Annotated in this window: 111 protein-coding genes (2 of these 111 cut by a window edge); 35 read left to right on the forward strand and 76 right to left on the reverse strand. The window is 69.2% G+C overall.

What is annotated here, in order from left to right; translation table 11 throughout:
• The 9 genes from J2853_RS25175 to J2853_RS25215 form a co-directional block, all read right to left on the reverse strand.
• A protein-coding gene (locus tag J2853_RS25175; protein WP_307561995.1) for a PhzF family phenazine biosynthesis protein crosses the window boundary here: on the reverse strand, positions 1–563 show its 5' portion. Its footprint begins 289 nt before the window's first position; the window shows 563 of its 852 coding nt (coding positions 1–563); the start codon lies at positions 561–563; the stop codon falls past the left edge of the window.
• A gap of 85 nt (positions 564–648) precedes the next feature.
• Positions 649–2,037, reverse strand: a complete 1,389-nt coding sequence (locus J2853_RS25180) for a hypothetical protein (protein WP_307561997.1) — start codon at positions 2,035–2,037, stop codon at positions 649–651.
• 296 nt (positions 2,038–2,333) lie between these two features.
• Positions 2,334–2,555, reverse strand: a complete 222-nt coding sequence (locus J2853_RS25185; RefSeq protein WP_307561999.1) for a cold-shock protein — start codon at positions 2,553–2,555, stop codon at positions 2,334–2,336.
• A 120-nt stretch (positions 2,556–2,675) separates the two neighbouring features.
• Positions 2,676–4,709 carry a carbohydrate binding domain-containing protein gene (locus J2853_RS25190; RefSeq protein WP_307562001.1) on the reverse strand — a complete coding sequence of 678 codons (2,034 nt, stop codon included), beginning with the start codon at positions 4,707–4,709 and terminating at the stop codon, positions 2,676–2,678.
• 164 nt (positions 4,710–4,873) lie between these two features.
• Positions 4,874–6,442, reverse strand: coding sequence for a cellulose binding domain-containing protein (locus J2853_RS25195; RefSeq protein WP_307562003.1), 1,569 nt, complete (start codon positions 6,440–6,442; stop codon positions 4,874–4,876).
• A gap of 126 nt (positions 6,443–6,568) precedes the next feature.
• The gene (locus tag J2853_RS25200; RefSeq protein ID WP_307562005.1) at positions 6,569–8,140 is read right to left on the reverse strand and encodes a chitinase; all 1,572 of its coding nucleotides are present in this window, start codon (positions 8,138–8,140) and stop codon (positions 6,569–6,571) included.
• Positions 8,141–8,985: 845 nt separating this feature from the next.
• On the reverse strand, positions 8,986–9,270 hold the full coding sequence (locus J2853_RS25205) for a PIN domain-containing protein (protein ID WP_307562007.1): 285 nt from the start codon (positions 9,268–9,270) through the stop codon (positions 8,986–8,988).
• 127 nt (positions 9,271–9,397) lie between these two features.
• Entirely contained in the window at positions 9,398–10,564 is a 1,167-nt protein-coding gene (locus tag J2853_RS25210; RefSeq protein WP_307562009.1) for a YeiH family protein, read from the reverse strand.
• On the reverse strand, positions 10,564–10,698 hold the full coding sequence (locus J2853_RS25215) for a hypothetical protein (protein WP_307562010.1): 135 nt from the start codon (positions 10,696–10,698) through the stop codon (positions 10,564–10,566). Before J2853_RS25215 ends, J2853_RS25210 begins: the two co-directional genes overlap by 1 nt.
• 225 nt (positions 10,699–10,923) lie before the next feature.
• On the opposite strand from J2853_RS25215, the gene leuE reads away from it, so the two are divergent.
• On the forward strand, positions 10,924–11,574 hold the full coding sequence (leuE, locus tag J2853_RS25220; protein ID WP_307562012.1) for a leucine efflux protein LeuE: 651 nt from the start codon (positions 10,924–10,926) through the stop codon (positions 11,572–11,574).
• Positions 11,575–11,644: 70 nt separating this feature from the next.
• Here the strand turns inward: leuE and J2853_RS25225 are convergent, their stop codons facing one another.
• On the reverse strand, positions 11,645–11,989 hold the full coding sequence (locus J2853_RS25225; RefSeq protein ID WP_307562014.1) for a luciferase domain-containing protein: 345 nt from the start codon (positions 11,987–11,989) through the stop codon (positions 11,645–11,647).
• A gap of 353 nt (positions 11,990–12,342) precedes the next feature.
• On the opposite strand from J2853_RS25225, the gene J2853_RS25230 reads away from it, so the two are divergent.
• A complete protein-coding gene (locus J2853_RS25230; protein ID WP_307562016.1) occupies positions 12,343–12,999 on the forward strand; it encodes a VC0807 family protein in 657 nt (218 codons plus the stop codon).
• Positions 13,000–13,022: 23 nt separating this feature from the next.
• Entirely contained in the window at positions 13,023–13,838 is an 816-nt protein-coding gene (locus J2853_RS25235) for an STM4013/SEN3800 family hydrolase (protein ID WP_370879329.1), read from the forward strand.
• A gap of 18 nt (positions 13,839–13,856) precedes the next feature.
• On the opposite strand, the gene J2853_RS25240 is transcribed toward J2853_RS25235, so the two are convergent.
• On the reverse strand, positions 13,857–14,810 hold the full coding sequence (locus J2853_RS25240) for a hypothetical protein (RefSeq protein WP_307562018.1): 954 nt from the start codon (positions 14,808–14,810) through the stop codon (positions 13,857–13,859).
• Between the two features lie 114 nt (positions 14,811–14,924).
• Here J2853_RS25240 and J2853_RS25245 point away from each other — a divergent pair, with 114 nt between their 5' ends.
• Positions 14,925–15,398: a TspO/MBR family protein gene (locus J2853_RS25245; RefSeq protein ID WP_307562020.1), complete on the forward strand. Its 474-nt coding sequence runs from the start codon at positions 14,925–14,927 to the stop codon at positions 15,396–15,398.
• Here J2853_RS25245 and J2853_RS25250 read toward each other — a convergent pair.
• From J2853_RS25250 to J2853_RS25260, 3 genes are read right to left on the reverse strand one after another with little or no spacing between them, the layout of a single operon-like run.
• A complete protein-coding gene (locus tag J2853_RS25250) occupies positions 15,366–16,046 on the reverse strand; it encodes a response regulator (protein ID WP_307562022.1) in 681 nt (226 codons plus the stop codon). The two genes, J2853_RS25245 and J2853_RS25250, sit on opposite strands and share 33 nt — an antisense overlap.
• Positions 16,043–16,363 (reverse strand): ATP-binding protein, encoded by a 321-nt coding sequence (locus J2853_RS25255; protein WP_307562024.1) that lies wholly within the window; start codon positions 16,361–16,363, stop codon positions 16,043–16,045. Before J2853_RS25255 ends, J2853_RS25250 begins: the two co-directional genes overlap by 4 nt.
• Positions 16,291–17,217 carry a histidine kinase gene (locus tag J2853_RS25260; RefSeq protein ID WP_307568807.1) on the reverse strand — a complete coding sequence of 309 codons (927 nt, stop codon included), beginning with the start codon at positions 17,215–17,217 and terminating at the stop codon, positions 16,291–16,293. The genes J2853_RS25255 and J2853_RS25260 overlap by 73 nt, the downstream gene beginning before the upstream one ends.
• 360 nt (positions 17,218–17,577) lie before the next feature.
• Between J2853_RS25260 and J2853_RS25265 the strand changes: the two genes are divergently transcribed.
• The gene (locus tag J2853_RS25265; RefSeq protein WP_370879331.1) at positions 17,578–18,213 is read left to right on the forward strand and encodes a DedA family protein; all 636 of its coding nucleotides are present in this window, start codon (positions 17,578–17,580) and stop codon (positions 18,211–18,213) included.
• Between the two features lie 58 nt (positions 18,214–18,271).
• Here J2853_RS25265 and J2853_RS25270 read toward each other — a convergent pair whose 3' ends face one another.
• Positions 18,272–18,673, reverse strand: coding sequence for a lipocalin-like domain-containing protein (locus J2853_RS25270; RefSeq protein ID WP_307562027.1), 402 nt, complete (start codon positions 18,671–18,673; stop codon positions 18,272–18,274).
• Positions 18,674–18,884: 211 nt separating this feature from the next.
• Between J2853_RS25270 and J2853_RS25275 the strand changes: the two genes are divergently transcribed.
• From J2853_RS25275 to J2853_RS25290, 4 genes are all read left to right on the forward strand, one after another.
• Positions 18,885–19,715: a DMT family transporter gene (locus J2853_RS25275; RefSeq protein ID WP_307562029.1), complete on the forward strand. Its 831-nt coding sequence runs from the start codon at positions 18,885–18,887 to the stop codon at positions 19,713–19,715.
• A gap of 11 nt (positions 19,716–19,726) precedes the next feature.
• Positions 19,727–20,938 carry a glycosyltransferase gene (locus J2853_RS25280; protein ID WP_307562031.1) on the forward strand — a complete coding sequence of 404 codons (1,212 nt, stop codon included), beginning with the start codon at positions 19,727–19,729 and terminating at the stop codon, positions 20,936–20,938.
• Complete coding sequence (locus J2853_RS25285; protein WP_307562032.1) at positions 20,935–21,717, forward strand: DUF998 domain-containing protein; 783 nt, start codon at positions 20,935–20,937, stop codon at positions 21,715–21,717. The genes J2853_RS25280 and J2853_RS25285 overlap by 4 nt, the downstream gene beginning before the upstream one ends.
• A 132-nt stretch (positions 21,718–21,849) precedes the next feature.
• The gene (locus tag J2853_RS25290) at positions 21,850–22,782 is read left to right on the forward strand and encodes an acyl-ACP desaturase (RefSeq protein ID WP_307562035.1); all 933 of its coding nucleotides are present in this window, start codon (positions 21,850–21,852) and stop codon (positions 22,780–22,782) included.
• 157 nt (positions 22,783–22,939) lie between these two features.
• Here J2853_RS25290 and J2853_RS25295 read toward each other — a convergent pair whose 3' ends face one another.
• Positions 22,940–25,213, reverse strand: a complete 2,274-nt coding sequence (locus tag J2853_RS25295) for a M64 family metallopeptidase (protein WP_307562038.1) — start codon at positions 25,211–25,213, stop codon at positions 22,940–22,942.
• A gap of 273 nt (positions 25,214–25,486) precedes the next feature.
• On the opposite strand from J2853_RS25295, the gene J2853_RS25300 reads away from it, so the two are divergent.
• Positions 25,487–26,443, forward strand: coding sequence for a LysR family transcriptional regulator (locus J2853_RS25300; RefSeq protein WP_307562040.1), 957 nt, complete (start codon positions 25,487–25,489; stop codon positions 26,441–26,443).
• Positions 26,444–26,561: 118 nt separating this feature from the next.
• Here the strand turns inward: J2853_RS25300 and J2853_RS25305 are convergent, their stop codons facing one another.
• Positions 26,562–27,899: an MFS transporter gene (locus J2853_RS25305; RefSeq protein ID WP_307562042.1), complete on the reverse strand. Its 1,338-nt coding sequence runs from the start codon at positions 27,897–27,899 to the stop codon at positions 26,562–26,564.
• A 50-nt stretch (positions 27,900–27,949) separates the two neighbouring features.
• Between J2853_RS25305 and J2853_RS25310 the strand changes: the two genes are divergently transcribed.
• Positions 27,950–29,092 (forward strand): LacI family DNA-binding transcriptional regulator, encoded by a 1,143-nt coding sequence (locus tag J2853_RS25310; protein WP_307562044.1) that lies wholly within the window; start codon positions 27,950–27,952, stop codon positions 29,090–29,092.
• Here the strand turns inward: J2853_RS25310 and J2853_RS25315 are convergent.
• Positions 29,089–29,949 (reverse strand): alpha/beta fold hydrolase, encoded by an 861-nt coding sequence (locus tag J2853_RS25315; RefSeq protein WP_307562046.1) that lies wholly within the window; start codon positions 29,947–29,949, stop codon positions 29,089–29,091. The two genes, J2853_RS25310 and J2853_RS25315, sit on opposite strands and share 4 nt — an antisense overlap.
• Before the next feature lie 118 nt (positions 29,950–30,067).
• On the opposite strand from J2853_RS25315, the gene J2853_RS25320 reads away from it, so the two are divergent.
• On the forward strand, positions 30,068–30,649 hold the full coding sequence (locus J2853_RS25320) for a TetR/AcrR family transcriptional regulator (RefSeq protein WP_307562048.1): 582 nt from the start codon (positions 30,068–30,070) through the stop codon (positions 30,647–30,649).
• A gap of 284 nt (positions 30,650–30,933) precedes the next feature.
• Here J2853_RS25320 and J2853_RS25325 read toward each other — a convergent pair whose 3' ends face one another.
• Positions 30,934–31,725: a TetR/AcrR family transcriptional regulator gene (locus J2853_RS25325; protein WP_307562050.1), complete on the reverse strand. Its 792-nt coding sequence runs from the start codon at positions 31,723–31,725 to the stop codon at positions 30,934–30,936.
• A gap of 48 nt (positions 31,726–31,773) precedes the next feature.
• On the opposite strand from J2853_RS25325, the gene J2853_RS25330 reads away from it, so the two are divergent.
• Both J2853_RS25330 and J2853_RS25335 read left to right on the forward strand, forming a co-directional pair.
• Positions 31,774–32,736: an ATP-binding cassette domain-containing protein gene (locus J2853_RS25330; protein ID WP_307562052.1), complete on the forward strand. Its 963-nt coding sequence runs from the start codon at positions 31,774–31,776 to the stop codon at positions 32,734–32,736.
• Positions 32,733–33,509, forward strand: coding sequence for an ABC transporter permease (locus tag J2853_RS25335; RefSeq protein WP_307562054.1), 777 nt, complete (start codon positions 32,733–32,735; stop codon positions 33,507–33,509). Before J2853_RS25330 ends, J2853_RS25335 begins: the two co-directional genes overlap by 4 nt.
• Positions 33,510–33,668: 159 nt before the next feature.
• Here the strand turns inward: J2853_RS25335 and J2853_RS25340 are convergent, their stop codons facing one another.
• Positions 33,669–34,355, reverse strand: coding sequence for a class I SAM-dependent methyltransferase (locus tag J2853_RS25340; RefSeq protein ID WP_307562056.1), 687 nt, complete (start codon positions 34,353–34,355; stop codon positions 33,669–33,671).
• Between the two features lie 323 nt (positions 34,356–34,678).
• On the opposite strand from J2853_RS25340, the gene J2853_RS25345 reads away from it, so the two are divergent.
• Positions 34,679–38,314: a CARDB domain-containing protein gene (locus tag J2853_RS25345; RefSeq protein WP_307562059.1), complete on the forward strand. Its 3,636-nt coding sequence runs from the start codon at positions 34,679–34,681 to the stop codon at positions 38,312–38,314.
• A gap of 292 nt (positions 38,315–38,606) precedes the next feature.
• Here J2853_RS25345 and J2853_RS25350 read toward each other — a convergent pair whose 3' ends face one another.
• A complete protein-coding gene (locus tag J2853_RS25350; RefSeq protein WP_307568810.1) occupies positions 38,607–38,897 on the reverse strand; it encodes a MerR family transcriptional regulator in 291 nt (96 codons plus the stop codon).
• Between the two features lie 882 nt (positions 38,898–39,779).
• Positions 39,780–40,151, reverse strand: coding sequence for an STAS domain-containing protein (locus J2853_RS25355; protein WP_307562061.1), 372 nt, complete (start codon positions 40,149–40,151; stop codon positions 39,780–39,782).
• A gap of 223 nt (positions 40,152–40,374) precedes the next feature.
• Here J2853_RS25355 and J2853_RS25360 point away from each other — a divergent pair, with 223 nt between their 5' ends.
• From J2853_RS25360 to J2853_RS25375, 4 genes are all read left to right on the forward strand, one after another.
• On the forward strand, positions 40,375–41,229 hold the full coding sequence (locus tag J2853_RS25360) for an alpha/beta fold hydrolase (protein WP_307562063.1): 855 nt from the start codon (positions 40,375–40,377) through the stop codon (positions 41,227–41,229).
• A 67-nt stretch (positions 41,230–41,296) separates the two neighbouring features.
• On the forward strand, positions 41,297–41,869 hold the full coding sequence (locus J2853_RS25365) for a hypothetical protein (protein ID WP_307562065.1): 573 nt from the start codon (positions 41,297–41,299) through the stop codon (positions 41,867–41,869).
• A gap of 141 nt (positions 41,870–42,010) precedes the next feature.
• Entirely contained in the window at positions 42,011–42,685 is a 675-nt protein-coding gene (locus tag J2853_RS25370; RefSeq protein WP_307562066.1) for a hypothetical protein, read from the forward strand.
• Positions 42,686–42,739: 54 nt separating this feature from the next.
• Positions 42,740–43,423 carry a pentapeptide repeat-containing protein gene (locus J2853_RS25375; RefSeq protein ID WP_307562068.1) on the forward strand — a complete coding sequence of 228 codons (684 nt, stop codon included), beginning with the start codon at positions 42,740–42,742 and terminating at the stop codon, positions 43,421–43,423.
• Positions 43,424–43,459: 36 nt separating this feature from the next.
• On the opposite strand, the gene J2853_RS25380 is transcribed toward J2853_RS25375, so the two are convergent.
• The gene (locus J2853_RS25380) at positions 43,460–43,714 is read right to left on the reverse strand and encodes a peptidylprolyl isomerase (protein WP_307562070.1); all 255 of its coding nucleotides are present in this window, start codon (positions 43,712–43,714) and stop codon (positions 43,460–43,462) included.
• A gap of 3 nt (positions 43,715–43,717) precedes the next feature.
• On the opposite strand from J2853_RS25380, the gene J2853_RS25385 reads away from it, so the two are divergent.
• From J2853_RS25385 to J2853_RS25400, 4 genes are all read left to right on the forward strand, one after another.
• On the forward strand, positions 43,718–44,041 hold the full coding sequence (locus tag J2853_RS25385) for a MarR family winged helix-turn-helix transcriptional regulator (protein ID WP_307562072.1): 324 nt from the start codon (positions 43,718–43,720) through the stop codon (positions 44,039–44,041).
• Positions 44,010–46,751 carry a PEP/pyruvate-binding domain-containing protein gene (locus J2853_RS25390; protein ID WP_307562073.1) on the forward strand — a complete coding sequence of 914 codons (2,742 nt, stop codon included), beginning with the start codon at positions 44,010–44,012 and terminating at the stop codon, positions 46,749–46,751. Before J2853_RS25385 ends, J2853_RS25390 begins: the two co-directional genes overlap by 32 nt.
• 132 nt (positions 46,752–46,883) lie before the next feature.
• On the forward strand, positions 46,884–47,870 hold the full coding sequence (locus J2853_RS25395; RefSeq protein ID WP_307562075.1) for a carbohydrate kinase family protein: 987 nt from the start codon (positions 46,884–46,886) through the stop codon (positions 47,868–47,870).
• Positions 47,871–47,992: 122 nt separating this feature from the next.
• Positions 47,993–49,873, forward strand: coding sequence for a propionyl-CoA synthetase (locus J2853_RS25400; RefSeq protein WP_307562077.1), 1,881 nt, complete (start codon positions 47,993–47,995; stop codon positions 49,871–49,873).
• A 121-nt stretch (positions 49,874–49,994) separates the two neighbouring features.
• On the opposite strand, the gene J2853_RS25405 is transcribed toward J2853_RS25400, so the two are convergent.
• Positions 49,995–50,591, reverse strand: coding sequence for a CGNR zinc finger domain-containing protein (locus tag J2853_RS25405; RefSeq protein WP_307562080.1), 597 nt, complete (start codon positions 50,589–50,591; stop codon positions 49,995–49,997).
• Positions 50,592–50,704: 113 nt separating this feature from the next.
• Between J2853_RS25405 and J2853_RS25410 the strand changes: the two genes are divergently transcribed.
• The gene (locus tag J2853_RS25410) at positions 50,705–51,589 is read left to right on the forward strand and encodes an NAD(P)-dependent oxidoreductase (RefSeq protein WP_307562082.1); all 885 of its coding nucleotides are present in this window, start codon (positions 50,705–50,707) and stop codon (positions 51,587–51,589) included.
• Positions 51,590–51,662: 73 nt separating this feature from the next.
• On the opposite strand, the gene J2853_RS25415 is transcribed toward J2853_RS25410, so the two are convergent.
• From J2853_RS25415 to J2853_RS25455, 9 genes are all read right to left on the reverse strand, one after another.
• Positions 51,663–52,859: a cation:proton antiporter gene (locus J2853_RS25415; protein ID WP_307562084.1), complete on the reverse strand. Its 1,197-nt coding sequence runs from the start codon at positions 52,857–52,859 to the stop codon at positions 51,663–51,665.
• Between the two features lie 90 nt (positions 52,860–52,949).
• Positions 52,950–53,258, reverse strand: coding sequence for a hypothetical protein (locus J2853_RS25420; protein WP_307562086.1), 309 nt, complete (start codon positions 53,256–53,258; stop codon positions 52,950–52,952).
• Between the two features lie 271 nt (positions 53,259–53,529).
• The gene (locus J2853_RS25425) at positions 53,530–53,781 is read right to left on the reverse strand and encodes a hypothetical protein (protein ID WP_307562088.1); all 252 of its coding nucleotides are present in this window, start codon (positions 53,779–53,781) and stop codon (positions 53,530–53,532) included.
• A gap of 330 nt (positions 53,782–54,111) precedes the next feature.
• The gene (locus J2853_RS25430) at positions 54,112–55,137 is read right to left on the reverse strand and encodes a hypothetical protein (protein WP_307562090.1); all 1,026 of its coding nucleotides are present in this window, start codon (positions 55,135–55,137) and stop codon (positions 54,112–54,114) included.
• Positions 55,137–55,436, reverse strand: coding sequence for a hypothetical protein (locus tag J2853_RS25435; protein ID WP_307562091.1), 300 nt, complete (start codon positions 55,434–55,436; stop codon positions 55,137–55,139). The genes J2853_RS25430 and J2853_RS25435 overlap by 1 nt, the downstream gene beginning before the upstream one ends.
• Before the next feature lie 281 nt (positions 55,437–55,717).
• Positions 55,718–56,104 carry a YbaB/EbfC family nucleoid-associated protein gene (locus J2853_RS25440; protein ID WP_307562093.1) on the reverse strand — a complete coding sequence of 129 codons (387 nt, stop codon included), beginning with the start codon at positions 56,102–56,104 and terminating at the stop codon, positions 55,718–55,720.
• A complete protein-coding gene (locus tag J2853_RS25445; protein ID WP_307562095.1) occupies positions 56,104–56,463 on the reverse strand; it encodes a YbaB/EbfC family nucleoid-associated protein in 360 nt (119 codons plus the stop codon). Before J2853_RS25445 ends, J2853_RS25440 begins: the two co-directional genes overlap by 1 nt.
• Before the next feature lie 182 nt (positions 56,464–56,645).
• Complete coding sequence (locus tag J2853_RS25450) at positions 56,646–57,659, reverse strand: N-acetylglucosamine kinase (protein WP_307562097.1); 1,014 nt, start codon at positions 57,657–57,659, stop codon at positions 56,646–56,648.
• A 5-nt stretch (positions 57,660–57,664) separates the two neighbouring features.
• A complete protein-coding gene (locus J2853_RS25455; RefSeq protein ID WP_307562099.1) occupies positions 57,665–58,552 on the reverse strand; it encodes an alpha/beta hydrolase in 888 nt (295 codons plus the stop codon).
• 258 nt (positions 58,553–58,810) lie between these two features.
• On the opposite strand from J2853_RS25455, the gene J2853_RS25460 reads away from it, so the two are divergent.
• Complete coding sequence (locus J2853_RS25460) at positions 58,811–59,221, forward strand: YbaB/EbfC family nucleoid-associated protein (protein WP_307562101.1); 411 nt, start codon at positions 58,811–58,813, stop codon at positions 59,219–59,221.
• Entirely contained in the window at positions 59,218–59,550 is a 333-nt protein-coding gene (locus J2853_RS25465) for a hypothetical protein (protein WP_307562103.1), read from the forward strand. Before J2853_RS25460 ends, J2853_RS25465 begins: the two co-directional genes overlap by 4 nt.
• A gap of 6 nt (positions 59,551–59,556) precedes the next feature.
• On the opposite strand, the gene J2853_RS25470 is transcribed toward J2853_RS25465, so the two are convergent.
• From J2853_RS25470 to J2853_RS25505, 8 genes are all read right to left on the reverse strand, one after another.
• On the reverse strand, positions 59,557–60,117 hold the full coding sequence (locus tag J2853_RS25470; protein WP_307562105.1) for a type VII secretion system-associated protein: 561 nt from the start codon (positions 60,115–60,117) through the stop codon (positions 59,557–59,559).
• A 14-nt stretch (positions 60,118–60,131) separates the two neighbouring features.
• Positions 60,132–61,190, reverse strand: a complete 1,059-nt coding sequence (locus J2853_RS25475) for a scabin-related ADP-ribosyltransferase (RefSeq protein ID WP_307562107.1) — start codon at positions 61,188–61,190, stop codon at positions 60,132–60,134.
• Between the two features lie 442 nt (positions 61,191–61,632).
• Positions 61,633–63,027 carry an NAD(P)/FAD-dependent oxidoreductase gene (locus J2853_RS25480; protein WP_307568812.1) on the reverse strand — a complete coding sequence of 465 codons (1,395 nt, stop codon included), beginning with the start codon at positions 63,025–63,027 and terminating at the stop codon, positions 61,633–61,635.
• 171 nt (positions 63,028–63,198) lie between these two features.
• Positions 63,199–64,071, reverse strand: a complete 873-nt coding sequence (locus J2853_RS25485; RefSeq protein WP_307562108.1) for an ABC transporter permease — start codon at positions 64,069–64,071, stop codon at positions 63,199–63,201.
• Entirely contained in the window at positions 64,068–64,919 is an 852-nt protein-coding gene (locus tag J2853_RS25490; RefSeq protein WP_307562110.1) for an ABC transporter permease, read from the reverse strand. Before J2853_RS25490 ends, J2853_RS25485 begins: the two co-directional genes overlap by 4 nt.
• A 58-nt stretch (positions 64,920–64,977) precedes the next feature.
• Positions 64,978–66,183 carry an ABC transporter substrate-binding protein gene (locus tag J2853_RS25495; RefSeq protein WP_307562112.1) on the reverse strand — a complete coding sequence of 402 codons (1,206 nt, stop codon included), beginning with the start codon at positions 66,181–66,183 and terminating at the stop codon, positions 64,978–64,980.
• Between the two features lie 47 nt (positions 66,184–66,230).
• Positions 66,231–67,376 (reverse strand): ABC transporter ATP-binding protein, encoded by a 1,146-nt coding sequence (locus tag J2853_RS25500; protein WP_307562114.1) that lies wholly within the window; start codon positions 67,374–67,376, stop codon positions 66,231–66,233.
• A 25-nt stretch (positions 67,377–67,401) separates the two neighbouring features.
• Positions 67,402–68,859 carry a gamma-aminobutyraldehyde dehydrogenase gene (locus J2853_RS25505; RefSeq protein ID WP_307562116.1) on the reverse strand — a complete coding sequence of 486 codons (1,458 nt, stop codon included), beginning with the start codon at positions 68,857–68,859 and terminating at the stop codon, positions 67,402–67,404.
• Between the two features lie 193 nt (positions 68,860–69,052).
• Between J2853_RS25505 and J2853_RS25510 the strand changes: the two genes are divergently transcribed.
• From J2853_RS25510 to J2853_RS25525, 4 genes are all read left to right on the forward strand, one after another.
• Positions 69,053–69,547, forward strand: coding sequence for an Lrp/AsnC family transcriptional regulator (locus tag J2853_RS25510; protein ID WP_307562118.1), 495 nt, complete (start codon positions 69,053–69,055; stop codon positions 69,545–69,547).
• A 143-nt stretch (positions 69,548–69,690) separates the two neighbouring features.
• Positions 69,691–70,125 (forward strand): SRPBCC domain-containing protein, encoded by a 435-nt coding sequence (locus J2853_RS25515; RefSeq protein ID WP_307562120.1) that lies wholly within the window; start codon positions 69,691–69,693, stop codon positions 70,123–70,125.
• An 89-nt stretch (positions 70,126–70,214) separates the two neighbouring features.
• Entirely contained in the window at positions 70,215–71,054 is an 840-nt protein-coding gene (locus tag J2853_RS25520; RefSeq protein ID WP_307562121.1) for an ATP-binding cassette domain-containing protein, read from the forward strand.
• Positions 71,051–71,722 carry a hypothetical protein gene (locus tag J2853_RS25525; protein ID WP_307562123.1) on the forward strand — a complete coding sequence of 224 codons (672 nt, stop codon included), beginning with the start codon at positions 71,051–71,053 and terminating at the stop codon, positions 71,720–71,722. The genes J2853_RS25520 and J2853_RS25525 overlap by 4 nt, the downstream gene beginning before the upstream one ends.
• A gap of 344 nt (positions 71,723–72,066) precedes the next feature.
• Here J2853_RS25525 and J2853_RS25530 read toward each other — a convergent pair whose 3' ends face one another.
• Positions 72,067–73,338 carry an ATP-binding protein gene (locus tag J2853_RS25530; protein ID WP_307562125.1) on the reverse strand — a complete coding sequence of 424 codons (1,272 nt, stop codon included), beginning with the start codon at positions 73,336–73,338 and terminating at the stop codon, positions 72,067–72,069.
• Between the two features lie 417 nt (positions 73,339–73,755).
• Complete coding sequence (rlmN, locus tag J2853_RS25535; protein WP_307562127.1) at positions 73,756–74,880, reverse strand: dual-specificity RNA methyltransferase RlmN; 1,125 nt, start codon at positions 74,878–74,880, stop codon at positions 73,756–73,758.
• Positions 74,881–74,952: 72 nt separating this feature from the next.
• Here rlmN and J2853_RS25540 point away from each other — a divergent pair, with 72 nt between their 5' ends.
• Positions 74,953–76,035 (forward strand): suppressor of fused domain protein, encoded by a 1,083-nt coding sequence (locus J2853_RS25540; protein WP_307562129.1) that lies wholly within the window; start codon positions 74,953–74,955, stop codon positions 76,033–76,035.
• A 284-nt stretch (positions 76,036–76,319) separates the two neighbouring features.
• On the opposite strand, the gene J2853_RS25545 is transcribed toward J2853_RS25540, so the two are convergent.
• From J2853_RS25545 to J2853_RS25570, 6 genes are all read right to left on the reverse strand, one after another.
• Entirely contained in the window at positions 76,320–77,099 is a 780-nt protein-coding gene (locus tag J2853_RS25545; RefSeq protein ID WP_307562131.1) for a phosphatidate cytidylyltransferase, read from the reverse strand.
• Positions 77,100–77,223: 124 nt separating this feature from the next.
• A complete protein-coding gene (gene frr / locus J2853_RS25550; RefSeq protein WP_307562133.1) occupies positions 77,224–77,781 on the reverse strand; it encodes a ribosome recycling factor in 558 nt (185 codons plus the stop codon).
• Positions 77,782–78,056: 275 nt separating this feature from the next.
• A complete protein-coding gene (gene pyrH / locus J2853_RS25555; protein WP_307562135.1) occupies positions 78,057–78,755 on the reverse strand; it encodes a UMP kinase in 699 nt (232 codons plus the stop codon).
• 119 nt (positions 78,756–78,874) lie between these two features.
• On the reverse strand, positions 78,875–79,708 hold the full coding sequence (gene tsf, locus J2853_RS25560; protein WP_307562137.1) for a translation elongation factor Ts: 834 nt from the start codon (positions 79,706–79,708) through the stop codon (positions 78,875–78,877).
• A 152-nt stretch (positions 79,709–79,860) separates the two neighbouring features.
• On the reverse strand, positions 79,861–80,847 hold the full coding sequence (gene rpsB, locus J2853_RS25565) for a 30S ribosomal protein S2 (RefSeq protein WP_307562139.1): 987 nt from the start codon (positions 80,845–80,847) through the stop codon (positions 79,861–79,863).
• A gap of 237 nt (positions 80,848–81,084) precedes the next feature.
• The gene (locus J2853_RS25570) at positions 81,085–81,720 is read right to left on the reverse strand and encodes an ArsR/SmtB family transcription factor (protein ID WP_307562141.1); all 636 of its coding nucleotides are present in this window, start codon (positions 81,718–81,720) and stop codon (positions 81,085–81,087) included.
• A 103-nt stretch (positions 81,721–81,823) separates the two neighbouring features.
• Between J2853_RS25570 and J2853_RS25575 the strand changes: the two genes are divergently transcribed.
• Together J2853_RS25575 and J2853_RS25580 are read left to right on the forward strand one after the other, a co-directional pair.
• Positions 81,824–83,071 carry an MFS transporter gene (locus J2853_RS25575; protein WP_307562142.1) on the forward strand — a complete coding sequence of 416 codons (1,248 nt, stop codon included), beginning with the start codon at positions 81,824–81,826 and terminating at the stop codon, positions 83,069–83,071.
• 203 nt (positions 83,072–83,274) lie between these two features.
• Positions 83,275–83,811 carry a murein hydrolase activator EnvC family protein gene (locus J2853_RS25580; RefSeq protein WP_307562144.1) on the forward strand — a complete coding sequence of 179 codons (537 nt, stop codon included), beginning with the start codon at positions 83,275–83,277 and terminating at the stop codon, positions 83,809–83,811.
• Positions 83,812–84,094: 283 nt separating this feature from the next.
• Here the strand turns inward: J2853_RS25580 and dprA are convergent, their stop codons facing one another.
• The 12 genes from dprA to rpsP form a co-directional block, all read right to left on the reverse strand.
• Entirely contained in the window at positions 84,095–85,279 is a 1,185-nt protein-coding gene (dprA, locus tag J2853_RS25585) for a DNA-processing protein DprA (protein WP_307562147.1), read from the reverse strand.
• The gene (locus tag J2853_RS25590) at positions 85,273–86,988 is read right to left on the reverse strand and encodes a YifB family Mg chelatase-like AAA ATPase (RefSeq protein ID WP_307562149.1); all 1,716 of its coding nucleotides are present in this window, start codon (positions 86,986–86,988) and stop codon (positions 85,273–85,275) included. Before J2853_RS25590 ends, dprA begins: the two co-directional genes overlap by 7 nt.
• Before the next feature lie 63 nt (positions 86,989–87,051).
• Positions 87,052–87,405 (reverse strand): YraN family protein, encoded by a 354-nt coding sequence (locus J2853_RS25595; protein ID WP_307562151.1) that lies wholly within the window; start codon positions 87,403–87,405, stop codon positions 87,052–87,054.
• 379 nt (positions 87,406–87,784) lie between these two features.
• Positions 87,785–88,108, reverse strand: a complete 324-nt coding sequence (locus J2853_RS25600; RefSeq protein ID WP_089208053.1) for a DUF2469 domain-containing protein — start codon at positions 88,106–88,108, stop codon at positions 87,785–87,787.
• A 39-nt stretch (positions 88,109–88,147) separates the two neighbouring features.
• Positions 88,148–88,834, reverse strand: coding sequence for a ribonuclease HII (locus tag J2853_RS25605; RefSeq protein WP_307562156.1), 687 nt, complete (start codon positions 88,832–88,834; stop codon positions 88,148–88,150).
• Between the two features lie 64 nt (positions 88,835–88,898).
• A complete protein-coding gene (gene lepB, locus J2853_RS25610) occupies positions 88,899–89,528 on the reverse strand; it encodes a signal peptidase I (protein ID WP_307562159.1) in 630 nt (209 codons plus the stop codon).
• Between the two features lie 9 nt (positions 89,529–89,537).
• Positions 89,538–90,407, reverse strand: a complete 870-nt coding sequence (gene lepB / locus J2853_RS25615; protein WP_307562160.1) for a signal peptidase I — start codon at positions 90,405–90,407, stop codon at positions 89,538–89,540.
• Between the two features lie 156 nt (positions 90,408–90,563).
• Positions 90,564–90,917: a 50S ribosomal protein L19 gene (gene rplS / locus J2853_RS25620; RefSeq protein ID WP_307562162.1), complete on the reverse strand. Its 354-nt coding sequence runs from the start codon at positions 90,915–90,917 to the stop codon at positions 90,564–90,566.
• 303 nt (positions 90,918–91,220) lie between these two features.
• On the reverse strand, positions 91,221–91,988 hold the full coding sequence (trmD, locus tag J2853_RS25625) for a tRNA (guanosine(37)-N1)-methyltransferase TrmD (protein WP_307562164.1): 768 nt from the start codon (positions 91,986–91,988) through the stop codon (positions 91,221–91,223).
• 1 nt (position 91,989) lies between these two features.
• The gene (gene rimM, locus J2853_RS25630) at positions 91,990–92,505 is read right to left on the reverse strand and encodes a ribosome maturation factor RimM (RefSeq protein WP_307562166.1); all 516 of its coding nucleotides are present in this window, start codon (positions 92,503–92,505) and stop codon (positions 91,990–91,992) included.
• 124 nt (positions 92,506–92,629) lie between these two features.
• Positions 92,630–92,872 (reverse strand): RNA-binding protein, encoded by a 243-nt coding sequence (locus J2853_RS25635; RefSeq protein WP_089208046.1) that lies wholly within the window; start codon positions 92,870–92,872, stop codon positions 92,630–92,632.
• 1 nt (position 92,873) lies between these two features.
• Entirely contained in the window at positions 92,874–93,359 is a 486-nt protein-coding gene (gene rpsP, locus J2853_RS25640; RefSeq protein WP_307562169.1) for a 30S ribosomal protein S16, read from the reverse strand.
• Between the two features lie 258 nt (positions 93,360–93,617).
• Here rpsP and J2853_RS25645 point away from each other — a divergent pair, with 258 nt between their 5' ends.
• The gene (locus tag J2853_RS25645) at positions 93,618–93,959 is read left to right on the forward strand and encodes a hypothetical protein (protein ID WP_307562171.1); all 342 of its coding nucleotides are present in this window, start codon (positions 93,618–93,620) and stop codon (positions 93,957–93,959) included.
• Between the two features lie 282 nt (positions 93,960–94,241).
• Here the strand turns inward: J2853_RS25645 and ffh are convergent, their stop codons facing one another.
• From ffh to J2853_RS25690, 9 genes are all read right to left on the reverse strand, one after another.
• Positions 94,242–95,798 carry a signal recognition particle protein gene (gene ffh / locus J2853_RS25650; RefSeq protein ID WP_307562172.1) on the reverse strand — a complete coding sequence of 519 codons (1,557 nt, stop codon included), beginning with the start codon at positions 95,796–95,798 and terminating at the stop codon, positions 94,242–94,244.
• An 85-nt stretch (positions 95,799–95,883) separates the two neighbouring features.
• Positions 95,884–96,477 carry a GTP-binding protein gene (locus J2853_RS25655; RefSeq protein ID WP_307562174.1) on the reverse strand — a complete coding sequence of 198 codons (594 nt, stop codon included), beginning with the start codon at positions 96,475–96,477 and terminating at the stop codon, positions 95,884–95,886.
• Complete coding sequence (locus J2853_RS25660; RefSeq protein WP_307562176.1) at positions 96,458–96,814, reverse strand: DUF742 domain-containing protein; 357 nt, start codon at positions 96,812–96,814, stop codon at positions 96,458–96,460. The genes J2853_RS25655 and J2853_RS25660 overlap by 20 nt, the downstream gene beginning before the upstream one ends.
• Positions 96,815–97,108: 294 nt before the next feature.
• The gene (locus tag J2853_RS25665; protein WP_204359038.1) at positions 97,109–97,522 is read right to left on the reverse strand and encodes a roadblock/LC7 domain-containing protein; all 414 of its coding nucleotides are present in this window, start codon (positions 97,520–97,522) and stop codon (positions 97,109–97,111) included.
• Between the two features lie 55 nt (positions 97,523–97,577).
• Positions 97,578–100,712, reverse strand: a complete 3,135-nt coding sequence (locus J2853_RS25670) for a sensor histidine kinase (RefSeq protein ID WP_307562178.1) — start codon at positions 100,710–100,712, stop codon at positions 97,578–97,580.
• A gap of 230 nt (positions 100,713–100,942) precedes the next feature.
• Positions 100,943–102,220, reverse strand: a complete 1,278-nt coding sequence (locus J2853_RS25675; RefSeq protein ID WP_307562180.1) for a flavin-dependent oxidoreductase — start codon at positions 102,218–102,220, stop codon at positions 100,943–100,945.
• A 22-nt stretch (positions 102,221–102,242) separates the two neighbouring features.
• Positions 102,243–103,112, reverse strand: a complete 870-nt coding sequence (locus tag J2853_RS25680) for an ABC transporter permease (protein WP_307562182.1) — start codon at positions 103,110–103,112, stop codon at positions 102,243–102,245.
• Entirely contained in the window at positions 103,109–103,888 is a 780-nt protein-coding gene (locus tag J2853_RS25685; protein ID WP_307562184.1) for an ABC transporter permease, read from the reverse strand. The genes J2853_RS25680 and J2853_RS25685 overlap by 4 nt, the downstream gene beginning before the upstream one ends.
• Entirely contained in the window at positions 103,885–104,871 is a 987-nt protein-coding gene (locus J2853_RS25690) for an ABC transporter substrate-binding protein (RefSeq protein ID WP_307562186.1), read from the reverse strand. The genes J2853_RS25685 and J2853_RS25690 overlap by 4 nt, the downstream gene beginning before the upstream one ends.
• Before the next feature lie 254 nt (positions 104,872–105,125).
• On the opposite strand from J2853_RS25690, the gene J2853_RS25695 reads away from it, so the two are divergent.
• Positions 105,126–105,902: an ABC transporter ATP-binding protein gene (locus J2853_RS25695; protein ID WP_307562189.1), complete on the forward strand. Its 777-nt coding sequence runs from the start codon at positions 105,126–105,128 to the stop codon at positions 105,900–105,902.
• Between the two features lie 698 nt (positions 105,903–106,600).
• Here J2853_RS25695 and J2853_RS25700 read toward each other — a convergent pair.
• From J2853_RS25700 to J2853_RS25725, 6 genes are all read right to left on the reverse strand, one after another.
• Positions 106,601–107,140 (reverse strand): GTP-binding protein, encoded by a 540-nt coding sequence (locus tag J2853_RS25700; protein WP_307562191.1) that lies wholly within the window; start codon positions 107,138–107,140, stop codon positions 106,601–106,603.
• 7 nt (positions 107,141–107,147) lie between these two features.
• The gene (locus J2853_RS25705; RefSeq protein WP_307562192.1) at positions 107,148–107,549 is read right to left on the reverse strand and encodes a DUF742 domain-containing protein; all 402 of its coding nucleotides are present in this window, start codon (positions 107,547–107,549) and stop codon (positions 107,148–107,150) included.
• 9 nt (positions 107,550–107,558) lie between these two features.
• A complete protein-coding gene (locus J2853_RS25710; protein ID WP_307562194.1) occupies positions 107,559–107,981 on the reverse strand; it encodes a roadblock/LC7 domain-containing protein in 423 nt (140 codons plus the stop codon).
• Complete coding sequence (locus tag J2853_RS25715; RefSeq protein WP_307562196.1) at positions 107,978–111,064, reverse strand: sensor histidine kinase; 3,087 nt, start codon at positions 111,062–111,064, stop codon at positions 107,978–107,980. Before J2853_RS25715 ends, J2853_RS25710 begins: the two co-directional genes overlap by 4 nt.
• A gap of 195 nt (positions 111,065–111,259) precedes the next feature.
• Entirely contained in the window at positions 111,260–112,657 is a 1,398-nt protein-coding gene (locus J2853_RS25720) for an aminobutyraldehyde dehydrogenase (protein ID WP_307562199.1), read from the reverse strand.
• Positions 112,658–112,692: 35 nt separating this feature from the next.
• Positions 112,693–112,874 carry the end of a glycosyltransferase gene (locus J2853_RS25725; RefSeq protein WP_307562201.1) on the reverse strand. It continues 1,090 nt past the right edge of the window, so the window shows 182 of its 1,272 coding nt (coding positions 1,091–1,272); its start codon lies off the right edge, out of view; it ends in the stop codon at positions 112,693–112,695.

Raw genomic sequence — 112,874 nt, forward strand, 5'->3', positions numbered from 1 at the left:
ACCGACCTCAGCCCGTCGAAGTCGTAGTGGAGGTCGGACAGGCGTTTCCGGGAGGCCGCGGCGAGCATGAGGTGCTCCACCCCGCCGAAGGCGACGTGCGGCGGGAAGGCGGGGTCGAGGTCGGCGTGCGACCAGCCGAGGGCGGTGAGCGCCTCGGCCAGCGCCTCCTCGCCCACGGGGCGGGAGTGGGTGGGCACGCTGGTGAGCGTGGCGAGGATCGTGTCGTCGGCGATCTCTGTGTTCACGACGATCTCGCCCGCGTTGGTGTCGAAGACCAGCCTCCCGGTCCCGAGGCGCTCGGCCAGGACCACCGAGGTGGCGATCGTGGCGTGCCCGCAGAAGTCGACCTCCGCCGAGGGGGCGAAGTAGCGGACCCGGAAGGCGCGGCCGTCGTCCTCGCGGCGGGTCACGAAGGCCGTCTCGGAGTATCCGACCTCGGCGGCGACGGCGAGCATCTCCGCGTCGGAGAGCTCGCCGGCGTCAAGGACGATCCCCGCGGGGTTCCCGCCCTCCGGCTCATGGGTGAAGGCGGTGTAGCGCAGGATGTTCACGGTGTTCGTCACAGTCAACGGAACCTAGCACCCGCCTGCCCGGGCGCTTTCGGGATGGCCTTCCGACCCGCCCGAAAGCGCCCGGGCAGGACCGGGATCAGGCCGCCGCCGGGATGGTCGCCGGCGGGGGCGTTTCCTTGGGTTCGTCGTAGGCCTTGGAGACGCGGCGGCCCCAGGGCATGGTCATGGCCAGGATCGGCAGGAGCACGATGGAGCACTGGGCCCAGACCGAGTGGAGCTCTCCCCACTCCAAGCCTTGGTACTGGGTCATGTAGATGTAGCCGTAGGCGGCCCAGAAGGAGGCCCCGAGGATGGTGAGCCAGGCGAAGCGGGTGGGCCGGGCGACGAGGAACGGCATGAACCACAGGAGGTACTGCGCGCCCATTCGGGGGGTGACGACCATGAAGGCGAGAAGCACGGCCGTGGTGAAGTCGATCGGGTCGGCGCGGCGCCAGAGGAAGGCCACCACCACCAGGGTGACGTAGATCAGTCGCGTGCCGAACGTGGCGATCCCCTGGTCGAGTGTCCAGTCGCCGCCGACCAGGATGGCGCTGTAGCCCCATTCTCCGACGATCGGGCGGATGTCCTGGATCACCCGGATGACCTCGGGGAGCTGGTTCAGCGAGGTACCGGCGAAGATCGGCAGGGTGACCAGGAAGAAGACCGGCGCGATGCCGGTGGCCACGAACGCGACGACCCGGGCACGGAAGGTCGGAAGGAACAGGAGCATGCCGGGAATCAGCCAGATGGGCCAGCTCTTGGCGCACAGGGCCAGGCCCATCAGCAGACCGGCGAACAGCGCGCGGCGCAGGACGGGCTTCTCGTCGGGACGCGAGGCGAGGGCCTGGCGTGTCACACCACCGGCGGATCCGGCGGCGTGCCGCAGGGCACCGACGAGGCCATTGGCCGAGACGCTCTGCCGTACCATCGCGACCAGGTCGTTGGTCATGCCCGGCCGGTCGGGGTTCCCCGGGCCTCGGGCGACGACGAACGCGGCCACGCCGAAGGCCAGCGCGACCGGTTCGACCTGGCCGTGGACGGAGGCGACGAGGATGCCCACCGGGTTGCAGGCGTACTGGAAGGCGCGCAGCGACGCCTTGGAGCCCCCGGCGAGCTTGCCGACCAGCGGGATCAGCACGATGTCGGCCACCACGGTGACCAGCCGTCCGGCGATCTCCCACGGGATGCCCAGCCAGAGCAGCAGGCCATAGACGTACGGGATGGTCGGCAGGAAGTGCCAGCCGCCGTTGCTCCCGAGGACGGGATCCTGGTGGTTCAGGATCGCCTCGCCCGCGGGTTTGAAGCTGTTGATGAAGTCGACGGGTTGCCATTCGCTCTTCGCCGAAGTGATCATGATGAGCACCCGGAAGGCTATTCCGACCGCGAGCACGACGAGGAGCGGGGGGCGCCAGCCTTTCCACTGGGCGACCAGAGCGAGCACGACACCTGTGACGAGGACGGACCCCGTGAGAATTGCGTAGTCCATGACGGCCACCAGCCTGCCGGAAGTGGTGACCGACCAGCTACTCGGTCTTCAAAACGAGACCAGTCTCCTAGATTTTGTCGCCCGGCGCATTTTTTCGGTGACGGTGAGTGATGGAACCCTTCGGGGAGGAGCCGGGGGCGCGTGTGCCGTTCCAGGCAGGCGCCACCCGCGAGTGGCATGCTCCAGGCCGGCGGCCCCGGGACGGATGCGCTCGTGGGCGTGGCGGGAGACCGTTCAAACGACCGGTGAGGCGATGCGCCCGCGGGAGCCGGGCACGTGCCCGCCCGGTGAATCCGCTACAGGGCCTTGATCCCCGTCGCCTGCTTGCCCGTCGGCCCGTCCGCGACCGTGAAGGAAACCTTCTGGCCCTCGCTGAGCGTCGTGAGGGTCTGCGTCATGATCTGGGAGAAGTGCACGAAGACGTCCTCACCGCCGTCGTCTGGAGTGATCCAGCCAAACCCCTTGGAGTCGTTGAACGACTTCACCGTGCCGGTCATGTGGAGCCTTCCAGTGATCATGACGTATCCGGAACATCATCCAACAAAAACCCCATTGAGGACAGGGGACAGTGGATCGGCTCCGCCGTCCCCGGGGAAACCTCGCCGCCGGGAGTCCGTCTCTCCCGGCGGCGAGGGGCTTCAGCCCAGGCCGTTGAGGTAGGCCCGGTGGCTGCGGGAGAACTCGAAGGCGTTGTACCTGTCCCAGTTGATCGACCAGGTCATCAGGCCGCGCAGGTTCGGGTAGACGCCGCGGGGCCTGTACGACCCGCAGTTCGTTCCCTTGGCCAGGCAGTCGAAGGCCTTCTGGACCTCGGGCACCGTGGTGAAGCCGTTGCCCGCGAAGGGCGCGGCGGGCAGGCCGATGGCGACCTGGTCCTGGCGCAGGGCGGGGAAGACGTTGTTCGGGTTCCCCGCGATCGGGAAGCCCGCGAGAAGCATGTCGGTCATCGCCACGTGGAAGTCGTGGTTGCCCATGGTGTGGTACTGGTTGTCGAGCCCGACGATCGGCCCGGAGTTGTAGTCCTGGACGTGCAGCAGGGTCAGGTCACCCCGCATCGCGTGGATGACGGGCAGGTAGGACGCGGCCCGCCGGTCGGCCGAGCCGTTCGGTCCCGGACCGTAGAACTGGTAGCCGAGCTGGACGAAGAACGTCTCGGGGGCCATGGTCAGGACGAACCTCGAACCGTACCTGGCCTTGAGCGACTTCAGCGCGGAGATCAGGTTGACGATCACCGGGGTGGTGGGGCTGGCGAGGTTGGTGTCACCGTTGTCGAGGTAGAGCGAGTGGCCCTCGAAGTCGATGTCCAGACCGTCGAGGCCGTATTTGTCGATGATGGCGCTCACCGACTGGACGAACTTGTCCCGGGCCGCCGTCGTGCTCAGCTGGACCTGGCCGTTCTGGCCGCCGATCGAGATCAGCACCTTCTTGCCGAGGGCCTGCTTGGCCCGGATCCCGGCGATGAACTCGGCCTCGGACTCGACGTTGGGGCACTCGGCGACCGGGCACTGGGCGAACCGGATGTCACCCGAGGTCACCGAGGTCGGCTCGCCGAAGGACAGGTTGATGACGTTCCACTCGTTCGGAACGTCGGCCATCCGGATGTAGCCGGAGCCGTTGGCGAACGAGGCGTGCAGGTAGCCGACCAGCACCCGCTTGGGCAGGTCGCCGGGAGGCGGCGCGGTGGTGACGGTCGCGGAGACCTGGCCGGACCTGGCCGACTCCCCGGCGGAGTTGGAGGCGCTCACCTGGTAGGTGTGCGTGCCCGCGCCGGGGGTGTCGGTGTAGGAGGTCGCGGTGGGCGCGGCGACCTTCGTCCCGTTGCGGTAGACGTTGTAGGCGGTCGCCCCCGAGGAGGCGTTCCACCTCAGCGAGACGTTCGTACCGCTGACGGTCGCGGCCAGCCCCGACGGCACGGGCGGAAGCTGCGGCTGGCCGGTGCCGATCGTCACGGAGACCGCGCCGGACCTGGCCGACTCGCCCGAGGCGTTGGTCGCGCTCACCTGGTAGGAGTGCGTGCCCGTGCCGGGGCTCTCGGAGAAGGTGGTCCCGGTGGCGGTGCCGACCCTGGTGCCGTTGCGGTAGACGGTGTAGGCGGTCGCGCCCGCGGAGGCGCTCCAGCTCAGCGAGGCGGTGGTGGCGTTGCCGGTGCCGGTGAGCCCGGTGGGCGTGGCCGGGGGCTGCCCCTGTCCGGCCGCGCCGTCCAGCACGACGTCGTCGGCCTGGTAGACGCCCTGGCCGTACCAGCCGTTGACGTAGATCGTCACCGAGGTGGTGGAGGCCCCGGTGGTGAACGTGGTGGACAGCTGGGCGTAGGCCGACGGTGAGGACGTCCAGGTGCTGAGGTCGGTGCCCCCGGTGCCGGTCGCGCCGAGGAAGACGTAGCCGCCCCTGACCCAGGCCGACAACGTGTAGGACGAGGACGGCCTCACGCTGACCGTCTGCCGGCAGCGCGCGGTGTCGTTTCCGGCGGGTGTGGCCTGCAGTGCCCTGGTGCCGCCGTGCACCGGCGAGGACACCGCCGCCGCGCCCGAGGTCGCCGTACAGGTCCAGCCGGCCAGATCGTTCTCGAAGCCGGGGTTGACCGCGACGTTGGCGGCGTGGGCGGGCGACGCGGCGAGCATCGTCCCGCCCAGCGCCAGTACGGCCACCGCCGCGAGTTTTCTGAGACGCATCGGAATTCCAGGGCGGAGACCCTCGGCTCGGCCGAGAGCGGGACGCCCCTGCCTCCCTTCGTTTACGGTCGTGCTCGGGTTTTCGATGATCTTCGTGGCCGGGCGGCCTCCGCTGGCGCGGGGATACGGCCCGCACCCCGTGCACGGGGTGCGGGCCGTATCGGCTAGAAGCCCGCGGTGATGCGGGTGAACTCCCAGTCGGTCTGGGCGATGCCGCTGCAGGTGGAGGTCACGCCGCCGCCGGGGCAGGGGCGGTCGCGGTTGACCGCCCAGTACGCCAGGCGGGTGAGGCCCTTGGACCTGGCCCAGTCGCGGATCTGGGTCCAGGTCGCCGGGGTGGTCAGCTCCTGCTGGTCGGACAGGCCGTTCATGCCGGAGATGCCCATCCGGGAGTAGGCCTGGGCGTCGGTCCAGCCGTTGGCGGCCTTCAGGGCGTTCTTCAGACCCTCGGAGGCGTTGACCGTGCTCTGGTACATGTTGGCGCCGCCGCCGAAGTCGAACGGCATGATCGTGTAGTTGTCGATCGGCACGGCCAGCGCCTTGGCCTGGTTGATCAGGCGGATGCCGGCGGCCGTCGGGCCGGTGGTCGAGGTGCCGAAGGTGACGGCGATCTTGACGTTGGGGTTGTTCTGCTTGACGATCTTCAGGCCGTTGAGGATCCGGTCCTGGACGGTGTAGTTCTCGAACTCGTCGGTGTTCTCGATGTCGAAGTCGACCACCGCGGGGCCGACGGCGTTGATGACCTGCTGCACGGCGCCGGCGAACGCGGCCGGGGTGGAGCAGTTCGGGCCGAGCTTGTTGCCCGACCAGCCGCCGAAGGAGATCTGGACGCTGCCGCCCGCGGCCTTGATCTGCGAGACCGCCTGCGCGTCCGCGCCGCCGGTCAGGGGGCGGTTACCGTCCCAGGCGGGGGTACAGCCGCCGCCGGACAGGATGAACGCCATGGTGAAGGACTTCACGCCGGTGGCGTTCATGACCGTGGCCGGGTTCGGCGGGCTGCCCCAGCCCATGTAGAGGTAGGGGGCGCCGGCCATCTTGCCGCCTGCCGGGGGGTTGGTGCAGCCGGTGGTGGTGGCGCTCGCCGGGGCGCTGGCGGCCGACTCGCCCTGGGCGTTGTAGGCCCTGACGGTGTAGGTGTGCGAGGTGCAGGCGCCGAGCGAGCCGACGGTGGCGCCGGTCCCGGTGACCTGGGCCCGCTGCGTGGTGCCCTCGTAGACGCGGTAACCGGTGACGGTGCCGCTGGAGGCGCCCCACGACAGGGAGATCGAGGAGTTGGTGGTGCCGGAGACCGACGGGGCTCCGGGCGTGCCCGGGGTACCGGGGTTGGGCGGGGTGCCGCCGGCACAGGACGCGCCGTTGAGGGTGCAGTTGGACGGGGTGGCGCTGCCGGGGCTGCCGTTGAAGCCGAAGCTCGCGGTCGCACCGGGGGCCAGGGTGCCGTTCCAGCCGACGTTGGTGAAGGTGAAACGCTGCCCGCTCCGGCTCATCGAGGCGTCCCAGAACGAGCCGATGTTGGCCCCGGACGGCAGATCGAAGGCCACCGACCAGCCGTTGAGCGTGGTCGTGCCGCCGTTGGTGACCGTGTACTTGCCCTCGAAGCCCGTGCCCCAGTTGGAGACCTTGGTGAACACGGCGGTGGGGGGCGCCGCGAACGCGGGGGCCGCGACCAGTGACAGGCCGGCTGACATGCCGAGCGCGGCCAGGACCGCGATCGCCGTTCGACGTAATCTCATGGCTTTTCCTCGGTTGGGGGGGTGCGAGGTGGGGGGTGCGAGGTAGTGGGGGTGCGAGGTTCGGGGCCTGCCCGGCCGGGTCGTGAGGTGCCGGGCAGGTCCGGGGACGTCGGGGTCGGCGGGCGGCTAGGGCAGGGTGGCCAGGTGGGGCTTGACGGTCCTGGAGAAGTTCCAGTTGTTGGAGGCGTCCCAGTTGATCGACCAGGTCATGGCGCCGCGGATCCCCGGGTAGGCGCGGGGCGGCACGAAACTTCCGCAGTTGGTCCGGGTGGCCAGACAGGTCAGCGCCTGGTTCACCAGGGAGGGGGCGACGATTCCGCCGCCGGCCGCGCCGGGTCCGGCGGGCAGGCCGAGTGCCACCTGGTCGGGGCGCAGGCCGTTCTCCAGCTGGATGCAGGCCAGCGCGGTCATGAAGTTGACCGTGCCCTGCGAGTAGGCGGCCATCTGGTCGCAGCCGAGCATCGAGCCGGAGTTGTAGAACTGGGTGTGGACGACGGTGAGGATGTCCTTGATGTTCAGCGCGAGCTTGAAGTACTCCCCGCCGGTGGACTGCATGTCGATGGTCTGCGGCGCCATCGTGATGATCAGGTTCGCGCCCGCCTTCGCGCGCAGCGCCCGCAGCGCCTGGCCCATGTAGGTGGCGTTGAGGCCGTTCTCCAGGTCGATGTCCACGCCGTCGAAGCCGTAGCTCTGCATCAGGGCGTAGACGGTGTCGGCGAACGTGGTCGCCGCGGTGGCACTGGCCACCTGGACGCGGCCCAGCTCACCGCCGACCGAGAGGATGACCTTCTTGCCGCGTGAGTGGAGCGTCTGCACGTCGGCCTTGAACTGGGCGTCGGTGTAGCCGCCGAGGGAGGTCGACAGGCCGGGGTCGACGCCGAAGACGACCTCTCCCGGGGTGGCCGTGGCCTCACCGAAGGAGACCGCGACGAGGTCGTACTCGTTGGGAACGGCCGACAGCCTGAGCTCGACGGCGGCGTTGTTGAAGTTGTGCCAGTAGCCGGTGAGGAAGTGCTTGGGCAGCGGGCCGACGGTGCAGCCGGTGGTGGTCGCGCTCGCAGGGTCGCTCTTCGTGCTCTCGCCGGTGGCGTTGTAGGCGGCGACGGTATAGGTGTGCGACTCGCAGGTGCCCAGGCCGGAGATGGTGGCGCCGGTTCCGGTGACGGTGGTCTTCAGGGTCGTGCCCTCGTAGACCCGGTAACCGGTGACCGTGCCGCTGGAGGCACCCCAGCTCAATGTGATGGCGTTCGCGCCGCCGGTCGCGGTGGGGGTGCCGGGCCTGCCGGGAACCTGGATCGTGGTGCCGCCGCCGCAGGCGGCGCCGTTGAGGGTGCAGTTGGACGGGGTGACACCGCCGGGGCTGCCGTTGAAGCCGAAGCTCGCGGTCGCGCCGGGGGCCAGGGTGCCGTTCCAGCCGACGTTGGTGAAGGTGAAACGCTGCCCGCTCCGGCTCATCGAGGCGTCCCAGAACGAACCGATGTTGGCCCCGGACGGCAGATCGAAGGCCACCGACCAGCCGTTGAGCGTGGTCGTGCCGCCGTTGGTGACCGTGTACCTGCCCTCGTAGCCGGAACCCCAGTCGGAGCCCTTGGTGAACACGGCGGTGGCGGTGGCGGCCTGTGCCGGGAGCGCGACCATCATCGTCAGGACGATGGCCGCCAGGGCGACGAGAGATCGGGCGATGACGCGAAACTTCACGTTAACCTCATGCATTCACTGGGGGGTGACCGTACGGCTTGCGCACACGCGGGGGGTGCTCGGAGGCGGACACGGGCGCAGGCCGTACGGCGTGATGGGCGCGGCTCCGCCCGCGCGAAGGGCCGGATCGCGCCGTCGACCAGCGCGGACCGCCCGCCACGACGTCGGCGAGGGTGCGGCCGGATCAGATGTTCTGGCCGGTCAGGACCATCGTCAGGTCGTCCCTGGGCGTGCGCCTGTCCTCGAACCACGAGCCCGCTCGGAGGTCCCGGCGAAAGTGGCCGTGGCGGCTGCCGCGCTGGCACCGCGAGGCGTGAACGGCTCTCGCGGGAGGCTTGCAGCCGCAGTCAGGAAGAGTAAGGGAAAGGTGCGCCGCATGATCGCTCCCATGAAGGGGGAATCTGGGGGGTGAGACGTCCGGACGGTCGGACCTTCTGCGGTGACGACTGCCACCATCGAGTTTCCGCAGCTTGAAATCGGGACCACTGGGGGCGAACGGGCCATTGGGACTCCCATTCGGTATTTCTTTTAGGAAAGTTTCCTAAGAGTTGCCGCGATCGTAGCTTTGACAGACTCCTCCCACAAGGCCCAAAAATGGTGATTTCCAACGAGCCAGCTAGGCACGTTCCAAATACGGGGCCCTGATGCCGGATTCGACTCGGGCCGGGCCGTCGGCGAGCGCCTCGGACAGTGGCTCGCGGACCGGATCGGGCACCTCTGCGTCACGCGCGGCGAAACAGATCACCGGCCACGGCGTCGTTTCGAGACGGCCCTTGTCGGAACCGGCCTCCGGATGGGCCACGACCGACCCCGGCTTCGGCGCCGGACCGAGTGACCGGCCCGTCTCAGCCTTGGAGCGGGTTGCGGGTGACCAACCCCGGAAAACGGCTGAAGTCACGATCCACGGTCCATAGCTCACGGACTCCGTGCGCGATGCACAGTGCCGCGATCCGTGCGTCGTGAACCATCGGACCCGCGACCTTGCCCGCCTCCAGCAGTGCCCGAAGGGTCTCCCAGTGGTTGTCCGCCTCACCGATCGTGACGAGGGACGGCGACCCCAGCCAGGCGTCGATCTGCGCGAGCGCCTCCGTCGTGGTGCTCGGCGGCGCGTACACGCGAGGATGGGTCACGACATCGATCCCGCGATTTCATGATTGCCTGGATGCCTTCGATCGGGCCCGCGACGAGACAGCCAGGGGTCCGGTACGGCTCGCCGTACCGGACCCCTGGCTCACATGACGCCGGAGCCGAGCGGCTCTACGCCACGGTGAAACCGCTGAACAGCAGAACGGCCAGGCCGAGGGCGACGACCACGTTGACCACGGTCGCGGCGGCGAAGACTCCGACCGGGCGCCAGCCCGCCTCTCTGAGCGAGGCCACCCGGAACTCCAGTCCGATGCTGACGAAGGCCAGGATCAGGAACCAGACCCGCAGGTCGTTGACCACGCCGATGGTCGCCTTGCCCTCCTCGGCCGACACCGTGGACAGCCACCAGGTGGCGATCACGGAGGCCGCGACGAAGCCGAGCACGAACTTCGGGAAGCGCCGCCAGAACTCGCCGATCCCCGGACGCTCCGCGTCGGCGCGGCGCTCGACCCGGAAGGCGAAGTAGGCGGTCAGCGCGATGGTCACGACGCCGATGAGGGCGTTCTGGGTGACCTTCACGATGCTCGCCACCGCGAGCGCCTCATCCCCGACGATCGCGCCGGCGGCGGTCACCGCCGCGGTGGTGTCGATGTTGCCGCCGATCCACGCCCCGGCCACCTCGGGGCTGAGCCCGAGCGCGCCGGCCAGCCACGGCAGGACGAAGATGGACGGCAGGGCGAAGGCGATCACCAGGCTGGCGCTGTAGGCGAGCTGCTCGCGTTTGGCCTGCACCGCGCCCGCCGCCGCGATGGCCGCGCTCACCCCGCAGATCGACACCGCGGCCGAGAGCAGCGCGCGGAGCTTGTCGTCCAGGCCGAGCCTGCCGCCGAGCCACCAGGTGAACAGGAAGACCGTGGTGATCAGCACGATCGCCTGGACGATCGCGGGGCCGGCGGCCGTGGCGATCACCTTGAGGTTGATCGAGGCGCCCAGCAGGACCAGGCCCGTCTTGATGAAGAACTCGGTGCGGAAGCCGCCGGCGAGCCGGTCACGCAGCCCGGTCGCGGTCAGGACGGCGTTGCCGGCCAGTCCGAGGATGATCGCGTACACCGGATACTCGACGGCCGCGCCGATGTCCTCCAGCGCCGTGCCCTCGAGCAGGTCGGGCACGTTCTGATCCAGGTAGCGGGTGCCCGCGGCCAGGAGCAGCACGGCGAGGACGCCGAGCAGCGCCCACGCCCATCCGGCTCCGGAGGCGGCTTCGGGGCCGCCGGGCACATCGGCCTCGGAACGGCCGGTCGTGCCGGCCGGGGCGCCCCTGCGCTCCTCGGTGCTCATCAGGGCACCAGCCCGACGGGGATGACCCCGATGAGCACCAGCGCCAGGAGCACGAGCCCGACGACCGTGGCCGCCCAGTCCTCGTTGATCGCCGTCCGCTCGTCGTCGGTCGCCGGGGGATCCGTCTCGCTCATCTCACGACCTCATTCGTCGTCCTGCCGTACGCCCCGAGCTGTTTCATGGTAAATCGATAGGAATTAAAGGTAAATAGTCTCGGCGGACCGGATCCTCTTCGGCGGCCCGCCGGTGCCGGCGAGAGGGGAACGCCTCCCGCTTATCCACCCGGAAGGCTTTCAGGGAGTACGGCTTTCTGGGAGTAAGGTGACGAAGCATCCCGTAACGCCCCCTGGAGCATCACCTTGTTCTTCGGCATCACCGACCTGTGGACCTATGTCCTCGGCGCCTTCCTCATCATCCTGCTTCCCGGCCCGAACTCCCTCTACGTGCTCGCCACCGCCGCGCGGCACGGCGTGCGTCAGGGATATCGCGGGGCGGCCGGGGTCTTCATCGGTGACACCGTCCTGATGGTGCTCGCGGCGGCCGGGGTCGCCTCGCTTCTGAAGTCGACGCCGAACCTGTTCAACGTCGTCAAGTACGTCGGAGCGGCCTACCTGGCGTGGATCGGGTTCCAGATGCTGCGGGGGGCCTGGCGCTCCTGGCGGGCGCCCGCGACCGCGGAGACGGCCTCCGCCGTGGAGCGGACCGTGGAGGAACCGTTCCGCAAGGCCCTGGTGATCAGCTTGATGAACCCGAAGGCGATCCTGTTCTTCATCGCGTTCTTCATCCAGTTCGTGGATCCCGCCTACGACGCGCCGGCGCTGTCGTTCCTGATCCTGGGCGCGATCTGCCAGGTGTTCAGCATGCTCTACCTGTCGGCGCTGATCTTCGGCGGGACCTTCCTGGCCCGCCAGTTCCGAGCGCGCCGCAGGCTGTCGGCGGGGCTGACCACGGGAGTGGGCGTGTTGTTCATCTGCTTCGGCGTGAAGCTGGCCACCGCGACGCTTAGCTGACCTCGTCCGAGGACGGTCGCCGCGGCACCGGACCGGCCGCCGCGGCCGGCCGGTCCTGGGCGGAGACCGGTTATCGCGGCGCCTGGTTGACCTTGATCGCCACGCTGACGAGCGAGAGGAACAGCTCGGCGTCGGCCCTGCCCTCGATGGTCATGGTCACCCACCCGGCGTCCGTACCGGGGGTGACCCGATGGCAGTCGGTGAGCACCCGGGCCCACCGGTCGATCACGGGAGTGGTGAGCAGCAACTCCGCGGTGTGGTCTCCGCGCATCCTGACGATCTCCCGGCCACTGGCCCGGAAGCCCAGCCCCCTGCGGGTGCGTTTCAGTGCCAGGGCGGGCCAGCAGATGAGCTGGGCCGCCACATTCGCAACACCATCGGTCGAGCGGCCGGACGTGTGCGCGCGCACTGCCATGCGTCAATCGTCGCGGACCGGACCTATTCAGGAAAGCTCCCGTTTCTGAACCGTTACAGGAGGGACGAACCTTTTGTTAACGAGGACGATCTCGGGCTTGACCCGTGGAGGCGCCGGCGGCGTTCGCCGGTCGCCCCAGAAAACGATCTATGGCCTGGTCAGGCGAGTCGTGGTGGTATTCACCGATTCCAGCGAAGGCATGGATCCGGGTCGGGTACGGTGGGTGGCCGGCAAATACTCCGGTCCATTCCCCCCGCTTAAGCCCATACGGCAGACCCGACACGTCTAACGGCCTCATCCCGGGGTAGGGCCGAATTCTCGGCGTTTGTCATTCCACTGTTCCGTGGAGCGTTATGAGCTATCCACCCGTAGTCCTTCCTCGCCTCGCGGTCCTGGCTCGGCAAGCGGTGCCCAAGCTCCTGGAGGGCGTGGTCGCCCCCCTCGCCGTCTTCTACGCCGCGCTGGCCCTCCTGGGCGAGCACGGCGCGCTGATCACCGCGGTGAGCTGGGTGTACGCGGGGGTGGGCTGGCGACTGGTCCGGCGGATCCCCGTGCCCGGGACGATGGTCCTCGCCGCGATCGCGATCACCGTGCGGGCGCTGCTGGGCTTCTGGAGCGGGAGCATGAAGTTCTTCCTCCTCCAGCCCGAGCTCGGGACGATCTGCATCAGTATGGTCTTCCTCGCCTCGGTGCGACTGAACCGCCCTCTGGTGCAGAAACTGACCCTCGATTACATCCACCTGCCCTCGGCGGTGCTGAAGCACGAGCGGGTTCGCCGCTTCTTCGCCCGGATCACCCTGCTGTGGGCCTTCGTGCTGCTGACCAACTCCGCGGTGAGCATCTGGCTCCTGGTCCACCAGTCGGTCGGCACCTACCTGCTGGTCCGCACCGCGGCCGTGGCCGTGATCACCGGCTTGGCGGTGGCCGTCTCCGTCTACGCCTTCCGCCGCGTGCTGCACCGCCTGCACCACGAGCCGGTCCCCGCCGCCCTCACCGCCGGGCCCTCCTGACCGCCGGAACCGCGAGGAGCGGGATGCGCGACATGAACGAGATCGTGGGAAGCCACGATCTGCTGCTGGTGACCCTCGACACCCTCCGCTACGACGTGGCGGAGGAGTCGCTGGCGGCCGGGCGGCTGCCCACCCTGGCGCGGGCCCTGCCGGGCGGACGGTGGGAGCGGCGGCACAGCCCGGGAAGCTTCACCTACGCCGCGCACGCCGCGATCCTGGCGGGGTTCCTGCCGACGCCGGTCACGCCCGGACCTCACCCCCGGCTGTTCGCCGCCGCGTTCCACGGGAGCGAGACGACCGCCTCTCACACGTGGACGTTCGAGGCGCCCAACCTGCCGGAGGGGCTGGCCGAGGCCGGGTATCACACGATCTGCGTCGGAGGGGTGGGGTTCTTCAACAAACGGACCCCGCTCGGGCGCACGCTGCCGGGGATGTTCGCCGAGAGCCACTGGGAGCAGGAGTTCGGGGTCACCTCGCCGACCTCGTTCGAGGCGCAGGTCGAGTGCGCCGAGCGGGCGGTCGCGAGGGCGGACGGGCCGGTGTTCCTGTTCGTCAACGTCTCGGCCCTGCATCAGCCCAACTGGTTCCACCTGCCGGAGGGCGCCGGCGAGCGTCGCGACGGCAGGGCCGGCCACGCCGCCGCGCTGGAGTACGTGGACCGGCACCTCGGCAGGCTGTTCGCCGCCGTGAGCGCCCGGCGGCCGGGATTCGCGATCGTCTGCTCCGACCACGGCACCGCCTACGGGGAAGACGGGTACGTCGGGCATCGCCTCGGTCACGAGATCGTCTGGACCGTGCCGTACGGAGAGTTCACGATCCGCCGGGGAGAGTGGCGGTGACCGAAGCGGCGAGGCCGCTTAGGAGCGGACCCGCTCGGTCAGGGCGAAGGCGCCGGTGAGACCGGCGACGAGCCCGGTGAGCAGGGTGAACAGGCTCACCAGGTTGACCACGCCCAGGCTGCCGGGGCCGCCGGGGTTGAGGCCGTTCGGGGTCAGGACGACGAGCATCGTCCACATCGACCATCCGAACATGGCGCCCGACCCGATCCAGGCCAGCGTCACCGGCGCCCAGGGCGATCTGCCGGAGCGACGGCCGACGACGATCGTCAGGCCCGCCGCCGCCGCGATCGCCACCGCCGCGTTCACCCCGTTCCCCAGGTAGAAGGTGAAGGAACGCCCCGCGACCACATCCGCCGGCAGGCCGAGGGGAGAGCCGAGGAGCCAGCTCAGATTCAGGATCGCCAGGATCCCGGCGACCACCGCGACCCCCCGTGCCACGAAGACCTGCAGCTCCCGCGTCGGGCTCGGCGGAACGTCGCCGACCCGCGCGAACACCCGCGGCCAGCGGTGCCGGGCGTGGTGGACGAACGCGACCGTGAGCCCGAGACCCTGGCAGACGAACCCCGTGTAGACCACCAGATAGACCCATCCGGCCACCAGGTTTCCCGGGACGACCGAGTCGCCGCCGAGCACCGCGACCAGGGCGGCCGGCGGGGCCTGGATCGAGATGGGGATCAGCAGTCCCGTGGCGACCCACGTCGGCAGGAGGATCAGCCCGGCCGGGATCCGGCGGCCCCAGGGCCTGACCAGGGCCAGCGCGACCAGCAACGCCACCAGGTCCATGAGGAAGGTGAGGAGGTTGAGGGCGAAGAAGCCGCCGTCCTCGATCACGGCCGGGTTCTCGACCCCCAGGCTGCCGCCGGCCAGCCAGGTGATCTTGAGGAGGAGGTAGGGGAGCACGCCCAGGATGACAACCGCGACGGCCGCCAGCTGAAGCGTTCCCGCCCGCGTGCCGTCTTTCGCATCGGTCATGTGATCTACGCATACCACCTCCCCTGCCCCGGCCGCCGGGTTCCGCCGGACCGATTTCCCGCGCGGAGGAAACCGATCCGTGTTCCGGCTCGAAGGGAGGGCAGGGAGGTTTTCATGGTCATCGCACGACAACCGAAACGCTGGGCGGGACTTCCGGTCTTCGCTGTGGCACTCGCGCTGGTGGCGGGCGTGGGGTCGCTGGCGGCGATCGACGCCGGCGGCGAGTACCTGTCGCTGGAGCGCCCCTCCTGGGCGCCGCCGCAGTGGCTGTTCGGCCCCGCCTGGACAGTGCTCTACGTCATGATCGCGATTTCCGGCTGGCTCGCCTGGTCGGCGCGCGGCTGGACCCCCGCGCTCGGCGTCTACGCGGCCCAGCTGGTCCTCAACGCGGCGTGGACACCGCTGTTCTTCGGCGCGGGGCTGTACGGCCTGGCGGTCGCCGAGATCGTGGTGCTCTGGCTCGCGATCGTGGTCACCATCGTGATGTTCCGGCGGATCAACCGCCTGGCCGCCTGGCTTCTGGTGCCCTACCTGCTCTGGGTCACCTACGCGGCGTCACTGAACGTCGCCATCTGGCGGCTCAACTGAGTCCAGGAGTCCCGCCTCGTGGGCGAGGATCGCGATCTGGACCCGGTTGCGTGCCCCCAGCCGGGCCAGGATCGCGCTGACGTGGGCTTTCACCGTGCCCTCGACCAGGTGCAGGCGACGGGCGATCTGCCCGTTGGACAGCCCGGCCCCGACCAGCGCCAGCACGTCGCGCTCCCGGGGAGTGAGCGTGCCGACCTGCTCGCGGGCCGCCGCGGCGCGGGTCATCCGGCCGCCGTTGAGCTCGCTGATGACCCGCTGCGCCACGCGTGGTGAGAGATAGGCCGCCCCGCTCGCGACCGCGTGGATCCCGGCCAGCAACTCGCGCGGGTCTCCCGACTTGAGCAGGAACCCGCCGGCGCCCTCGCCGAGCGCGCGGGCGATGTAGTCGTCCTCGCCGAAGGTGGTCAGCATCACCACGGCGGTCTCCGGGGCGACCCTGCGCAGCTCGACGAGGGCGGCGAGCCCGTCCAGCCTGGGCATCCGGATGTCGAGCAGGACGACGTCGGGGCGGTGGCCGAGGGTCAGGTCGATCGCCTGCCGCCCGTCACCGGCCTCGGCGACCACCTCGATCTCCGGATCGGAGGCCAGGATGGCCCGCACCCCCGCCCGGATCATGGTCTCGTCGTCTGCCAGCAGCACCCGGATCATCGCACTCCGTCCTTGTGGGGGAAACGCGCGACGACCAGGAAGCCGCCGTCCCGCGGGCCCGATTCGAAGGTCCCGCCCGCGAGCCGTACCCGCTCGCGCAGTCCTATCAGGCCCAGCCCGCCTCCGCGCGAGCGTCCGGGCGCCGCCTCGGACGCCCCGCTGGTCACGGTCACGGTGACCTCCGTGGAATCCTTGCGCACCTCGACCGTCACCGGAGCGCCGGGGGCGTGTTTGGTGGCGTTGGTCAGCGCCTCCTGGACGACCCGGTGGGCCGTACGGTCCCGCAGCGACTCCTCGCCTCGCAGCTCCACCCGCATACCCGATTCCCTCGCCCGTTCGACGATCTCGGCGACGCTCTCCTCTGTCGGGGCCAGCGGCGCGGGATCGCCCTCGCGGAGCACGCCGATGACCTGGCGGAGGCGCTCGGTGGTGTCGGCGGCGGCCTCGCGAAGCTCTCCGGCGGCCCTTCGGCGAGGTCGGGCGCCACCTCCAGGGCGGCGGCGCGCAGCGCGATGAGCGCGAGGTCGTGGCCGAGGGAGTCGTGCATGTCCTGGGCGATGCGGTTGCGCTCGCGGAGCCGCGCCTGGTCGGTGACCAGGCGCCGCTCACGGACGCGTTGTTCGGTGCGCTGCCGGCGCAGCCGGCCGACCCCCCAGGGCAGTACGGCCGACAGCAGGACGCCGGACAGGACCGGGATCCAGAACTGCGAGGTCGCGGGGTCCGGCGCGGGACCGCAGGAGGTGACGAGGGTCAGGGTCGTGCCCAGACCCAGGATCGCGGTGAACGCCGTCGCCGCGGGCCGCGGGTCGGCCATCCGGCGACCGGCCCGGTAGGCGAGCACGACGATCGCGAGGGTGAAGCCGTTCAGCGGCCCCACCTTGATCTGGCCGTCGATCCCCCAGAGCTCGGTGGTGGCCAGGCCGTCGCCGACGTTCCACGCCCCTATCGCCAGGACGAGCAGCAGGGCCGCCAGCGGAGCCCTCCGGCTGACGAGCACGGCGAGGCTCAGCACGGTCGTCCCGGCGACGATCGTCCACGTCTGGATCCAGCCGGTGGCCGGCTCCCACCACGAGGGAACACCCGGGGCCACGATCACCAGCAGGCACAGCACGACCCAGAGCAGCAGGTCGTGGAGAGCCTCTCGCCGGCTCGACCGCCGGATCCACCTCATCACCCCTGGGACGTTACAAGGCCGCCCCGCGGTGCGGCTCCCCCCGTAGGTAGCGGGCCTCCCCTGACGAAAGTGGGGGGGTGGGGGCGACCTTTCGTGCGATGTGGCGTGTCTCGCCCTCTTCCTAGGGTCGATGAGACCGATCCCCCGACGACCTTGGGGAACGGCGATCCCCTGGCGAACTCGTAAGCACGACATTCCCGGCGACCTCAAGGGCATGACGGCCCCCGAGAGCCCCGGGGCCGCGGCGACCCCTGAGCGAACTCAGGGGTGCGGCGGGCGAACACCGGGGTCCTCCCGGATGTCACGAGATCGCCGGGTCGGCAGCGTGCCGTGTGGATCCCCCTTCCTGACTGGAGCATGCCCGTGACCCAGACCATCCTTGACACCCTGCACGACGTGATGAGCTCCCCCTGGATCTATCTCGCCCTCTTCGCGCTGGCGCTGCTCGACGGGTTCTTCCCCGTGGTCCCCGCCGAGACCTCCGTCATCACGGCGGGTGTGTTCGCCGCCGCCACCGGCGCGCCCAACCTCGCACTGGTGATCGCGGTGGCCGCCCTGGGCGCGTTCGCCGGTGACCACGTCTCCTACGCCATCGGGCGCACCACCAACGACCGGCTACGCAACGGCAGACGCAGTGGCAAGGCGTTCGGCTGGGCGGAGCGGGCGCTGGCCGAGCGCGGCGGACTCGTCCTGGTGGTGGCCCGCTACATCCCCGGCGGCCGGACCGCCTGCACCCTCACCATGGGCGCGGTCGCCTACCCCCGGCGCTCGTTCGCCCTCTTCGACGCCGTCGCCGCCGTGTCCTGGGCCGTCTACTCGGGGGCGATCGGTTACGTGGGCGGCGCCGCCTTCGAGAACGACCCGTTCAAGGGCCTGCTGCTCGGCCTGGGCATCGCCCTGACCGTCACCGCGATCGTCGAGGTCGTCCGTTACGCACGGCACCGCCGTGCCGCCCGGAGGCTTGAGCCGATCCCGGCCGCCTCGAACGACTGACCGCCGGGACCCGGCCGCGCGGGCCACATCGAACGACCCGTGCTCACGGCTCGGAGGCTCACGCTCGCGCCCAGATCAGCGTGTGCCACTTGCCGTCCTCCTCGGCGGCCAGGACGAGCCGGTCGTCGTCGAAGTTCAGCTCGCGAATCTGGGTGGTGCCGACGAAGGCCGGATTGAGGGCTATCTCGACGTCGTGGGCCACGTGGCCGGCTCGGAGCTCGTAGCGCCCCGCGTAGGAGAAGAAGGACGTGAACGCCTCGGCCCGCGCTTCGGCCGACGCCTGCCGGGGACTGCCCGCGGGGAGCGGGGCGCGCCCGGACCGCGCGATGGTCGCGCTCATGTGGCCGTCGGGCGTGTAGCAGAGCAGACCTACCGCGTCCGTGCCGAAGGGGTGCGAGACCCGCCCGTCCGCACGGACGATCCGCCATTCGACCAGCCGCCAGGCTCCGACCAGATCCATGCCCGCGAAACTACGATAAGCGAAGCCAGCGGGTCAACAGCCCCGACCCGAATCTCAGGGAATTTCCCCCGAAGTCAGGGAGAACCCCGATGGCTTGAGTACCCCTTGCCACGGGACGCTGCCATTAGTCCCCCGAAAGACCACATTCGGACGCCTCAGCGAGGCGCTTCGGACATCTCGCCGTGTCTTCATCTGCTTGAGAGGAGTGCGCATGACTGTGTCGGCGGTCGGCCTGGCATTGCTGGGATCGCTGTTCTTCGCATTCGGCGCCGCGCTGCAACAGTTCGAGGCGGCGAGTACGACCCATGCCGGCCTTCGTCATCTGATCAGGCGCCCCCGATGGCTCCTCGGCGGCCTCGCCATCGCGGTCGGCACCGCCCTGCACATCGTCGCGCTGAAGTACGGCCCCCTGACGGTGGTGCAGCCGATGGGCGTGGCCAGCCTCCTGTTCGCCCTGCCCTGCGCCGCCGCCCTGCAGCGCCGCAGGCCGCGGCCCGGCGAACTCGCCGCCGCGGCCGTGATCGCCATAGGGCTCATCGGCCTGGTCCTGGTCGTGCCCGAGCACACCGGCGACCCCCACCTCGGTACGGGAGGGGCGGTGGCCCTGCTCGCGGGGGCGGCCACCGCCTCTCTCGCGCTGTGGATCGCCGCCGGGCGTGCCTCGCCGGCCGTGCGCGCCGGGCTGCTCGCCATGGCGGCGGGGGTGCTCTACGGCGCGACCGCCACGCTCACCCGCGTCCTGGTCGACGGGAGCTGGGAGCCCTGGTTCCTGCTCGCCGTCCCGATGCCCGCCCTGATCGCGCTGGCCCTGCTGCAGCGCGCCTACGCCGTCGGCCACTTCGGCGTGTCCTTCGCCGCCCTCCAGGTGGCCGACCCCCTCACCGCCGTCGCCTTCGGCGCGCTCCTTCTCGGCGAGCCGCTGCCCACCGGTACGGCGAGCACGCTCACCGCGCTGGCGGCGGCGGCGCTCATCGCCGCCGGCACCGTCGCGCTGGCACGAACCTCCCCGATGACCCCCAGGCCCGACCTGACAGCACGATGAACGGAGCCTCAATGGCCCTGCCGGCCGCCGCCCCCGCACTCGCTCCCAGCTCCCCCGCCCTCCGGCCACGCCGGGTCATGATCGGGACCGACACCTACCCGCCGGACGTGAACGGCGCCTCCTACTTCACCCACCGGCTGGCCTGCGGCCTGGCGGAGCGAGGCAACGACGTCCACGTGGTCTGCGCCTCGGACGAGGGACCGGCCAGGGTCGACCACGTGGACGGGGTGACCGTGCACCGGCTGCGCTCGGCGCCGTCGCTGGTCCACCCGACCATGCGGATCTCGGTGCCGGCCCGGCTGGACCGGCTGGTCGAGAGGATCGCCCCGGACGTGGTCCACGTCCAGGGGCACTTCGTCGTCGGCCGGGCCTCGATCTCCGCCGCCCGGCGCGGGGGCGTCCCGGTGGTGGCGACCAACCACTTCATGCCGGACAACCTCTTCCAGTTCGCGCACATCCCCGAACGGCTCCGCACCCGGGCGGGCGCGATCGCCTGGCGCGACTTCAACCGGGTCTTCTCCCGCGTCGACCGGGTGACCACACCGACCCGGATCGCGGCGGGGCTGCTCATGGGCAAGAGATTCAGCCGCTCGGTGGAGCCCGTCTCGTGCGGGATCGACCTGGAGAGGTTCCAGCCGCGCGCCGAGCCCAAACTGTGGGCCCGCAAGGCCTTCGACCTGCCCGACCGGGACACCGTGCTGTTCGTCGGACGGCTGGACGAGGAGAAACGGCTGGACGAGCTCATCCGCGCCCTGCCGTACGTCCTCAACGACACCGACGCCCAGATCGCCCTGGTCGGCACCGGCGGGCAGCGGGCGGCGCTCGCGAGGCTCGCGGACCGGATCGGGGTCGGGGATCGGGTGATCTTCCTCGGGTTCGTCCCCGACGAGATGCTCCCCCAGGCCTACGCCACCGCCGACGTCTTCGCCATGCCGGGTGTCGCGGAGCTGCAGAGCATCGCCACCCTGGAGGCCATGGCCACCGGGTTGCCGGTCGTCGCCGCCGACGCGATGGCCCTGCCCCATCTGGTACGGCCCGGCGAGAACGGCCACCTGTTCGAGCCGGGTGACGTCCGGCAGCTGGCCCGTCACCTGACCGCCCTGCTCGGCTCGCCCGGCACGCGCGCCGCCATGGGCACGGCGAGCCGCGCGATCGCGATGACCCACGACCACCAGGCTTCCCTCGCCCGCTTCGAGGCGATCTATCAGGAGGTGGCTCGATGAACGAAACCCCCCTGCCGCGCTGGCCGGGAATGGCCGGGGCGGTGCTCGCCCTGGGAGCGATGGCCTACGCGCACGTGGTCGCGGCCGACGCGGTGAACCCGGCAAGCGGCCTCATCAGCGACTACGCGCTGGTCGGCACCAGTGCCTGGGCGCTGGCCGGCGGCACGATCATGCTGGCCGTGGGCTCCCTGTGGATCGCGTTCGGCCTGACCCGGGTGGACCCGGCACGCAGCGCCGCGGCACGCGTGCTGTTCGTCGCCGGCGCCCTGGGCCTCCTGATCACCGCGGGATTCCCCACCGACTCGGCGCCCGACGTCGTGTCGGTCGGCGGGGAGATCCACCGCTGGGCGGCCGCCGTGGTCTTCACCGCCCTGCCCTGCGCGGGCTGGATGCTCGGCCGCCGGTCCGGCGACCGGGCCCTGTCGGCCGTCAGCGTTTTGTCCGTGGTGTTCCTGGCGGCGTTCCTGGCGACTCACCCGGGATCTCTGACCTCCGATCTGGTGAACGGCTCCGGCTACTACGGCCTGATCGAGCGCCTGCTGGTGCTCACCGAGATCGCGCTGGTCTTCCTGGCGGCCCGCGTCGTGGACGGCCGGCACCGCGAGAACCCGGTCCCGGCCCTCGCCGCGGGTGCCCGGCGCCACGAGGGTCCGGCCCTTTCCCTCACTCACCGATCGCCGGAGGCCGGCCGTCTCGGCGCCGGTGCGGCGGTCCCGGCCCAGCCGTCCGCGGACGACGTCCGGCGTCCTCGCCAGCCGATCGGCCTCGGCTCCGCGTGACCGGCCCGGCTCCGGCGGAGGCCCCATCGAATTCACCCGACAGGCCCTAGATGAGACATATCTCGCTTACCGATTCCGATCTACCTACGCTAACGTAGGTTACGGTTCCGTAGTCTGTGAGGGAGAGTCCTTATGCGAGAGTTCAGTGAGACCGAGCTGCTGCTCGAGCTTGAACCTGTGGTCGCGGGTGAGCTGGACCGGCACCACAAGGTGGCCAAGGAATGGTTCCCCCACGAGTACGTTCCCTGGTCGGAGGGCACGAACTACGACGGTGTCTTCGACGGCAAGGCCTGGGAGGAGACCGACACGAAGCTTCCCGAGGAAGCTCGGATCTCCCTCATCGTCAACCTGCTGACCGAGGACAACCTCCCCAGCTACCACCATGAGATCGCCACCACCTTCGGCCGCGACGCGGCGTGGGGCACCTGGGTCCACCGCTGGACGGCCGAGGAGGGCCGGCACGCCGTCGCCATCCGCGACTATCTGACGGTCACCCGCGCGGTCGACCCGGTCGCGCTGGAGCGCGCCCGGATGGTGCACATGGGCGAGGGCTTCACCAACTCCTACGACGGCGTGCTCTCCTCGCTGGCCTACGTCTCCTTCCAGGAACTGGCCACCCGCATCTCCCACCGCAACACCGGCAAGGCCTCCCAGGACCCGAACTGCGAGCGACTGCTCGCCAGGATCGCCGCCGACGAGAACCTGCACATGCTCTTCTACCGCAACCTGCTCAACGCGGCCTTCCAGCTCGCCCCCGCCCAGACCATGCGGGCCGTGACCGACGTGGTCACCACCTTCCAGATGCCCGGCACCGGGATCGAGGGGTTCACCCGCAAGGCGATGACCATCGCCAACGCCGGCATCTACGACCTGCGCCTGCACATCGACGACGTCCTCATGCCCGTCCTGCGCCAGTGGGGCGTGTTCGAGATGACGGACCTCGGCCCCGACGGCGAGAAGGCCCGCGAGGAGCTCTCGGACTTCCTCGTCCGCATCGAGACCTCCGCCTCCCGCTTCGTCGAGCGCCGCGAGGCCCGCCGCGCCCGCCAGGCCGCCGGCGCCTGAACTCCTCCCGGCGGACGCCGCGTCCCGTCTTCCTCCTCGCGGACATGCGAGGCGGGACACGCCGGCCTTTCTCCCAGCCGACACGCGGAGCGGGGCGCCCTCACCCGAGGTGAGGGCGCCCCGCCCGTTTTCGTGGATGCGGCCGGCCGCCGTTCTCTCAGGGACGGACGGGCAGCACCGCCTCATAGGACCTGGCCCGGCTCTTGGACCGCGGGTCGTCGACCAGGCCGGCGCACTGCCCGGCGCCGGTGACGGTGTTGGGCACGCCGGCGTCGGAGGGCTGGGCCGTGTTCCCGCTGCAGGACAGCGAGCCGCGGATGCGCGTACCCGTCACGACGAGGGCGTCGGCGCCGGTGGTGCCGGTCAGCACGATCGCGCCGCTGATGTCCGAGCCGGCGACCGTCAGCCGGCCGGTGGTGCCGGAGACGGCGACCGCCCCGTCGACGCGCGCCTTGAGCAGGTGCACCTCGGCGGCGCGGGACGCGCTGAGTCCTCCCCTGATCGTGCCGCCGTTGACCACCAGCGACGCGCCGGAGCCCACCGTCACCGCACCGGTGACCTCGGCGTCGTTCAGGCAGGTGACACCGGAGCGGACGGAGATCGCGCCCTTCCTGGATCCGGTGATCGTGGTGGTGCAGGCCGGCGGCGGCGCGAGGGTCGTCACCGTGAAGCTCTTCGCGTCGCCGTAGTTGCCGCTGGCGTCGATGGAGCGGTACTCGACGGTGTGCCTGCCGCGAGGCAGCACGCCGTACGTGAGGCTGTCGATGGTGGTGCCGCTCTCGCTGAACTGCCACGGCAGGTCGGCGGAGGTCGGCCAGCCGAAGTAGTTGAACCAGCCGTCGCCGTCCACCCTCGACTCACGCACGACGTATCCGGGCTCGTCGTCGTGGCCGGTGAGTCTCATGGTGAAGGGGCTGTTGTAGACGTAGGTCTCGCCCGAGCTGACCAGCGGCTCGGAGAGCTCGTAGTCGGTGGTGGGCGGGTTGTCCACGGTCCAGGTGAGCGTCCGGCCGCCGGAGGTGGCGGTGAGGGTGTGCGCTCCCGGCGTGAGGCCGAGGGCGCCGAGGTCCACGTCCTCGTCGCTCTCGTCGAGCCGCTTGCCGTCCAGTGCCCAGATGACGGCGGGGACGGCGTCGTCGGAGTGGGGGGTCTCGACGTAGACGACCTCGTCGCGTCCCACGCCGCGGTTCGTCGGCGTGGAGGAGAGGATGCCGGAGCCGGCCGCCCCGGGAACGGTGGTCACACTCGTGTCCACCGTCCACGTGCGGGTGGCGGTCAGGTTGCCGGCGCGGATGTCCGGGGCGCGGACGAAGTCCGTCGGGTCGACCACGGTCGCGGTCACCGTGTGCCTGCCCGGTGACAGGTTCAGCGTGCGCAGGTCGATCTCGGTGCCCTGGCCGGGCAGCGCGGTGCCGTCCACCTGCCACGTGGTCGTCAGGGAGTGGCTGTTGGGGTGCAGCGGCTCGACCCAGAGCACCCGGTCGGCGCCGACCGGCGACGTGGTGGGCGTGCTGCTCTGGATGAGGCTGACCTTGGCGGAGATCTTCTGAATCATGATCTCTCGGCTGACCTGGTCGTAGTAGTAGCCCAGCGTCTTCATGATCGAGTGCTGGCTGGGCCGCCAGACGCCACTGCTCGTGTACAGGCCGCCCTCGAACCGGCCGATGGTGCCGCCGGCCTCGCTCGGCTCGCCAAGCCAGCGCCACCACTTCTTCTGCTGGTCCTTCATCTGCTGTTCGGTCAGCAGCGTGTGGTGCACCGAGCCGGGCTCGCCGCCGGTGTAGGCGCCGCCGTCCACGCCGCGGCTGTAGTAGGGGTACTCGTCCTGCAGGTTGCCCAGGGAGTGGCCGATCTCGTGCGGGGCGATCAGGGCCGACATCGAGTTGTGGCCGGAGGCGGTGGCGTAGGCGCCGCCCGCCCCGCCGTACGTGCCGCTGTTGGCCAGCGCCACGATCTGCCGGTTCGAGCTGGAGGTGCCCGGCACCATGTTGGCGTACCTGTTGGCGGCCGAGTTGCTCATGGTGATCAGCCGCTGCACGCTGGTGGGGTTGCAGCCGCCCCAGAAGCCCATGCTCAGGGGGGTGTTCTTCCTCCCCGCCTCCAGGCCGGGATCGCAGCCGACCCCCGACTCACCGGAGACGATGTCCACCCGGTAGACGTTGAAGTAGTTCCGGTAGGACTTGTACGGCTCGATCGACCAGAGCACGTTGAGCTGCAGGGTGGTGTCGGCGGCGAACGCGGACTGCTCGTTCTCGGTGTAGCCGTCGCCCATGATGATCAGATTGAACCGGCCGGCCGGGTCGCCGGTGACCTGGAGCGGCACCACGGTGGCGCTGCCGGGCTCGGCGCCGGCACCGGCCTGGGCCGGGGGCGCGGTGAGGAGGACGGCTGCCAGGGAGGCGGCTGCCAAGGCCGCGAGGGGCCTGGTCATGCGCATGAGGGGAAACCTCCGGAAAACATGTCGAGGGAGTGCCTGCACTATCGGGGCTTCACTCGCCGAACGCACATCCCAGATGGGCATAACTCCGGATTTATGGGCTTATGGGGGATGAGCTGGAGGCCCCTGCCGACGGCGGCCCGGCTTGATGGATCGAGCCGCCTCTGGTCGCCCCGATGCGATCGCCACCATGCGCTAACCACGAAATATCCGCTGATTCCGCAGGGTTATAGTTCCCGGGTTATAGGGGGGAAAGGAGGGGCTGCGGTGCAGCTTGAGCTTCGCCATCTGCGTGTGGTCTGCACCATCGCCGACGCCGGGACGCTCAGCAGGGCAGCCACCACCATCGGCGTGTCGCAGCCCGCGCTCACCGCCCAGCTGCAGCGGGTCGAGGGCGCGCTCGGCGGGCAGCTCTTCCGGCGCAGCCGCCTCGGCGTCACCCCGACCCCCTTCGGCCAGTTCGTGCTGACCCGGGCGAGGTCGATCCTGCTCACCGTGGACGAGCTGGTCACCGGTACCGGCGCCGACGAGGGCCGGCCGGACGTCGCGCGCATCGGCGGATACGTGACGCCCATGCTGTCCGGCCTGCTCAGCAGGCTGTTCAAGGTCCTCGACGTGCCGATCACCGTGCACACCGAGTACTCCCCCCGGCTCCTCCTCGACCTGCTGGCCTCCCGCCGGCTGGACGCGGCGACCCTCGTCGACTACCCGGGGAACGAACTGCCCGTCGTCCCCTCGATCGGCATGCACCTGGTGGCCACCGAGCCGGTCTTCGTTCTCATGAGCAGCTCGCACCCGCTCGCGGGACAGGAGGAGGTACGGCTGGCCGATCTCGCGGACGACGACTGGGTGATCTCGCCACCGGACGGCGTCGGCTGGCCGGAGTGCGTCTACTCCGCCTGCCGGGACGCGGGCTTCTCGCCCCGGGTCCCGCACAGCATGACCGAGCAGGCGATCATCCGGCAGATGGTCGCCGGCGGCCACGCGGTCGCCCCCTGCCAGGCCACGGTGCAGGACGGACCGGGAGTCGTCGTGCGTCCTCTGGCCGGGACTCCGCTGTGGCTACGGCACCTGGTGGCCTGGCGCAGCAACGGCCCGCTCGCCGAGCGCGCCAGGGAACTGGCCGAGTTCGCCGCGGAGGCGTACCGGGAGGCCATCGGCGAACGGCCGCACTACGCGGCGTGGCTCGCCCGCAACGGCGGCGTTCTGACGTCCCCCTCCTGACGTCCTCCCCTGTTTGCGCACCACCGGACCCCGGCGGTGCGCGGCCCGTCGGCCCATCGGCCCGGACGGCCTCGGAGCCTCCCTTCACGGAGAAACGCGATGCCTCCCGCCGGGGCCGTCACGAGTGACCGGTCGCCCTCTCCGGGAGGCCGAGATCATCCGGGGCCGAGTCCCATGAGGAGCCGGCGCGGACGACCGAGCGCAGAGCCGGCCAGGCCAGGATCGCGAGGACGGCGGCGATGGCGGCCACGGCCACCATCGCCCCGGAGAGACCGGTCGCCTCGGCCCAGTACCCGACGTAGACCGGACCGGCGAGGAACCCCAGATACGCCACCGTGGTCACGATGGACGTCGCCCGTCCCCTGACCGTGTCCTCGACGTGTGCGGCGACGAGGCTGATCAGCGTGGGAAAGAGCACCGCCGTACCGGCCGCGGCCAGGGCGAGCCCGAGCAGGGCCACCGGCACGGTGCCGGCCGTGGCCAGTACCAGGGTCCCGGCACCGGCGGTCGTGGAGCCGATGACGAGCAACGGCGTGGCCCGGCGGGATCCCATCGAGCCGGCGGCGAAGCGGGTGAGGGCGACGACGGCGGCGAAGACCGCCGGACCGGCCGAGGCGAGTGCCGGACCCGCGTCGAGCATGTCGGCGAGGTAGACGGCCCCCCAGCTCTGGTGGGCGTTCTCCAGGCCGAAGGCCAGCGCGCCCAGCCCGCCGATCACCAGCAGGGGCAGCGGGCGCACGCCTGATCCTCGTGGAACGGACTGACGGGTCTCGCCGGCGTCCGAGGTCGCCGGGACCGCCCGCCCACCCGCGTCCGGGACCGCCCGCTCGTCCGGGTCCCGGACCGCCGGCCCGCCCGCGTCCGAGATTGCCCGCCCGCCCGCGTTGGAGACCGCCGAGACGGCCCGCCCGTCGGCCATGACGGCGACGGCCGTTCCCGCCAGGAAGACCGCCGCCAGGAAGAACGGCGTGACGACCGGCGCCCCGAGACCGGCCAGCAGCCCGGTGGAGAGGCTGGCGAGCACCACCCCGACGGAGAAGGCGCCGTGCGCGCGGATGACGACGGGTCTTCCCGCCGCCCGTTCCGCCGAGCCCGCCGCCGCGTTGAGGGCGACGTCCGCCGCGCCGGAGGACGCGCCGAGCACCGCCAGGCCCGCCGACAGGCTCCAGAAGTCTCGCGCCGTGACCGCCACCGCCACCCCCACCGCGCCGAGCACCACAAGCAGGACGGCCAGCACCCGAGGCCCCCAGCGGTCCACCATCCTTCCGGTGGCGAGCATCGCGGGCAGGGCCCCGGCGCCCACGAACAGCAGCGCCGTCCCCAGCCGACCGTCGCTGATCTCCGCCTGGGCCCGGACCGCGGGCACCGAAGCACCCCAGACGCCCCAGAAAACACCGAAGGCGGCAAAGCTCACGCAGGCGGTTCGTACGTGGACGACACCCGTCGAAGTCGGCATGTGTGTAACGATACACAAAGATCATATGAGCGAATAGATATCCTCTGGCCATGAGCGAGACGGCAGCGCGGCGGCGGGCGACCATGGCGGAGGTCGCCCGCGCGGCCGGGGTGTCGGTGATGACCGTCTCCTACACCTACGGTCAGCCCGAGCGGGTCTCCGCCGACACCAGGGTCCGGGTCCGCGACGCCGCCGAACGCCTCGGCTACCCGGGCCCGCACCCCGGAGCGCGCTCACTGCGCCGTGGCCGTACCGGCGCCCTGGGCGTCGTCCTCGGCGAACACCTCACCTATGCCTTCGACGACCCCCAGGCGACCCGCTTCCTGTCCGGCGTCGCACAGGTCTGCGCCGACCACGGCATGGCGCTGACCCTCGTCCCGGTCACCGGAGGCCCCGCCGACGTCGACCGGGTCACCGAGGCCGCCGTGGACGGCTTCGTCGTCTGGACCACCGCCGACGACGACCCCGTCATCGACGCCATCGCCGCCACCGGCCTGCCCGCCGTGATCCACGGCGGGCCTCGCCGTGACGGCCTGTCCTTCGTGGCCGTGGACGACCGGGCCGCCGCCAGAACCGTGGGCCACGAGGTGTTCGCGGGCGCGCGACGGCCGGCGGTGCTCAGCTTTCCGCTCGACCGCGACAGGATCTCCACCGTGGCCTTCGGCGCCGGCGCCGCCTCCGAGCCCGACCTGGACGCCCCCGCCGTGGCCGGCGTCGACGCCGCGGCCACCGGCTCCCCTTCCGGAATCGACCCCGACGCCTCGACCTTCCGCGTCACCCGCCAGCGCCTGCGCGGCTTCCGCGACGCCTGGTCCGAGACCGGCGGCGAGTGGTCGCGGGTCCGTGTGGCCGTCTGCTCGACCAACAGCGCCCGCGAGGCCGAGGCGCTCGCCACCGAGTTGCTCACCGGCCCGGACTCCTGCGACGCCATCGCCGCGATGAGCGACGAACTGGCCCTGGGCACCCTCCGCGCCGCCGCCCGCCTGGGCCTCGCCGTTCCCGGTGACGTCACCGTCAGCGGCTGGGACGACACCGACGCCGCCTCCCCCGCCGAGCTCACCACCGTCGCCCAGTCCCTGCGCGACCAGGGCGCCCGCTGCGCTCGCACCGCCCTCGGGCATCCCGCCCCCACCGGCCGGGACGCCGAGATCGCCTGGCACCTGATCAGCCGCGCCTCCACCCACCGCCGCTAGAGGACGCCCGGCGGTCCGGCGTCGCCCAGCCCGGACGGCGCTGTCACACCACCGACCAGCGGTGGACAGGCGTCGGCCTGGAGTTCGGCGAGGAACTCGTTGACGGCCTTGGCGAAGCCGCTGGGGTCGTTGGCGTATACGAAGTGGTCGGTGTTCAGTTCGACCATGCGGGTGTCGGGGCGGCGGTCGACCATGGCCTGGGCCTGGTCGGCGGGGACGACGCCCTGGGTGGGGTGGATCAGGAGGGCGGGGCAGGTGCCGGCCAGCCAGTCGGCCCAGTGGTCGCCGTGGACGAGGTCCTCCGAGTCGACGATGTCCTGGGGGTGGAAGGGCAGGCTCCAGGTGCCGTCGGGGCGTTCGCGGGGGAGCTCGCCGAAGAAGGAGGCCATCGGGCCCATGCCGTCGATCAGCGCCTGGCGAGTGGGGGCCTCGTAGGGCAGGCCCAGGACGAAGGCCAGCGGGTTGTGGCCGTCGAGGCCCAGGGAGACCGCGCCGTCGGCGTTGATGAAAGCGCTGACCCGCTCGGGGTGACGGGCGGCGAGCTGGTAGGCGTTGATGCCGCCGAGCGAATGGCCGAGAACGACGACCCGGTCGAGGCCCAGGTGGTCCAGGAGGGCTGCGACGTCGGCGATGTACCCGGCCCGGGAGTAGTCGGCGGCGCGGTCGGAGTGGCCGTGTCCTCGCTGGTCGAGGGCGATGAGACGCCACTCAGGGGACAGTTCGGCGGCCAGGCCGGCGAAGCTCGCCGCCTCCGACATGTGGCCGTGGAGGGCAAGCAGGGGGCGGCCGGTGCCGCCGAAGTCGAGGTAGGAAAGCCGGCGGCCGTCGATGACGAGTTCGGCCCGGGTGGCGGTCATCTTCTTCTCCGTTCTTGGGGTGGGATGACCATAGTCAAAATTTGGGCATTTGCGCAATGCATATGCATAAGGCGAGCGCATAAGGCTTTTGCCTGACGCATCCGCTACTATCCGCGACATGGGAAATCGCGAGGATCTCGTCGCCGGCGCCCGTCGCTGTCTGGAGGAGAAGGGGTGGGCACGGACCACGGTCCGCGACATCGCCGCGGCCTCCGGAGGGGTCAGCATGGCGGCCATCGGCTACCACTTCGGATCGCGGGAGGCGCTGCTGAACGCGGCGCTCATCGAGGCGATCGACGAATGGGGCTCGGAGACGGGGCGCACGCTTGCCAACTACGCCGGGGACACCTCCGGGGAGCGGTACGAGGCCATGTGGACGGCGATCATCGAGTCGTTCGGTACCCACCGGAAGCTGTGGATCGCCACAATCGAGGCGCTACTCCAGTCTGAGCACTCGCCTGAGCTGCGTCGATATCTGGCCGGGGCCCAGGCTGAAGGTCGTCGCGGGCTGGCGGCGATTCTGCTGGGGGTCGAGGAGAGCGCTCTGGCGGAGGGATCCGTACGATCGCTGGGAGCGGTGCAGACGGCTCTGCTCTCGGGAGTGATGATGCAGTGGCTCACCGACCCCGAGCAGGCTCCCTCCGCGTCCGAGGTGGTGGCGGGGCTACGGGCCATCGCAACCATCGCCGACAGGCATTGACACCGATCCGCGCTCACCGTCCTCTGCGGTGGCTCCTTGATGTGGCACGGCGCACGGAAACCCGCCTCACCTTCCGCGCCGGCTACCTCAACGCCGTGCCCGCGGCGAAGGACCCGATCGCGGCGGCGGCCGGCGCCGCGCCGGCCCGGCCGGGCCATCTCGTCCCCGTCCAGCGCGGTGACCGCCGCCGACGGCCCACCGGGCAGGTTGATCGGAATGGCGGCTGTCGAGCGCTGTGTCGTCAGCCGCCACCGACACCTCGCTGATCAGTTCGCACACAGGAACTAAGAGACCTCGCCTCTCCCCGGAGCTTCGGGGGTGCCCGCCCCCTCTGACGCCCGCCGCCCGATCAGCGCCTCGATGCCGTCGAGCAGCAGGTCGAGTCCGAAGACGAAGTCGTCGTCGTCCACCCAGCCCTCGGCACCGCCCATGGCACCCGAGCGCATCGCGGCCGACAGGGCCGGGTAGGTCTCGGGATCGAGCAGCCCGGCGAGCACCTCGCCGTAGTCCGCGGCTCCGGTGATCGCGACGTTCTCCATCTGCGGGCCCCCGCCGCCGACGCCGTGGACGAGCGCGGCCTCGGTGATCGCGTACCCGCTCAGGGCGCTCGCCACGTTGATCCTCTCTCCGTGTTCGAGCCCCGTGCCGTCGAGGGCGGCCAGCGCGCGGTCGAGCCACAGCAGCCGCCGCGGGCCCATCGGCAGGATGAGCCGGCCGATGGACAGCAGCCACACGTGCTCCAGCACGATGTCGCGCTGGGCACGGGTCCAGAGGGCGAGGTAGTCCCGCCAGGGCGTGCCCTCCGGTTCGGGTGGCAGCGGGGCGACGCCGTCGGCCATGACGGTGAGGAGGTCCTCCTTGCTGCCGATGTACCGGTAGAGCGCCGTCGCCGCCACCCCGACCCGCGAGGCCACACTGGCCATCGAGACCCCGCCCAGCCCCTCGGCATCGGCGATCTCGATGGCGGCTGCGGTGATCGTGGCCAGGTCCAGCCTCGGTCGCGGCCCTCGGCGCGTCACCGGCTCGCGCCCCCACATTCGCTCCATCACGGACGGCGGCGGCCGCTCCTGCTCCATCGAATCCCTCCTTGACCCACCCCTAGGATTGTGCATTATCTTGAAACTATGAATGCCATACACAGTACGCCATTCACTAATGCGATCCTCGTCCGGGGCCTGACGAAATCCTTCGGCACGACGCGGGTGCTGGCCGGGATCGACCTGGCCGTTCCCACCGGCTCGCTGCTGGCCCTGCTCGGCCCCAACGGCTCGGGCAAGACCACCACGGTTCGCATCCTGACCACGCTGCTCGCGCCCGATGGCGGCACCGCCGAGGTCGGCGGACACGACGTCACCCGTGAGGGCGTCGCGGTGCGCCGGATGATCGGCCTGACCTCCCAGCAGGCCACGGTGGACAACCTGCTGACAGGGCGGGAGAACCTGGAGCTGTTCGCCGGCCTCTACCACCTGGGCCGGAGGCAGGCGCGGCTGCGCGCGAAGGAGCTCCTGGAGCGCTTCGACCTGGCCGCGGCCGCGAACCGGCGGGTCGTGACCTACTCCGGCGGGATGCGCCGGCGACTTGACCTCGCGGCGAGCATGGTGTCGGCTCCGCGGATCCTCTTTCTCGACGAGCCCACGACCGGGCTCGACCCACGCAGCCGGGCCGAGCTGTGGTCGGTGATCCGCGAGTTGCTGGCCTCCGGCACCACCATCCTGCTCACCACCCAGTACCTGGAGGAGGCCGACCAACTCGCCGACCGTGTCGCGGTGATCAACGGCGGTCGTATCGTGGCCGACGACTCCCCCGCCGCGCTGAAGCGCCAGGTCGGCGCCGAACGCCTGGTACTGCGCCTGTTCCGGAGCGAGGACATGCCACGCGCCAGGTCGGCGTTCGACGAGGCGACGGGCGAGGCGGGAGCGCATCTCGACACGGAGAAGCGCGAGGTCACGCTGGCCGTTCAGGGCCCCGACCACCTGCGCCGCACCCTGGACCTGCTGCATCGCGCGGACGTCGTCGTCGAGCGCGTGGAGTTGCGCACCCCCACTCTCGACGACGTCTTCTTCGAGCTCACGGCGGCCACGGCATGAGCGCCGTCCTCACCGCGACGGGCGACCTGAGCCGTCTCGTCGTACGCAACCTGCGCCGCGAGCTACGGATCCTCGACGGCCTCATCGTGAACACCGCCCTGCCCGTGATCATCATGGTGCTGTTCGTGTACGTCTTCGGCGGGGCGATCACCACCGGCTCCAGCGGGCTGGCCTACATCGACTTCGTGGTGCCCGCCGTACTGCTCATGTCCGGCGGGTACGGCGCCGCGCTGACCGCCGTGAACATCGCCGACGACATGACCGCGGGCATGATCGACCGCTTCCGCACCCTGCCGATCGGCGGTTGGGTGGTCCCCACCGGACATGTGGTCGCCTCGGTGGTCCGCAACGTGGCGGCGTCCGGATTCGCCCTGCTCGCCGCGGTCATCATGGGCTTCCGCCCGAACGCCACGCCCGCCGACTGGGCCCTGGTGCTGGCCGTGGTGACGGGGTACGTCCTGGCGATGTCGTCGCTGGCGGTGCTCTGGGGGCTGCTGGTCACGTCGGCCCAGGCAGCCGGCGCGTTCAGCTTCGTCGTGCTCTTCCTGCCGTACCTGTCGGACGGGGTCGTACCGGCCGAGACCATGCCGGACGTGCTGCGCGACTTCGCCTACAACCAGCCGACCACGCCGATCGTGGCGACGCTCCGGTCGCTGCTCCTGGACCAGCCGATGGGCTCGTCCGGGGCGTTGGCGGCGGCCTGGCTCGCGGGCACGGTGCTGGTCAGCGCGCCGATCGCGGCACTGCTGTTCCGCCGCAGGACCTCCGCCTAGAGGAGCGGGTCCTCTGCTCGCGGCGGGGAACAGCAATGATCGACATCAGACGCGGCGACGAACGGGGAGAGTCCTCCCGGCGCGGGACCACGGACGTGCTCGTCCGGGGATTTCCACGCGGCCGGTCGCGAACCCGACGGGATCGCCTTGAGGCAGGGATCAGCGGGGCACCGCGCGTACCCACCCGCGGTCGCCGTCCAGGAATCCGGACAGCTCCAGACCCGCCTCGCTGAGTTCCGCCTCGAGGAAGTCGTCGTCGAGGCGCTTGCTGAGGAAGAAATGGGTCCAGCGCCGGTCGTCGACCGTGTACTCCATGGTCGCGGCGAGGAGACCGGGCCCCGGCCGGCTGACCTCCGTCATGCGGACGGTACGGCCGTCACCGGTTTCGCGTTCGAAGGGCTCGATCGTGTCGTACCACTCGGGGGGCTGGCGCTGCAGGATCACGCACCCGTCGTCGGCGACGTGCTCGCGGCAGGTGCGCAGGAACGCCCGGCGCGCCTCGTCGTCAGACGTCTCGATCACGAACGACATGAGCAGGACGAGGTCGAACGTCCGGTGAAGCGCCAGGGACTGGATGGAGGAGCAGACCGTCTCGGCGCCCTTGATGTGCGCGAGCATCTCGGGCGACTCGTCGACGGCGACCACCCGGTGTCCGAGGTCCAGGAGGCTGTGGGTGATCCGGCCCGCGCCCGCGCCGAGTTCCAGGATGGACGCTCCCTCCGGGATCGCCGCGTGGATGCGTTCCGGTTCGCCGCTGGGCGTGAGCATCGTGTAGTAGTCGACCGCACAACCGTCCGGCGTGATCGCTCCTGGACCGGTGCCGTGATACCGCTGTGATGAGTTCATGATTGTCATCCTGCACGACGGGCGGCGGGGAGAAGCGCGTGAGACGCGGCCCGGGGTCCACGGTCGTCCTGACCTTTTGTCACAACCGGCGTCGAATCAGTTGAGAAAGCTGGTTTCCACCCGTTGACGCAACCGTAGCGTGTATGTAACATTTGGCCAACGCTTCGCAAGAAAATTGCAAAGCAATGTCAATTTTCTTGCTGTTCCTCGCAACTCTCAGGGATGCATTGCGTCCGCGCACCCACCCCCCATCCGTGTGCGGTGAAGGCGCATGCCTTCGCGCACCGACCCCGCCGTGCCTGACGAGAGATGGAAGAACGCGAATGAGAAAACTGCACCGACCGTTACGGCTGGTGGCGACCATGGTCGCCGCCGGCCTGCTCGTCGTGGGGTCGGTCGTCCCGGCCTCCGCCGCGGGCGGACCCAACCTGTCGCCGGGAAAGGCGACCCAGGCCAGCAGTTCCCTGGGCGCACAACCGGTGTCGGCCATCAACGACGGCAACCAGGCCACCTACTGGGAGAGCAACAACAACAGCTTCCCGCAGTGGGCCCGGGTCGACCTCGGCACCTCCACGAGCGTCGATCAGGTCGTCCTGAAAGTGCCCGCGCCGACCGCCTGGCAGACCCGCACCCAGACGCTCTCGGTCCAGGGCGGCCCCGACGGCATCAACTACAGCACGGTCGTGGCCTCGGCGAACTACACGTTCAACCCGGCGACCGGCAACACCGTCACGATCAACTTCGGTGCCGCGAGCCATCGGTACTGGCGCGTGAACATCACCGCCAACACCGGCTGGCCCGCCGCGCAGATCTCCGAGTTCGAGATCTACGCCGCCACCCCCACGGGCGGTGACACCCAGAACCCGTCGGCTCCCGGCAACCTCGCCTTCACCCAGCCGGCCACCGGCCAGATCAGGCTGGCCTGGAACGCCTCGACGGACAACGTGGGCGTCACCGGGTACGACGTCTACGCCAACAACCAGCTGCGGGGCAGCGTCGGCAACGTGCTGACCTACACCGACAACCAGCCCGCGTCGGCGACCGTGACGTACTTCGTGCGGGCCAAGGACGCGGCGGGCAACACCTCGGCCAACAGCAACTCCGTGACCCGCAACGGCACCGGCGACCCCGGTTCGAACCTGGCGATCGGCAAGGAGATGGTCGAGTCCGGCCACGTCCACACGTTCGTCGCCGCCAACGCGAACGACAACAGCACGGCGACCTACTGGGAGGGCAACGGCCAGCCCAGCACGCTCACCGCGAAACTGGGCGCGAACGCCTCCGTCACCTCGGTCGTGGTGAAGCTCAACCCCGACTCCTCGTGGGGCACCCGTACGCAGAACATCCAGGTCCTGGGCCGTGAGCAGAGCGCCACCGGCTACACCAACCTGGTGTCCGCGCAGAACTACACGTTCAACCCGGCCTCCGGCAACTCGGTCACGATCAATCTCTCCGCGACCGTCGCCGACGTCCAGCTGAGGTTCACGAGCAACAGCGGCGCTCCTGGCGGGCAGGTCGCCGAGTTCCAGGTCTTCGGTGTCCCGGCCCCGAACCCCGACCTCACGGTCACGAACCTCTCGTGGACCCCGGCCTCCCCGAACGAGGCCAACGCGATCACCCTGTCGGCCACGGTCAGGAACGGGGGCACCGCGGCCTCCGCCGCGGACAGCGTCAACCTCTCCCTCGACGGCACGCTGGTCGGCACCGTCGCCATCCCCGCCCTGCCCGTCAACGGCACCGCCACGGTGACCCACGCCATCGGCACCCGCGCCTCGGGCAGCTACCAGGTCAGCGCCAGGGTCGACGCGGACAACACGGTCTTCGAGCAGAACGAGGGCAACAACACCCTCACCGCGGCGTCCCCGCTGACGGTCGCGCAGGCTCCCGGCCCCGACCTGCAGGTCCTCGGCGTCACCTCCAACCCGCCGAATCCGGCCGTCGGAGCACCGGTCACGTTCAGCGTGGCGGTGAAGAACCGCGGCATCACCGCGTCGGGCGTGACCACGGTCACCCGCGTGGCGGTGGGCGGCACCGCTCTCAACGCCAACACCCCGTCGATCGCCGCGGGCGCGACGGTCAACGTGGCCATCGGCGGCAGCTGGACCGCCACCAGCGGCGGTGCCACCATCACCGCCACCGCCGACGCGACCAACACCGCCGCCGAGACAAACGAGACCAACAACACGTTCTCGCAGGCGATCGTGGTCGGGCGCGGCGCGGCCGTCCCGTACGTCGAGTACGAGGCCGAGGCCGCCAGCTACCAGGGCACCCTGCTGACGACCGACGCGGTGCGCACCTTCGGGCACACCAACTTCGCCACCGAGTCCTCCGGCCGGCAGTCGGTGCGGCTGAACAGCACGGGGCAGTACGTCGAGTTCACCTCGACCAGCCCCTCCAACTCGATCGTGGTGCGCAACTCCATCCCCGACGCCGCGGGCGGCGGCGGCATCGAGGCCAGCATCAGCCTGTACATCAACGGCACCTTCTCCCGGAAACTGACCCTCTCCTCACGCCACAGCTGGCTGTACGGGAACACCGACGGCCCCGAGGCACTGTCGAACACCCCCCAGGCCGACGCCCGGCGGTTGTTCGACGAGTCGAACGCGCTGCTCACGCAGACCTACCCGGCCGGCACCAAGTTCCGGCTGCAGCGCGACGCCACCGACACGGCCTCGTTCTACATCATCGACCTGATCGACCTGGAGCAGGTGGCACCTCCGGCGAGCCAGCCGGCCGGTTGCACCTCGATCACGACCTACGGCGCGGTGCCCAACGACGGGCTCGATGACACGGCCGCCATCCAGCGGGCGGTCACCGACGACCAGAACGGCGTCATCAGCTGCGTGTGGATCCCGGCGGGACAGTGGCGCCAGGAGCAGAAGATCCTCACCGACGACCCGCTGAACCGGGGTCAGTGGAACCAGGTGGGCATCAGCAACGTCACGATCCGCGGCGCGGGCATGTGGCACTCCCAGCTGTACACCCTGACCGAGCCGCAGGACGTGGTGGGCGGCATCAACCACCCGCACGAGGGCAACTTCGGCTTCGACATCGACAGCAACACCCAGATCTCCGACATCGCCATCTTCGGCTCGGGCCGCATCCGCGGCGGGGACGGCAACGACGAGGGCGGAGTGGGCCTGAACGGCCGGTTCGGCGAGAACACCAAGATCACCAACGTGTGGATCGAGCACGCCAACGTGGGCGCCTGGGTCGGCCGCGACTACGACAACATCCCGGCCCTGTGGGGTCCCGGCGACGGGCTCGAGTTCAGCGGGATGCGCATCCGCAACACCTACGCCGACGGCATCAACTTCACCAACGGCACGCGGAACTCCAGGGTCTTCAACTCCTCGTTCCGCAACACCGGCGACGACGCCCTGGCGATCTGGGCCAACCAGGCGGTGAAGGACCGGGTCGTCGACAACACGCACGACAACCACTTCGTCAACAACACCATCCAGCTGCCCTGGCGGGCGAACGGCATCGCGATCTACGGCGGCTACGACAACTCCGCCGAGAACAACCTGATCTACGACACCATGAACTACCCGGGCATCATGCTGGCGACCGACCACAGCCCCCTGCCCTTCTCGGGGACCACGTTGCTCGCCAACAACGGGCTCTACCGCACGGGTGGCGCCTTCTGGAACGAGGACCAGGAGTTCGGGGCGATCACGCTGTTCCCGCAGGCCAGTGACATCACCGGGGTCACCATCCGTGACACCGACATCTCCGACTCGACCTACGACGGCATCCAGTTCAAGACGGGCGGCGGCAACATGCCGAACGTCGCGATCAGGAATGTGAAGATCGACAAGTCCAACAACGGCGCCGGAATCCTGGCCATGAGCGGCGCTCGCGGCAACGCGACGCTGACAAACGTGACCATAACCAACTCGGCCACCGGCAACATCGTGACGCAGCCGGGATCGGGCTTCGTGATCACGGCCAGCTAGTCCTTCCGGCGACCGCTTCGGCACGAGCGCCCGGGTGAGGCCCGGAGCTCGGAGAACGACCGGCCAGGCGCCGTGCTCCCGGTGGAAACCCCACCGGGAGCACGGCTGTGCCGTGTTCCGCCCTGGTCGGGTCGACGCGGATCCAGCCGGCGTTCCCGGCGACCTTGGCGGTGTAGCCGGTGCCTGGGAGGCCGGCACCGGGCGGCGATCAGGACTCCCGCCGGCCGCACCCCGAAGCAGGCAACGGGTCGTCAACCGGTGCGGCTGCGATGAGGGGCCAGGTCACCGGCCCTCATGCCAGGCGGCGGCCGGAGCTGTCGGGCCGCCGGTCGTGGGCCTGCTGGAGCTCGGTGTTGATGCGCAGGGCTTCGGCGAGCTGATCTTCCAAGATGATGATGCGGCAGGCGGCCTCCAGGGCGGTGCCCTGGTCGACCAGTTCCCGGGCGCGAGCGGCCAGGCGCAGCTGATAGCGCGAATAACGGCGGTGACCGCCCTCGGAGCGCTGCGGCTCGATCAACTTGGCGGCGCCCAGGTTGCGCAGGAACGTCGGGGTGACGCCGAGGATTTCGGCGGCACGGCCCATGCTGTAGGCGGGGTAGTCCTCATCGTCGAACCGGTGACCGGAGATGTCACTCGGCGTGGCGGGGAGCCCATCGGCCCTTCCCGCGGTGTCGGCCTTGCCGGCCGTTTCAGCCTTGTCGGCGGTGTCGCGGAGCCTGGGCTCGGCGCGAACGGCCGACGCCCTCGGTGTTTGATCCATACAACCTTCCCGGAATGCCAATAGGGGCCCCGGCGCCATGATGCGCCGGGGCCCACGAGGTTCAACACCATCTACCGGCCCTCAGGGCCGGTGTGTTTCTTCCGCATTGGCCGCCCGATGCGGGCGGGGATGCGGGGATCGCGTATGCGTGACCGTAGACCACCGTCCAATCTGTGGAGCCGCGGCACCCGTACGGCAAAATTCCGCCGACAACGGGCGATCCCGATGGCGTTCAACGCTCCTTTCGCTATCTCTGCTTCTTTGACCTCATGCATCACTTGCTGTGGCAGCGCGTCCACGGCCGGGACCCTTCAACCGCTTCGGTCCTGGCACGTCCGACCTTCTGCCCATCAATCACTCGCTACAGCTGCGTGTCCACGGCCGGAACCCTTCATCTGCGCTGGTCCCGGCACGTCCGACGTTGGTGCTCGTTCACTGCTCGGCTGCTACTGCTGTGGCAGCGCGTCCACGGCCAAGACCCTTCAACCGCTCCGGCCCTGGCACGTCCGACCTTCTGCCCGTCTTTCTGCCTCGTCTACTGCTATCCACGTCCGTCCGGGCAGTTCGTCGTGATGCCTACGTCCTGCTCTGCCCTCGTGGATCCGTTCCTTGCGATGTCAGAAACACTAGCCTCAACAGACGCAGATGTCTACATCCACCACTACAGATTTTCGATTCCCGGAAAGTGAAGTAAGCGACGGGTCTTCACTCAGGGGGAAGCAGGTCGGCGACAGCCCGCTCGATGCTGTCACGCAACTCGAAGTACGCCAGCAGACCGGTGCGTCGCATGAGATGCTCCAGGTTGCGGGGAACGCTCACCAACAGGAGCCGACCGGCGGGAGCGGCCTGGATGCGGTGCAGCAGGTAGATCAGCGCCGCCAAGGCGGTGGAGTCATAAAAGGTCAGCTGGGACAGCTCCAGCACCAGGCACGGGCCCTCGCTCAGGTCCCAAACCGTGTCAATGTGGTCGGCGAATATGGGCGCGGTGAGGAAATCCAGAGCCCCGCCGATCTCTAACACGGTGCAATGCTCGTACTGGGTCACCTGCACCCGCAGCGCTTGTTTTCGATCGTCCACCTCACCCTGCCCTTCACTCTCGCACCGCTGGAGGATCCCGCGATACCCCGATGAAGGACGGCCATGCATGTGGGCCGGTTCCGGCCCGCACCGCCCCACACGTCGCACCTCGTTCAGTGCCACGCCTTCGACATCCACACCAGCTGCGACGATGCGCTGCGTGCGTCTCGCCCATCAAACGGCGGCGCCGCCCTCGCCGCGAGGGAGCTGGAACACTGGCCGGATGTTCACCGAGAACCTTGTGGCCGTATCCGCGGAACCCACCGTGGAGCTGTTCGTCGCGCGGACTCCGGGGCCCGCCGATCGCACCCTGCTGGTGATCCACGGGGGCCCCGACTGGGACCACACCTATCTGCGCGAACCGCTCGTGGAACTCGCCGGCCGCCACCGGGTGGTCCTGCCGGACCTGCGCGGTTGCGGGCGTTCCACCCGCGGTCTCGACGCCGACCGGTACACCCCCGCCCTGGCCACCACCGATCTCGTCGCCCTGCTGGGCTCGCTCGGCGCCCCACACGTCGACGTCCTGGGCTTCTCCTACGGGGGTCTGATCGCCCAGCGGCTGGTCCTGGCCGCGCCCGAGCGCGTCCGGCGGCTGATCGTCGCCTCCAGCAGCGTCCTGCCGGTGCCCCCGGACGCCTTCGACGGCTGGCGCGAACGCGAGGAACGGCGTGCCCCGGAGGCCGCCGTATGGTCCGACCCGTCGCTGTCCGGCCCGGACCTCACCCGCGCGGCGGCGATCGCCGGGGCGGGAGCGAACGTCTGGCGCCCGGAAGCGCTCCCCGCCTACCTGGACCGCCTGGCGGGTGCCCACTTCTCCGGCGAGTGGATGCGCGCGTGGAAGGCGGGAAACCTGCCCACCGCCCGCCACCGGGACGCGGCCCGGCGGCTCGCGGCCCTCGGCATTCCGATTCTCCTGCTCCACGGCCGGCAGGACATGATCTTCCCCGTGGCTCTGGCCGACGAGACCGCGAGGCTGATCCCCTCCGCCCGCGCCGTGGTGATCGAGGAGGCGGGCCACATGGCCCACGTCGACCAGCCCGGCCCGTGGCTCGACGCCGTCGCGGGCTTCCTGTCCTGACGCCCAGACGAGCATCCGTCGTCCGTTCGCCGATCGTGCGCTTGTAGGATCGCGCATCATGCAACGGATGACCGGATTATTGATCGGCGCGGTTTTTGGGACGATTTTTGTGGCCGTCAACGCGCACACCCCCCTGAACGCGGCGATCGGAACCCTCCTCCGGGTGGTCGCCTTCCTCTGTCTCGCCGGCGTCATCGTCATGTGGTTCCTCGCCGTCAGGCGGGAGAGGACCGGCGGCGCCCAGCCGTCCGGCGTTCCGGGACGGTCGGCGAAGATGTTCAACCGGGGCTACGTGCTGGTCGTCATCGGCGAGGTCGTCCTGCTCTTCGGCGGGATCGCGGCGCTTCGCGCCTGGGGACGGCCGGAGGAGGCCAACGTCGCCTGGATCGCGTTCGTCGTCGGCGTCCACTTCATCGCGCTGGCGCCGGCGTGGAAGCAACGCAGCATCCTCCTGCCCGGGGTGGCCCTCTCCCTGTTCGGTGTCGCCGGGCTCGTCCTGTCGGCGACGTCCGCTCTCGAATGGGTGCCCTTCGTCAGCGGCGTGCTGTCGGGAGTGACGCTCCTGGCCGGCTGCACCTTTTTCGCCTGGCGCGGGATGCCGTCCCAGACCGTGCCGAGCCAGGTCGCCGGCCGGCCGTAGAACCGGCCCGGCGGCACCGGTCGCGGACCTCTGACGGCGAACCGGCCTGAAGCTCACGGACGGTCTTTCCGAAGCCCGTGAAGGCGTCGCGCGCGAAGCGGCCGATGTCGATACTCGGTGACGTCGAACGGGAGGATGAGCATGGGCAGGGAAGTCATCGCGGTGAACGGCCTCGTTCCGCCGGACGGTCACCCCCCGTGGTGCGTCCTGTTCGTCTGCGGTGCCTCCGGGACCGGGAAGACCCGGGTGAGCTATCCGCTGGCGCGGCACTACGGGATCCCGATCGTGGAAGTAGACGATCTTGTCGAGGCGCTGCAGGCCATGACCACGCCGGAGCAGCAGCCACTTCTGCACTACTGGCGCACCCACCCCGAAGCCGCACGACTGGCCCCGGCCGACATCGTCGATCTGCAGGTCGCCGTCGCCGAGGCGCTCGTTCCCGCGGTGGAAGCCGTCGTGGGCAACCATCTGGAGACCGACACCCCTGTGATCATCGAGGGGGACTATCTGCTGCCCGGTTTCGCCGCACGCGGCAGCTTCGCCGGCGTCTCCGCCGGGAAGCGGGTCGCCGCCGTGGTCCTCCATGAGCCCGACGAGGCCCAGATCGTGGCGAATTACCTGCACCGCGAACCCAGCCACGGCGAACAGTTCCGGCGCGCCCGGGTGAGCGCCCTCTACGGTGACCGCCTCGCCGCACAGGCGGCGGAGGCGGGCGTCCCGACGGTGGCCGCCCGCCCCTGGGCCAATGTGATCGAGCGCGTCATCTCGGCCCTCGACGTACCCTCCCCGTCCGGCGGGCCTCCGGAATCTCGATGATCGAGGATTGTCACCGGCCGGCTCCTCGCCGGGTCTGTCGGTAGGCTCCGCCGCATGCCTCCTCGTACCTCTTCCGCCCGGCCGCAGCGCTTGAAAGAGCCCCTCGCCCCCAAGGTGGCGACGTCGCTTCCCCCCGCCGGGCTCCTCGATCACGACCTTGAGGACGACGGGGTGTACCGGTCACTGGAGTTCAGGGGGGTCGACCTGTCGTCCCGCGACGCGGACGCGGTCGAGTTCGAGACCTGCCGGTTCGTCGACACGCGGTTCTCGGACACGAAGATGCGCCGGGGCGGTTTCTCCAACGTGGAGCTGGAGCGCTGCGACCTGTCGGGCATGGCGGCCCGGTCGGCGTCGATGCACCGCACCCGGGTGTCCGCCAGCCGGTTGACCGGCATGACCTGGTCGGAGTGCGGGTTCAAGGACGTGACGTTCGACTCCTGCCGGGCCGACCTGGCGGCGTTCCGGTTCTCGACGTTCAAGAACGTCGTCTTCCGCGACTGCGCCATGCCGGAGGTCAACTTCCAGAACGCGGACCTGAGAGGGGTCCGGTTCGAGCGCTGCACCCTGACGGAGGCCCAGTTCTCCGGGGCGCAGATGGAAGGCGCCCGGTTCGCCGACTGCGTGCTGCTGAAAATCAGCGGGGTGACCAGCCTCAGAGGCGTGACCATCAAAAGCCAGGACGCGCAGGGGCTGGTCTACAGCCTGGCGAGCGCGATGGGGATCACCATCGAGGAGTAGGCGATCACGTCCTCACCCGGCCGCGGGCGTGTGCCCTCAGGCCGCCGGCAGCCACCCGCGGTCCTTCACGACGACCTTCGTCAGAGGTCTGCTCCGCTGGTCGGTCACGAAAGCCTCGATCTTCCGCACCACGTCCATGCCCTCGACCACGCCGCCGGACACGACATGCTTCCCGTCCAGCCACGGCGTCGGCACGGTCGTGATGAAGAACTGCGAGCCATCGGCACGGATCCACCCGACCCGGCATGCCCTCCCAAGCGGGTCCGTTCCGGCCTCGTGGTCTAATTTCATCACTTGTTGACTTCCTTGGCGGCCCGGCTTAACGTTGCGGGCACGCACTGGTCGGCCACCAGCCGCCTGGTCGACCGGCTCGTACGGCGCGGCCTGGTCGACCGGCACGAGGACCCCGGTGACCGCCGTGTCCGGCGGATCGCCCTCACCAAGGACGGCACGGACTTCCTTCGGGAGTTCGAGCGCGCCAGGGCCGATGCCCAGCTTGACGTCATGGCCTACCTGACCGCCGACGAACGCGAGCTCGTGACCCGGGCGATGGCACCGCTCGGCGAAGCCTCAAGGAGACGCCCCCATGTCCACCCCGCTCATCCTGAAATTCGATGACATCACGGCAGAGATGCTGCCCCTCGTCGGCGGCAAGGCGGCCAACCTCGGCGTGCTCACCACCGCCGGGCTCCCCGTCCCCCCGGGCCTGTGCGTCACCACCGAGGCCTACCGCCGGGTCACCGAGCGGGCCGGTCTGGAAGAGGTGCTCACGACGCTGGCCGCGACGCCCGCCCGGGACGTCGCCGCCCTGAACGCGCTGGCCGGACGGGCCCGCGACCTGGTGCTCTCCGCGCCCGTTCCGGACGACATCGCCGACGCCGTACGGCGATGCGCGCACGGCCCCGTCGCGGTCCGCTCCTCCGCCACCGCCGAGGACCTGCCGCACGCCAGCTTCGCCGGGCAGCAGGACACCTACCTCAACGTGATCGGCGCCGACGCCGTGCTCGACGCGGTCCGGCGCTGCTGGGCCTCGCTCTGGACCGACCGGGCCGTCGCCTACCGCGCCGCCAACGGCATCGACCACCACACGGTACGGCTGGCCGTGGCCATCCAGGAGATGGTCCAATCCGAGGTCGCCGGGGTGATGTTCACCGCCAACCCGGTCACCGGACGGCGCCGCGAGGCGGTGATCGACGCCAGTCCCGGCCTCGGCGAGGCCGTGGTCTCGGGCGCGGTCAACCCCGACCACTTCGTGGTGGACGTCGCCACCGGGCGGATCACCGAACGGCGGCTCGGCGACAAGCGGCTGGCCGTACGGTCCCTGGCGGGCGGCGGCGTCGAACACGTCGAGGCCCCGATGGAGGAGCCGTGCGTCACCGACGCCCAGGTCGGGGCGCTGGCCGAGCTCGGCCGCCAGGTCGAGGACCACTACGGATCCCCGCAGGACACCGAGTGGGCCATCGACGCCGAGGGTACGCTGTGGCTGACCCAGTCACGCCCGATCACCACCCTCTTCCCGATCCCCCGGCACGCCGGACCGGCCGTCGGCGCCGGTTCCGCGGTGGCGGGAAAGGCGACGCGCGGGGTGGCCGGCACCCTCTCCTCCCCCCACGGCACGGCGGGATCGGCCGCCTCCGAGAACGTCCGGATCTACTTCTCCTTCAGCGTGGCCCAGGGTCTCTACGCGCCGATCACCCCGATGGGGATGTCCGCCTTCCGGCTGCTGTCGTCGTCCGCCGCCGAGATGCTGGGAGCCCCGGTTCCCGACCGGCGGGCCGGGGCGCCGCTGTTCGCCGAGGCGGGCGGGCGGTTGTTCGTCGACGCCACCGGGCTGGTCCGCGGCAGGGTCGGCCGGGCGCTCTTCCCCAGGGTGCTCGACGTGATGGAGGCCAGGTCGGCCAAGGTCCTGCGCGGTCTGTTCACCGACCCGCGGTTCAGCGTGACCCGGCGCTCCGTGCATCCCACCCTGCGCCGGGTCGCCAGGCTCTCGGTCCGGTTCCGCATCCCGCCGCGCGCCCTGCACGCCCTGCTGAAGCCCGAGTCGGCGCACAGGCACGTCGACCTGCTGGGATCGGCTCTGCGCGAACGGCTGGCGTCCCCGGCGGACGCCACACCCCTGGAGCGGCTCGACCGCGTCGAACGGATACTGGGCACCCAGGTCATCCCGGTGCTGCCGGAGATCTTTCCGGGGGCGGCGGCCGGGTTCGCCATGCTCGGCCTGGCCTATCGTCTCCTCGGCGACCGCGCCCGTCCCGGTGAGCTCCAGACCGTCCTGCGCGGGCTCCCGCACAATGTGACCACCGAGATGGACCTGGCCCTGTGGCACCTGGCCGAGAGGATCCGCGCGGACGAGGCCGCCACGTCGCTGCTGCTGAGCGCTCCCCCCGCCGAACTCGTCAAGCGCTTCCACGACGGGTCGCTGCCCGGCGTGGTGGACCGGGGTCTGAGGGAGTTCCTGTCCGTCTACGGCGGCCGCGCGGTCGCCGAGATCGACTTCGGGGTGCCGCGCTGGTCGGAGGATCCGACGCACATCATCGGCGTCCTGGCCAACTACCTCCGGCTGGAGGATCCGGCGATGTCTCCCGCCGCGCTGTTCACCAGGGGCGCCGCCGAGGCCGCCCTCATGATCAAAACTCTGAGCTCCCGCGCGGGCGGCCTGCGCGGGCGGGTCATCCGCTTCGCCCTGGGCCGGACGCGGGCCCTGGCGGGCCTTCGCGAACTGCCCAAGTACTACCTGGTGACCGCGCTGGCGGCCCTGCGCGCCGAGCTGGTGATCATCGGTGCCGAGCTGACCGCCCGCGGCCCGCTGTCCTCCCCCGACGACGTCTTCTTCCTGACCTTCTCCGAGGTCAGGACGGCCCTCGGCCCCTCGGCCGATCCCGTCGCACTGCGTGCCCTCGTCTCCGGGCGGCGCGAGGACGCGGCCCGCGAGCTTCGCCGCCGGCATGTGCCCCGCGTCATCCTGTCGGACGGCACCGAACCGGAGGCCGTCGCCACGGAGGCGCCGGTGGACGGCGCGCTGACCGGCACCCCGGCCTCGGCGGGCAGCGTCACCGGAGTCGCCAGGGTGGTCCTCGACCCGATCGGCGCCCACCTGGAGCCCGGCGAGATCCTGGTCTGCCCCTCCACCGACCCGGGCTGGACCCCGCTGTTCCTCACCGCGGGCGGCCTGGTGATGGAGATGGGCGGCGCCAACTCCCACGGCGCGGTGGTCGCCCGCGAGTACGGCATTCCCGCGGTCGTCGGCGTGGCCCACGCGATCGACCGGATCGTCACCGGCCAGGTGATCACCGTCGACGGCACCTCGGGCGCCGTGATCACATCATGAAGCCCCGATGTGGTTCCCCCGGCGATCGAGCGTCCGCGCGAACGGCTGGATCCGACGAACGGCGCGCGGGACGGCATGGGGGATGCTGAACAGATGACGGGCGGTTCGGTGCCCCTTTCGAAAGGCGGGTCCATGTCCTCCAGCCAGGTCGCCGTGCTCGGTGAGTGCGTCGCCGACGCCTTCGTGTCGGAAGGCGCCTCTCCGGGCGAGCCGGGCGGCGCCTCGCGGGGCGAGCTCACCCTGCGCGTCCTGCCCGGTGGCAGCCCCGCGAACACCGCCGTGGCGCTCTCCCGCCTCGGCACCTCCACCCGGTTTCTCGGACGGATCTCCCGCGACTCCTTCGGCGCCCAGTTCCGCGCGCACCTCGGCGCCTCCGGGGTCGACCTGACCGGCTGCGTCACCGCCGGCGAGCCCAGCACGCTGGCGGTGGCCACCCTGGACGAGTCGGGACAGGCCGTCTACACCTTCTACGCGGAGGGCTCCGCCGACTGGCAGTGGACCGCCGCGGAGCTGACCGCCGAACGGCTCGGCGACGTCTCCTGCCTGCACACGGGCTCCCTGGCCCTGGTCCGCGCCCCCGGCGCCGGAGTAGTCGAGGAACTGCTGGCCGGGGCCGCCGCCCGCGCCACCGTCTCGATCGACCCCAACGTGCGCGCCGGGTTCGTCGACCTGGCCGTCTACCGGGAGCGGATGCCCCGATGGTGCGCGCTGGCCGACATCGTCAAGCTGAGCGACGACGACCTTGAGCAGATCCATCCCGGTGAGCCCGTCGAGCGGGTCTGCGACGCCTGGCACACCGCGGGCGCCCGCCTGATCGTGATCACTCGTGGTTCCCGGGGGGCGATCGTCTCCCTCGACGGCGAGCGGGCGACGGTGCCCGCGCCTCCCACGGACGTGGTCGACACGGTCGGCGCGGGCGACTCCTTCACCGCGGGACTCCTGCACCGGCTGCACACCTCCGGCCTGCTCGGCGGGCGGCTCGGCGATCTCGACCTCGACCGGGCCACGGACGCCGCCGCCTTCGCCGCCCGGGTCGCCGCGCTCACCTGCTCCGTGGCCGGGGCCAACCCGCCCTGGGCACGTGACCTGACCGGCGGGACCGCTCGCCCGGGCGGCTGAGGAGCCGGGGCCGCCCCGCCGCGGGCACGTGATCCGGCTCGGCCGAGCGCCCGGACGGCGACGCACGACCCGGCGGCGGGGATGTCTCGACCAAGCGGCCGGGCAAGGAGGATGATGGCGTGATGTCGTACGCTGACGCCTTCACCCGCAGCATCACCGACCCCGAGGGCTTCTGGGCCGAGGCCGCCGAGGCGGTCACCTGGACCAGGGCGCCCCGCCGGATCCTGGACGCGGAGAACCCTCCCCTGTACCGCTGGTTTCCCGACGGGGAGCTGAACACCTGCTTCAACGCGCTCGACCGACACGTCGAGGCGGGGCACGGCGACCGGGTCGCGCTGATCTACGACAGCCCCGTCACCGGGACCTCCGGCAGGCACACCTACGCCGAGCTGCTCGGCGAGGTCGCGAGGTTCGCCGGGGTGCTTCGCCTCCTCGGGGTGGGCAGGGGCGACCGGGTGGTGATCTACATGCCGATGATCCCGGAGGCGGTGATCGCCATGCTGGCGTGCGCCCGGCTCGGGGCGGTGCACTCGGTGGTGTTCGGCGGGTTCGCGCCCAGGGAGCTCGCGGTCCGGATCGACGACGCGCGGCCCACGGTCGTCGTCTCGGCCTCCTGCGGGATCGAGCCCACCCGCGTCGTGCCGTACAAGCCGATGCTGGACGCCGCCCTCGACCTGGCCGAACACCCGCCCGCGCACTGCGTGATCCTGCAGCGTGAGCAGCTCCCGGCGGAGCTCGTGCCCGGCCGGGACGTGGACTGGGCGAGCGCGGAGGCCGAGGAGGCCGAGTGCGTCCCGGTGAAGGCGACCGACCCGCTCTACATCCTCTACACCAGCGGGACCACCGGCCGGTCGAAGGGCGTCGTGCGCGACAACGGCGGGCACGCGGTGGCGCTGCTGTGGAGCATGACGAACATCTACGACATCCACCCCGGCGAGGTGTTCTGGACGGCCTCCGACGTCGGCTGGGTGGTCGGCCACTCCTACATCGTGTACGGCCCGCTGCTGCTCGGCGCCACGACGGTGCTGTACGAGGGCAAGCCGGTCGGCACGCCCGACGCGGGCGCGTTCTGGCGGGTGATCGCCGAACACGGGGTGAGCGCGCTGTTCACCGCGCCGACCGCGTTCCGGGCGATCAAGAGGGAGGATCCGTCCGCGGCCCTGCTCGGCGGCTACGACGTCTCCTCGCTGCGGACGCTCTTCCTCGCCGGAGAGCGCCTGGACCCCGACACCTATCACTGGGCGTCGGACAAGCTGGGCGTCCCCGTCGTCGACCACTGGTGGCAGACCGAGACCGGATGGCCCATCGCCGCCAACCTGCGCGGCCTTGAACCCATGCCGATCAAGCCGGGTTCCCCCACGGTGCCCGTCCCCGGCTACGACGTGCGCGTGCTCACCCCCTCGGGCGCCGACTGCGCCCCCGGCGAGGAGGGCGCGATCTGCGTACGGCTGCCGCTGCCTCCCGGCACGCTTCCCACGCTCTGGCAGGACGACGAGCGCTACGTGAAGTCCTACCTGTCGGCCTTCCCCGGCCACTACCTGACCGGCGACGGCGGCTACCTGGACGAGGACGGCTACCTCTTCGTGATGGGCCGCACCGACGACGTGATCAACGTCGCCGGGCACCGGCTGTCCACCGGGTCGATGGAGGCGGTCCTGGCCGCGCATCCGGCGGTGGCCGAATGCGCGGTGATCGGGGTGTCCGACGACCTGAAGGGCCAGCTCCCGCACGGTTTCGTGGTGCTGAAGAGCGGGGTGGACACCGACCTCGAATCCCTGCGGGCCGAGCTGATCCAGGCGGTCCGTGACCAGGTGGGGGCCGTGGCCGCGTTCAAGAAGGTCGACGTGGTCCCCGCGCTGCCGAAGACCAGGTCGGGAAAGATCCTGCGCAAGACCATGCGCGGGATCGCCGAGGGCGCCGACGAGCCCGCGCCCCCGACCATCGAGGACGCGGCGGTGCTGGACGTCCTGCGCCCGATCATCGGACCGAACCGGAAGCCGTAGGAGGCCGCGCCACCGGATCCGGCACCCGGCCGCCACCGGGCGCCCCCGTCCGTACGACCCTCCCGGGTACCGGAACCCGTACGAATCTCCCGCGTGTCCGTGCCCAGGCGAGCCGCGGCGATCACGTCGGCGGGGTCTGCCTCCGCGGTACGCGCATGGCGGCTTTCTTGGCTCTGTTGCCGCAGGTGTTCATGGAGCACCACCGCCGGTTGCCGCCTCGGCTGGTGTCGAGATAGAGACCACCGCAGCCGGGGCCCTCGCATGCCTTCACCCGCTGACGATCGTGACCTCCCAGGATCTGGATCGCGTTCTCGGCGATGAGTGCGAGCGCGTCGCCGACGGGGGCGGGACCGTCGCTGCGCCAGCGGGCGCTCTCCTCGCCGAGTTCGAGGTAGGCCCTGCCCTGCCGGACCGCCGCGTTGACCGCGGCGATGTCGGCCGGGTCCGGCCTCCGCCTGTCCGCGACGGCCTTCCCCGCGCGGTATACGGCCTCCCGGAGCGCGTGCGCCGCCGCGAGGTCGGCGGCGCACGCCGTCTTCGACCCGAGCCGAAGCCCGTTGGCGTCGAGCCAGAGGTCGAGCCGTTCCGGTGTGGTGAGTCGCTCGAACGGGTCGGCGCGCCGGGAGCTGACGGTCGCGGTAAAGCGGAACGCGAGGGTTTCGTTGTCGAGCCGGAACACCTCGCGAGCGTCCCGGCCGGAATCCGACGCGTTCACCACCGGACTCACCTCCCGTTGTCGAACCATCTGAAGCGGTTCGACAGACGGTACCACCCATGGCAGTGTTGAACCGTCTAAGACGGTTCTACTCCATCGTTCACGAAGAGGAATCAATGAACACGATCGCCGTCGTCGGTCTGGGCGCGATGGGCAAGCCCATCGCCCGCAACCTGCTCACCGCGGGGCATGAGGTCACCGTGTGGAATCGCGGCCCGCAGCCGGTCGCCGACCTCGTGGCGGCGGGCGCGCGTCCGGCCCGGAACGTGTCGGAGGCTTTCGCGTCGGGCGTGGTGTTCTCGGTGCTGGCCGACGACCGGTCCGTCACCGACGTCTTCCTCGATCCCGGCCTTCTGTCGGGCGCGCCGGAGGGCGCGGTGCATGTCAACCTCGCGACCGTCAGCACCGGGCTGGCCCGGCACGCCGCGCACCTGCACGCCCGGCACGGCGTCGGCTATGTCGCCGCCCCGGTGTTCGGGCGTGTTCCCGTCGCCGAGGCGGGCCTCCTCAACGTCCTCGCCGCCGGTGACCCGGCCCTGATCGACCGGGTGCAGCCGTTCCTGGACGTCATCGGAGTCCGCACCTGGCGACTCGGCGACCGGCCCGAGCAGGCCAACATCGTGAAAATCCTCGGCAACTACCTCATCGCCTCCGCCGTCCAATCCCTCGGCGAGGCGATCAGCCTCGCCGAGCACACCGGCGTCGACGCGTCGACGCTCGTCGAGCTGCTGACCTCGACCCTGTTCCCCGGCACCGTGTATTCGGGCTACGGCGAGCTCATCGCCTCTCGCTCCTACGAACCGGCGGGGTTCACCACCTCACTCGGGCTGAAGGATGTGAACCTCGCACTCGATGCCGCGGAACAGGCCCGTCTTGTCCTGCCCGTCGGAGACGTTCTGCGCACCGTGCTGACGGAAACGATCGCGGCGGGCCGCGCCGAACAGGACTGGGCGTCCATCGCCGAACTTCAGCGGGCGCGCACGGACGACGCCGGCTCCTGATCATGAACGCGCAGAAGCTGTGACGCGGAGTCCGCCGACGGGGCCCAGCCCTGGCCTGCTCGGGGCCGATCGCCTAGGACACGAGTTCCCGCTTCTCGGCCTTCCGGCCCCGGTCGGGGAGCAGGCGCGTGATCTGTTCGGAGCGGCTCGCGATCAGCGGTCCGAGCAGGGCGAGCACGAGCACGTATCCGGCGATGAACGGGGCGAGTCTGCCGTCCAGCCCCGCGGCCAGCGCCATGGTCGCCAGGACCAGGGCGAACTCGCCGCGCGAGAGCACGGTGAACGAGATGTTGACCGCCTCCGGTGTGCCGAAGGAGTTCAGCCTCGCGGCCAGCGCGCCGGCCACGATGTTGAGCACCAACGTGATCACCACCGCGATCACGATCGGCCAGGCCACCGAGAGCATGTCGCCCGGCTCGATGGACAGGCCGAAGGCGAAGAAGAACAGCGCGGCGAAGGCGTCCCTGAGCGGGTGGACGAGCTTGCGGATGCGCGGCGCCGCCCTGGTCGAGCTCAGGATGAGGCCGATCATGAAGGCGCCGATGGCGTCGGAGACGCCGAACTCCTCCGCGACCCCGGCGGTGGCGATCGCCAGGCCGGTGAACATCACCACGAGCAGCTCGTCGTCCCTGGTGTTCACCAGCTTGTTGACCAGCCGTGTGCCCCACCGGGCCAGGGCGGTCAGCACGATCAGGAAGGCGAACGCCCTGCCGAAGGAGATCGCGGCGGCGCCGAAGCTGTCGGCTCCGCTGAGGACCGGCTGCAGCACGGCGAGGTAGAGCGCGAGGAAGACGTCCTCGACGACGATGATGCCGAGGATGAGGCGGCTCTCCGGGTTGCCGAGGCGTCCGAGGTCGACGAGCAGCTTGGTCACGATCGCCGAGGAGGAGATGCCGATCACCCCGGCCAGTACCAGCGCCTCCCTGGTCCCCCAGCCGACGGCGAACCCGAAGGCCAGCCCTCCGCCGACGTTGAGCAGGATGTAGACGACTCCGGCCAGCACCAGCCGTCTGCCCCCCTCGACCAGGTCGTCGAGGGAGAACTCCAGGCCGAGGTAGAACAGCAGGAAGATCAGGCCGAGTGCGGCGATGACCTTCAGATCCGCCGGATTCTCGACCAGGGCGAGGCCGGGGGTGTGCGGGCCGAAGATGATGCCCGCGAGCATGAACAGCGGGATGGTCGGCAGCCCTATCCGGGTGCCGAGCCTGGCGATGACTCCGGCGGCCAGGAACGACCCGCCGAGCGCGATGAGAGCGTCACCCAGTGCCATGAGGACCCCCTTCGAGGGAGAATCCGGGCAGGGTGAACACACATTCGTGGAACATGGAAAACCTCCGTCAAGTGATCTCGGAACCGAATCTCAGAGATCGTTTGACGGAGGCGCTCGGGGACTGCTGTCATCGTTCACGGTCCGCGTGACGGGGCCCCGCGTCGGGGGCAGCGGGGCGACCCTCGTTCCGGGGCCCGGCGGCGCGATGCCGGGGCCCGGCGGTGACAGGTTGTGGGGCGTCGGATGAAGGTGCCCCGGAGAGAGTCCCACCCCGCTGGCCAGCATGATCGCGGCGCTGGGGGCGGCCGGGTGGTCCACGGGCTTCGAGAGGGGCGCGTAGACGACGGCGAACATGGCCAGCAGCAGGGCCGCGACCGCACCGACGACCTTCCGCGACAAACCAGACCCTAACGCTTGGTGGAATTATCCACCATTTTATCAGTATTTGTCAGATTAGCTGCGGTGCCGGGTGCTACCTTCGCAGATCGTGGGGTGGTGGGTCGCCGCGTCTTCGGTGGTGGCTGATCAGCGCGCGGGCTTGGTGGAGTCGACAGATGCGTGACCATCTGCGCCACCGCGGGCACAGCCGGTCGAACCGACCGACCCCCGTGAGAACCGGCGCGGCGCGGCGGTGCCCGGTCATACCGAAGATGACCGGGGCAACGTCACGTCACCGCAGGCCGTATCCGTTACCGGCCGGCGGCTCCTTCGACTCGTCGTCGAAGTAGACCGTCACGAAAGGCCAGGGATCGCCCTCGTCGTCGGTGTCGGTGTGGAAGACCAGATCGCGGATGTCGATGCTGCCCATCTCCTCCAGAGTGGCGGCGAGCCTGCGCAGCAACGTGGGCACGTCTTCCTGCCCCTCGCCCTTCGGGTTGTTCAGCGAGAAATGCTGCGTTTGGTACCCGACCCGGTCAGCCATCTACTTCTTCTTCCCTTTCCGGCCGCGCTTCCGCGCATTCCGGTCGCCTTGGAATTTTTCTTGCTTCTTTTGCTTCCGCACCGCACGCGGTCGAACGGCCTACGGTCATAAGGTCGCCCGGAGTCCTTGGCGTCCACGTCCGCCTGCCCTTCCTCGTGGCCGCCGTCGGCGGGATACCGCGGTGGAGAAATCCGACGAGGTTCTCGACGGGGCGTCCCGCGTACAGGCTCGCTGAGCAGGTCGTTGGCCGCTGGGCCACAATGCCGCCGGCAGTCGGATGCGTGAGGATTCGCTTGAGCGGAGCATAGCCTGCTTGGTCTGCATCTGCCGCTACCACTTCTTCCTCTTTCCGTCCGACCCGTACGGGTTGGAGTTGTACCCTGTGTCGGCGGCGTTGCTGCCGTCCTGCTGTGCCTGCCGCTCCTGCCGCTCCCGCGCCCTCTTCTCCCTCCGGGTCTCCGCCCGGGGCACCACCGGGGTCTCTTTCGAGGTCTCCTCCTGGGGCCCCCTGCCGCGCTTCTGCGCATTCCGGTCGCCCTGGAATTTTTCTTGCTTCTTGTGCTTCTGCATCGCGTTGTTGAAGGCTCTGCGGTCGTAAGGCAGCCCCTTCTCCTTCGCCTTCACCGCCTCCTCCTCATTCTTGCTGAGTGGCTGATCGGCCTCCGTACGGCCTCGGCCGCCGCCGCGGCCGCCCTTGCTGCCGCCGCGCTGCAGGATGCCAGGGTTCTCATCGAAAGCGTTCCTGGCTCTCGGAGGCGGTATCCGGGCATGGCCGACGCCCGCGAGCGCGGGACTGCCCGGTCCTCCGGGGAGGCGCAGCTTCTCCGCGGCGCGGTCCAGGGGCCCCTTCAGCCGCTCCGTCATCCCGGGACCGATACGCTTTTCGATGCCCTCCGCAACCTCGCGCACGATCCGCATGCCTGCGTTCCGGGTGGCGAGCAGGGTCTGTATGGTCGCCGGTCCTGCCCCGGGGCCGAGTAACGAGGTATAGGCCAGGCGTACCGTAGCGGCGGACAAGACGGTGGCGATCGCTACCTTCGTGCCCGACACCACATTCCCGATGCCGTCCAGCGCCACCGGCGCGACTTTCGCCGCGGTGGAGATCTGCGCCATGTGGCCGGTCTCGTCGCCCATCGTCTGCCGGTAGCTCTGGAGTTGGGTAGCCGCTCCGCCCTTGTACGAGTCAGACGTGCTCCGTACGGCGGTGTCGGCCCCGCCGGCCCCCCTCTCGGAGTCGGCGTTCGCGACGCGGGCGGCATCGCCGTGGGCGTGGATGATGTCCTCGTCGACGTGCGGAACCCACACGCCCGACAAGTCGCTGACCGTCAGCAGCATCGGTGGCAGCATTATGGCCATCAGTCGATCCCCGGTATCTGGCTGGCGTAGTCCGCGGCCTCGAGGTTACGAGACGTCCGAACGATGCCGTCTCCCGTCCCGTACATCACACCTGACGCGGCGCCTCTGGCCTCGACCATGGAATGGCAGCAGTCAGCCCATATCTTGTTCAGCACCGAGAAGACCGGGTCGGGCCCCCATGATTCGGCGCCGCACTCTCGCAGCCGCCGTACTGCCGCTTCGTACTCTGCGGCGTAGCTGTGTACCTGTGACGCCCGCTGTTCCAGCGTCTCCCCGTTCGCTTCAAACCCCGAATTCATGTCTTGACAATAGCCACTTCATCCCCATATGACGCATGAAAATAAACATTCAGGACACGCGCAGGGTGTGGCCTTCCGGTGTCTGGCCTGGCCAGAGCGGTGCCGGTCACCGGGTCGGTGAGCTGTCCGATCAGACAGTTGAATGTGGTCCTCGCCTCCGCGAGGATGTCAGCGGCGACATCCGTGTCGTACGGTGCCTCCACAGGGCTTTTCCTTCGTCCAGGGGCAATTTGGTTGGCACCTTCGAACCTGACGGTGGAAGAGCCCCACCACTACCCGCATTAATCCAGAATGCTCCTCGCCTGCTGGTATATAGCAGTGAGGTCGATGGACGTACCGGGGAGTGCCTCTTGGAGCGTCTCGCGGAGAAGGCTGTCGGCCTGGCGCTGCGCGTTCTGCCGGGCCCGGTGCACCGCCAGGAGGATCTGCTCCGACAGGGCTTCACTGCCGCCTTTGACCGCGCGCGGATCAAGGGCGACCTCGATCACCCGGCCGTCGGACGCCACGGTCGCGCGCACGTGCCCACTATCGCCTTCGCCCGTGCCGACGATCTCTGTCAGCTGCTCCTCCTGGGCCGCGAGCAGAGATTGAAACCTGTCGAGCTGCTCCTCGGCCTTGACGATATCCCGTTGGCGGATGTCGCTCGGATCGACGTCGTACCCGAACATCACGACTGCCGGTAGATGTCGCGGGCGGCGGCCTCAACCCGTTCGCGGACAAACGTCTCGTCCAGCGGCTGGGGAATTCCCGCCGAGGCGGCCGCGTCCTCGATGATCTCGCCGGTGCGCTGCGCGGCGTCCTGCTGCGCCAGCCGGATGGCCTCGGTGACCTCATTGCCGAGCGTCGCCACGCTGAGGCGGAGGGCCCGCGGGTTGATGTCGACCTTGGTCAGAGAGCCGCTGCCGTCGGCGGTCACGCGGACCAGCCCCTCGGCGGCTTCGCCCGTTCCCTCGACCTCTCCGATCAGGTGCTTGGCCTGGCGCAGCCGGCTCAGCGCCGTCTCGGTCTGCTCGATGACCTGCTCCATGTAATGGGCATCTTCGCCAACTTCGGGTGGCAAGGGCATTTCGGATCCCCCCGTATCGATGATCTCTGATAGGGAACTGTTCAGTCAGATGTTAATGGGACTTATGTTGACATGGTGGCGCCCCGATCCTCAGCAGCGGGCTGCTTGGCCTTGCGCACCCCTGATCGCCCACCCGGCGCGGCTCACCCGCCCAAGACGATCCGCTCGTGCAGCCGCGCGGCGGTCACCGGATCCCAGCCGAACACCTCCCGCCCCGCCAGCCACGCCGCCGCCCCGGCCCCGTCGCCCGCCAGGACCGCCCCGGCCCCCAGCCTCTCCCGTACGGCGGAGCACACCGGCCCCTCGCTGGTCAGCACGCTTCCGGCCAGCACGATGGGACCGCCCTCCCGCGCCGTGCGCACCTCGGCCACCGTCCGGCAGAGCAGCCGGGCCGCCGTGTCCACGATCTCCAGCGCGGCCGGGTCCCCCTCGGCCGCCGCCTGGCTGACCAGGGGCGCCAGCCTGGCCAGCTCCAGCGGAGGACGCGACTGCGCCTGGATCACCAGCTTGATCGCCAGCGTCCGCATGCCCGCGAGTGTCCCGGCAGCCCCCACGCCGATCTCCGGAGCACTGTCTCTCCCCGGAACGCCGTTCCGTGCGGCCTCGCCGCCCAGCAGGGCGCCGGCCACCAGGCGGACCAGCGGGCCGTCCGCCTCGCCCCGGCTGAGCGCGCGGGCGGCGACGCGGGCCGCCTCCCGTCCCAGCCAGAACCCCGAGCCCTCGTCTCCCAGCAGCCAGCCGAGCCCGTCGGCGATCACCGCCGGTTCGCCGTCCTCGATCCTGGCGGCGATCGCCCCCGTGCCGGCGATGAGCACGGTGCCACACGGCTCCGCCGTCCCGGCGGCGAACGCGATGCCCAGGTCGCCGGTCACCCGCGGGGCGGGGCGCAGCCCGGCCGAAGCCCACATCAGGTCGAACACCGGCCGCTCCAGCGCCCCTGCCCCGGCCATCCCGATGACCGCCCCGGCCACCCGCGCGGGGTCGATCCCGCACAGAGCGGCCTCCAGCGCCCTGCCGATGTTGGCGGTGGCCACCTCGGTCCCGTGGGCGGCCGGATTGCCGCCCGCCGCCTTGCCGTACCCGGCCCGCCGCCCCGAGGCGTCGAGCAGGAGCGCGCGTGAGGACGTGCCGCCGACGTCCAGTCCCAGAACGAACATCGCGATCAAAGGTGTTCGCCGAAGAACGCGGCCGCGGCCTCCACGGCCCGGGTGACGTACGGTTCGGCGTCGTAGAGATCGGTGTGCAGCTTGGCGTCCAGCCAGAGGAGCCTTTTGGGCTCGTCCATCCGCTTGTACGCCTCCTCCGCGCCCTCGGGCGAGCAGAAGCCATCCACCACCCCGTGCACGATCAGGCCGGGCTTGGGAGACAGGAAGTCCGCGCCGGTCATGTTGTCCAGAACGATCAGCTCGCGGACGGAGGACCTGGTCACCTCGTTCCGCCAGTGCGCGGAAGCACCCCTGGCGGTGCCGTAGTAGGCGAACGGCTCCTCACCCGGCATGGCCGCCTCCCCCTCCCGCGCCACCGCGGGCAGGTATTCCACCGGCCCGGCGAGGTCCTGGCGTTCCAGCACCTCGGTGAGGGAGCCCAGCACCTTCCGGTACTCGGCCCGTGCCATCCCGGCGCGCATGCCGTAGGGGTTGTTGTAGGCCCCGGCGATGCCCGCGAAGGCCTTCACCCGGGGATCGAACGCCGCGAACTTGAGCGCGTAGCCCCCGCCGAGGCAGATCCCGACCGCGCCGATCCGCTCGCCGTCCACCTCGGGCCGCGAGCGGAGCAGCGAGACGGCGGCTCGCAGATCGTGCAGCTTGCCCTGCGCGTCCTCGTGGCATCGTGGCTCGCCGCCGGACTCGCCCCAGTTCCGGTGGTCGAACGCCAGCGTCGCGTATCCCGCCTCGGACAGCCTGGACGCGTACAGCCCGATGACCTGATCCCGGGTTCCGGTGAACGGCCCTGTCAGAACAAGCGCGGGATGCGGGCCAGGGGTCGCGGGAACCCGCAGGTCGCCGACGAGCGTGACGCCGTCGACCGTGAACTTCACCTTCTCTGACATACCCCCAAGTCTGTACGGCCCGCGCACCGGAAGCCAAAACAGCCCGGCCGTGGCCGGGCGTCCCGCGCCTCACCGGCCCGTGCCGTTTCCTTCGGATCGTCCGATCGTTGGTCCGGTTGCCGGTTCTCCCGTTCACGCGGGCGGCCGGCGCTCGCGATGAGGGTGCCCGGAGCGTGGACAGACGATCCGCTCACCCGAAAGCGACGTTCGAGTGTCCCGGCGTCAGTCCGGCCTCCTTGTCTACCGAGAGCGATCGACGTGTATCAGAACGGGCAGGACCTCAGCGACATGCTGGCCGAGAGCATCCGCTCCCTCTCCAGGATGGAGAGCGCGGAGGGATCGGAGCAGGACACGCTTCAGGGCAGCGGCCAGGCGGCGGATGGGCGGGTGAGCGCCGTGGCCGGCCCCGACGGACGATTGCGTGAGCTGAACCTCGACCCGCGGGTCATGCGGATGGCGTCGGAAGACCTCGCCCGAGAGATCCTCACGGCGGTGAACGCGGCCCTCGACGATCTCCGTGCGGGTATTCCCCACCTGGATCCGGCGGCGCTCCCGGACCCCCGGAAGCTCGCGGAAAGCCTGAACGGGGTTCATGCCGACGTGGTACGCCGCCTGGACGAGTTCGCGTCGGAGATCGAGTTCACCGCACGACGGATGGAGGAACGGTGACCCCGAGCCACGAGACGGATATCTCGCATACGGACCTTCGGGGGACGCACGGGGGACTCACCGAGACCGGCGCGAGCCGCGTGGAGGAGGTACGGGCCCTGCGCGCCTACCTTGAAGGGGAGGGTGATCCCTGGATGGGGAGCGAGAGCCTGGCCGGCTCGGTCTATCGCGCGGTGACCAGGCAGGCGCTGGAGGTCTACGAGTCACTGGCGGAGCGCCACGTGACGACGGGCGGCGACGTCGAGTTCATGGCCTCGAACTACCTGTCGGCGGAACAGCGGAGCGAGGAGGCCGCCGACCGGATCACGCGAGCCGTCCAGCGTCCGTGAGGCCGGCTACCGCCGAAGATCGGCAGGTGGCAGTATCACGCCGGTCGGCCCGGAGGGGTTGATCGCGACGCCGACGCCGGCGGGCAGCAGTGCGATCAGATCACCGCCGCGGATCCGCTGCCAGCCCGTGGAGCTATCCGGGGGCTCGTCCGGCAGGTGGGCTCGCGCCGTGTAGACGAACGCCGCCCGGCCCTCACCCGTGTCGAACACGGGGATGCCGCCGCCCGGACCGACCGCCACGATCACCTCGGCCTCCAGGAACAGCGAGGCGATGTCCTCTCCGTCGTCGTAGCCGGTCGCCCCGAGCTGGACGGCCCTGTCGACGGGGTCGGTCGGCTCGGGATAGTCCAGCGCCACCGGCGAGGGCCGGTAGTTCGGATTGTGCCGGAACTCCTCGATGATCTCGCCGCGCTCGTCGACCTGCCACGCTCCGACGATGCCGTACGGCGGAACCTCGCCGCCGGAGTCGAAGAAGGGGTCGATCGCGTAGAGCCAGGTTCCGGGTCCGCGCCGTGCCTGTTCCCGCAGCGCGTCGGTGAGCGGCGGCGGTGATGGGGCGTCGTTCACTGGGATCCTCCTGATCACGTCTGGGGGTGGCCGGGGTAGGGGTCGAAATGAGGATTGGGAATGAAGTTCTCCGGCGTTTTGGGAGCTCCCTCCGGCCAGGCACCGGAGATGTACCGCCGATGCACACCGCCGGGGAAGGCGACCTCCTGTTCGTGACCCAGCCGGGCGCTCGTCTGCGGGAGGGTTCTCCGGACATCGATCCCGCCGGGGGCATCCACCTCGTAGACGTACCTCCGCGGAAAAATGTTGTCGATGTCGCTGCGGTAGCTGGTCCCCACGAAGGCGGAGGGACTGGACTTGTTCACATAGTCGTCCAGATCGGTGGCGGACGGATCCCTGGGGTGCAGGCCCTGATCGAACACCAGGTCCGGCGGCCTGTTGCCGGCACGGTAGAGCGGTTCACGATCCCTGCGCCACATCGGATAGGGGGTGACCTTCTGCACGTCGACGTTCTTGTCCGCGGCGGCCTCCAGGTAGTTGTCCCGATCACGGACGGGCGTGGGCGGACGACTCGGAGGCAGGGGCGGCCTGGCCCCTCCTCGCGCGGGAGGTTTTCTCAGAAGCGCGGAGGCCCGGGTGAAGAGGCGGACCACGCTCCGTTCCAGCAGGTCGACCATCTTGTGGATGATCTGCCGTGCGGCCAGGCGCGCGCCGCCCACGACGGCGGGGACGGCCGTGAGGGAGACTTCGGCCGTGGGCCCCGAGGCCACGGCAAGCCGGATCAGGTTCTGCGCGAGCCGTGCGAGGACGCCGATCAGCGCCACCTTCGTGGCGAACACGGCCACGGCCGAGATCTGCTGGGCGTAGCCGATGAACAGGGCGGCGGCGATCGCGTCGCCGGACCGGTTCGAGGTGTCCCGCCAGTCCTCGCCGAAGGCTCTGATGCCGTCACCGTCGTTGCGGGACATGGTCTGGACGGCGTGCGTGTCGGCGGCCAACAAGGCGCGGCTCATCGTCATCGCGAACGTGACCCATCGCCGTCCGGATTCGTCGAGCGTGTCCTCGTCGAGCAGCGGCCATGAGCAGATGAGGTTGAGAACGGCGGCGAGTTCGGCCGGCGGTTGCAGCGCCACGGCGATTCAGGAGGCCAGCGGTTGACGCGGCGGATACGGTCGAACTCGCCCGTCGCGTCCTTGAAGGTCCGGCGTGCGGACCGCCTCCGCGCCCCCTGCCCGCCGAATCACCACGCGAGGAGCCCTCGACCTGCCGCATGGGGTCGTTCTCCCACCGGGCGTCTTTTTCATGACCTCATCGATCTGGTGACAGATGTGACCCTTGATCCTATCGGCGGGCCCAGGCGCACCACTCTCGGCCGCCGGCGAAGGTGGACCTCGGTGGCCGGTCCGCCGCGGGAACGCCCGAAATCATGATCGCCTGGTTCTCCGGTGGCACGGGCCCGGCGGCGTACCGGTGCGCGTGAGTCCACCGCCCTTCACCCGGGCCTCGTCCTCCCCGGCCGAGCGGGTGCCGCCCCGTCCCCGCCGGGAGGACGAGGCCCGGGGCGGTACCCGCGATCTAGGAGTCGAACCCCAGGCCCATCCGGTCCAGGGTCCGCAGCCAGAGGTTGCGGCGGCCCTGGTGGAGGTCGGCCTGGGCGATCGACCACCGGGTCATCTGGATCCCGGCCGAGCGAACCGGCTCGGGCGGGAAGGGGACCGGCTTCTCCTGCACCATCCGGAGCTCGGTCCTCTCGGTCCGCTCACCGCTCAGCAGGTCGAGCATGACGTTGGCCCCGAAGCGGGTCGCTCCGACGCCCATGCCGGTGTAGCCGGCGGCGTAGGCGAGGCGCCCGCCGTGCGACTGACCGTAAAAGGCGCTGAAGCGGCTGCAGGTGTCGATGACGCCGCCCCACTTGTGGGTGAAGCGCAGCCCGGAGAGCTGGGGGAACGTCGCGGAGAAGTGTTCCGCCAGCTTGACGAAGGTCTCGTCGCGCTGCTCGTACTCCGGTTTGATCTTTCCGCCGTTGTAGTAGACGGCGTCGTAACCACCCCAGAGAACGCGGTTGTCATCGGTCAGCCGGTAGTAGTGGAACTGGTTGGCCGAGTCGCCGACGCCCTGCCGGTTGTGCCAGCCGACGGCGGCCAGCTGCTCGGCGGAGAGCGGCTCGGTCATCAGCGCGTAGTCGTAGACCGGCACGAGGAAGTGCTTCAGCCGCCGCAGCAGCGGCTGGAACACCCCGGTGCCGAGCGCGACCTTGCCCGCCTTGACGGTGCCGTTCGGGGTGAGCAGGTCCAGGCTCACCTGAGAGTCCTTCATCGCGCGAACCGGCGTGCGCTCGTAGATGCGCACGCCCAGGGAGAGGCAGGCCTGTCTGAGCCCCCAGGCCAGCCGGGCGGGATCCAGCATGGCGCAGCCGTCTCGCTCCCAGTGGCCGCCGATGTACGTGGGCGAGTTCACCTCCGCCCGGATCTGTTCCTGGTCGAGGACGTCGACGCGGACACCCAGCTCGTGAGTGATCTCGACGTGCTCGTTCATGGCCTCCAGCTGCCAGGGCTCGGTGGCCACCTGCAACTCGCCGGTGCGCTCGTAGCCGCAGTCGATCTCGTATCTGGCGACGGCCTCGCCGAGCTCGTCGAGGTTCGTGACCCCCAGTCGCTCCAGCGTGGAGATCTCCTCGGGCCAGCGCTCCAGCCCGTTGGCGATCCCGTGGGTGAGCGTGGCCATCGCGAAGCCGCCGTTGCGGCCGGACGCCGCCCAGCCGATCCTGCGGCCCTCAAGCAGGACCACGTCGAGTGACGGGTCACGCTCTTTCGCCATCAGGGCGGTCCAGAGCCCTGAGAAGCCTCCGCCGACCACCGCGAGATCGGCGGTCGTGTTCCCGAAGAGCCGCGGCAGCGGCTCAGGTTTCGCCGCACTGTCCAGCCAGTACGGCTTGCGCTCCGCATCAGCAAGAGCCTTCAGCGGATCCACAAATCTCACTTCCCTACGTGAGTCAGGTTGTTTTTATGTGTATCGCGTGACCTTGCAGGTCACGCGCGGGTTCCCCCCGCCTGAGTCCGATCTCGCCTCCCTGTTCTCTGCCGAGGATCTGGATACACCGAAGCCCCGTGCCGCCCTTCGACGGCACGGGGCTGAGGGCAGCTAGGTGCGGCGGCGTGCGGTCACCGTGTTGATCACGGCGATCACGACGCCTATGCCGAATATAAGCGTTCCGATGATGTTGACCTGTGGCGGCACCCCGATACGGGTGGCGCCCCAGATCCACAGCGGGAACGTCTGGACGGAACCGCTGGTGAACTGGGTGATCACGAAGTCGTCGATGGACAGCGCGAACGCCAGCAACGCGCCCGAGACGATACCGGGCAGGATCATCGGGAACGTCACCCTCCAGAACGTCACCCACGTGGACGCCCCGAGGTCCCGCGCCGCCTCCTCGATCGACGGGTCCAGCCCGACCACCCGGGCCCGCACCGTGATCGCCACGAACGACAGCGAGAACAGCACGTGCGCGATGATCACGGTCTCCATGCCGGTCTGCACGCCGCTGCTGACGAACAGCGACAGCAGTGAGGCGCCCATGACGAGCTCCGGCGAGGCGATCGCGGCGAACAGCACCAGGTTGGTCACGCCCTGCCCGCGGAACCGGTAACGGCCCAGGGCCAGGCCCATGAGCGTGCCGATCACCGTCGTGATCACCACGCTGGTCACGGCGATCTTGAGCGAGTTGAACACCGCGACGGTCAGGTCGGGGTAGTCGCCCAGGCGGCCCCACCACTTGAGGGTGAACCCCTGCCAGGTCACGTTCGACTTGCTCTGGGTGTCGTTGAACCCGAACACGATCATGACGGCGATCGGCAGGAACAGCCAGGCGAGGATCAACCAGGTGTAGCCCTTGAGCAGCCGGTCGCCGAGCCGGCCGCCGCTCCTCCGCTTCGCGGGCGGCCCCGCCGCCGTACCGGTCGTGCGCACGGGCGAGGCGACGCCCACCGTGCCGGTCTCACTCGTGCTCGTCATCGGGCCGCCGCCTCCAGCACGTTCTCGGTGCCGAGCGCCTTGGCGTAGGCGAAGATGCCGATCAGCATCGCCGCCATCAGCGTGAACGACAGCGCGGCGGCGGTCGGATAGTCGTTGTTGACGAGATACTTGGTCTGGATGATGTTGCCGATCATCGTGTTCTGCGGGCCGCCGAGGATGCCGGCGTTGACGTAGTCCGCGGTCATCGGGACGAACGTCATCAGCACCCCGGCGAACACGCCCGGCAGCGAGAGCGGCAGCACGATCTTGGTGAACGCCGCGCGTTTGGCCGCGTAGAGGTCCTGGGCGGCCTCGACCACCCGGGGATCGACCCGCTCCAGCGCCACGTAGATCGGCAGGATCATGAACGGCAGGTAGTTGTAGACCAGGCCGCCGATCACCGCCGTCGTCGTCTGCAGCACGTGGAAGTCGTCGGGCACCAGGCCCGCCGACTTCAGCGGGGTCAGCAGCAGGCCGTCGTCGGCCAGCAGGAACTTCCACGACACCGTGCGCAGCACGAAGGAGACGAAGAAGGGCAGCAGCACCAGCAGCAGGTAGGTGGACTTGCGGCTGCCGCCCTTGAAGGCGATCCAGTAGGCCATCGGGTAGGCCAGCGCGATGGAGATGACCGTCGCGACCAGGCCGTATCCGGCGGACCGCAGGAACTGCGTCTGGTACTGCACCAGCGCGTCGCCGTACACGGAGAAGTTGAACGTCTGGACGAACCCGTTCACCACGTCGCCCTCCTGGGTGGAGACCGAGGCCATGAAGACCATCGGCACCACCAGGAAGATCACCAGCCAGAGGCCGCCGGGCAGGATGAGCAGGTAGGGGGCGAAGCGTTTCACCGGTCACCCACCTGACAAGACTCACGGCGCTCGGGGCGCCGAATCGGCTCCATGACCGCTAGCCCTGCGTGATCGGCTGGAAGATGCTCTCGAAGACCTTCTCCTCCGCCGAGGTCAGCGCCTTGTACGACCGCAGCCTGGCCTGATCGGCCTCGGAGGGATAGATCAACGGACTGTCGGCGAGCTGCTCCAGCGACGCCTTGTCGTCACCCTTGGCCTTGGCCGCGTCCGCGAGGACCAGGTCCTTGGTGGCGGGCACCGGGGTGATGTAGTTGATGTACTCCACCAGCATGGTGGCGATCTTGGGCTGGTAGACGTAGTCCATCAGCGTCAGCGCGTCCACCGGGTTCTGCGCGGTCTTGGGGATGCACATGTTGTCGGTCCAGATCGTGCCGCCCTCCTCGGGCACCACGAACTTCAGGTCCTTGCCCTCGGCGACCTGCTGGAAGATGTCACCCGACCAGGCCATCGTGATCCACACGTCGCCCCGGGCGAGCGCGTCGACGTAGTCGTTCTCGTAGTACTTGCGGACGAGCCCCGCGTCGCGCTGCTCCTTGAGCTTCGCGCCGGCCTTCTGCCAGTCGGCCTCGGTCGAGGTGTCGGGGTCGATGCCCAGGGCGAACATGCCGAAGTTCGCGACCTCCTGGGTGTCGAGCATCATGCCGACCTTGCCCTTGTACTTGGGGTTCCAGAGGTCCTGGATACTCGTGACCTCGTCCACGTACTTGGGGTTGTAGGCGATGCCGGTCAGGCCGACCGTCCACGGGATCGTGTGGGTGTTGTGCGGGTCCCAGGTCGGGTTCTTGACCTTCGGCGCCGCGTTGGCGGCGAAGTTCGGCAGCTTGGAGTGGTCCAGCGGGACCAGGTAGCCCAGGTCGATGGCCTTGCTCAGCTGGAGGCCGTTGGTCAGGACCATCAGGTCGTAACCGATGTCGCTGTTGGTCGCGAGCAGCGGCTGGATCTTGCCGAAGAAGCTGCCGTTGTCCTGGATGGCCTCCTGGTAGGTCACCTGGATGCCGGTGTCCTTGGTGAACAGATCCAGCGACGGGTACTTCGCGCCGTCCTTGTCGATGTACAGCGGCCAGTTGGCGAAGCGCAGGGTGCCGTTCTTCTTCTTGGAGGCCCAGTACTCGGCGACGGCGTCCTTCTGCGGCGGCGCGACCTTCTTGCCCTGGACACCGCAGGCGGTCAGGGCGAGGCCCGCGGCCGACAGTCCCGCCAGGCGGAAGGCGTCACGACGGGTGACGGAACGGCTCTGCGTCATGCCACGCAGAAAGGCGGGGTTTGTGCGGTAATCGTGCATGGCAGGACTCAACTTCCGATTGCGTACGAGTGTTGCGGCTGCCACGACAGCCAGACGGTATCGCCGCGCTCCGCCGTGCTCGTACTGTCGACCGCGTTCTGCTGGAATACGGTGACCTCGGCACCGTCGGCCAGACTTACCGCGTAGCTGTTGTAAAGGCCCAGGTAGACCACTTCGGAGACGATGCCGCGCACGACACTGACGTCTCCCGTCGGCTCTTCCGTGGAAATCCTGATCTTCTCCGGCCGCACCGTGATCGCGATCGGGTCTCCGGGCCGGTACGACTCACCCGCCACGAGCACCCGATCCTCCCCTCCCAGCTTGAGCACGGCGCAGCCGGAGGTGATCCGGTCCACGATGCCGCTGATCAGGTTGGAGGTGCCGATGAACCCGGCGACGAACGGGGTCGCGGGACGCTCGTAGATCTCGCGGGGCGAGGCGAGCTGGTCGACCTGGCCGTCGTTCATCACGGCGATGCGGTCGCTCATGGTGAGCGCCTCGCTCTGGTCGTGCGTGACGTAGACGAACGTGATGCCCACCTCGCGCTGGATCCGCTTGAGCTCGATCTGCATGGCCTGGCGGAGCTTGAGGTCCAGCGCGCCGAGCGGCTCGTCCAGCAGGAGCGCCCGGGGGTTGTTGACCAGGGCGCGGGCCAGGGCGACCCGCTGCTGCTGGCCGCCGGACATCTCCCGGGGGCGGCGCCTCTCACGGCCGGCGAGGTCGACGATCTCCAGGATCTCGCCCACGCGCCGCTTGATCTCGTCGCCGGCCACCTTCTTGCGCCTGAGGCCGAAGGCGACGTTCTCCCAGACGTTCATGTGCGGGAACAGCGCGTAGGACTGGAACACCATGTTCACGTCGCGCTTGTTGGGAGGGACGTTGGTCACGTCCTGACCGTGTAACCGCACCTTGCCCCGCGTCGGATCCTCGAATCCGGCGATCATGCGCATGGTCGTGGTCTTGCCGCAGCCCGAAGGCCCAAGGAGAGAGAAGAACTCTCCCTCGGTGATCGTCATGGTGACGCCCTTGACCGCCTGGACGACCTCTCCGTGGGAGAGATACTCCTTGGCGACGCCGTCGAGTTCGATGGCGGGCACATGGGGCGAGCCGGGGGTGGCGTCAGCCACCCCAATGCCCGCCTGGGTTTCGGTCATGCCAGGCTTATCCCTCTGTTCGCGGCTATTCGCCGATGTAGTGCATGACGTGCTTGATGCGAAGGTAATCGTGCAGTCCGAAAACGGACAAATCCTTACCGTAACCAGAGTGCTTGAAGCCACCGTGGGGCATTTCTGATACGAAAGGGATATGGGTGTTGACCCACACGACGCCGAAGTCAAGACGCTTTGACATTCTCATTGCCCGGCCGTGGTTCGAGGTCCACACCGAGCTCGACAGGCCGTACCTGACGCCGTTGGCCTTGGCCACCGCGTCGGCCTCGTCGGAGAAGGTCTGGACGGTGATGACGGGCCCGAAGATCTCGTCCTGCACCATCTCGTCGTCCTGCCGGAGGCCGTCCACGATGGTGGGCGCGAAGAAGTAGCCCTTGTCACCCACCCGCTGTCCGCCGGTCAGGACCTTGGCGTGCTCCGGGACCCGGTCGAAGAAGCCCGTGACGCGGGCCAGCTGGCTCGCGTTGTTGAGCGGCCCGTACAGGGCCTCCTCGTTGGACAGGTCCCCGGTCACGGTGTTCGCGGCCGCCTCGGTGAGCGCGGCCACGAACTCGTCGTGGACGTTCTCGTGGACCAGCACGCGGCAGGCCGCCGTGCAGTCCTGGCCGGCGTTGTAGAGACCCGCCGTGGCGATGGCGTCGGCGGCGCCCTTGAGATCGGTGACGTCGTCGAAGACGACGACCGGGGCCTTGCCGCCGAGCTCCAGGTGGACCCGCTTGAGGTCGTCGGCCGCCGACTTGGCCACGGCCATGCCCGCGCCGACCGAACCGGTGATCGCGACCATCTGCGCGGTCGGGTGTCCCACGACCAGGGCGCCGGTCTCGCGGTCTCCGGCGACGACGTTGAAGACGCCCTTCGGAAGGACCTCCCCGAGGATCTCGGCCAGCTTGATCGTGGCGACCGGGGTGGTGTCGGAGGGCTTGAGCACGACGGTGTTACCCGCGGCGATGGCGGGGGCGATCTTCCAGACCGCCATCATCATCGGGTAGTTCCAGGGCGTGACCTGGCCCACGACGCCGATCGGCTCGTACCGGATCGTGGAGGTGTGGTCGGCGAGGAACTCACCCGACGTCGGCCCCTCCAGCGTGCGCGCGGCGCCCGCGAAGAAGCGGAAGTGATCGGCGGCGATCGGGGTCTCGTCCTCGGCCATGCGGGCACGCGGCTTGCCGGTGTTGAGGCACTCGGCCTCGTTCAGCTCGTCGGCGCGCGCCTCGATCGCGTCGGCGACCTTGAGCAGCAGATTGGCCCGCTCGCCCGGCGTGGTCTGGCTCCAGGACTCGAACGCGGCGGCCGCCGCGGCATAGGCTGCGTCGACGTCCTCCGGACCGGAGATCGGGGCCTGAAGGTAGGCCTCTCCGGTACAGGGGTCGATGACATCGGAGAACCGGCCACTCTTGGCGTCCACGAACTCGCCGTTGACATAATTCCGCAGGTGAGTGGGTGCGTGATTCTCAACCGGGGTGGTCAAGGTCGACCTCCTTGCGCTTGGGGCTGAGTTGTCGCGACTCTTACAGAGCAGAAGCCTCGCGACAAGGGATTTCGTTGTTAAGATACCAAATTGCTACGAAATCGCTTGACAGAAGGCCTGGAACTGACACCATGTCGCATCGGAGCCGCAATATGACGGCAACAGCCCCGCAACATGACGCCAGGGAGCGCGGATGACGACGCCGCCCAAGGTACGCCGCGAAAACGACGCCAGGCCAGGGCCCGTCGTCCTCGACGAGATCTCCAAGCAGATCATCGAACAGCTACAGGCGGACGGACGCAAGCCCTACGCCGCCATCGGCAAGGCCGTGGGCCTGTCCGAGGCCGCCGTCCGCCAGCGGGTTCAGCGCCTGATCGACGGCGGGGTCATGCAGATCGTCGCGGTGACCGACCCGCTGACCCTGGGCTTCTCCCGCCAGGCCATGATCGGCATCAAGTGCGAGGGCGACCTGGAGACGGTGGCCGACGAACTGTCGGCCATCAAGGAGATCGACTACGTCGTCCTGACCGCCGGATCCCTCGACGTCATGGTCGAGGTCGTCTGCGAGAGCGACCAGCACCTCCTGGAGATCCTCGGCAAGATCCGTGCCATCCCCTCGGTTCGCGCCACCGAGACCTTCGTCTATCTCAAACTCCACAAGCAGACCTACTCCTGGGGCACCCGCTGACGCACGGCGGCGGGCCCCGGCCGGCACGCCCGGGTCGGTCGACGCAGACGCCGTTCCGAAAGCCCCGCTTTCCCGGCTCTCTGGTAAAGCGGGAGACGACTCCTTAAGGTGATCATGGGCGTTGCCTGAGACGAGGAGTGCCGATGCGCGAGATCACCGCCACCGTCGACATCGACGCCTCCCCCGACCGCGTCTGGGACGCCCTCACCGACCTCTCCCGGTATGCCGAGTGGAATCCCATGTTCACCGGCGGTTCCGGCACACCGGCCGCCGGCAACACCCTGACCCTGCGGATGCCCGTGGGCGGGCTCACCGTGCCGTTCAAGACCTTCGTCCTCGCAGCGGACGAGGGCCGGTTGCTGCGCTGGCGGGGACGGCTGATCGGACCCGCGGTCTTCGAGGCGGTCCATGAGTTCGTCCTCACTCCACGGGAGGGAGGCACCACCGTGCTCCAGCGGGAGACCATGGTCGGCAGGCTGGTGCCCCTCGCCTCATCGATGATCGACCAGTACGAGAAGACGGTCGTCCGCCTGAACGAGGCGCTGAAGGACCGATGCCGGCTCACCCCTCCGCACTGACGTGACGGCGCCCGTCACCCTCCCCGCTCGATCCGATCCGACGGGACAGAACCGCCGAAAACAAGTGATCACGGTAGGGTGACGGACCTATGCGGCTCTCCAACGTGTCCTTTCGGTACTCACGTCGCGGTCCCTGGGTCCTGCGGGACGTCGAGCTCACGCTCACCCCCGGCTCCGTCATCGAGGTCACCGGCCGCAACGGAGCGGGCAAGTCCACGCTGCTGCGTCTGCTGGCCGGGATCGTTCCCCCCTCCCGGGGCACGATCGCCGACCGTCCCGGCGTCGTCGGCTACGCCCCTGACGTGTTCCCCGTGGGCCAGCCCTTCACCGTGACCGACTACCTGGACCACATGGCCAGGATCCGGGGCGGCTCCCCCGACGCCGCCAGGGCGCTGGCCATACGGCTGAACGCGACCCACCTGCTGAGCCAGCCGCTCGGCGACCTGTCCAAGGGCAGCGCGCAGAAGATCGGCCTGATCCAGTCGCTGATGGCCTCCCCCGGCCTGCTGATCCTGGACGAGCCCTTCGCCGGACTGGACGAGCAGACCCGCACCGAACTCCCGCTGATCATCGAGGAGCTCGCCGCGGGCGGCGGGACAGTCGTGGTCAGCGACCACCAGAACCAGCTCCAGAACTTCCCCGGCGCCGACCACTGGCTCGTCGAGAACGGCACGGTCACCTCCCGGACCGGCGAACGGTCACCGGCATCCGCTCCCCCGGACGGCGCGGAGACGCCGCAGCCCTCCGCCTCCCCGCCCCAGGGCGACAGGCAGCCGTCCGTCTCCCAGGGCGATGAGCGGCCGTCCGCCTTCCAGAACGGCGAAAGGGCACGGCAGGTGGTCATCGAAGTGCTCGTGAACGCCGACGACGCCGACGACGTCGAGCAGAAACTCCGCGCCGACGGCTACCTCACCAGGCGGACCTCATGATTCATCTCGTGCGCTTCAAGCTCGCCGCCTACGCCCGGTCGCACCGGCTGCTCCAGCCGATGATCGGGCTGACCGTGATGCTGATCCTCTTCTACTCCACGCTGATCCCGTCGGGCAGCGAGTTGTCCTCCTACGCGGACTCCGCCGGGCTGCTGATCGTCGTCTTCGCCTGGGCGTCCCGGGGACTGCTCGACACCGAGCCTCCGACGCAGCGGCTGATCTCGATGACGGCGGCCGGAGGACCCCGCCGGGAGATCACGGCGGGCCTGATCAGCGCGCTCGTCGTCAACCTCGGCATGGCCGCGATCGCGATCGTGCTGCCGCTGATCCACGGCTTCGCCGCCATGCCCGTCCCCGCCGACCTGATGCGCGGCATCGGGCTGCACGTGCTCAGCCTGAGCGTCGGGACCGCACTGGGCGCGCTGTCCAGCAACGCGATCCTGCCCTCGCCCGCCGTCTCGATGCTGGTCCTGTTCGGCGGCTACGTGGCCCTGCTGCTGATCAGCCTCACCCCGGTGGGCCGTTTCTCGGTGCCGATCGTGCTCTGGATGCGCGCGGCGAACGAGGGAGCACTCGACGGGGCCCTGCCCGGCCTCGCCGCGGCGGCACTGTTCTGGGCCGCCGCCGGCATGGTGTTCTACGTACGGCTCCGCCGCACCCGCCCCTGATCGGCCGGCTTTCCTCACGCAGCCACCGCGGTTCTCAAGCAGGCCTTGGTCGGGTGATCGAGCTGCCGCCTGTCCCCGAGAAGATTCCGGCGATCCACTACGCGGACGTGCGAGAACTCCTGTCCGAACTGACCGGATAGGACCCCCGTGGCGAACCCGACCTCAAGGTTCGTCGCGCGAGACGACGGTGAACGAGAGCCGGGGCCTCTCCTCCACCGTGACGGCGCCTGCGGCGAACCGCCCGGCATGCCCGCGAAACACCTGCGCACGGAGCCGGCCGGACCCGTGGCGGCGACCGGACCTCACTGAGCGCAGCCGTACGATGCGATCACCCGGCCTTCCGGTCACGGCCCGGCCACTTCCCAGAGGGAACTCACCGGCATGGCGCGCAGCCGTTCGCCGAACGGGAGCGTCTGAGTCCCCGTGTAGAGGACGACTCCCACCGCGAAGTCGTCACCGAGGCGGTCCGCGAGATGCCGCAGCCCGCGGAAATCATCCGGTCGCACCGTCGATGACGCCTTCACCTCTATCCCGACCACCCGCCCCTGGCGGTTCTCCAGGACGGCGTCGACCTCGACCTTGTCCTTGGTCCGATAGTGGAACAGCTCCACGCGCTCTTTCGACCAGGTGAGCTGACGAGCCAGCTCCATGAGGACGAAGCCCTCCAGAAGCGGTCCGAAAGCACCGTCGGGACGTAGCAGGCTCCTGTGATCGGCTCCCAGAAGGTTCGCCGCTATCCCCGAATCGACGAAGGCGACCTTGGGCGTTCCGATCGCACGGCTACTGAGGTTGCGTGACCAGGCCGGGATCCGTTTGATCAGGAACACCTCTTCGAGCAGACTCAGATAGCGATGCACGGTGCTCGCGGAAAGCCCGACCGCATTACTCAGAGCACCGGCGACCAGCAACTGGCCCGACCGGGCCGCCAGCAGCCGTACCAGAGCCCGCATCTCCGCTGTTCGTTCGATCTCCGCCAGCTGGCTCACATCTCGCGCGATGAGATCCGCCACGTACGAATCGAAGAACCTCTCTCGTCTGTGGACGTTCGATCGTGCGACAGCTTCAGGGAAGCCGCCGCGAACGACCCGCTCCGCGTACTCCGGGCGACCGACCACCGACTCGTGGCGGAGGTTCTCGCCCTCGGCGAAGAGCGCGTCCACGAATCCGTCGGCCGCACCGTCGATCTCACCTTGCGAGAACGGCCACAACTCGATGGTCTCCATCCGGCCGGGTAGCGCGTCGGGAAGCCCCCGGAGGCCGAGCACTCTGGCCGACCCGGTCAGCAGGTAGCGGCCCGGCCTCGGGTCTGTGTCGACCTGCTCCTTGATCGCGAGCAGCAGCTCGGGAACCCGTTGGATCTCGTCGATCACCATGAGTTCAGGGAACATGACGAACCCGGCGGGATCCGTGATCGCGGCCTGACGCACGACGGGAGCGTCGAGGTTTCGCCACTCTCCCGCACGTTCTTTCACGAGAAGACGAACCAACGTGCTCTTGCCGCACTGGCGCGCGCCCGTGACGAGGGTGACCCGCGTGTCAGTCAAAGCCTCTTGGACAGCTCTTTCAGCGCGTCGCGGGAGGACCTTGCCCAAAGGAGTCTGTGAGGCGCTGACCATGGGTTCAGGATGACATAGTTCGAAGGCGACTGACGCGTTGGTCGCCATGTTGCTGACAGATTGGTCGCTAGGTTGCTGACGCGTTGGTCGCTGGGTTGCTGACGGATTGGTCGCTAGGTGGGCAGCCGGGGATGGTGTTCCGCACCGGCCGACCGGTCTCATCGCCGACGTGAGTGTGTTCGCGGCTCCACTGCGGAGTCCCCGGCCACCGGCGAAACGCTCCGGCGGAAACGAGATCGTGCTTGGCCGTCTCGTCGGCCTCCGGCGTTTCGTACGGGCCTCACCCGCCATAAGACGATGCGGCGGCCGGCGCCGGGCGAGCGAGAGACGCCGCTCGCGGGAAGGACCGCGAGCGGCGGTCGGCGCCTCGGGGTGCGTCGCCGTACGGTGTGACGAACGACGGCGAGTGACGGTGGTTTATTCGGCGGCGGCCAGCTGGCCGCAGGCGCCGTCGATCTCGCGGCCACGCGTGTCGCGGACCGTCACCGCGACGCCGTGAGACTCCAGACGCCGGACGAAGGCGCGCTCGTCCTCCGGCCGGGAGGCGGTCCACTTCGAGCCCGGAGTCGGGTTGAGCGGGATCAGGTTGACGTGCACGAGCTTGTTCTTGATGAGCCTGCCGAGCAGGTCGGCCCGCCACTCCTGGTCGTTGATGTCCTTGATCAGCGCGTATTCGATGGAGACCCGGCGCTTGGTCTTGGCCGCGTATCCCCAGGCCGCGTCGAGAACCTCGGCGACCTTCCACCGGGTGTTGATCGGCACCAGGGTGTCGCGGAGCTCGTCGTCGGGAGCGTGCAGGGAGACCGCCAGCGTCACCGGCAGTCCCTCGTCGGCGAGCTTGCCGATCGCGGGGACCAGACCGACGGTGGAGACGGTGATGCCCCGGGCGGAGATGCCCAGACCGTCGGGGGCGGGCTCGACCATCCGGCGGACGGCGCCGATCACGGCCTTGTAGTTGGCCAGCGGCTCGCCCATGCCCATGAAGACCACGTTGTTGACCCGCCCAGGGCCACCGGGGATCTCGCCCGCCGCCAGCGCCCGTGCTCCGGCGACGACCTGCTCGACGATCTCGGCGGTGGTCATGTTACGGGTCAGCCCGGCCTGGCCGGTGGCACAGAACGGGCAGTTCATGCCGCATCCAGCCTGGGAGGACACGCACATGGTGGTGCGGTCGGTGTAACGCATGAGAACCGACTCGACCAGCGCGCCGTCGAACAACCGCCACAGCATCTTGCGGGTGGTGCCGCTGTCGGTGGTCATCTCCCGAACCGAGGTCAGCAGCGTGGGGAACAGCGCGGTCGTGAGCTTCTCGCGAGCCGCGGCCGGCAGATCGGTCATCAGAGCCGGGTCGCTGGTGAGCTTCTCGAAGTAGTGCCGGGAGAGCTGGTCGGCGCGGAACGGCTTCTCACCCAGCTCGGCGACCGCCGCCCGGCGCTCGGCCATGGTCAGATCGGCCAGGTGGCGCGCGGGCTTGGCCCGACGCGGCGCCACGAAGGTGAGCTGGCCGGGTACGGGGGTCCCGGGCGGGCTGACAGTCGACAAGTCCAACGCCTTCTCTCGACGGTTACTCGAATGCTCGAAGCGGTGCTCAACCTTGATCTAGAGTCCGGAGGTATGGCGACAATCCGCCCCGCAGGAGAGCGGGGAGACGACGTCGAGATCATGCTCACCGACGTCAATCCCTACGGGAGCCGCACCCTGGTGGTCGAACGCGACGAGACTTCCTCGGTAGCTTACCTGTGCGGGTCTGGAGGCATGGTGCACGGAGCGGCCTGGCTTGCCAATCACGGCCCCGCCCCGGCCGAGATCGACCTGGAGCGCACGGACTCCGGACTGCCCCCGGTGGTGCCCCGGGCGAACACCCGGCACCCCGACGGCAGGCCCCCGCTGGGCGCGCTGCGACCGCTGTGGTTCGAGGAGGGCGACGGCGTCGCCCTGTACGAGAACGACGAGCTACTCGCGGTCATTCCTGGCTGGGCGGACATGAGCAGAGGCATGCCGGGCTACTCCCGTGACGCGGTGGGCGAATCGCCGTTCGCCTGGTCGCTGGAGGAGGCTTACGACGGTCTGGCCTCCCGGCTGGCCAAGGCTCAGGCCTACTGGCAGTGGCGCGGCGGCAACGGCGCCTGGGCCTCGTTCCAGCAGTTCGTGATGGGCCATCTGGACCGCAAGGTCGGGACCGCCGGAAGATTCTGGGACGCCGGAGGCGACCGGCTTCCCACGGTGGGCATCACCGAGCGCCCCCCGGAACGGGGACGGGACCACACGATCCTGTCCACGGTCGGGATGAGCTGCCAGCGGATGCCCACCGTGGAGCAGTACATCGACAGACCGGAGGCCTACGCCCGGGTGGAACTCGCCGTCGCCTCCCCCGGCGACGCACGCGACGCGGCCCGGCTGTTCCTCTGGCTGGGACAGTATCCGTGGCATTCGGTCACCTGGCTGGGCCACGGCCACACCGCCAAGTGGTATCACCGGCCGGAGACCTTCCCCCTCGGATCCGCCTACAGCGGCGTCATGATGCTGACCGGGCTGCCGGGGCTACCCGACCTGTCGGGCTTCACCTTCGGCGGTGACGCCGTGCAGTGGCTCTGGCTGATCCCGATCACCGCCGACGAACTGCGCCTGGTCACGGCGGAGGGGTACGGCGCGCTGGTCCCCCGGCTGTCCGCCGCCCGGCTCACACGCGCGGGGTGAACGGTCTCCGCCACTCTGCTCAGCTCACCGGACATCCAGAGCGGATGCCCCGCCCCTCGGGGCGGGGAGGAAGCGCTTCTTGTTGTTTTCTCTTGGTGTGTGGGTCAGGATCGGTACAGTTGGGTGTTCCGCGATAGCCAAGCGGGACATGTTTGAACGCGGCAGGGCATGCCGTGTCTGCGCGGGGAGGCTTCGGGGTTGCCCGGGCCAATGAACCGCGAACCAACAGACCCGGCTGAAAGGCCGGGTGCTGGAATCCCCGGTTTTCACAGCCGGGGAGGACGTCAAACGAGCAAGGTGAGTAGCACCCAGACCGGGATCAGTGCGACGACCAGGGAGTCGAGGCGATCCATCATGCCGCCGTGGCCCGGCAGCACGCTGCTCATGTCCTTGACCCCGAGGTCCCGTTTGATCGCCGATTCGATCAGGTCGCCGAGCGTGGCGAAGACCACCACGACCGCACCGATCAGCACGCCCTTCCAGACGTCTTCCTCCAGTCGCCAGGCCACCAGCCAGCCGCCCACCGCCATGCAGGCCAGTGCCGATCCGGCGAAACCCTCCCAGGTCTTCTTCGGGCTGATCACCGCGGACATCTTGTGCTTGCCGAGGGAGATCCCGGCGAAATATCCGCCGATGTCGCTCGCGACCGTGGTGGCGATGAAGATGAGCACCATGTCGGCGCCCCGCCTGCCCTGGTCGCCGGGGTCGGCGAGCAGCAGTGCCGCGAACCCGGCGAGCAGCGAGGGATAGACCATGACCAGGATGGTCGCGGTGACGTCGCGGACGTAGTCTTCGGTGCCCCGGAGCATTCTCCAGATCATCAGCACGAGCACCGTCATCGCGAAGCTGCCAAGCAGCCACGGAGTCCCGCCCCAATAGGCCCCGCCGATCATGGCGGTCATCCCCACGAGGGTGGGAACCAACGGAATGTTGATCCCCCTGTCCGCGAACGACCGGACCAGCTCCGTCACGCCGATTCCCACCGCCACGATCACCACGGCGAGGAAAAGCACCTTTACGAAGTAGAGGGAAGCGATGACGACCGCCCCCAGGGCAGCGCCCACCGCTATCGCAACGGGAAGGTTCCTGCCAGTACGGCTGCTACCCGCCGCGGGTTCCAAGGCGTCCTACTTTCATACACAAAGTCCTTGTCCCGCGCGGACTTTCACGCGGGACAAGGACCATGGCTCAGACTTCGAGCAGCTCGGATTCCTTGTGCTTGAGCAGCTCGTCAATCTTGGCGACATGCTTCTGAGTGAGGTCGTCGAGCTCCTTCTCCGCACGACGCACCTCGTCTTCACCGACCTCGCTGTCCTTGACCATCTTGTCGAGGGTCTCCTTGGCGTGACGGCGGATGTTGCGAACGGAGACCTTGGACTGCTCCGCCTTGTTGCGGGCAACCTTGATGTACTCCTTGCGGCGCTCCTCCGACAGCTCGGGGAAGGCCACACGGATGACCACACCGTCGTTGCCCGGGTTGACACCGAGGTCCGAGTTGCGGATCGCCTTCTCGATCGCGGCCATCGAGCTCTTGTCGAAGGGCTGGATGATGACCATGCGAGCCTCGGGGACGTGGAACGAGGCCAGTTGCTGAATGGGGGTGGGTGTCCCGTAGTACTCAGCACTGATCTTGTTGAACATCGACGGGGTGACACGGCCCGTGCGGATACCTGCGAAGTCGTCCTTCGCCACCGACACTGCCTTGTCCATCTTGTCCTCGGCTTCGAGGAGGGTTTCGTCGATCACAGCGGCTCCCTGTCTTCTCGGTCACTCACCATTCCTCGCTCACTTCGCGGGACGCTCCTACGTCGCGCACCACTCCGCTCGCTACGTCAGGCTCGCTCTCCACCTTTGGGTCACTCCCCTGCCTCACTCACTTCGCGGGACGCTCCTACGTCGCGCACCACTCCGCTCGCTACGTCAGGCTCGCTCTCCACCTTTGGGTCACTCCCCTGCCTCACTCACTTCGCGGGACGCTCCTACGTCGCGCACCACTCCGCTCGCTACGTCAGGCTCGCTCCCTATTTCCCTGCCGGACTCACCAGCGTGCCGATCTTCTCACCGCGCACCGCCCGCAGAATGTTGCCCTCGCCCATGAGGTCGAAGACCACGATGGGCAGGCTGTTGTCCATGCACAGACTGATGGCGGTGGCATCCATGACACCGAGGCCACGGGTCAACACCTCACCATATTCGAGGTGATCGAATCGAACGGCGTCGGGGTTCTTCCGGGGGTCCGCGTCATAGACGCCGTCCACCTGGGTGCCCTTGAGTAGCGCCTCGGCACCGATCTCCAGCGCGCGCTGCGCGGCGCAGGTGTCGGTGGAGAAGAACGGCGACCCGAGCCCCGCCCCGAAGATGACCACTCGCCCCTTCTCAAGGTGGCGGATGGCGCGGCGGGGCAGGAAGGGCTCAGCCACCTGCTGCATCGTGATGGCGGTCTGCACTCGGGTGTCGATGCCCCGCTTCTCCAGGAAGTCCTGGAGAGCCAGGCAGTTGATGACCGTGCCGAGCATTCCCATGTAGTCGGCCCTGGCGCGGTCCATGCCGCTTTCGGACAGGGCGGCGCCCCGGAACATGTTGCCGCCCCCGACCACGACCGAGACCTGCACGCCCTTGCGGACGGCCTCGGCGATCGAGTCGGCGAGATGGCCCACGACACCCGGATCGATGCCCTGCGGCTCACCTCCGGCGAAAGCCTCGCCGGACAGCTTCAGCATGACCCGCTTCCAGCGAAGCGGGTCCGAATACGACGAAACCGCCGACGTAGCGGGTTCCTGGTTCTCCTGCACGGCGGCGGCCTCCTCGTTTAGTGCTCTACTGGGAGCTGGGTCAAGATTTAAGCCTGGCCGACCTTGAAGCGGACGAAGGCCTGAACCTTGACACCGTTGTCATCGGCGAACTTCGCGATGGACTTCTTGTTGTCCTTCACGAAAGCCTGCTCGAGCAGGGTGAAGTCCCTGTACCAGCCGTTGATACGTCCATCGACGATCTTACCGATGGCGGCCTCGGGCTTGCCCTCCTCCCGGGTCATCTCCTCGAAGAGCGCGCGCTCCTTCTGGATGACGTCGGCGGGGACCTCGGCGGAGCTGAGGTACTTCGGGGCCATCGCGGCGGCGTGCTGCGCGATGTCCTTGGCGACCTCTGCGTTCGGGGTGTCGAGCTGCACGAGAACGCCGACCGCCGGGGGAAGCTGGGGGTCGGTCTTGTGCATGTAGGCGCCGATGTAGCCGCCCTCGAGCACCGCGAAGCGACGGATCTCGATCTTCTCACCGAGCGCGACGTTGGCCTCGTCAAGGTGCACCTTGACGCTGCTGCCGTCGAGTTCGGAGTCGAGCAGTGCGGGCACGTCGGCCGGCTTGGTGGCCAGGATGTGCGCGACCACCTGAGCTGCGAGCTCCTGGAAACGCTCGCCCTTGGCGACGAAGTCGGTCTCACAGTTGAGCTCGAGCAGCGCGGCGGCGGAGTCGCCGTCCTGCTTCAGGGCGACCAGTCCGTTGGAGGCGGTGCGAGCCTCGCGCTTGCCAACGTCCTTGGCGCCCTTGAGCCGCAGGATCTCGACGGCGCGGTCGAAGTCGCCCTCGGACTCCTCAAGAGCCTTCTTGCAGTCCATCATGCCGGCGGCGGTCAGCTCACGAAGCCGCTTCACGTCGGCCATGTTCACGGAAGCCATTGTCTTTTCCTCGTCGGGATCATCACTGATCTCAGAAGTCGGCACGAGATCAGGTAGCTGGGTGGATCAGGTGGGTGTCCTCGCATGAGGACACCCACCCGGAAGGGCCTTGCGGATCGTACGGCCAGGCCGCACGAGAGGGAACGACCGAACTACGCCTGCTCGTCGGTCTTGTCGGCGGGCTTGGCCTCGTCGGCCTCAGCGGCCTCAGCGGCCTCAGCGGCCTCGGCGGCCTCGGCGGCCGGAGCGGCTTCGGCAGTCTCGGGGGCCTCGGGGGCCTCCTCGACCTCGGCCTCGGCGGCCGGAGCAGCCTCCGCCTCGGCGGCCGGAGCGGCGTCGGCGGGGGCGTTCTCGGTGCTGCCGGTCAGCAGCTCCTGCTCCCACTCGGCCAGCGGCTCGGCGCCACCGGCGACGGCCGGCTTGTCGTCGCCGCGGTTGGCACCGGCGCGGGCCATGAGGCCGGCCGCGACGGCGTCGGCGACGACGCGGGTCAGCAGACCGACGGCGCGGATGGCGTCGTCGTTACCCGGGATCGGGTAGTCGACCTCGTCCGGGTCACAGTTGGTGTCGAGGATCGCGACGACCGGGATGTGAAGCTTGCGGGCCTCGCTGATCCCGATGTGCTCCTTCTTGGTGTCGACGATCCACACCGCGCTGGGGATCCGGGACATGTCGCGGATACCGCCGAGGGTGCGCTCCAGCTTCTCCTTCTCGCGGCGGCGCATGAGGAGCTCCTTCTTCGTGAGCCCCGAGGCGGCCACGTTGTCGAAGTCGACCTCCTCGAGCTCCTTCAGGCGCTGGAGCCTCTTGTGCACGGTGGAGAAGTTGGTGAGCATGCCACCCAGCCAGCGCTGGTTGACGTACGGCATGCCGACGCGCGCGGCCTGCTCGGCGATGGCCTCCTGGGCCTGCTTCTTCGTGCCGATGAACATGATCGTGCCGCCGTGCGCGACGGTCTCCTTGACGAAGTCGTAGGCCCGGTCGATGAAGGCCAGCGACTTCTGCAGGTCGATGATGTAGATGCCGTTGCGCTCGGTGAAGATGAAACGCTTCATCTTCGGGTTCCAGCGACGAGTCTGGTGACCGAAGTGAACGCCGCTTTCGAGCAGCTGTCGCATGGTGACGACGGGGGTGGACATGTGATTGTCCTCCAGGTCGGGGCGCCCATCACTGGGCGCTGTTCTCGGTTTGACGCGACAGCCTGCGGTTGTCGCCCTGATACCCCGAACCGGATCCAGCCGGGTTCTCACCCGGACCGAGGGACCGCGGTTCTTGACGGGGCATGCGAAGTCGGCCCATGAGTACAGGCCATCGAAAAGTCTACCCGTTAACGGGCCTTACCTTGACCTCGGTGACCTCAGCGCGTCAGGTCACCCTTATCCGTCTCCGGCCCCGCTCCGGGCGACCCTGTGCGACCCCTCCTCGGGCAGCCCGTGCGGCCGGCGCACGACGCGGGCGAAGAGGTTCACCTGCGCCTCGGCGATCCGCGCCCCGGCCGGAATCTGGTCCCGGTCCCTGACACTGCTCCGATAGGGGCCGAGCAGCTCGTCGATCCGCTCGGACAGCCACTTCATCTCCTCGGCGTCGACCAGCAGGGTCGTGCTGGTGAAGGCCGAAGCCTCACGCCACTCCGGGGACTCCCTGTCGTAGTTCTCCAGTGCCCGGGTCGCCTCACTCGCCGCCTGATCGCGCCAAACCTTGATCAGCAACTCCTTGGCGCTGCGCACCTCCGGGAGGTCGTCCGGCTCGGGGCTGACGGTCAAGCTCATGGTGTTGTGGCGCCACAGACGCTCCCTGCCGTCACCGCGCGCGGGCGCGTCCTCGACGAAGCCGTATTTGGCGAGCATGCGCAGGTGGTAGCTGGCCGCGCTCGGCGTGATCCCGACGACCTCGGCGACCTCGGTCGCCGTGCAGGGACCCTCATGGAGCCGGGCCAGGATCGCGAGCCTCGCGGGGTGCGCCAGCGCGCGCATCGCCGTGGGGTCGGTGAGCGGTCTCCGTGCCTCGGTCATGCGTAAACCGTACCCATTTCAGGTCTGAAGCATTGCCTTCATAATTATGAAGGATTATCTTCATAACTGTGAAGCATTCCCTTCAGGTTCCCCGGAAGGCGTCGTGATCCCCTTGTTCCAACCGGCCCCCCTCAAGAAGCAGCGCGACTACCGGCTGCTGCTCTCCGCCCGCGCCGTCTCCGAGACCGGTGCCGAGGTCTCCCGGCTGGCGATTCCGCTGACCGCCGCGATCCTGCTCGGCGCCTCCCCCCTCCAGATGGGCGTACTCACCGCCGTGACCTCGCTGCCCTACCTGCTGATCGGGCTTCAGGCGGGTGCCGTCGCCGACCGGATGAGACGGCACCGGCCGGTCATGGTCGCCTGCGAGGTGATCTCGGCCGTGGCCATGGCCACGATCCCCGTGGCCTGGATCGCCGGGCTGCTGACCGTGCCGTGGCTGATCGCGATGGCGTTCGTCGTCGGCGCCTGCTCCGTGATCTTCCGGGCGTTCAACTTCCCGCACCTGGTCACGGTGGTCCACGAGAGCCAGCGGACCGAGGCGCTCGCGGGCTTCCAGTCGGCCTTCGCCCTCGCCAGCGTCGGCGGCCCCGGACTCGCCGGACTTCTCGTCCAGTTGATCACGGCGCCGTTCGCTCTCCTGGCCGACGCGGTGTCGTTCCTGGTCTCGGCGTTCCTGATCCGGAGAATCGCGGCGCCGGAGATCCACACACCCGCTCCCCCGCGCGGCATGTGGATCGAGATCCGCGAAGGTCTGCACGCGGTGGTCCGGCATCCGGCGCTCCGCGCGCTCTGCGGCTGCGGAATCACGATCAACTTCTTCGGCAGCGTGTACATGGCGCTGTTCGTGCTCTACGCCCTCAACGTGATCGACCTGCCCGCGGGACTGGTCGGCGCGCTCACCGCCTTCTTCGGCGTCGGCGGCCTGCTCGGCGCGGCCGTCATCTCTCGCCTGGTCAAGAGGTTCGGTGAGAACCGGATGCTGGCCTACTCCGTGCTGCTGTTCCCGATCGACTTCGTGACCGCGGCGCTCGCCTCCGGTCCGGTGTGGGGCAAGTTCCTGCTCCTGTCCGCCAGCGCGCTGATCAGCGGTATGGCCGTCGTGTGCTTCTCCGTCTGCATGGGCGCCATCACCCTCCGCGAGACCCCCACCGAGCTGAGGGGCCGGGTCAACGCCACGCTGACCTTCATGATCCAGGGTGTTCTCACCTTCGGCGGCCTCGCCGGCGGGCTGCTCGGCAGCCTGCTGGGTCTACGCCCGGTGCTGTGGATCTGCACGGCCGGAATCCTGCTCACGATCCCGTGGATCTGGCTCTCCCCGCTCCGCCACTTCTCCACACAAGAAGCACGATGATCGCGACCCGCTTCGCCACATCTCCACACAAGAAGCACGATGATCGCGACCCGCTTCGCCACATCTCCACACGAGAAGCACGATGATCGCGGCGGTCGGTCGCCCTCCGGTTTCACCGTTGGATGTCCACACCCCATGTCGTCTGTCCACAGAATCCCGCTCGGCCCCCTTGGGCCTCAACGCGAGTCTCCATCCTCAGATGCGTGAACTCCCTTCGCACCTCCGGGATACGAGTCCTGCTGTCCATGCTGCTGTTCGCCATGCCGGGAACCACGGCACCGCGCACCATGACCGGCGAGATGAGCCACGAGAGGGCACCCGAGCCCTCCGCCCGCTGGGAGTGGCCGATCGCCGGGCGTCCCCGGGTGATCCGGGGCTTCGCACCACCGCCGCAGCCGTGGCTGAGCGGGCACCGGGGAGTCGATCTCGCCGCGACGCCCGGTACGGAGGTCCGGGCCGCGGGGCCGGGGATCATCGGCTACGCCGGTCCGCTCGCCCAGCGGGGCGTGGTCACCGTGCTCCACGCCAACGGCCTGCGGACGACCTACCTTCCCGTCCAGCCATCGGTACGGCGTGGCCAGGCGGTGAGCGGGGGCGAGGTGATCGGCGTCGTGCAAGATGTGGGCGGGCACTGCCCTGCAGGTTGCCTGCACTGGGGCCTGCTCCGCGAACACCTGTATCTCGACCCGTTGCTCCTGCTGGGCCACGGCCAGGTCAGGCTGCTCCCCACCTGGCGCTGACTCTCACCCGCCGTGTCTGTGACCGGTCCTGACCCTCAACCTGCCCTGCCTACGACCAGCCCCGCCCATGACCGGCCGTACCTACAACCGGCCCTGCCTGCGATCAGTCCCGCCCATGACCGGCCGTATCTACGACCAGCCCTGCCTGTGACCGGCTGTGTCTATGACCGGTTGTACCTATGACCGGCCCTGTCCATAACCGGCCCTGTCCATAACCGGCCCTGTCCATAACCGGCCTCGCCTGCGGCCGGTCGTCATGTGCACGCGGCCCTGACCTGAGAATTCACGGGCTCTCGGGACGCAGACGCCAGCCCCGGGAACCACGCTCCACGTATCCGGCGGCGGCCAGGCCACCAAGGCAGGAGAGCGCCGTCTCCAGACCGACGCCCGCGTTCATCGCGATCGTCGCCGGACCCGCCCCGATCCGGGCGGGCACCGCCTCAAGGACCCGGCGGGTCTCCGCATCCAGTTCGTCGCGGGGAAGCACCGGGCCACGCGGCTCGGGAGCCAGATCGGCGCCCATCGCGCCGACGAGCTCGATCATCTCTTCCGGGGTGGTGACGCAGGTGGCCGTTCCCTGGCGGATCAGCCGATGGCATCCGGCCGAGGTCTCCGAGGTCACCGGCCCCGGCACGGCGGCCAGATGGCGGTTCAACGCGATCGCGTGCCCCGCGGTGTTGAGCGCCCCGCTGCGCACGGCCGCCTCGATGACCACGGTGCCCCGCGACAGCGCGGCGATGAGCCGGTTGCGGACCAGGAACCGCGGCCTGGTCGGGTGGGCGCCCATCGGGCACTCGCTCACCAGCACACCCTGCGAACGCACGGCCGCGAACAGCTGATGATGCGCGCTGGGATAGGCGACGTCGGTGCCGCAGGCGAGCACGACGACCGTCGGTGTCTCCCCCGCGAGGACACCTCGGTGAGCCGCCCCGTCCACCCCGTATGCGCCGCCCGAAACAACCGTCCACCTTCGCTCGCCCAGTCCCGCTCCGAACTCCGCCGCGACATGCGTGCCGTACGGGGTGGCGGCTCGCGAACCGACGACCGCGACGGACCGGAGACAGGAGAATCGCAGGTCGGCCTCGCCGTGGAGCCAGAGGGCATGGGGCCGGGAGTCTCCCAGGTCGTCCAGTTGGGTCGGCCACCCGGGATCTCCCGGAATCACCAGCCTGGCCCCTCCCCACTCGCCCTCGGCCAGGTCTCTGGCGGCGTCGGCCGTCTCCAGCCGGGCCGACCAGGAGCCGAGCATCCGGGCGAGCCTGGCCAGGGGCTGCGCATCCTGCGATCCGGCCGCACCCCTGCGATGGGAGCTCACGAACCACCGGGTGAACTCCGGATCCAAGGCCCTCTCACGGATCTGCCCGACGGCGGCCTCCGGACCGTAGGAGGCTACGAGCCTGCCCATCACGGCGTCTCCCGGCTCGGCCAGCCGCATCAACGTGACCCGTGCGAGCCTGTCGCTCACCATTCCTCCCCCAGCCACAGTCCGAGTGCCGCGTTGGTCTCGTGGAGCTCTGGCTCCTTCTTGCCCCCGAGGTCGGCCAGGGTCCAGGCCACCTTGAGCACCCGGTCGAGCCCGCGGGCGCTCAGCCGGCCGCTGTCCAGTTGCTGCAGGAGGGGGGACATCGCCTTGGACGGTGGCCGATATTCGGTGTGGAGCGCGCGGGTGGACACCTCCGCGTTGCACCGCCACGGGGTGTTCGCCAATCGCTTGGCGGCACGCTCACGTGCGAGCAGCACCCTCTCGGCCACCACCCGGCTCGGCTCGATGAACCGGCGGTCGGCGAGGAGCTCGCGCCTGGTCGACCGGTGAAGGCTGACCTTGACGTCCACGCGGTCCAGCAACGGACCGGAGAGTCTGCCCAGGTAGCGGCGCCGGACCGTGGGGGTGCACCTGCACGGGTCTCCGGCAACGGACGACTGCCCGCACGGGCACTTGTTCGCGGCCAGAACCAGCATGAACCGGGCGGGAAACGTGACCGAACCCAGCGCTCTGGAGACCGTCACCCGGCCCGACTCCAGAGGCTGCCTGAGTGAGTCGAGCACGGACATCGGATATTCGGGAGCCTCATCAAGGAACAGGACTCCCCTGTGAGCGAGCGAGACCGCGCCGGGACGGATCACCCCTCCGCCCCCGCCGATGATGGACGCGACGCTCGCGGTGTGGTGAGGTGCCATGAAAGGGGGACGGATCAGCAGCGGGCGGTCCAGGGGCAGCACCCCGGCGACCGAGTGGATCGCGGTCACCTCAAGCGCCTGATCAAGCTTCAGGGACGGAAGCAGGGTGGGCAGCCGTTCGGCGAGCATTGTCTTGCCGGTGCCGGGAGGACCCAGCATCCAAAGGTTGTGTCCGCCTGCGGCACAGACCTCCAGCGCGTGGCGGGCGAGAGGCTGGCCCGCCACGTCTCCCAGGTCGGGGAGTGTCCCGCCGGCCCCCGCGGAGGCTCCGGACCCCGCGGCGGCCCCGCGTCTCGCGGCGGCGCCAGGCCCCGCGAAAGCTCCGGGACCGGCGGAGAATCCGGAATCGGCGAGAGATCCCGGCCCGTCCGAGGATCCGGGAAATCCGGGCACGCCGGAAGCGATCGGCCGCGCACCGTCCCGTACGCCGCCAGAGCGGGGTTCTTCGGCGGGCGGATCTCCGACCGGCGGCGCGTCGATCGGATCGTCGCTCCGAAGCCAGCTCACCAACCGCCCCAGGGTGGTGGCCGGGATCACGGTCACATCCGGCACGAGACCGGCCTCGGCGGCGTTGCGCGCGGGGACGACGACGGTGCGGGCACCGGCGGCGACGGCCGCCAGCACGGCGGGGAGCACGCCTCGCACCGGTCTCACCGAACCGTCGAGACCGAGCTCGCCCAGGAAGAACGGCTCGGCGACCCTGGCGATGGGCACGACCCCGGCCGCCGCCAGCAAGGCCACGGCGATCGCGACGTCGAACATGCTTCCTCGCTTGGGCAGGCTGGCGGGAAACAGGCTGACGGTGATCCGCGCGTCGGGCCATGGGTGACGGCTGTTGACCACGGCCGAGCGGACCCGGTCCCGTGCCTCGCTCAGCGCGGTGTCCAGCATGCCGGTGAGATGGAGACCGGCCATGCCGTTGCCGACGTCGGCCTCGACCTCGACGAGGTGGCCCGTCACCCCGACCAGGGCGACGCAGTGTGTGCGGGCGACGGCCACTCACGCCACCTCCCGGACGCGGCGGATGATCCAGGACAGTCCGGGAGACGTCTGTGGAGGCATCTAGCTCATCCCCCGCTCATGACGGATGACAAAATCTCCGGCGAACCGCTCCAGCGCGATGACGTCGACGCGGACCGCGTCGAACCTCTCGGACTGCTCTCCCAGCCATCTGCCCGCGAGCCTGCGCAGGCGGGCGAGTTTCGCCTCGGTCACCGCTTCGAAGGCGGTGCCGTGGGTGCGGCCGGACCTGGTCTTCACCTCCACCACGACGAGCGTCAGCCCCTCGCGGGCGACGACGTCGATCTCTCCGTCCGGGCACCGCCAGTTGCGATCCAGGATCTGCATGTCATGTGCCAGCAGATAGTCGACGGCGACCTGCTCACCGTGCTTGCCGAGCTCATCCTTCGCGGCCATGGAACCACCTCCGGTTCCAGACCTTCGCTCAGCTCACCGTGGTCCCGAGGAGCCGAATCCGGCTCTGTGGACACACAGTGATCAGAAACCACTCCTGTGGACAACTCTCAGGCCCGCCGCGGGCGCCGCGCGCCGAACGGAGCTCGCAGCGCCGCCCCCTCAGACGGCCTGAGCAACCCCTCGGGCATCCCTCACACGCCCCGGCGCCCCTCGCCCGGCCCGCGACCCTCTTGACCACGCAGAGAAACCGCACAGGAACAGTGCGTACAGAAGGGCGGAAACAGGGACACCGACGGAGCGACCCCCCGGGCGGCGCTCATCAAGCTCATCAAGCTCATCAAGCTCATCAAGCGGAACACGGGAACTCGCGGGGAGCGCCTCAGCCGGAGAAGCCTTCCTTGGGCATCTGCAGGTCCGGCTTGGCGAGCTCCTCGACGTTCACGTCCTTGAAGGTGACCACGCGCACGTTCTTCACGAACCTCGCGGGCCGGTACATGTCCCAGACCCAGGCGTCCTGCATCTTCACATCGAAGAACACGTCACCGTTCTCGGCCGTGCGGACATCCAGGTCGACGGAGTTGGTGAGATAGAAGCGCCGTTCGGTCTCCACCACATAGGTGAACAAACCGACGACGTCACGGTACTCACGGTAAAGCTGCAGCTCCATCTCGGTTTCGTACTTCTCGAGATCCTCTGCGCTCATACCGGTCCTCCTGTTAAACGCCCTCCCCGGCCCGCCCGATCAGGCGACACCGGCCCCCACTTCATTCTCACCCATCACCCCACTCGCCCCTGACCGCGCCACCGTCGAGAAGGAGAATCGGTGATCAGGACACGGACCGTAGGTTTCGAGCGCCCTGCGATGATCTACGGTGCCATACCCCTTGTGCACGGCGAAGCCGTATCGGGGATGGCACTCGTCCAGCGCGACCATCATCCTGTCCCGCGTCACCTTGGCGACGATCGAGGCCGCGGCGACGCAGGCCGCGACCTGGTCACCCTTCCATATTCCGAGCGATGGGACGGGCAGCCCAGGGACGGGGAACCCGTCGGTGAGCACATAACCAAACTCACAGGATAGCCGTGCCACAGCCCGGCGCATTCCATCGATGTTGGATTTGTGCAGACCCCGCGTGTCGATCTCGCCCGGCGGGATCACCACCAGGCCGATCGCCTCCGCGGTCGCGGTGATCCGCTCGTACAGCGAGTCGCGCCGGGAGGCCGTCAGCAACTTCGAATCGCCCAGACCGTCGATCGGACGGCCCAGCACCACCGCGGCGATCACCAGCGGCCCGGCACAGGCGCCTCTGCCGGCCTCGTCGACTCCGGCCACGGGCCCCAGCCCGCGGCGCGTGAGAGCCCGCTCATAGCCGTACAGTCCCGAATCCCTCCGGACCACGCTGGGTCTGGGGCGAAACGCAACCGTCATGGCACCACGGCACACAGAGCAACCATGACCAGAGAGTACGCCCCATCCGGTGCATTCGGTACTGCTATCTCACCTTGGTGAACGACTTGGTGAACGTCTCGGGCGTCGAAAGGATGGCGGCCCTGGAGAACGGCCAGTAGATCGCGAAGGCCCGGCCGATCACGTCGTCCTCGGAGATCGTCCCTTCCCCCTCGTGCAGCTCGTGGTCCCGGGAGTCGGCGGAGGCCGTACGGTGATCGCCCATGACCCACAGGCGCCCCGGGGGCACGACCTTCTCGAACGGATCACCCGAGGGGAAGTCGTCGGGGTGCAGGTAGGCGCCCTCGTCGATCGGGACCCCGTTGACGGTGATCCGCTTCTGGGCGTCGCAGCACTTCACGGTGTCACCGCCGATCCCGATGACCCTCTTGATCGTGTCTTCGTTGTTCCAGCCCTTGAAGACGACGATGTCTCCGCGCTCGGTGGCGCCGTGCAGCTTGTTGACGATCACCCGGTCGTGCTCGACCAGGGTGTTCTCCATGGACTCCGACGGGATCCAGAAAGACTGGAAGACGAAGGCCTGGAGCAGCAACGCCACCACCACGCCGCACACGAGCAGGAAGAGCGACTCGCGCAGACCGCCCTTGCCGGCCGCCTTTTTCTTCTTGCCCTTCTCGGGCTCGTTTTCCTTCTCGGCCTCGGGGTCAACGGTCATGGGGTACGGCTACCGCCTTGAAAGCCAGCGACGACGCCACAGCAGCAACGGCACGGCCCCCGCGAAACCGGCGATGAGCGGGGTGGCTCCCGCCGCCGCGGAGGCGGCCTTGAGGGCCGGCTGGCTGAAGGTGTCTGGAATGGAAAGGATGGTGGCCCTGGAGAACGGCCAGACGATCACGAAGGCCCGGCCGATCACCTTGTCCACCGGGATCGTCCCGCCACCGGGGTCGCCCTGGTGGGAGCGGGAGTCGAGGGAGACCGAGCGGTGGTCGCCCATCACCCACAGGCGGCCCTCGGGCACCTTGATCTCGAAGTCCGCCTGGGACGGCACGTCACCGGGGTAGAGATAGCTCCCCTCGTCGAGGGGAACGCCGTTGACCGTGACCCGGCCCTTGGCGTCGCAGCACTTCACCGTGTCGCCGGCGACGCCGATGACCCGCTTGATGTAGTCCTTCTCGCCGGGGATCACGCCGAACGCCGTGCCGACCCAGCGGAAGAACCCGGCCACCGCGTTGGACGGCTCCTCGAACTGCACCTCGCCGTCCCAGGAGTCGACGCCGGAGAACACCACCACGTCACCGCGCTCGATGTCACGGATCCGGTAGACGGGCTTGTTGACCAGGACCCGGTCGTTCGTCAGGAGGGTGTTCTCCATCGACTCCGACGGGATGTAGAAGGCCTGGATCACGAAAGTCTTGATTATGAGCGCGAGAACCAGCGCCACGACGATCAGGACGGGCAGTTCTTTCCAGAAAGAGCCCTTTTTCTTGTCCTTGCCGCTCTTGGCGTCCTTCTGCGTTTCTTCGGCGACCACGTCCACCTCGTCCTCGACAGGTCGACGCGAAGCTGCGCCGTACTCCCGGTCTTCGCTAGTCATCGCTGATGAGCCTAGATGATGCCCGAGGCCAACCGGTCGCGCGGTGGGGTACGTACAGCTATGCGTCTTGCCATAGGAGGCCAAACCTCCTTACATGCGTCTGGCCCGCTCCCCAGAGAGTAGAGGATGCGGGCCAGGCTGCGACTACCGGACGCTCTATCGCGCTTCGCGCTTCTCGCGGATGCGAGCGGCCTTGCCGCGCAGGTCGCGCATGTAGTAAAGCTTGGCGCGGCGAACGTCACCGCGGGTCAGCAGGACGATCTTCTCGATGACCGGGCTGTGCACCGGGAAGGTGCGCTCGACGCCGACGCTGTAGCTGACCTTGCGAACGGTGAAGGTCTCGCGGGAGCCACCGCCCTGACGGCGCAGGACGAAGCCCTTGAAGATCTGGACACGGGAGCGGCTGCCCTCGATGACGCGGACGTGAACTTCGAGCGTGTCACCAGGACGGAAGTCCGGGACATCGGTGCGGAGCGCGGTTTTCTCGAGCTCGCTGATCAGCGTGTGCATGGCAGTGCTACCTCATTTACGCGCGCACGCGGAGGTCCACCCGACCGCGATGAGGCGGCATCGTGATGGACACACGTGCTGAAGTGGATGGTCGCCGGGAAGCCGGAGTCGCTCTACCCGGCGGTGCGCCAGCCCATGAACGGCCGACGACAACGCTTCAGTCTGCCATATCTTCACGGCTGACTGGAAATCAACCCCCCAAAGAGCGACGGCGAATCCGCCCGGGGGAAGCGGGGCCGGAGGGACCGGGCCACCGATCGGGCGATCGGCTCCGGAGCACTCCGTGATCATCGGACGGGCAGGTCAGGTGGGCAGTCCGAGCTCGGCCAGGATCTGCCGATCGTGCTTGTCCAGGCTTTCCGGATCAAGCGCGGCCAGCAGTTCGGGACGGTTCTTGGCCGTACGGCGGAGCGCCTCGTCCCGCCGCCAGCGGGCGATCTTGCCGTGGTGCCCGGAAAGCAGGATCTCGGGGACCTCGTGCCCCCGCCACTCCGGCGGCTTGGTGTAGACCGGGCCTTCGAGGAGGTTCTCCATCGCCCCCGGCGCGAACGAGTCGTCCACGGCCGAGCGGACGTTGCCGAGCACCCCGGGCAGCAGCCGCCCGACCGCCTCGATCATCACCAGCACCGCCACCTCGCCGCCGGCGAGCACGTAGTCACCGATGCCGACCTCGTCCACCCGCATGCGCGAGCCGTACTCGGCCATGACCCTGGAGTCGATGCCCTCGTAGCGGGCGGGGGTGAACAGCAGCCACGGCTCCGAGGCGTACTCCATCGCGAGCCTCTGGGTGAAGGGCACCCCGCTGGGGGTCGGCACGACGATCCTGGGCTGGACGGCCGGGTCGGTGGCGAGGACCGCGTCGATGGCCTCGCCCCACGGTTCGGGCTTCATGACCATGCCCGGACCGCCGCCGTAGGGAGTGTCGTCGACGGTGCGGTGCACGTCGTGGGCGCGGTCGCGGAGCTGGTGGAGGTGGACGTCGAGGATGCCGCGCTCACGGGCCTTGCCGATGAGGGAGACATCGAGCGGGGCGAAGTACTCGGGGAAGATCGAGATGATGTCGACACGCATGTCAGACGATCGCATCCGGATCGAGCAGCCCGGCGGGCCCGTCCACGACGAGGATGCCCTTGTCGAGGTCGACGATCGGAACCAGCGCCTTGACGAAAGGCACGTAGACGTCGGTCTTGCCACGCCGTACGACGAGCAGGTCCTGGCCCTGGTGAAGCACGTCGGACACCTCTCCGACCCGCTCGCCGTCAGGTGTGAGCACGGCGAGGCCGATGAGCTGGTGGTCGTGGAACTCGTCGGGGTCCTCGGACGGCGGGATGTCGGCGGAATCGATGACGAGCATGGTGCCGCGGAGCTCCTCGGCACGGTTGCGGTCGTTCACGCCCTCGAATCTGACCAGCAGGGTTCCGGAGTGCCAGCGCAGGGATTCGATGAGCAGCGGACCGGCGGACGCCGGGTCGGTCGCGACGGCCGCTCCGGCGACGAAACGCTTTTCGGGCTCGTCCGTGCGCACTTCCACGGACACGTCGCCGCGGAGTCCGTGCGGGCGGCCTATCCGTCCTACGACAAGCTGCACGCCCGCCTCCTCAAAAATTCGTGTGACGTGAAAAACGCTCGTGTGGCGTGAAAAAAGAAGACGAAAAGCAGACGGGTCACCCACGCTGGGTGGGTGACCCGTTCGCTTGTGGATCTCGTGTCGGCTAGCGGGCCTCGTTCAGATCGAGAAGATCGACCCGAACGTACTTACCGTCCCCCAAAGCGTTCACGACGGTGCGGAGCGCCTTGGCCGTACGGCCGCCACGGCCGATGACCTTGCCGAGGTCCTCGGGGTGGACCCGGACCTCAAGCACACGCCCGCTGCGAATGCGGCGACCGTGAACCTGGACCTCGTCGGGATGCTCGACGATGCCCTTCACCAGGTGCTCGAGGGCCTCCTCGAGCACCTCAGGCCTCGCCTTCCGGCTTCTCCTCCGCGGCCGGCTTCTCCTCGGCGACCGCGACGGGCTCTGCGGGGGCCTCGGCGGCGGGCTCGTCGGCCTTCGCGGCCGCCTTACGAGTGGTCTTCTTCGGCGTGGTGGCGGCCTCCAGGGAGAGCGCCTCCTTGGCCGCGGACTCGTAGACGGCGTGACGGTCGGCCTTGGGCTCGGCGACCAGGAGCGGAGCCGGAGCGGGCTCGCCCTTGAACTTCTGCCAGTCACCGGTGAGCTTGAGGAGCTTCAGCACCGGCTCGGTCGGCTGCGCGCCGACACCCAGCCAGTAAGCCGCCCGCTCGGAGTTGACCTCGATGCGAGAGGGGTTCTCCTTCGGGTGGTACAGGCCGATCTCCTCGATCGCCCGGCCGTCACGCTTGGTGCGGCTGTCGGCGATGACGATGCGGTACTGCGGGTTGCGGATCATGCCGAGCCGCTTGAGCTTGATCTTGACTGCCACTGGTGTGGTCTCTCCTGCATTAGAGCGTGGGTGAACGGCATCTCGTCGAGTGGGGCACGAAGAAAGGACCGCTCAAGGGACAGGCATGTCACGCGGGGGTGAGAGGGCACCCACGTGTCACGATGTTCCAACATGCCATTGTGCCAGACGCACGGCAGTGCCCGGCCAATCAACCACCATCTCGTACGGCTGGCAGAGGGTAAATCTCGGTAATTCGCGTGTGTCCGACGCGCGGGGCGGCTCGATCTGCTGCGTTGAATGACCGCCGTGGCAACCACCCTGAGACCTCTGCTGCTGACCGCGACCGGATCCATCGCCGTACTGGGCGCGGTGCTCGCCATCAGGGCGACTCCGGCGGACTTCACCGGCATGATCCCCGCCTCGACCACGTGCGCCGGCGTCACCTGCGGCGCCCCGGCCTCGCCCGCTCCGCTCCCGGCCGCGTCCCCGGCCGTGACCTCGCCCCCGCCTCCGGCCCCTTCCCCCGCGCCGGGTCCGGCTCTCGCCCCGCTGCCGGCGCCCACGCCCGTGTCCACTCCTCCGGCCGATCCCGGCCCCGCGACGCGGACGGGGGCCTCGAAACCGATGACGGAGGTCTGACGACGAAGGCGGGGACGGCGGTTTCCCGCCGTCCCCGCCTTCCCGCATCGCGCCCACGGACCGGATCACCCCGCCCGGGCCGCTACGACGGCCGGACGGCGCGCACCGATCACCACGGCGGCCGGACGGCCCTCGCCGACCGGCTGGGCCGACCCGCCCGAGGCCCGTCCGGGACCGCCTACTCGGGCCGCACGCCGAGCAGCTCCAGAGTCGCCACGGCGATGAAACCCAGCATGATGATCACCCAGATCCACCGGGCCCGCCCGTGAAACCCCTTATCGCTCATTTCTGCCCGGGGAGCTTGAACTTCGAGGGGTCGAAGCCCGGCGGCAACTCCAGGCCCGGCGGGGTCTTCTTACCGCCCAGGTTGCCGAGAAGACCGCCCGCGCCCGGGGCGGCCGGGGTGCCGGCCGTGTCGGAGCCGCCCTTGGGAAGCCCCGCCTTGCGCGGGTCACCACTGACCCGGCGCCCCTTGGCCGCCTTCTTCTGCGCGGCCTTGCCTGCCTTGCGGCTCCCCGGCATGCCCGGGATGCCCATCCCGCCCGCCATGCGCTTCATCATCTTCTGCGCGTCGAAGAAACGGGTGACCAGGCCGCTCACCTCGGTCACGGTCACGCCGGAACCCTTGGCGATACGGGCCCTGCGAGAGCCGTCGATCATCTTCGGGTTCTGACGCTCGCCGGGGGTCATCGAGCGGATGATGGCGGCCACACGGTCCAGGTCACGGTCGTCGACCTGGTTGAGCTGGTCTCGCATCTGGCCCATGCCGGGCATCATGCCGAGCAGGTTCTTGATGGGCCCCATCTTCTGGACCATCATCATCTGCTCGAGGAAGTCCTCAAGGGTGAAGCCCTCGCCCGAGGTGAGCTTGCCCGCCATCTTGGCGGCCTCGGCCTCGTCGAAGGTCTTCTGCGCCTGCTCGATCAGGGTGAGGATGTCACCCATGTCGAGGATGCGGGAGGCCATCCGGTCCGGGTGGAAGGCGTCGAAGTCTTCGAGCTTCTCTCCGGTGGACGCGAAGATGATCGGCTTGCCGGTGATGTGGCGGACCGACAGGGCGGCGCCGCCCCGGGCGTCGCCGTCGAGCTTGGTGAGCACGACACCGTCGAAGCCGACGCCCTCCATGAAGGCCTGGGCCGTGGAGACGGCGTCCTGACCGATCATGGCGTCGACGACGAACAGGACCTCGTCGGGCGTGACCGCGTCGCGGATGTCGGCGGCCTGCCTCATCAGCTCCTGGTCGATGCCCAGCCGGCCGGCGGTGTCGATGATGACGATGTCGTGCTGCTGCCGCTTGGCGTGGTCGATCGACTGGCGGGCCACGGCGACCGGGTCGCCGACGCCGTTGCCGGGCTCGGGCGCGTAGACCGCGACGCCCGCGCGCTCGGCCACGACCGAGAGCTGCTGGACCGCGTTGGGGCGCTGGAGGTCGGCGGCGACCAGCAGCGGGGTGTGGTTCTGCTCGCGCAGCCAGAAGGCGAGCTTGCCCGCCAGCGTGGTCTTACCGGCGCCCTGAAGGCCCGCGAGCATGATGACGGTCGGCGGGTTCTTCGCGTAGCGAAGCCGCCGGGTCTCCCCGCCGAGGATCTCGACAAGCTCGTCATTGACGATCTTGACGACTTGCTGCGCCGGGTTCAGGGCCTGGGAGACCTCGACGCCCCGAGCGCGCTCCTTGACCTGGGCGACGAACGTCTTGACCACGGGCAACGCGACGTCGGCCTCGAGCAGCGCGATGCGGATCTCGCGGCAGGTGGCATCGATGTCGGCCTCGGACAGCCGACCCTTGGAACGGAGGGAGGAGAAGACCGATGTCAGCCGGTCGGAAAGTGTCTCGAACACGTGATTAGGCCAGCCTCTGCGCTACAGGTCTGCGACTCGACCTCCCAGCCTATCTTGTCGGGAGGTGCGACTGACGCCTCGACGCCTAGCGACCCCAGCCGGGAACGGCCATCCGCATGGTGAGCGCGTGTTCCACCAACGTGATGAGCGTGGCCTTCACCGCGTCGCGCGAGCGCGCGTCGGTTCGGGCGATGGGGATGTGCGGCGCCAGCGTCAGCGCCTCACGCACCTCCTCCTCACCATGCAGGTAGGACCCGTCCCATCCGTTGACCGCGACCAGGAAGGGAAGCTTGGCCTCCTCGAAGTAGTCGATCGCCGGGAAGCTGTCGGCCAGCCGCCGGGTGTCGACCAGGACGATGGCCCCGATCGCCCCGCGGACCAGGTCGTCCCACATGAACCAGAACCGGTGCTGACCCGGCGTACCGAACAGGTACAGGATCAGGTCCCGGTCCAGCGAGACGCGGCCGAAGTCCATCGCGACCGTGGTGGTGGTCTTGTTGGGGGTGAGGCCGAGATCGTCGATGCCGGCGCTGGCGTCGGTCATCACCGCCTCCGTGGTCAGCGGCACGATCTCCGACACCGCCCCCACGAACGTGGTCTTGCCCACGCCGAATCCGCCCGCGACGACGATCTTCGTCGATGTCAGGCCACCGCCGCGACTAGAGTCTGCGAAGTCCACTGAGCACCCTTTCCAGCAGGTTGAGATCCGGCTTGCCCGCGTCCAGCTGCGGCTGGTGCAGCTGAACCAGACCCTCGGCCGCCATGTCCGCGACCAGGATCCGGGTCACGCCGAGCGGGATGCGGAGCATCGCGGAGATCTCAGCGACCGAACGCACTTGCCGGCACAAGGCGCTGATCGCCTGGAACTCCGGAGTGCGGGTGGATAGATCTTGATGTACAGACGTCGCCGAGGAGACCAGGGCCTCCAGGGCGAGCTGGGTCCGGGGGGCGGTCCGCCCCCCGGTCACGGCATACGGCCGGACGAGGGAGCTCTGCTCCCCCGGTGCCGGCTGCATGAGATGCGACGGACCACCCTGCTGACGGTAGGGGTCGTCCGCTGACGGATAAGGACCGCCCTGTTGACGGTAGGGGTCCTCCGGTGGCTGGTAGGAGCCACCCTGCTGACGGTAAGAGTCGTCCGCCGGCTGGTAAGGACCGCCCTGCTGTCGGTAGGGGTCCTCCGGTGGCTGGTAGGAGCCACCCTGCTGACGGTAAGGATCTTCTGTCGCCTGATAGGGCGACCCGCTCAACGGGTCACCCTCACCGGTCCAACCGCGGCCTGCCACAGCAGCCTCCTAGCGTCATCGCCATCAGCGAGGGTGAGAAGACTGAAGCTCGGCACGGACGGCCGGCGTCAGAACCTGACCGGCTCGCTCGACGAGCAGCGTCATCTGGTAGGCCACCAGGCCCATGTCGCAGTCGGCGGCGGCCAGTACGGCGAGGCAGGAACCATCACTGATCGACATGATGAGGAGCAGCCCTCGCTGCATCTCCACCACGGTCTGGGTGACCGCTCCGCCCTCGAAGACCCGAGAGGCGCCCTGGGTCAGGCTGATCAGACCGGCCGCCACCGCGGCCAGCTGGTCGGCCCGGTCCCTGGGGAACCCGTCGGAATACGCCAACGGCAGACCGTCCGCCGACACCACAACCGTGTGTGCCACGCCTGGGACGTTGCTCACAAAATCGGTGATCAGCCAATTGACCCCCCGGGCGGCCTGGCTCATTTCGCGCACGTGTCATCCTCCTTGGCGACCATGATGAGCTCACTCACCGGTCCTCCTAGTTTCCTTCAACGTTTCGGCCGAAATCGGGATACGGCTGACCGTCGCCTGCTTCGCCTCTGGCCGCCGCGCGACCCTGCCGCACTCCCTGCTGGAAGCTCGCCAGCCGGTTGCGCACCGCCTCCGGAGAGACGACGGGCCGGGGCATGGGGGGCTGGGAGGCCGCGCTCAGGTCGGGAGCGGCCGTTCCGGGCACCAGGTTCGCCTTGGGCACCCGCTTGGGCAGCCCGGAACCGGTGACCCCGCCAAGTGAGGGCTCGCTGGCGGCCTGAGCCGCCTGCCAGCCCACGTCCGCCGGCGACGACCAGGATTCCGGCGCCGAGGCGGGCTGCTGTTGCCGTTGCTGGGGCAGCGGCTGGGGCCGGGTGGTCTCCTTGACGACCTCGGGCGGCTCCTGGACGGGGGCGACGGGCTCGACCTTCTTGAACCAGTCGGACTCGACCGCGGCGAAGATCGGCAGGAACTCCTCCCGCGCCTCCTCCATGGGGGAGGCGTCGGGGACCACCGGCAACGGGCCGGTGCTGTCCGCGCCCTCGAACCCGCGCCGCTCGAACATTCCCGAGTTGCCCGTGGACGGCCATCCCGTGGAGTCGCCGCCGCGCATCGAGGTGCTCGACCATCCCGCGGAGTCGCCGCCGTTCGTCGACGTGCTGGACCAGACATCGGAGTCGGCCCCGCGGACGGGTGTGTTCAGCGCGTTCGACGTCTGGGACCAGATCCCGGAGTCGCCGCCGCGCATCGGGTCGTTCGGCCACGGTCCGGGCTCCGCCTGGGAGGCGTTCGCCCAGCTGGGGGTGCCACTCGGCGGCCCCTGGGGCGACCGGGGGCCGCCGAGCGGCGCCTGGCCGTACTGGCCGCTCTCGAAGGAGGGCCGCGCCGCCTCGAAGGAGTTGAACTGCTGCTGTCCTCCGATGTCGAAGGAGCGCTGAGCCGCCTCGAACGAGGCGAAGGCCTGCTGGGCGGGGTCGAGCGAGGTGGGGCTGGCCATCACCGGCGACCGGTCCATCGATGCCATGGACCCGCCCCAGTCACCGCTCTGCATTCCGGGACCACCCGGAATCTGCCGGTTCGCGGGAGCGGAGAGCATGTTCTCGGGGAGCTGGACCATGGCGGTCAGACCGCCGCCGTCCTGCTGCCTGAGCTGCACGCGGATACCGTGGCGCAGGGCGAGCCGGCCGACCACGAACAGTCCCATCCGGCGGGACACCGAAACGTCCACCACCGGGGGGTTGGCCAGTCGCCAGTTCGCCTGCGCGAGCTCTTCGGCGGTCACGCCGATGCCGAGGTCGCTGACCGAGATCATCACGCCGCCGCCGTCGATGCGGTTGCTGGACACGATGACCTTGGTCTCCCTGGGGGAGAAGGAGATCGCGTTCTCCACGAGCTCCGCGATCAGGTGGACGACGTCGTTGACGGACGTGCCGACCACGGACACACCGGTGGAGAGCTGCAGGTTCACCCGCTCGTAGTTCTCGACCTCGGAGAGCGAGGCGCGTACCACGTCGATCAGCGGGATCGGCTGGCTCCAGCGGCGCGCGGGTTCCTGCCCGGCGAGGACCAGGAGGTTCTCACTGTTGCGGCGCATGCGGGTGGCCAGGTGGTCAAGGCGGAACAGGCTGCCCAGACGGGCCTCGTCCTGCTCGCCCTGCTCCAGGCTCTCGATCAGTGAGAGCTGGCGCTCGACCAGGGTCTGGCTTCGCCGGGAGAGGTTGACGAACATCGCGTTGACGTTGCTCCGCAGCGTGGCCTCCTGACCGGCCAGCCGGATGGCTTCGCGGTGGACCTCGTCGAAGGCCCGGGCCACTTCACCGATCTCGTCGTCGGAGGCCACCCCGATCGGGGCGATCTCCAGAGGAGCGGCGTTCTCCCCGCCCTCACGCAGCTTCTGCACGGTCTCCGGGAGCCGGCGACCGGCGATCGACAGAGCCTCGGTGCGCAGCGTGCGCAGCGGCCGGACCAGCGACTGGGCCATCAGGACGGTGATCGCGAGAACGAGGAGCAGCAGGATCGTGACGACGGCCCCGCCGATCAGCGCGCTGTTCTGCTCCGCCTCCTGGAGTTCCTTGGTCCGGACGCGGATCGAGTCGCCGATGCTCTTCTGGACGTCGCGCATGTTCTCGATGACGTCGCTGGTGGAGCTGAACCACCTGTCGCCCTGCGACCGGGGAAGCAGGGAGACGGCGACGGTGCCCGGCACCGGTCTCACGGTCGGGGCGAGCAGCGCGCGGATGCGGAGCTGCTCGGCCTGGTCCTTCTTCGGACCGCTCACCGTGTCGTCGTAGGCCTGGCGCTGGGCGACCGAGGCCTCGGCCCGGAAGGTGACGAGCTCGCTGTCGCGCTGTGCGCGGGCGGAGACGAAGACGTCGAAGGTCTCGCCGACGAAGTTCTGGGAGGCGATGATGACCGAGAGGGCGGCGCGCTCGCGAGAGGCCTGCTCCTTCGCCCGGGTCAGCGCGGCGAACGCGGAGACGCTGCTGGTGAGGGTCTCGTCGTTGGTGACGCCCTGGCCGATCTCGTTGTGGAGCGCGTGCAGGTCCAGGATCGCCCGCGAGTACATGTCCAGGGCGGGCTGGGCCAGCATCTGGGTGTTCGCGACGACCTGGCGCATGCTGGTGAGCTCCGTCAGGCGGCTGCGCACCTGGGCGATCTCCTGCTGGATGCGCTGCCCGCCCGAGCTGCCCTGGCTGATCAGCTCGACCGCGTCGACCCTGGCCCGGACCTCTTCGGCGGCCTTGTTGACGATCGTCTGCTGGTTCCTCATCGCGGTGCGCGTGCGGCGGCCCTCGGCGATGTAGCGCACGGAGAGGTCGCGTTCCAGTGCCAGCTCGTGAGTGAGGCTGCTCAGGTAGATGGCGAAGTCGGCGATCTCCCCCGCGCGCTCGTAGTCGGCGGCGCTGGAAACCGAGGACACGACCCGGAGACCGCCGAGGACGACTCCCGCGAGGGTCGGGATGAGCACGAGTGCGACCAGCCTGGATCGCACCCGCCAGTTGCGCAGCGCGAACCTGCTGCCACGCCGCCTCTCGGGGGCCTTGCGCTCCGTGGCCCCGTCCTCGTCCTGCTCTCTGGACGCCTCGGGCGTCGTCAGAGCCTGGTCGATGCCGGAGACTTCACGCGGTGATGCTGTCCTCATAGATATCCGCTGCCTCTCATCGGGCGGCCGGGTACGGAGAGGATCACGTCAAACACCTGAGGGGCGTGAGACACCGACGTGTCCATGGGGCGAGGGTTATTGGAGCACAGCTCCCTGAATTCGGCCAATGCCCCTAAGTACCTCAAATCGGACTTTTCATCCATATTTGCCTAATTCCCTCATCAACGGCTCCCCGGTCCCTGCGACGCTCAAACGACGAATTATCACCGTTACGTCTGATATGCGACATTCCATGAAGAACGGTCGTTGAGAGCCTTTATGTCCATATCGGTGGTCCGCTGCTGGGCAGCGGCCATATCCGCCAGTTCCTTCGGTGTGAGCACGTCCGCGATGTCGTCGAAACCCTCGGGCGCCCGCTCGGCGACCAACGCGATGGTCTCCTCCATGGGCAGCTCACGATGGGTGAGCACGAGCTCTGTGGTGACGGTCCTGCGCTCCTGCTCGTACGCGGCCAGTCCCGCGGCCGGATCGGCCGCGCCGGCCAGTTCCCTGGCCAGGACGCGGGCGTCCAGTACGGCCTGCGAGCCGCCGTTGGCGCCCACCGGATACATCGGGTGGGCGGCGTCTCCCAGCAGGGTGACCCGGCCCGTCCCCCACCAGGGGAGCGGGTCCTTGTCCACCATGGGGTACTCCAGGATCCGTTCCGAATCCGAGATGAGCGCGGGCACGTCCAGGTAGGGCACCCGCCAGTCGTGGAAGTGCGGAAGCACGTCCTCCAGGCGGCCGGGTCTGGACCAGTCGGCCGCCGGGACGGGGCCGGGTTCGGCGATCGCCACCTCGGCCACCCAGTTGATCAGTGATCGTCCCCGGGAGCGGGCCTCCGCCGAGATGGGGTAGACCACGAACTTGACCGTCCGGTTGGAACCCGCGACGAGCAGCGTGGCGCCGTCGAGAAAGGGGTCGCCCTCGGCCATTCCCCGCCACATCCGGATCCCGTTCCACATCAGCGGCCCGTCGCCGGGATGCAGCCGGGCGCGCACGGTCGAGTGGATGCCGTCCGCACCCACGAGGACGTCGGCCGTCTCCTTCAGGTGCTCGCCGGTCCGCACGTCGCGCAGCGCCACCGTGACCCCCGCGGTCCCGGTCTCGTCCTGCTCGAAGTCCTCCAGCGACACCCCGGTCCTGACGGCCCCGGCGCCGAGCCGCTCACGCACCGCGGCCAGAAGCAGCATCTGCAACTCGCCGCGGTGGATGGAGTACTGGGGCCATCGGTATCCCGCGAACCTTCCGCGCGGCAGCGACAGGATCGCCCCGCCGAACCTGTCCGCGTAGGTCTGGTAGGTCGTCGGGACGCCGATCTTCGCGAGCTCGTCCCCCAGGCCGAGCTCGGTCAGCTCCCTGACGGCGTGGGGCTGAAGGTTGATGCCCACCCCGAGAGGGCGCAGCTCGACGGCCGACTCCACGATCAGGCAGTCGACACCGGCGGCGTGAAGGCTCAGTGCGGTGGTGAGCCCTCCGATGCCGCCGCCGACGATCAGTACTCGCATGGCTTCCTCGTCCGCCGGGAGCTCATGTCACCCCCCGCGCGCTCAGGTGCCACCTGAGTGCCCGCTTCTCCACCGCCACGAAGACGGCGTTGAGCAGGTATCCCAGCACACCCAGAATCACGATGCCCGCCCACATCTCGGTCAGCTCGAAGCTGCGCTGGGCGCCGATGAGCAGCGAGCCGATGCCCACGGTGCTCCCGATGAGCTCGGACAGGATCATCAGGATCAGGGCGAGGCCCAGGCTGATCCGGAGACCTGCCACGATCTTGGGGGCCGCGCCGGGGATGACAACCCAGAAAAGTCTCCGGGCCCCCCGCACGCCGAAGACCTCGGCGCTGTCCAGGTGGAGCTGCTCCACCGTGCGGACGCCGTCGATGGTGTTGAGCAGCACCGGCCAGATGACTCCGGAGACGATGGTCGCCACCTGCATGGGCGTCCCGAGCTGGAACGCCGCGATGTAGAAGGAGATCAGGGTGGGCGGCGGTACGGCCCGCCCAAAGTGGATCATCGGCTCGATGTAGTCGGCCAGCTTGCGGGACAGGCCGAGCGCGACGCCGATGGCGACCCCCGCGACGCAGGCGAGTATCCAGCCGCCGAAGAGGTTGTACAGGCTGTGCCCGAAGTCGTCCAGCGCGTCCTGCGTGAGGAACAATTGGCTCGCCGGGCCGGAGAACCACAGCTCGTACATCGTGACGACGATCTCCGACGGCGGCGGGAAGTAGCTCTCCTGGATGATCCGGGTGGCCACCTCCCAGGCCGCGATCAGCACGATCACGAGCCAGAACCGGGACACCGCTCCCATGAGAAAGCCGCGCGCCGCCGTACCGGCCCGGCTCGCCGGGCGGTCCTGCCGGCCGGGGACGGGGGGCTTCGCCGTCTCGACCCGGCTCATCGTGCCGTCCTCTCGGTGCGGGCGAAGTGCCAGCGGAAGGCGCCGCGCTCCACCCGGACCAGCAGCGCGTTGACGATAAGGCCGAGCACTCCCGCCCAGACCGCGCCGGCCAGCATCACATCGGTGTTGCCTCCGGAGCTGCCGGCGTTGATGAGGAAGACGCCGAGGCCGCCCGTGCCGCCGCTCAGCAGTTCGGCGCTCACGACGACGACCAGCCCGATGCCCGCGGCGACGCGCACCCCGGTCGCCACGAACGGCGCCGCGCTGGGGAGCGAGACCCGCCAGAGCACGGCCAGGGGGCCGAATCCGAAGCTGCGCATCGCGTCCTTCGCCACGGGATCCACGTCTTGGAGTGCGTAAAGCATGTTGAGCAGGATGGGCCAGGACGCCGCGTAGAGGATCAGGGAGATCTTCATCTCGGTATCCGACCCGAACAGCAGGATCGCCAGCGGGATCAGCGCCACCGAGGGGATCGGGCGGAGGAACTCCACCACGATCCGGCTCGGTGTGCTGAGCCACGGGACGGATCCGAGCACCACGCCGACGACGACCGCCACGACGACGGCCAGGGCCAATCCGACAAGCCAGGCAAGGACCGTGTCCGCCACGCCGGCGAGGAACACGGGGTCCCCCGCCAGCGTGACGGATCGGAGCAGCACGACGGAGATCGGCGGAATGACCTCCGAGTCGATGATCCCGAGCCGGATGACCACCTCCGCCAAGGCCAGCACCGCGCAGGCTCCGATCACCCCTCGGATGACACGGGTTCTGTTCATTTGCCGGACGGGGCGGCGATGAGGTCCTGCACGTTGAGCGTCTCGGTGAGGAGGCCGTACTCGTGCATGGTGTCGGCGACCCGCTGGAGCCTGGTGGCGTTCAGCGTGGTGGGGAAGCCGCCGATGGCGAGGCTCGCGGCCGCCTCAGGCTTGATGGTGGTGTACTTCGGAATGATCGCGACCACGGTCGCCCGGTCGGCCGCCAGCTCCATGGCCTTGGTCATCGCCCTCTGGAACGCCGCCACGGTGTTGGGGTTCGCCTTGACGAACTCCGAGGTCGCCGCGTAGCCGGCGATCGGGAAGTCCGCGGTCGGGCCCTGGGAGGTGTCCCAGACGACCCGGGCGCCGATGTTCTGACCGATGAAGGTACCGAACGGCTCCACCGGCTGGATGGCGTCGGCCGTGCCGGCCTTCAGCACGCCCTCCATCTCCGGGAAGGGGAACTCCACGAAGTTCTTGTCCTCGTCGAGGTCGAAGTTGTTCGCCTTGGCGGCGACGCGGATCAGCAGCGTGGAGATGTTGCGCTTGGTGTTGACCGCGATGGTCTTGCCCTTGAGGTCCGCCACGGTCTGGATCGGGCTGTCCTTGGCGACCATGATCGTGTGCGTCTTGGGCGCGCTCTGGAAACCGTCAGAGACGATCTTCAGGTCGAGGGCGCCCTTGGCCGCGGCGCTGAAGAAGGAGACGTAGTTACCGAAGCTGACGTCCAGGTCGCCGCCCTTGAGCTTCGGGATCGCCTCCGCGCCACCGGCGAGGGTGGTCAGCTTGACGTCGAGGCCCTCGGCCTTGAACAGGCCCTTCTCCACCGCGATCTGCAGCGGGGCCGTGTCGACGACCGGGATCGTGCCGATGTTGATTGTGGTCTTCTCGAGGGTGCTCCCACCGGCGGACGCCTTGGTGGTGGTCTCCTCCGCGCCGCCGCATCCGGTGACCGCGATAAGTGACAGCGCCAGGATTCCGACGATGGACGAACGTAATTTCATGGATCCTCCAGGACCGCACAGCAAGAGAAGACCGCACAGCATGAAGAAACGATCTTCGGAAAGAGAATGGCAGGATCGTAGCGCACATACATGTCTATGAAATGACTTCTACCACTCTGGCATCAAATTTCCGATTTAGAACATTTGTCTTGATTGACGACAAAAAGGCATAAATCGGACATAGCATGACTACACACTTGACCTCCGCTAGAGTCCCCGCACATGCTCCAGCGAATCGCGCCCTAGGAATCACCTTGCTTGAGATCGCCAACCTCACCCACACCTACGGCAGTGGAGAGAAAGCGCACCGAGCCATCGACGGGCTCGAACTGAGCGTCGCAGAGGGCGAGCTTCTCTGCATTGTCGGCCCCTCAGGCTGCGGAAAGTCCACTCTGCTGCGCTCCATCGCCGGCCTCATCAAGCCGACCGGCGGCAAGATCGAAGTAGGCGGAGTCACGGTCCGGCAGACGCCCGACAACCTCGCCGTCGTCTTCCAGGACTACAGCCGTTCGCTGTTCCCCTGGATGTCGGTGGCCGACAACGTCGCCATGCCGCTGCGCCGTCGGAACATGGACCGCACGCAGCGCATGAAAGTCGCCCAGGAGGCATTGGAGCAGGTCGGCCTGCCCTCCGCCTCGGGAAAATATCCCTTCGAGCTGTCCGGCGGCATGCAGCAGCGCGTGGCGATCGCCCGGGCTCTGGCCTACCGTCCGGCCCTGATGCTGATGGACGAGCCGTTCGGTTCCGTCGACGCCCAGACCAGGGAGGACCTGGAGGATCTCGTCCTGCAGGTCAGGCGGAGTCACCAGATGACCATCGTCCTGATCACCCACGACATCGACGAGAGCGTCTACGTCGGAGACCGCGTCGTGGTGCTGTCCAAGGCGCCCTCGCGAGTCGTCGGCGACCTGCGCGTGGACCTCCCAGGTCCCCGTAACCAGATCTCCACCAGGGAGAACCCGGAGTTCGTCCGCCTGCGCGCCGAGGTCGGCCGCCTGGTCAGGGGAGTCCAGCCGGCTCCCGTGCTGTAGTCGCCTGAATTCCGACTCAGCCGGCGGCGGGCACGTATTTCCCCGAAAGCCCAGCTCACACCGTGTGCGATCGCTTCACGGACAATTTCATTGATGACGCGTTCAAAGCATGCCCACCGGTTTTACGAGGTGGGCATGCTTTCGGCTGTCACCATTGATCCCGGCCCCGCCGCCCTACGCTCCCCCTCGATCACGGCTGTTCGGCGACGAGCCGCTCGATCGTATACATCGGGGGAATCCCATCGATACGGCGGAAAATCGAATACAGCTATGAAGATCTTTATGAGAAAGATCTTCATGAGAAATAGGCTTCGCGTTCGAAACGAATTCAAATCGTCATCGAATTTTCACACCGCCGGGTCTCGGCGAGAGTGGCGGATCGGGTTTCCGTACGGCGACGCGCCGGGGGTGTGACCGCCCGTCCGGGCCTGCCACCGCTCGGCCGGACCGGGGTCCGCGCCCGCCGGCGACCGTCTTCCCTCCGCGGTGTACGGGGCTCGCGGCGTATGAGACTCGCGGCGTATGAGACTCGCGGTGTACGGGGCTCGCGGTGTACGGGGCTCGCGGCATATGAGGCTCGCGGGGCTCGCGGCGTGGGGGCCCACCGGCCGGTGTGAGGACCGCGGCGATGGGCCCACCGGTCACGGAGACCACGGTGTGGGGCCCGCCGTGGATCGGCGGGACCCAACACCGTGGGTTCAGACTCTGAGGGTGAGGACGTGCTCGACCAAGGTGATCAAGGTCGATTTCACCGCGTCGCGGGACCGGGCGTCGGTCCGTACGACAGGGATGTGCGAGGGGATCGTCAGGGCCTCCCGCACCTCCTCCTCACCGTGGGCGTGTGAGCCTCCGAAGCCGTTCAGGGCCACCACGAAAGGCAGCCCGGCCTCCTCGAAGTAGTCGATCGCCGGGAAGCTGTCGGCCAGCCGCCTGGTGTCGACGAGCACGATCGCGCCGATCGCGCCCTTCACAAGGTCGTCCCACATGAACCAGAACCGGTGCTGACCCGGCGTACCGAACAGGTACAGAATCAGATCGCGGTCCAGCGAAACCCGGCCGAAGTCCATGGCGACCGTGGTGGTCCGCTTGGTCGGAATGTGCGAGAGGTCGTCGACTCCCGCACTCGCCTCTGTCATCACCGCTTCCGTGGTCAGCGGCATGATCTCGGAGACCGCACCAACGAAGGTCGTCTTGCCGACACCGAACCCGCCGGCAACAACGATCTTCGTCGATGTCAATCCGGCGTCAGAGCCTGCGAAGCCCACTGAGCACCCTTTCAAGCAAGTTGAGATCCGGCTTTCCAGCATCCAGTTGCGGCTGGTGGAGCTGCACCAGGCCCTCGGCCGCCATATCCGCGATCAGTACACGAGTCACACCTAACGGCATGCGCAACAGTGCCGACAACTCGGCGACCGAACGCACCTGCCGTGACAACGAAATGATCGCCTGGTATTCCGTGGAGAGCGTGGACAGGTCCACGTTCGCCAACGTCGCCGAGGAAACCAGCGCCTCAAGAGCAAGCTGCATCCGGGGGGCGGTCCTTCCCCCGGTCACAGCGTACGGGCGAATCAAACGATCTCGCCCACTCTTGGCCTGAGACGTGTTGGGGGAGGCTTCCCCCGGTCCACGCCAACCCGGTGCGTCCATATCACCCCCCTATCGCTGAACCGACTGCAGCTCTGCGCGGAGCGCAGGCGTGAGCGCCTGGCCCGCACGTTCCGCCAACAGAGTCATCTGGTAGGCCACAAGGCCCATGTCACAGTCCGGCGAGGCCAGTACGGCCAGCGCGGAACCATCGCTGATCGACATGGTCAGCAGAAGACCTCGCTGCATCTCGATGACCGTCTGCGCCACAGGGCCGCCCTCGAAGACCCGGGAGGCTCCCTGGGTCAGGCTGATCAGACCGGCCGTGATCGCGGCGAGCTGGTCGGCGCGATCCCTCGGGAAGCCCTGCGAGTAGGCCAGCGGAAGGCCGTCCGCGGAGACGATCACCGCGTGCGCCACCCCCGGCATCTCCTTGACGAACTCGGTGATCAGCCAGTTGAAGCCGCGGGCGGCCTGACTGAGTTGGTTGTTCACTGGTTCTCTCCCTCGACGGCATTGGACCGCTGGCTCATCTCAGCGCGGCCCTGCCGTACGCCTTGCTGGAAACTGGACAGACGACTGCGCACCCGTTCCGCGGAGATCGGCGGCATCGGGGCGGCCGGTGCCGCCGGCGCCGCGGAGGCGGCCCCGGGAACGAGGTTCGCCTTCGGCACACGCCTGGGCAGACCGGCTCCGGTCATCCCGCCCTCAGCGGGCTTCTTGGCGGCTTCGGCGGCCGCCCAGCCCTGATCCGCGGGGGTGCTCCACGGCTGCCTGCCGACGGGCGGCGCGGCGGGCCTGGACTGTGGTGTCTGCTGGGACTGCTGCGGCCTCTGTGGCAGTGGCTGAGAACCTTCCTGGGACGGAGCGACCCGATGACCTTGGAGGCCCTGAGCGCCGTTTTGAGGGGATGTGGGGGCCTGCCGATCTTCCAGACCGCGCAGCCCCTGCCGCCGGATCCGGGAATCCAGCGGCCGGGGAGCGGCCTCGGTCACGGGCTCCGCGGGCGCGGGATCGAGCGGGTCGGCTTCGGAGTCGGGTCCGACGGAGTCGCTGCTGCGGAACCAGTCGGATCCCACCGCCGCGAAGATCGGCAGGAACTCGTTCGGCTCCGCGTCCAGCGCCGACGCCTCGACCGCGGGCATGGTCTGGGTGTCCTCCGCCAGGTCCGGCCGCTGCTGCGTCCACGGATCGGGCCTGGGGATCTCGGGCCGCGAGAGCGACTGCGAGGTCGACGAGAAGGGGGAAGACCACAGGTCCTCCACCTCGGAGGCGGACACCACCGGCGCCGACCAGAGGTTGCCCGACGCCTGCGACGGAACCGCCGGCTGGGGCGGCTGTGCCCCGCGGGCCGGGGGGCTCCCGAACGGATCCGGGTGGTTCGGCGGGGCGCCGAACGAGTCGAGGTTGCCCGACGCCGCGTTGAACGAGTCGAGGTTGCCCGACGCGGAGTTGAACATGCTCGGGGTGCCCGACGCCGCGTTGAACGAGTCGAGGTTGCCCGACGCGGAGTTGAACATGCTCGGGGTGCCCGACGCCGCGTTGAACGAGTCGAGGTTGCCCGACATGGAGTTGAACATGCTCGGGGTGCTCGGCGCGGAGCCGAAGCGGCCCTGCCCGCCCGGCGCGGAGCCGAGCGAGGCCGGGTTCGCCTGGCCACCGAACGCCCCGGACGGCCCGGCCTGCCCGGCCGTCGCCGACTCGGGCTGGGCCACCACCTGCACCGGGAGAAGGACGACGGCGCTCAGACCGCCGGTCTCCGGACGCCGTAGCTGGACCCTGATGCCGTGGCGCATGGCCAGGCGGCCGACCACGAACAGGCCCATCCGGCGGGAGACCGACAGGTCCACCGCGGGAGGCTCGGCCAGACGGCGGTTGGCCTCGGCCAGCTCCTCCTCGCTCATGCCGATGCCCGAGTCCGTGACCGCCAGGATGACGGCCCCCATCTCGTTGCCGTTGCTGGTCACCGTGATCTTGGTGTCCTGCGGCGAGAAGAAGATCGCGTTCTCGACGAGCTCCGCGATCAGGTGGACGATGTCGTTGACGGCCTGGCCGATGACCATGACGCCGGACTCGACCCGGAGGGTCACCCGCTCGTAGTTCTCGACCTCCGACAGCGAGGCGCGGACGACGTCGCTGAGCGGGACCGGCTCACTCCACCGGCGGCTCTGCTCCTGACCGGCGAGGACCAGGAGGTTCTCGGAGTTACGGCGCATGCGGGTGGCCAGGTGGTCCAGCTTGAAGAGGCTGCCCAGCCGCGCGTCGTCCTGCTCGCCCTGCTCCAGGTCGTCGATGAGGTCGATCTGCCGCTCCACGAGCGACTGGGTGCGCCGGGAGAGGTTGACGAACATCGCGTTGACGTTGCTCCGCAGCCGGGCCTCGTCGCCCGCCAGCCGGATCGCCTCGCGGTGGACCTCGTCGAAGGCCCGGGCGACTTCCCCGATCTCGTCGCGGGAGGCCACTCCGATGGAGGGCACCTCGACGTGCGGAGCGAGGTCGCCGGACTCCCGCAGCACGCGGACGGTCTCGGGCAGCCGGGTGTCGGCCACCTCGAGCGCCTCGCTCCGCAGCCTGCGCAGCGGCCGGACCAGCGTGCCGGCCACCCAGGCGGTGATCAGCAGGATCAGTACCAGCAGGACCAGGATCGCGGCGCCGGAGATGAAGGCGCTGCGCTGTTCGGCGCTCTCCATCTCCTGGCTGCGGGCGACCACGGCGGCGGCGAGGCCGCGCTCGACGGTCCGCATGCCGTCCACCATCGCGGTGGAGGAGTCGTACCATTCGACGATCCCGAGCCTGGCCAGCGGTTTGTTCTCACGCATGCGAGACATGACCAGGGCACGCATGGCGTCGGCCCTGTCGACCTTCGGGCCGCTGACCGTGTCGCGGAAGCGCTTGATGTCACTGCTCGTGGCGGTCGCCTGGAAGGCGGCCAGCTCGCTCTCCTGGCTCTTGTAGGCCCCGAGGAAGTCGGCCGGGTCGTCGAAGTCGAACTTCCGCTGGATCAGGCCGACGAGCAGGATGCCCCGCTCCCTGGCGACCTGTTCCTTGGCCCGGGTCAGCGCGCCGAGCGCGAGCGCGTCACCGATGAGACGTTCGTCGCCTCCGCTGCGGCCCAGGTCGTCGTGGAGGGTGATGAAGTCGGCGATCATCCGCGAGTACATGCCCAGGGCCGCACGCGGGAGGACGTTGCTACCGGTGATCAGCTTTCGCAGGCCGGGGAGACCGTCCAGCCAGCGGCGCACCTGGGAGGTCTCGGTGAGAACGCGGGCCGTCTGGGCTTTGTCGAGGCCGCCGATGGCGGCCACGATCTGCTTACTGGTCTGGTCGACCGTCTCCTGCTGCTGCTTGACCTGCTTGAACCGGGTGGTGTTGCGATTGGTGGCGAGGTACCAGGCGGTGAGGTCGCGCTCCTCGGCCATCTCCTGGGAGAGGGTGCCGAGCTTCTCGACGAGCGAGGCCACCTCGGTCATCCTGCCGTACTCGGCGGCCGTGGACAGTGAGGCGGTGAGCTGAAGGCCGGACAGCAGGACGGCCGCCGCGGTCGGGAGCAGGATCAGCGCGACCAGACGGGGACGCACGCGCCAGTTCGCCGGCAGGAGTCGACTACCCACCCCTGCCGCGCGGTGGCTCCGGCGGTCTTGTGTCATCACTGGCCTACGTAGCCCCTCGACAGTTCTGGAAGCGGCGGAAGCAATTTGAGCACATCCTTTATGTCACTTCGAATGGAGTAAATGCCGACTAATATCCACAAAAGGGACTTTTGGTGCCAAAAATCAGGCGGGCCGGAATGAGTCCCTGGCCTCCGGAGCCTGGTGTTTGATCATCAGATGACGGGTCACCGAGTACTCCTGGACCGCCTCCTGGCTCATGTCCTTGCCGAAGCCGCTTCCCTTGACCCCGCCGTGCGGCGCCTCCGAGGCGATGGGCAGGTGGTCGTTGACCCAGGTCACCCCCACATCCAGCCGGTGGGAGACGCGAAGCGCCCTGGCCACGTCCGTGGACCAGACCGAGGAGGCCAGTCCGTAGGGAGTGTCGTTGGCCAGCCGCACCGCCTCGTCCTCGCCGTCGAACGGCAGGGCCACCAGCACCGGGCCGAACAACTCGCCCTGAACGATCTCGCTGTCCTGGCGGGCGTCGGCGATCAGCGTCGGCGGGTAGTAGAAGCCCGGCCCGCTTCGCGGGGCGCCGCCGCAGAGGACGGAGGCGCCGGAGCGCTCGACGAAGCCGTGCACGCGGTCCCGGTGACCCGCGGAGATCAGCGGACCGATGTCGGTGGCCGGATCCCAGGGGTCGCCCACCTTGACCTGCTCCAGCGTCGCGCGAAGCGCCTCGACCGCCTCGCCGTACACCTCGCGGGAGATGTAGACGCGGGTCGCGGCCGTGCAGTCCTGACCCGTGTTGTAGGTGGCGCCCATCGCCACGCCCCTGGCCATCTCGGCCAGGTCCGCGTCGCCGAAGACCAGGGCGGGAGCCTTGCCGCCGAGTTCCAGGTGAACCCGCTTCAGGGAGCCGGCGGCCCCGCGCATGACGGCGCGGCCGGTCGCGGTGGAGCCCGTGACGCTCACCATGTCGACGCCGGGGTCACCGACCAGGGCCTCCCCCACCTCCGCGTCGCCGAGCACCACCTGAAGCAGGCCCTCGGGCGCTCCGGCGCGGGCGAACAGCTCGGCCATCCTGAGCGTGGTGCCCGGCGTCTGCGGCGCGGGCTTGATGACCACCGCGTTGCCCGCCGCGAGGGCGGGCCCCACCTTCCACACGGCCATGACGAGGGGGAAGTTCCACGGGGCGATCGACCCGACGACGCCGACCGGGCGGCGGACCAGCACCGAGGTGTAGCCGGAGCTGAGCACCCCCGCCCCGGTGCCGTCCAGAGAACGGGCCGCCCCGGCGAAGAAGCGAAGGTTGTCGGCCGCGAACGGCAGCTCTCCGTCGCGGAACACCGTCGCCGGCTTGCCCGTCTCGGTGACCTCCAGCCGGGTGAGCTCCTCGGCGTCCTCTTCGAGGAGGTCCGCGAAGCGGAGCATCACCTTGGCCCGCTCGGCCGGGGTCGCCCCGCTCCACTCCTCGAAGGCCGCGCGAGCCCGGCGTACGGCGGCCGCCACCCCGTCGAGCGGGGTGTCCGACACCTCCCGCAGGAGTTCGCCGGTCGCCGGATTGATCAACTTGCCCATGGAACGTCCCCCATCGTGGTGGTGCGGAGAATCTCTTAGGCGCCGGCCTGTTCGATCAGGTCCGCCGCCTTGCGCAGGCCGTCACGCCGGCGGATCTCCTCGCCCGCGGCGGCCAGGCGCTCGCGGAGCCCGGTGTCGCCGAGCAGCCGCTCCAGCGCGCCGGTCAGCTCGGAGTCGGTGAACTCGTAGGTGGCCAGGCGCACGCCGTAGCCCAGCT

The organism is Streptosporangium lutulentum (assembly GCF_030811455.1).
Taxonomy (GTDB): domain Bacteria; phylum Actinomycetota; class Actinomycetes; order Streptosporangiales; family Streptosporangiaceae; genus Streptosporangium; species Streptosporangium lutulentum.

Excerpts from the sequence above, each read along its gene's own strand:
- J2853_RS25180 (WP_307561997.1), bottom strand. The coding sequence starts at position 2,037 with ATGGACTACGCAATTCTCACGGGGTCCGTCCTCGTCACAGGTGTCGTG.
- J2853_RS25185 (WP_307561999.1), bottom strand. The coding sequence starts at position 2,555 with ATGATCACTGGAAGGCTCCACATGACCGGCACGGTGAAGTCGTTCAAC.
- J2853_RS25190 (WP_307562001.1), bottom strand. The coding sequence starts at position 4,709 with ATGCGTCTCAGAAAACTCGCGGCGGTGGCCGTACTGGCGCTGGGCGGG.
- J2853_RS25195 (WP_307562003.1), bottom strand. The coding sequence starts at position 6,442 with ATGAGATTACGTCGAACGGCGATCGCGGTCCTGGCCGCGCTCGGCATG.
- J2853_RS25210 (WP_307562009.1), bottom strand. The coding sequence starts at position 10,564 with ATGAGCACCGAGGAGCGCAGGGGCGCCCCGGCCGGCACGACCGGCCGT.
- J2853_RS25215 (WP_307562010.1), bottom strand. The coding sequence starts at position 10,698 with ATGAGCGAGACGGATCCCCCGGCGACCGACGACGAGCGGACGGCGATC.
- J2853_RS25225 (WP_307562014.1), bottom strand. The coding sequence starts at position 11,989 with ATGGCAGTGCGCGCGCACACGTCCGGCCGCTCGACCGATGGTGTTGCG.
- J2853_RS25230 (WP_307562016.1), top strand. The coding sequence starts at position 12,343 with ATGAGCTATCCACCCGTAGTCCTTCCTCGCCTCGCGGTCCTGGCTCGG.
- J2853_RS25235 (WP_370879329.1), top strand. The coding sequence starts at position 13,023 with ATGCGCGACATGAACGAGATCGTGGGAAGCCACGATCTGCTGCTGGTG.
- J2853_RS25240 (WP_307562018.1), bottom strand. The coding sequence starts at position 14,810 with ATGACCGATGCGAAAGACGGCACGCGGGCGGGAACGCTTCAGCTGGCG.
- J2853_RS25245 (WP_307562020.1), top strand. The coding sequence starts at position 14,925 with ATGGTCATCGCACGACAACCGAAACGCTGGGCGGGACTTCCGGTCTTC.
- J2853_RS25250 (WP_307562022.1), bottom strand. The coding sequence starts at position 16,046 with ATGATCCGGGTGCTGCTGGCAGACGACGAGACCATGATCCGGGCGGGG.
- J2853_RS25255 (WP_307562024.1), bottom strand. The coding sequence starts at position 16,363 with ATGCGGGTGGAGCTGCGAGGCGAGGAGTCGCTGCGGGACCGTACGGCC.
- J2853_RS25260 (WP_307568807.1), bottom strand. The coding sequence starts at position 17,217 with ATGAGGTGGATCCGGCGGTCGAGCCGGCGAGAGGCTCTCCACGACCTG.
- J2853_RS25265 (WP_370879331.1), top strand. The coding sequence starts at position 17,578 with ATGCCCGTGACCCAGACCATCCTTGACACCCTGCACGACGTGATGAGC.
- J2853_RS25270 (WP_307562027.1), bottom strand. The coding sequence starts at position 18,673 with ATGGATCTGGTCGGAGCCTGGCGGCTGGTCGAATGGCGGATCGTCCGT.
- J2853_RS25275 (WP_307562029.1), top strand. The coding sequence starts at position 18,885 with ATGACTGTGTCGGCGGTCGGCCTGGCATTGCTGGGATCGCTGTTCTTC.
- J2853_RS25280 (WP_307562031.1), top strand. The coding sequence starts at position 19,727 with ATGGCCCTGCCGGCCGCCGCCCCCGCACTCGCTCCCAGCTCCCCCGCC.
- J2853_RS25285 (WP_307562032.1), top strand. The coding sequence starts at position 20,935 with ATGAACGAAACCCCCCTGCCGCGCTGGCCGGGAATGGCCGGGGCGGTG.
- J2853_RS25290 (WP_307562035.1), top strand. The coding sequence starts at position 21,850 with ATGCGAGAGTTCAGTGAGACCGAGCTGCTGCTCGAGCTTGAACCTGTG.
- J2853_RS25295 (WP_307562038.1), bottom strand. The coding sequence starts at position 25,213 with ATGACCAGGCCCCTCGCGGCCTTGGCAGCCGCCTCCCTGGCAGCCGTC.
- J2853_RS25305 (WP_307562042.1), bottom strand. The coding sequence starts at position 27,899 with ATGCCGACTTCGACGGGTGTCGTCCACGTACGAACCGCCTGCGTGAGC.
- J2853_RS25310 (WP_307562044.1), top strand. The coding sequence starts at position 27,950 with ATGAGCGAGACGGCAGCGCGGCGGCGGGCGACCATGGCGGAGGTCGCC.
- J2853_RS25315 (WP_307562046.1), bottom strand. The coding sequence starts at position 29,949 with ATGACCGCCACCCGGGCCGAACTCGTCATCGACGGCCGCCGGCTTTCC.
- J2853_RS25320 (WP_307562048.1), top strand. The coding sequence starts at position 30,068 with ATGGGAAATCGCGAGGATCTCGTCGCCGGCGCCCGTCGCTGTCTGGAG.
- J2853_RS25325 (WP_307562050.1), bottom strand. The coding sequence starts at position 31,725 with ATGGAGCAGGAGCGGCCGCCGCCGTCCGTGATGGAGCGAATGTGGGGG.
- J2853_RS25330 (WP_307562052.1), top strand. The coding sequence starts at position 31,774 with ATGAATGCCATACACAGTACGCCATTCACTAATGCGATCCTCGTCCGG.
- J2853_RS25335 (WP_307562054.1), top strand. The coding sequence starts at position 32,733 with ATGAGCGCCGTCCTCACCGCGACGGGCGACCTGAGCCGTCTCGTCGTA.
- J2853_RS25340 (WP_307562056.1), bottom strand. The coding sequence starts at position 34,355 with ATGAACTCATCACAGCGGTATCACGGCACCGGTCCAGGAGCGATCACG.
- J2853_RS25345 (WP_307562059.1), top strand. The coding sequence starts at position 34,679 with ATGAGAAAACTGCACCGACCGTTACGGCTGGTGGCGACCATGGTCGCC.
- J2853_RS25350 (WP_307568810.1), bottom strand. The coding sequence starts at position 38,897 with ATGGGCCGTGCCGCCGAAATCCTCGGCGTCACCCCGACGTTCCTGCGC.
- J2853_RS25360 (WP_307562063.1), top strand. The coding sequence starts at position 40,375 with ATGTTCACCGAGAACCTTGTGGCCGTATCCGCGGAACCCACCGTGGAG.
- J2853_RS25365 (WP_307562065.1), top strand. The coding sequence starts at position 41,297 with ATGACCGGATTATTGATCGGCGCGGTTTTTGGGACGATTTTTGTGGCC.
- J2853_RS25370 (WP_307562066.1), top strand. The coding sequence starts at position 42,011 with ATGGGCAGGGAAGTCATCGCGGTGAACGGCCTCGTTCCGCCGGACGGT.
- J2853_RS25375 (WP_307562068.1), top strand. The coding sequence starts at position 42,740 with ATGCCTCCTCGTACCTCTTCCGCCCGGCCGCAGCGCTTGAAAGAGCCC.
- J2853_RS25380 (WP_307562070.1), bottom strand. The coding sequence starts at position 43,714 with ATGAAATTAGACCACGAGGCCGGAACGGACCCGCTTGGGAGGGCATGC.
- J2853_RS25390 (WP_307562073.1), top strand. The coding sequence starts at position 44,010 with ATGTCCACCCCGCTCATCCTGAAATTCGATGACATCACGGCAGAGATG.
- J2853_RS25395 (WP_307562075.1), top strand. The coding sequence starts at position 46,884 with ATGTCCTCCAGCCAGGTCGCCGTGCTCGGTGAGTGCGTCGCCGACGCC.
- J2853_RS25400 (WP_307562077.1), top strand. The coding sequence starts at position 47,993 with ATGTCGTACGCTGACGCCTTCACCCGCAGCATCACCGACCCCGAGGGC.
- J2853_RS25410 (WP_307562082.1), top strand. The coding sequence starts at position 50,705 with ATGAACACGATCGCCGTCGTCGGTCTGGGCGCGATGGGCAAGCCCATC.
- J2853_RS25415 (WP_307562084.1), bottom strand. The coding sequence starts at position 52,859 with ATGGCACTGGGTGACGCTCTCATCGCGCTCGGCGGGTCGTTCCTGGCC.
- J2853_RS25425 (WP_307562088.1), bottom strand. The coding sequence starts at position 53,781 with ATGGCTGACCGGGTCGGGTACCAAACGCAGCATTTCTCGCTGAACAAC.
- J2853_RS25430 (WP_307562090.1), bottom strand. The coding sequence starts at position 55,137 with ATGGCCATAATGCTGCCACCGATGCTGCTGACGGTCAGCGACTTGTCG.
- J2853_RS25435 (WP_307562091.1), bottom strand. The coding sequence starts at position 55,436 with ATGAATTCGGGGTTTGAAGCGAACGGGGAGACGCTGGAACAGCGGGCG.
- J2853_RS25440 (WP_307562093.1), bottom strand. The coding sequence starts at position 56,104 with ATGTTCGGGTACGACGTCGATCCGAGCGACATCCGCCAACGGGATATC.
- J2853_RS25445 (WP_307562095.1), bottom strand. The coding sequence starts at position 56,463 with ATGGAGCAGGTCATCGAGCAGACCGAGACGGCGCTGAGCCGGCTGCGC.
- J2853_RS25450 (WP_307562097.1), bottom strand. The coding sequence starts at position 57,659 with ATGTTCGTTCTGGGACTGGACGTCGGCGGCACGTCCTCACGCGCGCTC.
- J2853_RS25455 (WP_307562099.1), bottom strand. The coding sequence starts at position 58,552 with ATGTCAGAGAAGGTGAAGTTCACGGTCGACGGCGTCACGCTCGTCGGC.
- J2853_RS25485 (WP_307562108.1), bottom strand. The coding sequence starts at position 64,071 with ATGACGAGCACGAGTGAGACCGGCACGGTGGGCGTCGCCTCGCCCGTG.
- J2853_RS25495 (WP_307562112.1), bottom strand. The coding sequence starts at position 66,183 with ATGACGCAGAGCCGTTCCGTCACCCGTCGTGACGCCTTCCGCCTGGCG.
- J2853_RS25500 (WP_307562114.1), bottom strand. The coding sequence starts at position 67,376 with ATGACCGAAACCCAGGCGGGCATTGGGGTGGCTGACGCCACCCCCGGC.
- J2853_RS25510 (WP_307562118.1), top strand. The coding sequence starts at position 69,053 with ATGACGACGCCGCCCAAGGTACGCCGCGAAAACGACGCCAGGCCAGGG.
- J2853_RS25515 (WP_307562120.1), top strand. The coding sequence starts at position 69,691 with ATGCGCGAGATCACCGCCACCGTCGACATCGACGCCTCCCCCGACCGC.
- J2853_RS25520 (WP_307562121.1), top strand. The coding sequence starts at position 70,215 with ATGCGGCTCTCCAACGTGTCCTTTCGGTACTCACGTCGCGGTCCCTGG.
- J2853_RS25525 (WP_307562123.1), top strand. The coding sequence starts at position 71,051 with ATGATTCATCTCGTGCGCTTCAAGCTCGCCGCCTACGCCCGGTCGCAC.
- J2853_RS25530 (WP_307562125.1), bottom strand. The coding sequence starts at position 73,338 with ATGGTCAGCGCCTCACAGACTCCTTTGGGCAAGGTCCTCCCGCGACGC.
- J2853_RS25540 (WP_307562129.1), top strand. The coding sequence starts at position 74,953 with ATGGCGACAATCCGCCCCGCAGGAGAGCGGGGAGACGACGTCGAGATC.
- pyrH (WP_307562135.1), bottom strand. The coding sequence starts at position 78,755 with ATGCTGAAGCTGTCCGGCGAGGCTTTCGCCGGAGGTGAGCCGCAGGGC.
- tsf (WP_307562137.1), bottom strand. The coding sequence starts at position 79,708 with ATGGCTTCCGTGAACATGGCCGACGTGAAGCGGCTTCGTGAGCTGACC.
- rpsB (WP_307562139.1), bottom strand. The coding sequence starts at position 80,847 with ATGTCCACCCCCGTCGTCACCATGCGACAGCTGCTCGAAAGCGGCGTT.
- J2853_RS25570 (WP_307562141.1), bottom strand. The coding sequence starts at position 81,720 with ATGACCGAGGCACGGAGACCGCTCACCGACCCCACGGCGATGCGCGCG.
- dprA (WP_307562147.1), bottom strand. The coding sequence starts at position 85,279 with ATGGTGAGCGACAGGCTCGCACGGGTCACGTTGATGCGGCTGGCCGAG.
- J2853_RS25595 (WP_307562151.1), bottom strand. The coding sequence starts at position 87,405 with ATGGCCGCGAAGGATGAGCTCGGCAAGCACGGTGAGCAGGTCGCCGTC.
- J2853_RS25600 (WP_089208053.1), bottom strand. The coding sequence starts at position 88,108 with ATGAGCGCAGAGGATCTCGAGAAGTACGAAACCGAGATGGAGCTGCAG.
- J2853_RS25605 (WP_307562156.1), bottom strand. The coding sequence starts at position 88,834 with ATGACGGTTGCGTTTCGCCCCAGACCCAGCGTGGTCCGGAGGGATTCG.
- lepB (WP_307562159.1), bottom strand. The coding sequence starts at position 89,528 with ATGACCGTTGACCCCGAGGCCGAGAAGGAAAACGAGCCCGAGAAGGGC.
- lepB (WP_307562160.1), bottom strand. The coding sequence starts at position 90,407 with ATGACTAGCGAAGACCGGGAGTACGGCGCAGCTTCGCGTCGACCTGTC.
- rplS (WP_307562162.1), bottom strand. The coding sequence starts at position 90,917 with ATGCACACGCTGATCAGCGAGCTCGAGAAAACCGCGCTCCGCACCGAT.
- trmD (WP_307562164.1), bottom strand. The coding sequence starts at position 91,988 with ATGCGTGTCGACATCATCTCGATCTTCCCCGAGTACTTCGCCCCGCTC.
- J2853_RS25645 (WP_307562171.1), top strand. The coding sequence starts at position 93,618 with ATGACCGCCGTGGCAACCACCCTGAGACCTCTGCTGCTGACCGCGACC.
- J2853_RS25660 (WP_307562176.1), bottom strand. The coding sequence starts at position 96,814 with ATGCAGCCGGCACCGGGGGAGCAGAGCTCCCTCGTCCGGCCGTATGCC.
- J2853_RS25665 (WP_204359038.1), bottom strand. The coding sequence starts at position 97,522 with ATGAGCCAGGCCGCCCGGGGGGTCAATTGGCTGATCACCGATTTTGTG.
- J2853_RS25670 (WP_307562178.1), bottom strand. The coding sequence starts at position 100,712 with ATGAGGACAGCATCACCGCGTGAAGTCTCCGGCATCGACCAGGCTCTG.
- J2853_RS25675 (WP_307562180.1), bottom strand. The coding sequence starts at position 102,220 with ATGCGAGTACTGATCGTCGGCGGCGGCATCGGAGGGCTCACCACCGCA.
- J2853_RS25680 (WP_307562182.1), bottom strand. The coding sequence starts at position 103,112 with ATGAGCCGGGTCGAGACGGCGAAGCCCCCCGTCCCCGGCCGGCAGGAC.
- J2853_RS25685 (WP_307562184.1), bottom strand. The coding sequence starts at position 103,888 with ATGAACAGAACCCGTGTCATCCGAGGGGTGATCGGAGCCTGCGCGGTG.
- J2853_RS25690 (WP_307562186.1), bottom strand. The coding sequence starts at position 104,871 with ATGAAATTACGTTCGTCCATCGTCGGAATCCTGGCGCTGTCACTTATC.
- J2853_RS25705 (WP_307562192.1), bottom strand. The coding sequence starts at position 107,549 with ATGGACGCACCGGGTTGGCGTGGACCGGGGGAAGCCTCCCCCAACACG.
- J2853_RS25720 (WP_307562199.1), bottom strand. The coding sequence starts at position 112,657 with ATGGGCAAGTTGATCAATCCGGCGACCGGCGAACTCCTGCGGGAGGTG.